Source organism: Streptomyces sp. NPDC017246, from assembly GCF_044331325.1.
Taxonomy (GTDB): Bacteria; Actinomycetota; Actinomycetes; order Streptomycetales; family Streptomycetaceae; genus Streptomyces.
On record NZ_JBIRMW010000019.1, the window covers coordinates 57672 to 162459 of the forward strand.

At 72.6% G+C, this 104788-nt stretch carries 106 protein-coding genes; 51 read left to right on the forward strand and 55 right to left on the reverse strand.

Annotation, left to right across the window (positions count from 1 at the left end; all coding sequences use genetic code 11):
* The first annotated feature begins 12 nt into the window (after positions 1–12).
* Positions 13–390, forward strand: a complete 378-nt coding sequence (locus ACH4MY_RS32915) for a DUF192 domain-containing protein (RefSeq protein ID WP_398007735.1) — start codon at positions 13–15, stop codon at positions 388–390.
* On the opposite strand, the gene ACH4MY_RS32920 is transcribed toward ACH4MY_RS32915, so the two are convergent.
* Both ACH4MY_RS32920 and ACH4MY_RS32925 read right to left on the reverse strand, forming a co-directional pair.
* Positions 362–1570 carry a glycosyltransferase family 39 protein gene (locus tag ACH4MY_RS32920; protein ID WP_398007737.1) on the reverse strand — a complete coding sequence of 403 codons (1209 nt, stop codon included), beginning with the start codon at positions 1568–1570 and terminating at the stop codon, positions 362–364. The two genes, ACH4MY_RS32915 and ACH4MY_RS32920, sit on opposite strands and share 29 nt — an antisense overlap.
* 31 nt (positions 1571–1601) lie before the next feature.
* The gene (locus ACH4MY_RS32925; RefSeq protein ID WP_398007739.1) at positions 1602–1985 is read right to left on the reverse strand and encodes a hypothetical protein; all 384 of its coding nucleotides are present in this window, start codon (positions 1983–1985) and stop codon (positions 1602–1604) included.
* Positions 1986–2107: 122 nt separating this feature from the next.
* On the opposite strand from ACH4MY_RS32925, the gene ACH4MY_RS32930 reads away from it, so the two are divergent.
* Positions 2108–3028 carry a hypothetical protein gene (locus ACH4MY_RS32930; RefSeq protein ID WP_398007741.1) on the forward strand — a complete coding sequence of 307 codons (921 nt, stop codon included), beginning with the start codon at positions 2108–2110 and terminating at the stop codon, positions 3026–3028.
* Between the two features lie 30 nt (positions 3029–3058).
* On the opposite strand, the gene ACH4MY_RS32935 is transcribed toward ACH4MY_RS32930, so the two are convergent.
* The 14 genes from ACH4MY_RS32935 to ACH4MY_RS33000 all read right to left on the reverse strand — a co-directional run bounded on the left by ACH4MY_RS32935 (position 3059) and on the right by ACH4MY_RS33000 (position 14335).
* A complete protein-coding gene (locus ACH4MY_RS32935) occupies positions 3059–3679 on the reverse strand; it encodes an OmpA family protein (protein WP_398007743.1) in 621 nt (206 codons plus the stop codon).
* Between the two features lie 9 nt (positions 3680–3688).
* On the reverse strand, positions 3689–4252 hold the full coding sequence (locus tag ACH4MY_RS32940; RefSeq protein ID WP_398007745.1) for a hypothetical protein: 564 nt from the start codon (positions 4250–4252) through the stop codon (positions 3689–3691).
* Between the two features lie 28 nt (positions 4253–4280).
* Positions 4281–4961, reverse strand: coding sequence for a pilus assembly protein TadG-related protein (locus tag ACH4MY_RS32945; protein WP_398007910.1), 681 nt, complete (start codon positions 4959–4961; stop codon positions 4281–4283).
* A gap of 2 nt (positions 4962–4963) precedes the next feature.
* Positions 4964–5170, reverse strand: a complete 207-nt coding sequence (locus ACH4MY_RS32950) for a Flp family type IVb pilin (RefSeq protein ID WP_392583855.1) — start codon at positions 5168–5170, stop codon at positions 4964–4966.
* Between the two features lie 96 nt (positions 5171–5266).
* On the reverse strand, positions 5267–5971 hold the full coding sequence (locus ACH4MY_RS32955) for a response regulator (RefSeq protein WP_398007747.1): 705 nt from the start codon (positions 5969–5971) through the stop codon (positions 5267–5269).
* Positions 5968–7293, reverse strand: a complete 1326-nt coding sequence (locus tag ACH4MY_RS32960) for a sensor histidine kinase (protein WP_398007749.1) — start codon at positions 7291–7293, stop codon at positions 5968–5970. Before ACH4MY_RS32960 ends, ACH4MY_RS32955 begins: the two co-directional genes overlap by 4 nt.
* Positions 7294–7300: 7 nt before the next feature.
* Positions 7301–8188: a DUF5936 domain-containing protein gene (locus tag ACH4MY_RS32965; protein ID WP_398007751.1), complete on the reverse strand. Its 888-nt coding sequence runs from the start codon at positions 8186–8188 to the stop codon at positions 7301–7303.
* A gap of 16 nt (positions 8189–8204) precedes the next feature.
* Complete coding sequence (locus tag ACH4MY_RS32970; protein WP_398007753.1) at positions 8205–9149, reverse strand: type II secretion system F family protein; 945 nt, start codon at positions 9147–9149, stop codon at positions 8205–8207.
* Complete coding sequence (locus ACH4MY_RS32975) at positions 9146–10492, reverse strand: CpaF family protein (RefSeq protein WP_398007754.1); 1347 nt, start codon at positions 10490–10492, stop codon at positions 9146–9148. The genes ACH4MY_RS32970 and ACH4MY_RS32975 overlap by 4 nt, the downstream gene beginning before the upstream one ends.
* Positions 10489–10881 carry a TadE/TadG family type IV pilus assembly protein gene (locus ACH4MY_RS32980; RefSeq protein WP_398007756.1) on the reverse strand — a complete coding sequence of 131 codons (393 nt, stop codon included), beginning with the start codon at positions 10879–10881 and terminating at the stop codon, positions 10489–10491. The genes ACH4MY_RS32975 and ACH4MY_RS32980 overlap by 4 nt, the downstream gene beginning before the upstream one ends.
* Positions 10878–11243, reverse strand: a complete 366-nt coding sequence (locus ACH4MY_RS32985) for a TadE/TadG family type IV pilus assembly protein (protein ID WP_398007758.1) — start codon at positions 11241–11243, stop codon at positions 10878–10880. Before ACH4MY_RS32985 ends, ACH4MY_RS32980 begins: the two co-directional genes overlap by 4 nt.
* Positions 11244–11246: 3 nt before the next feature.
* Positions 11247–12506, reverse strand: coding sequence for a CpaE family protein (locus ACH4MY_RS32990; RefSeq protein WP_398007760.1), 1260 nt, complete (start codon positions 12504–12506; stop codon positions 11247–11249).
* Between the two features lie 7 nt (positions 12507–12513).
* Positions 12514–13221, reverse strand: a complete 708-nt coding sequence (gene cpaB / locus ACH4MY_RS32995; protein ID WP_398007762.1) for a Flp pilus assembly protein CpaB — start codon at positions 13219–13221, stop codon at positions 12514–12516.
* 79 nt (positions 13222–13300) lie between these two features.
* Positions 13301–14335 carry a hypothetical protein gene (locus tag ACH4MY_RS33000; RefSeq protein WP_398007764.1) on the reverse strand — a complete coding sequence of 345 codons (1035 nt, stop codon included), beginning with the start codon at positions 14333–14335 and terminating at the stop codon, positions 13301–13303.
* Positions 14336–14724: 389 nt separating this feature from the next.
* Here ACH4MY_RS33000 and ACH4MY_RS33005 point away from each other — a divergent pair, with 389 nt between their 5' ends.
* Positions 14725–16446, forward strand: a complete 1722-nt coding sequence (locus ACH4MY_RS33005; RefSeq protein WP_398007766.1) for a chitinase — start codon at positions 14725–14727, stop codon at positions 16444–16446.
* A 67-nt stretch (positions 16447–16513) separates the two neighbouring features.
* Here the strand turns inward: ACH4MY_RS33005 and ACH4MY_RS33010 are convergent, their stop codons facing one another.
* A complete protein-coding gene (locus tag ACH4MY_RS33010; RefSeq protein WP_398007912.1) occupies positions 16514–17737 on the reverse strand; it encodes a protein kinase in 1224 nt (407 codons plus the stop codon).
* A gap of 178 nt (positions 17738–17915) precedes the next feature.
* Between ACH4MY_RS33010 and ACH4MY_RS33015 the strand changes: the two genes are divergently transcribed.
* Entirely contained in the window at positions 17916–19268 is a 1353-nt protein-coding gene (locus ACH4MY_RS33015) for a M14 family metallopeptidase (RefSeq protein WP_398007768.1), read from the forward strand.
* Between the two features lie 86 nt (positions 19269–19354).
* On the opposite strand, the gene ACH4MY_RS33020 is transcribed toward ACH4MY_RS33015, so the two are convergent.
* From ACH4MY_RS33020 to ACH4MY_RS33035, 4 genes are all read right to left on the reverse strand, one after another.
* Complete coding sequence (locus ACH4MY_RS33020; protein WP_398007770.1) at positions 19355–20797, reverse strand: GntP family permease; 1443 nt, start codon at positions 20795–20797, stop codon at positions 19355–19357.
* A gap of 221 nt (positions 20798–21018) precedes the next feature.
* Positions 21019–21429, reverse strand: coding sequence for a RidA family protein (locus ACH4MY_RS33025; RefSeq protein ID WP_398007771.1), 411 nt, complete (start codon positions 21427–21429; stop codon positions 21019–21021).
* A complete protein-coding gene (locus tag ACH4MY_RS33030) occupies positions 21426–22187 on the reverse strand; it encodes an IclR family transcriptional regulator (protein WP_398007773.1) in 762 nt (253 codons plus the stop codon). Before ACH4MY_RS33030 ends, ACH4MY_RS33025 begins: the two co-directional genes overlap by 4 nt.
* On the reverse strand, positions 22184–23221 hold the full coding sequence (locus ACH4MY_RS33035) for a sugar kinase (RefSeq protein ID WP_398007775.1): 1038 nt from the start codon (positions 23219–23221) through the stop codon (positions 22184–22186). The genes ACH4MY_RS33030 and ACH4MY_RS33035 overlap by 4 nt, the downstream gene beginning before the upstream one ends.
* A 124-nt stretch (positions 23222–23345) precedes the next feature.
* On the opposite strand from ACH4MY_RS33035, the gene ACH4MY_RS33040 reads away from it, so the two are divergent.
* On the forward strand, positions 23346–24614 hold the full coding sequence (locus ACH4MY_RS33040; RefSeq protein WP_398007777.1) for an alanine racemase: 1269 nt from the start codon (positions 23346–23348) through the stop codon (positions 24612–24614).
* A gap of 37 nt (positions 24615–24651) precedes the next feature.
* Positions 24652–26229: an amidohydrolase family protein gene (locus ACH4MY_RS33045; protein ID WP_398007779.1), complete on the forward strand. Its 1578-nt coding sequence runs from the start codon at positions 24652–24654 to the stop codon at positions 26227–26229.
* On the opposite strand, the gene mptB is transcribed toward ACH4MY_RS33045, so the two are convergent.
* Positions 26197–27651 (reverse strand): polyprenol phosphomannose-dependent alpha 1,6 mannosyltransferase MptB, encoded by a 1455-nt coding sequence (mptB, locus tag ACH4MY_RS33050; protein ID WP_398007781.1) that lies wholly within the window; start codon positions 27649–27651, stop codon positions 26197–26199. The genes ACH4MY_RS33045 and mptB overlap by 33 nt on opposite strands.
* Before the next feature lie 155 nt (positions 27652–27806).
* On the opposite strand from mptB, the gene ACH4MY_RS33055 reads away from it, so the two are divergent.
* From ACH4MY_RS33055 to ACH4MY_RS33085, 7 genes are all read left to right on the forward strand, one after another.
* Complete coding sequence (locus ACH4MY_RS33055; RefSeq protein WP_189510048.1) at positions 27807–29018, forward strand: pyridoxal phosphate-dependent aminotransferase; 1212 nt, start codon at positions 27807–27809, stop codon at positions 29016–29018.
* A 78-nt stretch (positions 29019–29096) separates the two neighbouring features.
* The gene (locus tag ACH4MY_RS33060) at positions 29097–29498 is read left to right on the forward strand and encodes a hypothetical protein (RefSeq protein ID WP_398007783.1); all 402 of its coding nucleotides are present in this window, start codon (positions 29097–29099) and stop codon (positions 29496–29498) included.
* 187 nt (positions 29499–29685) lie between these two features.
* Complete coding sequence (locus ACH4MY_RS33065) at positions 29686–30822, forward strand: hypothetical protein (protein ID WP_398007785.1); 1137 nt, start codon at positions 29686–29688, stop codon at positions 30820–30822.
* Positions 30823–30878: 56 nt separating this feature from the next.
* Positions 30879–32069, forward strand: coding sequence for a toxic anion resistance protein (locus tag ACH4MY_RS33070; protein WP_398007786.1), 1191 nt, complete (start codon positions 30879–30881; stop codon positions 32067–32069).
* A complete protein-coding gene (locus ACH4MY_RS33075; protein ID WP_398007788.1) occupies positions 32066–33664 on the forward strand; it encodes a substrate-binding domain-containing protein in 1599 nt (532 codons plus the stop codon). Before ACH4MY_RS33070 ends, ACH4MY_RS33075 begins: the two co-directional genes overlap by 4 nt.
* Positions 33651–34241 (forward strand): hypothetical protein, encoded by a 591-nt coding sequence (locus ACH4MY_RS33080; protein WP_398007790.1) that lies wholly within the window; start codon positions 33651–33653, stop codon positions 34239–34241. Before ACH4MY_RS33075 ends, ACH4MY_RS33080 begins: the two co-directional genes overlap by 14 nt.
* A 34-nt stretch (positions 34242–34275) precedes the next feature.
* Positions 34276–35187, forward strand: coding sequence for a poly-gamma-glutamate hydrolase family protein (locus ACH4MY_RS33085; RefSeq protein WP_398007792.1), 912 nt, complete (start codon positions 34276–34278; stop codon positions 35185–35187).
* Between the two features lie 127 nt (positions 35188–35314).
* On the opposite strand, the gene ACH4MY_RS33090 is transcribed toward ACH4MY_RS33085, so the two are convergent.
* On the reverse strand, positions 35315–37138 hold the full coding sequence (locus tag ACH4MY_RS33090) for a phosphoenolpyruvate carboxykinase (GTP) (RefSeq protein WP_398007794.1): 1824 nt from the start codon (positions 37136–37138) through the stop codon (positions 35315–35317).
* A 196-nt stretch (positions 37139–37334) separates the two neighbouring features.
* Between ACH4MY_RS33090 and ACH4MY_RS33095 the strand changes: the two genes are divergently transcribed.
* On the forward strand, positions 37335–38036 hold the full coding sequence (locus ACH4MY_RS33095) for a hemolysin III family protein (RefSeq protein ID WP_398007795.1): 702 nt from the start codon (positions 37335–37337) through the stop codon (positions 38034–38036).
* A 41-nt stretch (positions 38037–38077) separates the two neighbouring features.
* Here the strand turns inward: ACH4MY_RS33095 and ACH4MY_RS33100 are convergent, their stop codons facing one another.
* Genes ACH4MY_RS33100 through ACH4MY_RS33110 form a run of 3 tightly spaced genes read right to left on the reverse strand, consistent with a single transcriptional unit; the run spans position 38078 to position 40269 of the window.
* Complete coding sequence (locus ACH4MY_RS33100) at positions 38078–39094, reverse strand: glycoside hydrolase family 26 protein (protein ID WP_398007797.1); 1017 nt, start codon at positions 39092–39094, stop codon at positions 38078–38080.
* Position 39095: 1 nt separating this feature from the next.
* Positions 39096–39746, reverse strand: a complete 651-nt coding sequence (locus ACH4MY_RS33105) for a vitamin K epoxide reductase family protein (RefSeq protein ID WP_398007798.1) — start codon at positions 39744–39746, stop codon at positions 39096–39098.
* Positions 39747–39765: 19 nt separating this feature from the next.
* Positions 39766–40269: a DUF5949 family protein gene (locus ACH4MY_RS33110; protein ID WP_398007800.1), complete on the reverse strand. Its 504-nt coding sequence runs from the start codon at positions 40267–40269 to the stop codon at positions 39766–39768.
* Positions 40270–40443: 174 nt separating this feature from the next.
* Between ACH4MY_RS33110 and ACH4MY_RS33115 the strand changes: the two genes are divergently transcribed.
* Together ACH4MY_RS33115 and ACH4MY_RS33120 are read left to right on the forward strand one after the other, a co-directional pair.
* Entirely contained in the window at positions 40444–40866 is a 423-nt protein-coding gene (locus ACH4MY_RS33115) for a tyrosinase family oxidase copper chaperone (protein ID WP_398007802.1), read from the forward strand.
* Entirely contained in the window at positions 40850–41716 is an 867-nt protein-coding gene (locus ACH4MY_RS33120; RefSeq protein ID WP_398007804.1) for a tyrosinase family protein, read from the forward strand. The genes ACH4MY_RS33115 and ACH4MY_RS33120 overlap by 17 nt, the downstream gene beginning before the upstream one ends.
* A 65-nt stretch (positions 41717–41781) precedes the next feature.
* Here ACH4MY_RS33120 and ACH4MY_RS33125 read toward each other — a convergent pair whose 3' ends face one another.
* The 6 genes from ACH4MY_RS33125 to ACH4MY_RS33150 all read right to left on the reverse strand — a co-directional run bounded on the left by ACH4MY_RS33125 (position 41782) and on the right by ACH4MY_RS33150 (position 45963).
* A complete protein-coding gene (locus tag ACH4MY_RS33125; protein ID WP_398007806.1) occupies positions 41782–42057 on the reverse strand; it encodes a chaplin in 276 nt (91 codons plus the stop codon).
* Positions 42058–42373: 316 nt separating this feature from the next.
* Positions 42374–42850 (reverse strand): hypothetical protein, encoded by a 477-nt coding sequence (locus ACH4MY_RS33130; protein WP_398007808.1) that lies wholly within the window; start codon positions 42848–42850, stop codon positions 42374–42376.
* A gap of 151 nt (positions 42851–43001) precedes the next feature.
* Positions 43002–43739, reverse strand: coding sequence for an LPXTG cell wall anchor domain-containing protein (locus ACH4MY_RS33135; protein ID WP_398007810.1), 738 nt, complete (start codon positions 43737–43739; stop codon positions 43002–43004).
* 244 nt (positions 43740–43983) lie between these two features.
* Complete coding sequence (locus ACH4MY_RS33140; protein WP_398007812.1) at positions 43984–44265, reverse strand: hypothetical protein; 282 nt, start codon at positions 44263–44265, stop codon at positions 43984–43986.
* A gap of 225 nt (positions 44266–44490) precedes the next feature.
* The gene (locus tag ACH4MY_RS33145; protein WP_398007814.1) at positions 44491–45447 is read right to left on the reverse strand and encodes a hypothetical protein; all 957 of its coding nucleotides are present in this window, start codon (positions 45445–45447) and stop codon (positions 44491–44493) included.
* Between the two features lie 276 nt (positions 45448–45723).
* Positions 45724–45963: a chaplin gene (locus ACH4MY_RS33150; RefSeq protein ID WP_364281513.1), complete on the reverse strand. Its 240-nt coding sequence runs from the start codon at positions 45961–45963 to the stop codon at positions 45724–45726.
* Between the two features lie 442 nt (positions 45964–46405).
* Here ACH4MY_RS33150 and ACH4MY_RS33155 point away from each other — a divergent pair, with 442 nt between their 5' ends.
* The 9 genes from ACH4MY_RS33155 (at position 46406) to ACH4MY_RS33195 (ending at position 57119) form a co-directional block, all read left to right on the forward strand.
* Complete coding sequence (locus ACH4MY_RS33155) at positions 46406–47401, forward strand: DUF3344 domain-containing protein (protein ID WP_398007815.1); 996 nt, start codon at positions 46406–46408, stop codon at positions 47399–47401.
* Between the two features lies 1 nt (position 47402).
* Positions 47403–48539, forward strand: coding sequence for a glycosyltransferase (locus tag ACH4MY_RS33160; protein ID WP_398007817.1), 1137 nt, complete (start codon positions 47403–47405; stop codon positions 48537–48539).
* On the forward strand, positions 48536–49984 hold the full coding sequence (locus ACH4MY_RS33165) for a sugar transferase (RefSeq protein ID WP_398007819.1): 1449 nt from the start codon (positions 48536–48538) through the stop codon (positions 49982–49984). Before ACH4MY_RS33160 ends, ACH4MY_RS33165 begins: the two co-directional genes overlap by 4 nt.
* A 2-nt stretch (positions 49985–49986) precedes the next feature.
* On the forward strand, positions 49987–51300 hold the full coding sequence (locus ACH4MY_RS33170) for an O-antigen ligase family protein (protein WP_398007820.1): 1314 nt from the start codon (positions 49987–49989) through the stop codon (positions 51298–51300).
* Between the two features lie 535 nt (positions 51301–51835).
* A complete protein-coding gene (locus ACH4MY_RS33175; protein ID WP_398007822.1) occupies positions 51836–53431 on the forward strand; it encodes a lipid II flippase MurJ in 1596 nt (531 codons plus the stop codon).
* On the forward strand, positions 53328–54131 hold the full coding sequence (locus ACH4MY_RS33180) for a polysaccharide deacetylase family protein (RefSeq protein ID WP_398007824.1): 804 nt from the start codon (positions 53328–53330) through the stop codon (positions 54129–54131). The genes ACH4MY_RS33175 and ACH4MY_RS33180 overlap by 104 nt, the downstream gene beginning before the upstream one ends.
* Entirely contained in the window at positions 54128–55261 is a 1134-nt protein-coding gene (locus ACH4MY_RS33185) for a glycosyltransferase (protein WP_398007826.1), read from the forward strand. The genes ACH4MY_RS33180 and ACH4MY_RS33185 overlap by 4 nt, the downstream gene beginning before the upstream one ends.
* Before the next feature lie 11 nt (positions 55262–55272).
* A complete protein-coding gene (locus tag ACH4MY_RS33190; RefSeq protein WP_398007828.1) occupies positions 55273–55962 on the forward strand; it encodes a lipopolysaccharide biosynthesis protein in 690 nt (229 codons plus the stop codon).
* A 59-nt stretch (positions 55963–56021) separates the two neighbouring features.
* The gene (locus ACH4MY_RS33195; RefSeq protein WP_398007913.1) at positions 56022–57119 is read left to right on the forward strand and encodes a GNAT family N-acetyltransferase; all 1098 of its coding nucleotides are present in this window, start codon (positions 56022–56024) and stop codon (positions 57117–57119) included.
* A gap of 46 nt (positions 57120–57165) precedes the next feature.
* On the opposite strand, the gene ACH4MY_RS33200 is transcribed toward ACH4MY_RS33195, so the two are convergent.
* The gene (locus tag ACH4MY_RS33200) at positions 57166–58749 is read right to left on the reverse strand and encodes a glycoside hydrolase family 26 protein (protein ID WP_398007830.1); all 1584 of its coding nucleotides are present in this window, start codon (positions 58747–58749) and stop codon (positions 57166–57168) included.
* A gap of 155 nt (positions 58750–58904) precedes the next feature.
* Here ACH4MY_RS33200 and ACH4MY_RS33205 point away from each other — a divergent pair, with 155 nt between their 5' ends.
* Complete coding sequence (locus ACH4MY_RS33205) at positions 58905–60230, forward strand: ATP-grasp domain-containing protein (RefSeq protein WP_398007832.1); 1326 nt, start codon at positions 58905–58907, stop codon at positions 60228–60230.
* Between the two features lie 26 nt (positions 60231–60256).
* Positions 60257–61513 (forward strand): FAD-dependent oxidoreductase, encoded by a 1257-nt coding sequence (locus ACH4MY_RS33210; RefSeq protein WP_398007915.1) that lies wholly within the window; start codon positions 60257–60259, stop codon positions 61511–61513.
* Between the two features lie 69 nt (positions 61514–61582).
* On the opposite strand, the gene ACH4MY_RS33215 is transcribed toward ACH4MY_RS33210, so the two are convergent.
* Both ACH4MY_RS33215 and ACH4MY_RS33220 read right to left on the reverse strand, forming a co-directional pair.
* Positions 61583–61816 (reverse strand): chaplin, encoded by a 234-nt coding sequence (locus tag ACH4MY_RS33215; RefSeq protein WP_327163949.1) that lies wholly within the window; start codon positions 61814–61816, stop codon positions 61583–61585.
* 171 nt (positions 61817–61987) lie between these two features.
* Positions 61988–62401: a rodlin gene (locus tag ACH4MY_RS33220; protein ID WP_398007834.1), complete on the reverse strand. Its 414-nt coding sequence runs from the start codon at positions 62399–62401 to the stop codon at positions 61988–61990.
* 218 nt (positions 62402–62619) lie between these two features.
* Between ACH4MY_RS33220 and ACH4MY_RS33225 the strand changes: the two genes are divergently transcribed.
* Complete coding sequence (locus ACH4MY_RS33225; RefSeq protein WP_398007836.1) at positions 62620–63030, forward strand: rodlin; 411 nt, start codon at positions 62620–62622, stop codon at positions 63028–63030.
* Positions 63031–63097: 67 nt separating this feature from the next.
* Here ACH4MY_RS33225 and ACH4MY_RS33230 read toward each other — a convergent pair whose 3' ends face one another.
* Positions 63098–63304, reverse strand: a complete 207-nt coding sequence (locus tag ACH4MY_RS33230) for a hypothetical protein (protein WP_398007838.1) — start codon at positions 63302–63304, stop codon at positions 63098–63100.
* Between the two features lie 118 nt (positions 63305–63422).
* On the opposite strand from ACH4MY_RS33230, the gene ACH4MY_RS33235 reads away from it, so the two are divergent.
* Together ACH4MY_RS33235 and ACH4MY_RS33240 are read left to right on the forward strand one after the other, a co-directional pair.
* Positions 63423–64463 carry an LCP family protein gene (locus tag ACH4MY_RS33235; protein WP_398007839.1) on the forward strand — a complete coding sequence of 347 codons (1041 nt, stop codon included), beginning with the start codon at positions 63423–63425 and terminating at the stop codon, positions 64461–64463.
* Positions 64464–64557: 94 nt separating this feature from the next.
* A complete protein-coding gene (locus ACH4MY_RS33240; RefSeq protein ID WP_056551757.1) occupies positions 64558–64965 on the forward strand; it encodes a rodlin in 408 nt (135 codons plus the stop codon).
* Positions 64966–65041: 76 nt separating this feature from the next.
* Here the strand turns inward: ACH4MY_RS33240 and ACH4MY_RS33245 are convergent, their stop codons facing one another.
* Positions 65042–67063: a thioredoxin domain-containing protein gene (locus tag ACH4MY_RS33245; RefSeq protein ID WP_398007841.1), complete on the reverse strand. Its 2022-nt coding sequence runs from the start codon at positions 67061–67063 to the stop codon at positions 65042–65044.
* Positions 67041–67376, reverse strand: a complete 336-nt coding sequence (locus ACH4MY_RS33250; protein ID WP_398007843.1) for a hypothetical protein — start codon at positions 67374–67376, stop codon at positions 67041–67043. Before ACH4MY_RS33250 ends, ACH4MY_RS33245 begins: the two co-directional genes overlap by 23 nt.
* 18 nt (positions 67377–67394) lie before the next feature.
* Between ACH4MY_RS33250 and ACH4MY_RS33255 the strand changes: the two genes are divergently transcribed.
* Positions 67395–70796 (forward strand): tetratricopeptide repeat protein, encoded by a 3402-nt coding sequence (locus ACH4MY_RS33255; RefSeq protein ID WP_398007845.1) that lies wholly within the window; start codon positions 67395–67397, stop codon positions 70794–70796.
* A gap of 164 nt (positions 70797–70960) precedes the next feature.
* Here ACH4MY_RS33255 and ACH4MY_RS33260 read toward each other — a convergent pair whose 3' ends face one another.
* Positions 70961–71215 (reverse strand): hypothetical protein, encoded by a 255-nt coding sequence (locus tag ACH4MY_RS33260; RefSeq protein WP_398007846.1) that lies wholly within the window; start codon positions 71213–71215, stop codon positions 70961–70963.
* Positions 71208–72089, reverse strand: a complete 882-nt coding sequence (gene mca, locus ACH4MY_RS33265) for a mycothiol conjugate amidase Mca (protein ID WP_398007848.1) — start codon at positions 72087–72089, stop codon at positions 71208–71210. Before mca ends, ACH4MY_RS33260 begins: the two co-directional genes overlap by 8 nt.
* A 98-nt stretch (positions 72090–72187) precedes the next feature.
* On the opposite strand from mca, the gene ACH4MY_RS33270 reads away from it, so the two are divergent.
* From ACH4MY_RS33270 to ACH4MY_RS33285, 4 genes are all read left to right on the forward strand, one after another.
* The gene (locus ACH4MY_RS33270; RefSeq protein WP_398007850.1) at positions 72188–72589 is read left to right on the forward strand and encodes a DUF4307 domain-containing protein; all 402 of its coding nucleotides are present in this window, start codon (positions 72188–72190) and stop codon (positions 72587–72589) included.
* Between the two features lie 189 nt (positions 72590–72778).
* Positions 72779–73276 carry a transcription elongation factor GreA gene (gene greA, locus ACH4MY_RS33275; RefSeq protein ID WP_398007851.1) on the forward strand — a complete coding sequence of 166 codons (498 nt, stop codon included), beginning with the start codon at positions 72779–72781 and terminating at the stop codon, positions 73274–73276.
* Positions 73277–73388: 112 nt separating this feature from the next.
* Positions 73389–75866, forward strand: coding sequence for a PQQ-binding-like beta-propeller repeat protein (locus ACH4MY_RS33280; RefSeq protein ID WP_398007853.1), 2478 nt, complete (start codon positions 73389–73391; stop codon positions 75864–75866).
* Positions 75867–75999: 133 nt separating this feature from the next.
* Positions 76000–78300 carry a protein kinase gene (locus tag ACH4MY_RS33285; RefSeq protein WP_398007855.1) on the forward strand — a complete coding sequence of 767 codons (2301 nt, stop codon included), beginning with the start codon at positions 76000–76002 and terminating at the stop codon, positions 78298–78300.
* A 27-nt stretch (positions 78301–78327) separates the two neighbouring features.
* On the opposite strand, the gene ACH4MY_RS33290 is transcribed toward ACH4MY_RS33285, so the two are convergent.
* Together ACH4MY_RS33290 and ACH4MY_RS33295 are read right to left on the reverse strand one after the other, a co-directional pair.
* On the reverse strand, positions 78328–79125 hold the full coding sequence (locus ACH4MY_RS33290; RefSeq protein WP_398007917.1) for an ABC transporter permease: 798 nt from the start codon (positions 79123–79125) through the stop codon (positions 78328–78330).
* Between the two features lie 5 nt (positions 79126–79130).
* The gene (locus ACH4MY_RS33295; RefSeq protein ID WP_398007857.1) at positions 79131–80174 is read right to left on the reverse strand and encodes an ATP-binding cassette domain-containing protein; all 1044 of its coding nucleotides are present in this window, start codon (positions 80172–80174) and stop codon (positions 79131–79133) included.
* 266 nt (positions 80175–80440) lie between these two features.
* Here ACH4MY_RS33295 and ACH4MY_RS33300 point away from each other — a divergent pair, with 266 nt between their 5' ends.
* Positions 80441–80950: a helix-turn-helix domain-containing protein gene (locus ACH4MY_RS33300; protein WP_398007859.1), complete on the forward strand. Its 510-nt coding sequence runs from the start codon at positions 80441–80443 to the stop codon at positions 80948–80950.
* Positions 80951–80965: 15 nt separating this feature from the next.
* Here the strand turns inward: ACH4MY_RS33300 and ilvA are convergent, their stop codons facing one another.
* Positions 80966–82195: a threonine ammonia-lyase gene (gene ilvA / locus ACH4MY_RS33305; protein WP_398007861.1), complete on the reverse strand. Its 1230-nt coding sequence runs from the start codon at positions 82193–82195 to the stop codon at positions 80966–80968.
* Between the two features lie 149 nt (positions 82196–82344).
* Here ilvA and ACH4MY_RS33310 point away from each other — a divergent pair, with 149 nt between their 5' ends.
* The 4 genes from ACH4MY_RS33310 to ACH4MY_RS33325 are packed head-to-tail and all read left to right on the forward strand — an operon-like array spanning position 82345 to position 83900.
* On the forward strand, positions 82345–82893 hold the full coding sequence (locus ACH4MY_RS33310; RefSeq protein ID WP_398007863.1) for a MarR family winged helix-turn-helix transcriptional regulator: 549 nt from the start codon (positions 82345–82347) through the stop codon (positions 82891–82893).
* 31 nt (positions 82894–82924) lie between these two features.
* On the forward strand, positions 82925–83404 hold the full coding sequence (locus ACH4MY_RS33315; RefSeq protein WP_398007864.1) for a sigma factor-like helix-turn-helix DNA-binding protein: 480 nt from the start codon (positions 82925–82927) through the stop codon (positions 83402–83404).
* Positions 83401–83652, forward strand: a complete 252-nt coding sequence (locus ACH4MY_RS33320) for a hypothetical protein (RefSeq protein ID WP_398007865.1) — start codon at positions 83401–83403, stop codon at positions 83650–83652. Before ACH4MY_RS33315 ends, ACH4MY_RS33320 begins: the two co-directional genes overlap by 4 nt.
* Positions 83653–83708: 56 nt before the next feature.
* Positions 83709–83900, forward strand: a complete 192-nt coding sequence (locus ACH4MY_RS33325; RefSeq protein WP_398007867.1) for a DUF1059 domain-containing protein — start codon at positions 83709–83711, stop codon at positions 83898–83900.
* Positions 83901–83978: 78 nt separating this feature from the next.
* Here ACH4MY_RS33325 and ACH4MY_RS33330 read toward each other — a convergent pair whose 3' ends face one another.
* Complete coding sequence (locus ACH4MY_RS33330) at positions 83979–85133, reverse strand: cystathionine gamma-synthase (RefSeq protein WP_398007869.1); 1155 nt, start codon at positions 85131–85133, stop codon at positions 83979–83981.
* Positions 85134–85204: 71 nt separating this feature from the next.
* Between ACH4MY_RS33330 and ACH4MY_RS33335 the strand changes: the two genes are divergently transcribed.
* From ACH4MY_RS33335 to ACH4MY_RS33345, 3 genes are all read left to right on the forward strand, one after another.
* Positions 85205–86311, forward strand: a complete 1107-nt coding sequence (locus ACH4MY_RS33335) for a hypothetical protein (protein WP_398007871.1) — start codon at positions 85205–85207, stop codon at positions 86309–86311.
* 137 nt (positions 86312–86448) lie between these two features.
* Entirely contained in the window at positions 86449–87111 is a 663-nt protein-coding gene (gene msrA, locus ACH4MY_RS33340) for a peptide-methionine (S)-S-oxide reductase MsrA (protein WP_398007873.1), read from the forward strand.
* Positions 87112–87136: 25 nt separating this feature from the next.
* Positions 87137–87868, forward strand: a complete 732-nt coding sequence (locus ACH4MY_RS33345; RefSeq protein WP_398007875.1) for a hypothetical protein — start codon at positions 87137–87139, stop codon at positions 87866–87868.
* Here the strand turns inward: ACH4MY_RS33345 and ACH4MY_RS33350 are convergent.
* Together ACH4MY_RS33350 and ACH4MY_RS33355 are read right to left on the reverse strand one after the other, a co-directional pair.
* Positions 87793–88167 (reverse strand): DUF1330 domain-containing protein, encoded by a 375-nt coding sequence (locus ACH4MY_RS33350; RefSeq protein ID WP_398007877.1) that lies wholly within the window; start codon positions 88165–88167, stop codon positions 87793–87795. The two genes, ACH4MY_RS33345 and ACH4MY_RS33350, sit on opposite strands and share 76 nt — an antisense overlap.
* Positions 88168–88315: 148 nt before the next feature.
* On the reverse strand, positions 88316–89368 hold the full coding sequence (locus tag ACH4MY_RS33355; RefSeq protein WP_398007878.1) for an NAD(P)-dependent alcohol dehydrogenase: 1053 nt from the start codon (positions 89366–89368) through the stop codon (positions 88316–88318).
* A gap of 128 nt (positions 89369–89496) precedes the next feature.
* On the opposite strand from ACH4MY_RS33355, the gene ACH4MY_RS33360 reads away from it, so the two are divergent.
* Complete coding sequence (locus ACH4MY_RS33360; protein ID WP_398007880.1) at positions 89497–90357, forward strand: helix-turn-helix domain-containing protein; 861 nt, start codon at positions 89497–89499, stop codon at positions 90355–90357.
* Between the two features lie 67 nt (positions 90358–90424).
* On the opposite strand, the gene ACH4MY_RS33365 is transcribed toward ACH4MY_RS33360, so the two are convergent.
* Complete coding sequence (locus ACH4MY_RS33365) at positions 90425–91696, reverse strand: Ig-like domain-containing protein (RefSeq protein ID WP_398007881.1); 1272 nt, start codon at positions 91694–91696, stop codon at positions 90425–90427.
* A gap of 206 nt (positions 91697–91902) precedes the next feature.
* Positions 91903–92244, reverse strand: coding sequence for a hypothetical protein (locus ACH4MY_RS33370; protein ID WP_398007883.1), 342 nt, complete (start codon positions 92242–92244; stop codon positions 91903–91905).
* A 111-nt stretch (positions 92245–92355) separates the two neighbouring features.
* Between ACH4MY_RS33370 and ACH4MY_RS33375 the strand changes: the two genes are divergently transcribed.
* Complete coding sequence (locus tag ACH4MY_RS33375) at positions 92356–92625, forward strand: hypothetical protein (protein ID WP_398007884.1); 270 nt, start codon at positions 92356–92358, stop codon at positions 92623–92625.
* A gap of 98 nt (positions 92626–92723) precedes the next feature.
* Here the strand turns inward: ACH4MY_RS33375 and hutH are convergent, their stop codons facing one another.
* From hutH to ACH4MY_RS33400, 5 genes are all read right to left on the reverse strand, one after another.
* The gene (gene hutH, locus ACH4MY_RS33380; RefSeq protein ID WP_398007919.1) at positions 92724–94265 is read right to left on the reverse strand and encodes a histidine ammonia-lyase; all 1542 of its coding nucleotides are present in this window, start codon (positions 94263–94265) and stop codon (positions 92724–92726) included.
* A gap of 220 nt (positions 94266–94485) precedes the next feature.
* Entirely contained in the window at positions 94486–95646 is a 1161-nt protein-coding gene (locus ACH4MY_RS33385) for a diguanylate cyclase domain-containing protein (protein ID WP_398007886.1), read from the reverse strand.
* A 134-nt stretch (positions 95647–95780) separates the two neighbouring features.
* Positions 95781–96569 carry an enoyl-CoA hydratase/isomerase family protein gene (locus tag ACH4MY_RS33390; RefSeq protein ID WP_398007888.1) on the reverse strand — a complete coding sequence of 263 codons (789 nt, stop codon included), beginning with the start codon at positions 96567–96569 and terminating at the stop codon, positions 95781–95783.
* Positions 96570–96629: 60 nt separating this feature from the next.
* On the reverse strand, positions 96630–97769 hold the full coding sequence (locus ACH4MY_RS33395) for an adenylate/guanylate cyclase domain-containing protein (RefSeq protein WP_398007890.1): 1140 nt from the start codon (positions 97767–97769) through the stop codon (positions 96630–96632).
* 167 nt (positions 97770–97936) lie between these two features.
* Complete coding sequence (locus ACH4MY_RS33400; protein ID WP_398007892.1) at positions 97937–98788, reverse strand: biotin--[acetyl-CoA-carboxylase] ligase; 852 nt, start codon at positions 98786–98788, stop codon at positions 97937–97939.
* Between the two features lie 134 nt (positions 98789–98922).
* Here ACH4MY_RS33400 and ACH4MY_RS33405 point away from each other — a divergent pair, with 134 nt between their 5' ends.
* A complete protein-coding gene (locus ACH4MY_RS33405) occupies positions 98923–100515 on the forward strand; it encodes an acyl-CoA carboxylase subunit beta (RefSeq protein ID WP_398007894.1) in 1593 nt (530 codons plus the stop codon).
* A 33-nt stretch (positions 100516–100548) separates the two neighbouring features.
* The gene (locus tag ACH4MY_RS33410; RefSeq protein WP_398007895.1) at positions 100549–100761 is read left to right on the forward strand and encodes an acyl-CoA carboxylase epsilon subunit; all 213 of its coding nucleotides are present in this window, start codon (positions 100549–100551) and stop codon (positions 100759–100761) included.
* 81 nt (positions 100762–100842) lie between these two features.
* Here ACH4MY_RS33410 and ACH4MY_RS33415 read toward each other — a convergent pair whose 3' ends face one another.
* Entirely contained in the window at positions 100843–102207 is a 1365-nt protein-coding gene (locus tag ACH4MY_RS33415; RefSeq protein WP_398007897.1) for an MFS transporter, read from the reverse strand.
* 37 nt (positions 102208–102244) lie between these two features.
* On the opposite strand from ACH4MY_RS33415, the gene ACH4MY_RS33420 reads away from it, so the two are divergent.
* The 3 genes from ACH4MY_RS33420 to ACH4MY_RS33430 all read left to right on the forward strand — a co-directional run bounded on the left by ACH4MY_RS33420 (position 102245) and on the right by ACH4MY_RS33430 (position 103849).
* The gene (locus tag ACH4MY_RS33420; RefSeq protein ID WP_398007899.1) at positions 102245–102946 is read left to right on the forward strand and encodes a TetR/AcrR family transcriptional regulator; all 702 of its coding nucleotides are present in this window, start codon (positions 102245–102247) and stop codon (positions 102944–102946) included.
* A 71-nt stretch (positions 102947–103017) separates the two neighbouring features.
* Positions 103018–103146 (forward strand): morphogenic membrane protein MmpB, encoded by a 129-nt coding sequence (mmpB, locus tag ACH4MY_RS33425; RefSeq protein ID WP_266968684.1) that lies wholly within the window; start codon positions 103018–103020, stop codon positions 103144–103146.
* A 97-nt stretch (positions 103147–103243) separates the two neighbouring features.
* Positions 103244–103849, forward strand: coding sequence for a nucleoside triphosphate pyrophosphatase (locus ACH4MY_RS33430; RefSeq protein WP_398007902.1), 606 nt, complete (start codon positions 103244–103246; stop codon positions 103847–103849).
* Positions 103850–103884: 35 nt separating this feature from the next.
* On the opposite strand, the gene ACH4MY_RS33435 is transcribed toward ACH4MY_RS33430, so the two are convergent.
* A complete protein-coding gene (locus ACH4MY_RS33435; RefSeq protein ID WP_398007903.1) occupies positions 103885–104340 on the reverse strand; it encodes a hypothetical protein in 456 nt (151 codons plus the stop codon).
* A 355-nt stretch (positions 104341–104695) separates the two neighbouring features.
* Between ACH4MY_RS33435 and ACH4MY_RS33440 the strand changes: the two genes are divergently transcribed.
* The coding region (locus ACH4MY_RS33440) for a biotin carboxylase N-terminal domain-containing protein (RefSeq protein WP_351219746.1) at positions 104696–104788 on the forward strand (93 nt) is incomplete at its 3' end.

Here is a 104788-nt window from a genome sequence, read left to right on the forward strand (position 1 = left end):
ACGGTCTGGCACATGGGGAAATGGGAGGACGGCCGGGGAACGCTGACGGTGCCGTCGCCGGACGCCGTCGTGCCGCTGGAGGTCGCGGCCTCGTACCGGGCCCGCCGTCGGGGGCTGCTCGGACGGGACGGGGTCGCCGGGGCGCTGCTCATCGTCCGGACGAACAGCGTGCACACCTTCGGCATGCGGTTCGCGATCGACGTGGCCCATCTGGACCGCTCGTTCACGGTCCTGTCCGTCGTCACGATGCGGCCGGGGCGGCTCGGCATGATCCGGCCGCGCGGCCGGCACGTCCTGGAGGCGGAGGCGGGCACGATGGCGGGCTGGGGGCTGCGGCCCGGAGCACGCGTGCGTGTCGACGTCACGGCGGGCCCGAACCGAGGAGGGTGAAGGCCCCGTACACGGCGGAGGCCGTCGCGAGTCCGGCGAGGACCGGCACGACGGTACGGGTCCGCAGCCGCGCGAGGGCCACGGCCGGCGGAAGCAGCAGCCCGAAGGCGGGCATCATCAGCCGCGGCCGCGAGCCGAAGTACGCGGCGCCGACCAGCGAGACGAACACGACGCCGATCGTGTAGACGAGCAGGGGCAGCGGCTGCCGCTGCCGTACGCAGAGGGCGACCAGCCAGCCGAGCAGCGCAAGAGCCGCGCACAGGCCGAGGGCGGCCGGCCACGGCAGCCCGGCGATGAACCGGGCGAGGGCGACGCCGCCGTCGATGGAGTTGCCCCAGGCGGCCTGGACCTCGAAGTACGCGGTCCCACCGCCCTCGCGGACACCGACGTACACGATGTACCCGAGCCAGCCGAGCGGCGCGATCAGGACCCCGAGCACCGTCCGCAGGGGCAGCCGCCGATCCCGTACCAGCAGGACGAGGGCGGTGATCCCGAGGGCGGCGATCAGCGCGGCGGCCGTCGGCCGGGTGAGCCCGGCGGCCGCGCACAGGACGCCGGCCAGGATCCAGCGGCCGCGCAGGACCGCGTACAGCGACCAGGCGGCGAGGGCCGTGAACAGCGTCTCCGTGTACGCCATCGACTGGACGAACGCGGTCGGGTACACGCCCCAGAGGACGGCGAGCAGGACACCGGCGCGAGTCCCGAATGCGTGCCCGCCGCACTTGTGGATGCCCCAGGCGGCGGCGAGCCCGGCGGTCCAGGAGACCAGCAGGCCGGCGGTGGCCGCGTCGAGGGGAAGAAGGGTGGAGAGGCCGCGCTCCAGAGCCGGGAAGAGCGGGAAGAAGGCCAGGTCGGAGTGGACGTCGCCGTTCGGCAGGGTGGTCTCGTACCCGTAGCCGTGCTCGGCGATCCGCACGTACCAGACGGAGTCCCAGCGGCCCTTGAGCCGGTGCGGCCCGTCTTCGCCGGTCGCGGCCGCGGCGATGGCGAGGACGGCGAGACCGATGAGGCGGGTCGCGGCGTACCCGCAGAGGGCGAGGACGGTGGGGTGGCAGGTTCTGAGGGAACGGCTGAGACGGCTGAGACGGCTGGGTCGGTCGGGACCGTCGGCTTGATCGGGACCGCCGGGTTGACCGAGACGGGCGGGGCGATCGAGAGGGTCGGGTCCTGGCGCGGGCATGCGTCCGATTATCCCGGCGCCGCGGAACGGCTCAGCCCAGGGGCCTTATGCGGACGAATCGCGCGGCCATGACAGGACCGAGCTGGTGGACGATGGCGTGTCCGGGCTCCTGCGGGGAGGGCAGATCACCGAGGAACGAGGTGACGATGACCTCGTCGATGCCGAGGACCCCGCGACAGCTCTGCTCCTCCAGGAAGGCGAGGGTGCGGCGCCAGTCCGCGGCCGCCGGCGCCTCGCCGAGGAAGGACCGGACGGTGTCCTGGACGACATCCCAGAAGAACACGTGCGGCTGCACATCGCCCTGATGGAAGACATGGTTCTCGTACACGTTCCGGAACTCGGGAATCCGGGTGACGAGATCACTGACCAACTGCACACTCGGCGCCGCGCCCGGCGGCTCGCTCGTCGTCGTCATCCGTCCAGAATGCTCCCGCCCCGCGAACCTGTCCCGCCACCTTTGCGCTTTCCTGACGACGGCTTTCGGCAGGTTTTCCACAGGGGGTGCGAACTGTCCCTCTTCCGTGGATCGTTGGGCGTATGTACGAGTTGGCGATCCTCGCCAGGGGCGGGGTCCTCCTGACGGTCTGGGCGGTCGCGGCGGGCTGGCCCCCGGGCCGCCTCACCGGCCGCCTGCGCAGGGACGGCTGGCAGCGGATCTGCCGGGGCGCGTGGGCGGCCCCGGGGAAGGAGGTGGACTGGCGGCTGAGAGCGACGGCGCTCCAGCTGCTGCGCCCGGAGCTGGTGTGCAGTCACGGGACGGCGGCGCGACTGCACCGCATCGAGCGCCTGGGAGCGACGGGGCCGCCGGACCACCTGGAGTTCACCGCCCCTGCACCCGGTCGCGCGCGGCCCAGCGACGGCATACGCGTCCATGGCACGACGTTCCTGACGGCCGGGGACCGGTCGACCCGGCGGGGCCTGCGGACGACGACCCCGGCGCGGACGGTGGGCGACCTGATACGGGCCGCCGGAAGCCGGGAGGAGGCGGTGGTGGTCGCCGACTCGGCGCTCGCGCGCAGGGCGGTCGAAGGGGTACGGCGCGGGGCACTCGTCCGGTACGAGGAACTCGCCGCCGAACTCGCTTCGCCCCGGCGGGGAGCGGTCCGCGCCCGGACCTGGCTGCGGCTGACCGAGGCCGCGTCCGGCTCCCCCGCGGAGACGGTCGCCCGCCTGCGGATACGGGACGCGGGCCTCCTCCCCGAGTCTCAGCCCACGGTGCGGACGGCGGCGGGGGCACCCCTGCGCCCGGACTTCCTCTTCCGCGCGGAGGGCCTGGCCGTGGAGGTCGAGGGCTACGCCTTCCACGGCACCCGACGCGCCCACGAACGGGACGTGGCCCGCTTCAACGCGCTGCAGTCCTGCCCGGAGATCCGCCGTGTCCTGCGGTTCACGGCGGACGAGGTGTTCCACCGCCCGGACCGCATGACGGCCACGATCCGGGTGGCCCTGGGGATCTGACGACGTTCCGGCCTTCGGCGCAGGTTCCGGTCAGGGTGTGACGGGTGGCGTGGTGCGGGGGAACGAGATCTCGACGCGACGGTTCTTCTTGCGGCCCTCCTCGGAGCCGTTGTCGGCGATCGGATAGTCCTCGCTGTAACCGCGGATGTCGAAGGTCGTACCCGGGTCGAGACTCCGCGCGAGCACCAGCTGCACGGCCTGGGCACGCTGCTTGGACAGCTTCAGGCCGTGCTCGTACGTCCCCAGGTTGTCGGTGAACCCGAAGACCCGGACGCGTCCGGACCCCAACTTGTCGATCTCCGTCGCGATGGCGGCGATCCGAGCGGTGGCGGCGGGCCCGAGCTTGGCGCTGTTCTTGGGGAACAGCACCTCGGCCTGCAACGCGAAGGTCACGTCCACATTGGTGTCGGCCCGACGCTGCTCGCCGCCCTCCTCCTCGACGATCTGCTTGATGTCGAGAACCTTGGCGGGCGCGAGGGTGGCACCGTCGGGCAGCATCAGCTCGGGGGCGTTGGGGTCGATGGCGGGAGGCGGGGAGGCGGAGGCGGCGGAACCGGGGGGATCGTCGGCGTGAGCACTGGGCACGGCGAAGGGACCCAGGGCGACCGTGACGATCGCGAGGGCGGCGAGGCGGCGGTATGTCGTCGTCATCGTGTCGCCTCAGGAGAGTTTGAGGGTGGCGGGTTCGAAGGTGGGGAGCTGGAAGGAGACGTCGGTGGCAGAGGCGGGGGGTGCGGGGAATTGCATGAAGACGTTGACCGAATCACCACCCGAGACGATTCCCAGCCCTGTAGTGGTCAACGGCCGTCCGTCAGTGTCCCGCAGGACGTAGTAACGCTTCTTCCCTACGCCGTCCACGAGAGTAGCTCCGCCTAGAGAGTTGCCATGCTTCAACACTTCCGTCTCGACCCCCCTCAGGTCGGGAACTGCACGCCCCTTGCCCGAGGTGTTCTTCAGAACCCCCTTGACCGTCAAGAATCCCCCGGCGTCGCGAACCGCCGAATTGATGGTCAACTCGAACCCGTCTTGCCCCTTGAGGACAGCCAGCGCCTCCGGTGGCTGCTCGGCCGGCCGCTCCTCCTGCGTGGTCGCATCACCCCGAGGAGCGGATGTCTTCGCAGTGGGCTTATCTGCCTTTGGGTCCGCTTCGGCGCCACAACCAACCACAAGAAAGGTAGCTGCCAGCGCGAGGGAGACCACCCCCCTCCTTCCGTGAACATTCATGAAGTACCCATCCTTTAATCGTCGTTGGTCAGTCGGAGAGTCGAACAGAGAAGAGGTCAACCGCATCGGGAAGGGCCGGGTTCTCAGGATCGATGTCCCATGCCTCGTCGCCGCACACTAGGCCGACTATCGGCTCCTTCTCAGGCGGATCGGTCGGTGTCGGCTCTTGAGTCGGCTCAGTGGGCGGCGGCTCGTCAGTGGGCTCAGGAGGTGCCGGCTCAGCAGTGGGCTCAGGTTCGTCAAAGGTGCAGCGCGGTTCGATCACGGCCTCGGCCGATGCCGCCGCGTGCTGTGACTCCGTACCGGGAACAAGGGATCGACCGACCGTACCTGTCGTGCGAACCGTCACCTTGAACCCCTCGCCCCCCGACAGGAGGCGCTCGCAACCGCCTGGCGGTAGCTCAGCACCGTTCCTGGCTGCGAATTCAGCTGCCCGCCCGCACGCCAAGGCATCGACATATTGCTCTCCGTCGAGAAATGGGCCCCATTGCGTGGGGTCGGCGATCACCTCCAACCACCCGATGCGCAGCTGCTCTCGCGCATCCTGCGCGGCGGCCAACGCGGCGGAGTCAGCAGCAGTTTGAGCCCCATTACGAGTGGATGCGGCTTGCCCCACCGCGAAGTACACGAACGCAAGGAACAGCAAAGCCGCAATCACCGTGATGTATACGGGAAATGCCTGGCCCGAGTCGCTGGCGCCGTTACCCAGACCTAGCCGGTCAACTCGGCGATCTTGTTCTTGATTGCCGTCATGATCGTGGAACCGATGTCCGTGCCGGTGATGGCCACCACAATCGCCACCACCACCACAATGATCCCCAAATACTCCACCGCCGTCTGTCCGCGGTCCCCGGACAGCAGTCGGCTTGTCATTCGTACCTTGGCCTTGGTCAGAGCCTTCAGCATCGCGTCGTTCATCGTGGTCCCCTCCGCGTTCAGACGCCTGCGCACGGGCACGGTACGCCGACCCGTTCGTCGGTGCACAGGGCCCGTGGGCCCATCTGTGGGCCCGGGTCATCGGGTGGGCCTGGTGCCCAGCCAGGAGGCTATGGCCTCGGCACGGGTGTCGGTGTGGAGTTTGGCGAAGATTCGGTTGATGTGGTTCTTGACCGTCTTCTCGGTGATGAAGCAGGTCGCGGCGATCTGCCGGTTGTTCAGGCCCGTGGCGATCAGGTCCATCACTTCCACCTCCCTCGCACTCAGTCCCCACTGTTCCACAGTCCGTTGCAGGCGCGAAGACATGGATTCAAGCCGCGTTGACATTGAGACAATTGGGTCTCCTCCCTCGTGTGCGGTCGCACGCAGCGACCGCAGCAGGACCTCCGACGCCGTCGCCGTGAACCGGGCCCGCCCCTCTCCCGCGTCCCGGACCGCCCGTACGAGCTCCTCCGTCGTGAATTCGCCGTGGACGAGGTAGCCGGCCGCTCCGAGGCGCAGGGCCTCCTGCACCGTCTCCGGTTCGCGGCTGTGGGTGAGCATCAGGACGTGGGCGAGGCGGGCGAGCTGCGGGAGGGCCGTCAGGCCGTCGTGCGGGGGCATCCGGGCGTCGAGGAGGATCACCCGCGGCCGGGTGCGGAGCGTTTCGCGGAGGGCCTCGCGGCCGTCCGCCGCCTCCGCCACGACCCGGAAGTCCGGGTGGCCGCCGAGCAGGGACCGCAGGCCCGCTCTGACCACCGGGTTGTCGTCGGCGACGAGGAGCGTCAGGGCCGTGGGGGTCATCTCGCGGCCCCCAGGGGGATTTCCAGGCGCACTTCGGTGCCGCGCGTCGCGTCCCCGCGGCCGATCCGGAGTCTGGCGCCGACGCCCGCCGCCCGTTCGACCATGCCCACCAGGCCGAAGTGGCCGGTGCCGCGCAGGGCGTCGAGGTTCGTGCCGGGCGGCAGGCCCCGGCCGTCGTCGCGGACGCTGATGCGGAGGAGGCCCGCGTGGACCCCGGCCGTGACGTCGATGCGGGTGGGGTGGGCGTGGCGGCCGGCGTTCTCCATGGCCTCGGCCGCGATGGAGAGGAGGTGCCTGGCCATCGGGTACGGGACGACGGGCGGGGTTCCGTCCCCCTCCGAGTGGTAGGCGGTGGCGATTCCGGAGGATTCCCAGCGGGTGCTGAAGTCGCGTACGCGATTGGTGAGTTCGGAGGCCAGGTCGATGCCGGCCGCTCCCGCCCCGCCGTAGGACTGGCTTCGCAGGTCGGAGAGGAGTTCGCGGGATTCGGCCGCCGCCCGGCGGGCCGCGCGGGCGACGAGTGCGGCGCGGTCCTTGACCTCCGTCGGGTCGGTGCAGGTCGCGAGGGCGTCGGCGGCGAGCGCGAGGCCGTGCAGGGTGCCGGCGACGGAGTCGTGCATCTCGCGGGCGAGCCGGGCCCGTTCGACGTCGACGGCGTGGGCGGCGGTGAGTCGTACGCGGGCTTCGGCGAGGGCCTGGCCGGCCTCGCCGTACCGCAGCAGCAGGTTCCGCAGGGTGACGCCGAGCGCGCCGGTGATGACGCAGAGGCCGGCGAGGAGGAGGACGTCGCCGCGTACGGCGAGCAGGACGAGGGACTGGAGGCAGGCGAAGAAGGCGGCGCCGCGCCAGCTGTAGGCGAGTCCGGCGAGGAGGGGTGTGCAGACGCTGACGTATCCGAGGGTGCTCTGCGGTCCGGCGGTGACGAGGAGGAGGGCGCCGAGGAGGGTGTCGGCGGCGAGCAGGGCGGGGTGCGCGAGGAGGAGGGGGCCGAAGCGTTCCCAGTCGCGGAAGAGGACGTACGAGCCCATGAAGGTGACGACGACGGCGGCGCCGACGAGCCGGACGGGGAGTCCGGGTGCGGCGCCGAGGAGGGCGGCGGGGGCGGCGAGGGCGATCATCGCGAGCCGGAAGCCGAAGACCTGTCGGCACATGGCCTGGAGGGCGTTGACCTGGAGCGCGTCGGCCTGCGCGTTGCCCCGGAGCGAGCCGGTCCGCGTGTCGCTCCGGGGCGAACCGGTCCGCGCGTGGCCCCGGAGCAAGCCGGTCCGAGCATCGCCCCGCAGCGCGGCTGCCCGGGGCTTTCCGGTCCGTATCGTGCGCATCAGCCGCTCACTCGCCCGTCACCGAGCCGAAGTCCGTGCCCGTGCCCAGGAACAGGCCCGCGCCGAGCAGGATCATCGTCGCCGGGACCATCAGCGTGGTGATCACCATGGTCGCCTTGGGGACGGCCTTGGCCGCCTTGCGGCGTGCGTTCTGGGCGTCGGTGCGCCGCATGTCGTTGGCGATCTGGATGAGGGTGTCGACGATCGGGGCGCCGAGTTCCTCGCCCTGCTGGAGGGCGGTGACGAACTGGGCGACCTGTTCGGAGTCGTTGCGGCGGCGAAGTTCGTCGAAGGCCTGCCGACGGCTGACGCCCATGTCCATCTGACGGAGGGTGATGCGGAGTTCGTCGGCCCAGGGGCCCTCGTACTTCTCGGCGACGCGTTCGAGGGCCTGCCGGAAGCCGAGGCCGGCGGAGACGACGACGGCGAGGACGTCGAGGAAGTCGGGCAGGGTGCGTTCGATCTGGTCCTTGCGGATGCGGACGGCCGACCAGATGCCGACCTCCGTCCAGAACGCGCCGAAGGCGAACAGGAGCAGGGCGACCAGGAAGGAGCCCTTGCTCAGCATCAGCAGGCCGCCGAGGAGTCCCAGGAAGCCGTAGACGGCCCGCCGCGCCCCGTACCGGTCGATGGTGAGTCCGCCGGGGTTTCCGGCGAGGTCGATGCGGCGGCGGACGGCGTTGACGCGTTTGGGGCCCATGAGCCGCAGGACGGCGGGCGACCAGCGCATGCCGAGCCGGTCGACGGCGGAGTCGACGGCGCCGGTACGGGTGGCGCCGACCTCCAGGGCGAGCCGGAGGTCGTCGGGGAGCTTGGCGTCGGCGCGGTAGAGCCGCAGGCCGTAGGCGGCCCCGGCGACGGCGAGCCCGGCGAGGAGGGCGAGGAGGAGGTCCACGGTGGCAGTCCCGTCCCTACACGTCGATCTTGGAGAAGCGGCGGATGGCGACGAAGCCGACCACGTACAGGGCGAACGCGGCGACGACGGCGAACTGTCCGATGCCCGAGCCGGTCATCCGGTCGAGGGCGCCGGGCTGCATGTTGTCGATGAGCAGGAGCGAGCCGACGCCGATGACGGGGACGGAGTACGCGGTCATGCTCACCTGGGAGAGCTGGGTGCGGACCTCGCGCCGGGTCTCCTTGCGTTCCTCCAGGGTCTCGGTGAGGTTGCGCAGGGAGGAGACGACGGTGCCGCCGGCCCGGTTGGCGAGGACGAGGGTGGTGACGAGGACGACGAGTTCGCGGGAGGGCAGGCGTTCGGCGAGTTCGCCGAGCGCGTCGTCGAGGGAGGTGCCGACGGCCAGTTGCTGGGCCACCTTCTCCAGTTCGTCGCCCGCGGGGGCCTCCAGCTCGTCGGCGGCCAGGCTGAGCGCCATCCGCAGGGCGAGTCCCGCCTGCGTGGCGTTGGCCAGGATGCGGGAGAGCTCGGGGAGCTGGTTGATGAACTTCTCGATGCGCTTCTGGCGCTGCCAGCCGAGGTAGCCCATCGCCACCCACACGCCGAGGAGTCCGCAGATCGGGCCGAAGAAGGGGGACAGCGCGGCCTGGCCGACGAACCAGAGGACGGCCACCGTCGCCGCGAGGGCGACCGTGAACTCGCCGGGTGTGATGTCGAGGCCGGTGGCCGCGATCCGCAGTTCCAGCCTGCGGCCGAGGGCGGTCCTGCGGACTCGCCGGTCGACGCCCCGGAAGCGGCGGGCGCGGCGGCCGCCGGTCTCGGGCGCGCCCGACTCGTCGAGCCGGGCGACGAGCGCCGCGTGCCGGCGGGCCCCGCTCGCGTACAGCTGGACGCCGGTGACTCCCAGGACGCAGCAGAGCAGCGCGACGCCGATCGTCAGCCAGAAGGGGTCCGTCATCATTCCGCCTCTCGGGTGGCCAGGTGGGCGTCGTTCGCGGCCACGCCGAAGGCCTGCGGGATGGGCTGGCCCGCGAGGTAGAGGCGTTCGGCGACCCGCCGGGGCAGCGGGTGGTACGTGAACTGCCCGTACACCCGTCCGTCGGCGGCCAGCGGCTGGGCGTGGAAGCGGCAGACCGTGGCGAGCAGGAAGCGTTCGCGCCCGTGGGAGGCGAGGACGGAGATCTCGGTGATGCGGCGGGTGCCGTCGGGGTGCCGGGTGAGCTGGACGAGGACGTCGACCGCGCTGTTGATCTGGTCGCGGAGCGCCTCGAACGGCACCTTGACCTCGGACATGGAGGCCAGGGTCTGGAGGCGCATGAGCGCGTCCTCGGCCGAGTTGGCGTGGACGGTGGCGAGCGAGCCGTCGTGGCCGGTGGACATCGCCTGGAGCATGTCGAGGGTCTCACCGCCGCGGACCTCTCCGACGATGATCCGGTCGGGGCGCATGCGCAGGGAGTTGCGGACGAGGTCGCGGATGGTGATGGCGCCGCGGCCCTCGATGTTCGGCGGGCGGGCCTCCAGCCGGATGACGTGGGACTGCTGGAGCTGGAGTTCGGCGGAGTCCTCGATGGTGATGATCCGCTCGCCGTCGGGGACGAGTCCGGAGAGGGCGTTGAGGAGGGTGGTCTTCCCGGTGCCGGTGGCGCCGGAGACGATCAGGTTGAACTTGGCCTGCACGAGACCGGAGAGCAGGAGCAGCATCTGTTCGTCGAGGGAGCCGAGGCCGAGCATCTCGTGGAGCGTGTACGCCCGGGGGAAGCGGCGGATGGTGAGGGTCGCCCCGGTGAGCGAGAGCGGCGGGATGATGACGTTGACGCGCTCGCCGGAGGGCAGCCGGGCGTCGACCATCGGGTTCGACTCGTCGACGCGCCGGTTGACGGTGGAGACGATGCGCTCGATGGTCTGCATCAGCTGGTCGTGCGAGGCGAAGCGGAGCGGCAGCAGTTCGACGCGTCCGGCGCGTTCGATGAAGATCTGGTCGGGTCCGTTGACCATGATCTCGGTGATCGAGGCGTCTTCGAGGAGTGGTTCGAGGACGCCGAGGCCGAGGGCCTCGTCGACGACACGGCGGATCAGCTGGGACCGCTCGGCGGTCGAGAGGACGGGGCCCTCGCGGCTGATGATGTGCCCGAGGACGCGCTCCAGCCGGGCGCGCCGCTCGGCGGCCGCGAGCGCGGACATCTCGGTGAGGTCGATCTCCTCCAGGAGCTTGGCGCGGAAGGCGGCGACGAGGTGACCGTCCTCCCGGGCGGCGGCGTTGCCGCCGTGGTCCTCGGGGGCGTTGATCCGGGCTCGCAGGCTCATGGCAGGTCCTCCTCGTCGGGCATCGGCATGGTGGCGGTCTTCGTGACGGAGCCGAAGCCGTTCCAGAAGGGGACGACGGAGGGGATCTCGACCGTGACGGTGTAGACGGCCTCCCCGCCTCCCGCACCGCCGGTGACGTGGGAGCGCCGCGCGATCCAGCCGCTGACGGCCGCGTCGGCGGCCGCGTCGGGCGGTGGCGCGTCCTCGTCGTCGCTGCTCGCCGCCCGGGCGGCCGCGCGCGCGGCCGTGCCCGCCTGCTGGGCGGCGTAGGCGGCGATGCCGAGCTGAAGCCCCGCGAGGCCGACGAGCAGCAGGATGGGCAGGAAGCCGAGGTACTCGATGGCGGCCTGGCCCCGGTCGCGGGGCGCCTTCTCCGTACGGACGGTCATGGCCGCCTCTCCTCCGACACCGCGCCTGCCTTCCCCCGTACGGTGAACAGCCCTCCGACGCCGGGGACCAGGACGGGCACCCGGATCTCGACGACGGCCGTCACCATGCCCCCGTCGGTCGAGCAGCTGGGACTCGCGCCGCTCGACCAGGCTCCGTCCAGGTGGCGCAGCGCCGCCTCGCCGCAGTCCTCGCCGACCGCCGCCGCCCGCGCGGCCTCGTCAGCCGCGTTCCCCGCCAGTGTGTACGTGTAGCCGACCAGGACGACCTGCCAGAGCAGGGCGAGGGTGAGCAGGATGACCGGCACCATGCCGAGGAACTCGACCGCCACCTGCCCCCTGTCGTCGTCCCGGTGGATGCGCATGGCTCAGCGCCCTCCCGTGCGGCGCCGGAGCCCCAGCGAGCCCCGGTCGCCGGCCCGCGCGAGCTGTTTGCCGGGCTGTCCCGCTGTCGCCGGTGCCTGGACCAGGCCCAGCTCTCCCGCCAGGGACCACAGCGCCTGCTTGACGGTCGACTTGGCGTCGAGTTCGTGCAGCCGGCCGGCGTCGACGACGGCCTGGAGTTCCTTGAAGTGGGCGGGGACGGCGACGCCCGCGACCCGGGTGCCGGTGATCTTCTGGACGAGGGGCGGCTGGATCTCGGAGGAGCGGTGGTGGCGGTTGACCAGGGTCACCGTCTCCTCCGCCTTGCGGACCTGGAGCCGTTCCCACATGCGTACGGTCCGCTTGGCCGCGCGGACGGCGACCACGTCGGGGGTGGTGACGAGCAGGGCGGTGCCGGCCATCTCGATCGCGGCGGCGTTGGCGCCGGTGAGCTGGGAGCCGCAGTCGACGACGACGACCTCGTGACGGCCGCGCAGGGCGCTGACGATCTGGCGGGCGGCGCGGTCGGTGACCTCCTCGCCGCGTTCGCCCTCCGCCGGGGCGAGGAGCAGCGAGAGGCCGGTCTCGTGGACGTAGACGGCGTCCTGGAGGACGCGTGGCGAGATGTCGGCGATGGAGGCCAGGTCGGCGACGGAGCGCCGGAACTGGACGTCGAGGTAGGAGGCGATGTCGCCGCTCTGCAGGTCCATGTCGACGAGGGCGACGGTCCGTCCGGAGGCGCGGGCCGCGAGGGCGAGGTGGACGGCGGTGACGGTGGCGCCGACGCCGCCCTTGGCTCCGCTGACGGTGACGACGGTGCCGCCGGGGCCTGTGACCTGTTCGGCGCCCGCGCCGAGGTGGCGGCGGACCCCGACGGACCACTGGGCGGCGGCCTGGACGCGGCTGGCGAGTTCCTCGTATCCGAGGGGCAGGGTGACGAGTCCCCTGGCTCCGGAGTCCATGGCGGCGGAGAAGAGGACGGGGCTGGCGTCGGCGGTGATGAGGACGACGCCGACGGCGGGGAAGCGGAGGGCGACCTCGCGGACGAGTTCGAGGGCGGGGACGGGGCCGATCCGCTCGTGGACCAGGACGACCTCGGGGAGTTCGTCGAGGGACGCGGCGGCGAGGCGCGCGAGGGTGTCGACGAGCTGGGTGGAGTCGGTGACCGGCGGGGCGGGTTCGGCGTCGGGGAGCTGGCCGATCAGGGTGGTGACGGACCGGGCCGCGTCGGGGTCGCCGACGGCCGGCAGGATCCTGGTGGTCATACCGGCCTCACTTGTCCTTTTCGAGCGTGTAGGTGCGGTCGCGCTGGTCGGCCGGGGCGCCGCCGGTGGTGGGGGCGACGAGGGCGAGGCGTACGTGCTCGGCGAAGGACTCGGCGTACGCGACGCGCTGGGCGTCGAGGGTGGAGAGGGCGAAGGAGATCGGCACGGCCTCGTTGGTGCGGCCGGCGCGGCCGGAGCTGTCGCTGATCGGGGTGAGCTGGCCGACGTCGAGGACGCGGGCGCCGGCGACGATCATCCGGGACTGGGCGGCCTCGCCCTTCTTCTCGCCGGAGAAGGTGGCGTAGATGTTGACGGTGGCGCCGGCCTTGATCTTTCCGGCGACGCCGGTGGCGGCGTCGATCATGATGGCGATCTCCTGCTGGCCCGGCTGGAGTTCGGGCCGTTTCACGATCATGTCGGTCTGCAGGAGGGAGCCGGCCTTGAGCCGGGTGACGGCGATCCTGCCCTCGATCTGGCGGAGGTCGGTGACGGCGGTCTCCGAGAGCCAGCGCTCGGGCATGGAGATCTTCTCGAACTGGTTCGGGCTCAGGGGGGCGTAGGGGTCCACGTCCTTCTTGATCCGGTACGCGGTGGTCTCCGGGCCGACCTTGGAGTTCACGTCGCTGATGACGGCGAGGACGCCGGCGAAGGCGCCGAGGGCGCACAGGACGGACAGCAGCAGCAGGATGACGCCGCGGCGCTGGCGGGAGTTCATGGCCGTACTACCTCGATCGGAGACGTGGGACCGGACGGGCGGGGGTCGGGCTTTTGGCGGGTGCCGCGCGGGATACGGGTCATGGCAGCGCGCGCGGGGGGTTCACGGGAGTGAGTGCGTCGCGTCCCGTGCGCGCGGCGTGCGCGCCGGTGCCGAGGGCGCGGGGGCCCTGCGCGGGCACGCCGGTTCCCAGGGCCCGGGTGTCCGTGCCGAGCGACCGGGTGTCCGCGCCCGGGGCCCGCGTCTGCGTACCTCCGTGGGAGCGGTTCCCCGGCTCCGGCGGCGGCCCGCCCACCGTCAGGGGTGCGCCGCAGAATCCGCAGCGGTCGCCGATGAGCTCCATCGCGCACCAGTGGCAGGTCTCGCGCCGTACGGAGGAGACGAGCTGGTAGAGGACGGGCAGGTCGGGCAGGTACGCGGCGAACTCGACGAGTCTGCCGGTGCCCCACCAGCCGGGTGAGGAGTCGGGCAGCGCCGCCTCGACCGCGGCGCCCTGGATCCGCCACCGGGGTACGAGGCTGGTGGTGGGCCAGTCGGTCTGGAGCTGGCCCCGGGCAAGGAGGAGTTCGGTGGTGAACTCGGGTCCCGTCAGGGAGTCCTCTCCGCTGCCGACGCGCACGATCTGCGGGGTGGGTCCGGCGAGGACGGCGAAGTGGGCGCCGGGCAGCCAGCTCTTGAGGTGGGAGCCCAGGCTGACGGGGACGCGGTCGAGCCGGGAGACGGAGCCGAGGACGGCGCCCGCGTAGATGTAGTGGGCGAGCAGCCGGGCGGCGGAGGCGAGGACGCCGGGGCTGAAGTCGCAGCCCGCCAACTGCCTCAGCTGGCGGACGAGTACGGCCGCTCCGAGGGGTGGCAGGTCGGTCCTGACCAGGGCGATCCGGTCGCTTTCGAGCAGGGCGCGGACGGCGCGCAGCCGGTGCTCGACGGCGGCCGGGGCGGAGGTGGGGCAGACGACGATCACCTGGCCGAACCGCGCGAGCAGCTGCTGCATGTCGGCGATCGAGGCGTCGAGCGACTGGGTGTCGGGGGCCGGGAGCACGGTGGCGTGCGGGGTTCCGGGGTCGGTCGGTGGCAGCACCAGGTCGGCGCTGGTGACCGCGATCGCTGTCGGCACGTCGGACCCCCCGTCCCCTCCGGCCTCCGCCGTCCCGGGGGCCGCGGATCACTTACCGCGTTCGCGGCGTCACCGCAGGGTGCTGCCGCCTCTGCACCTTATCCACGTCCCCCGGGGTGGTGAACACACAATCCGCCAAGCTCCCCTCATTTATTTGGGCCCGGGCTTGGGCCCCTCGGCCCTTTTCACCCCGGCCGAACAGCCCTTGCTGCCAGAGGTCTTGACAACGCGATTGGTCTGGACCAGCTTGTTCCGACAACGGTGGCCACCGTCCGCACTCCCCGTACACCTCGTACGTCCGTACCCCCCGCACCACCTCGTACCCCCGTACGAACCCCTCCGTACGACGACGTACGGCACCTCCACATCCCCAACTCCCCCACCGGAGGATGCACGTGGACCGCACCACCACCCGCCCGCACGGACGCCGCCTGCTCGGCGGAGCCCTCGCGCTCGCCGTCGGCTCCGGGCTCGCCCTCGTCGGCGGAGCCGGCACCGCGCAGGCGGCGGACGTCAACGTCGCCAAGAACGCGGGATTCGAGAACGGCCTCGCCAACTGGTCCTGTTCCGCCGGGAGCGGCGCCGCCGTCTCCACCCCGGTACGCACCGGGGCCGGCGCCCTCAGAGCCACCCCGGCCGGGCTCGACAACGCCAAGTGCGTCCAGACCGTGGCCGTGAAGCCCAACTCCACCTACACGCTGAGCGCCTGGGTCCAGGGCGGATACGCCTACCTCGGCGCGAACAACACCGGGACCGGCACCGGCAGCGTCTCCACCTGGACGCCCGACAGCGCCGCCTGGAAGCAGCTCACCACCAGCTTCACCACCGGGGCGAGCACCACCTCGGTCGAGATCTACACCCACGGCTGGTACGGCACCACCCCGTACTCCGTCGACGACGTCAGCGTCTTCGGCCCCGACGGGGGCGGCGGCCAGGACCCCGACCCGGTCGTCCCGGCCACCCCGGCCGGTCTCGCCGCGGGCACCGCCACCTCGTCCTCCGTGGACCTGAGCTGGGCCGCGGTCTCCGGCGCCACGGGCTACAAGGTCTACCGGGACGGCGCCAACCCGCAGGCCGTGACGGGCACCTCCGCGACGGTCTCCGGGCTCACCGCCGACACGGCGTACCAGTTCCAGGTCGCCGCGACGAACTCCGCGGGCGAGTCCGCGAAGTCCACCGCCGTGACGGCGCGCACCGCCAAGGTCACCGACCCGGGCCCCGGCCCGGCCGTGCCCAAGCACGCCCTCACCGGCTACTGGCAGAACTTCAACAACGGCGCCACCGTCCAGAAGCTGCGGGACGTGCAGTCGCAGTACGACATCATCGCCGTGTCGTTCGCCGACTCGACGACCACGCCCGGCCAGATCGTCTTCAACCTCGACCCGGCCGTCGGCTACACCTCGGCCGCCGACTTCAAGGCGGACATCGCGGCCAAGAAGGCGGCAGGCAAGTCGGTCGTCATCTCGGTCGGCGGCGAGAAGGGGAACGTCACGATCAACAGTGACGCCTCCGCGACCACCTTCGCGAACAGCGCCTACGCCCTGATGCAGGAGTACGGCTTCAACGGCGTCGACATCGACCTCGAGCACGGCATCAACTCCACGTACCTGACCAAGGCGCTGCGCCAGCTCTCCGCCAAGGCCGGTTCGTCGATGGTCCTGACGATGGCCCCGCAGACCATCGACATGCAGAACACGGGCACGGAGTACTTCAAGACCGCGCTCGCCGTGAAGGACATCCTCACGGTCGTCAACATGCAGTACTACAACAGCGGTTCGATGCTCGGCTGCGACGGCAAGGTCTACAGCCAGGGCTCGGTGGACTTCCTCACCGCGCTCGCCTGCATCCAGATCCAGGGCGGGCTCGCCCCGTCCCAGGTCGGCCTGGGCGTCCCCGCCTCCTCGCGGGGCGCGGGCAGCGGCTACGTCGACCCGCAGATCGTGAAGAACGCGCTGGACTGCCTGACCAAGCTCACCGGCTGCGGCACCTTCAAGCCGGCCCAGGCCTGGCCGACGCTGCGCGGCGCCATGACCTGGTCGACCAACTGGGACGCGACGGCCGGCAACGCCTGGTCGAACGCGGTGGGCCCGCACGTCCACAACCTGCCGTAACAGCGCACACCCGTACGGAATCCCCACCGCAGCGCCGCCGCTCCCCCGGCGGCGCTGCGCCGTCTCGTCAGGCGGGAAGGAACCGGGCCAGGACCCGGGCGAGGCCGTGGACCCACTCGTCGACCCTGGCCGCCCGGCGGCCGTCGATCTCGCAGACGTAGCTGCCGCCGTCGTACAGGAGGACGGTGATCCGCAGCCATCGGCCGCGGCGGGTCCGCTCGTACCGCACGGCCCCGATCTCGGACCAGGTGAACTCGGCCTCGTCCTCCAGCAGCTGCAGGCAGATCCCGGCGCCGTCGGCGACGATGCCGTAGACGTTGTCGGCGGCGACGAACTCGGGCACGGGCTGCGGCGGCGTGGCGGGCGGCGGGGGCATGAAGGGTGTGGGAGTGGGTGGCCCGAACCCCGAGGAGACCGGCTCCCGCGGCGGCCCGAAGGAGGACGGGACCGGCTGCGGCGGCCCGAACCCCGACGCGGGCGGCCCCTGCGGCGGCCCGAGGGCCGACGGGGCGCCGGGCCCGACGGCAAGCGTCGGCGTCGATGGCGCCGGCGTGCCCGTCCGGTCCCGCGCCCCCTCCCCCAGGACGTCCAGGATCTCCTCGGGCGTGGGCCGTTCGGCGGGGTTCTTGGCGAGGCAGCGGCCGATGAGTCCGCGCAGTGCCTCCGGCACCGTGGCGAGGTCCGGGTCCTCGTGCACCGCCCGGTACATGAGCCCCATCGGCGTGCCGTCCCCGAAGGGCCGGCCGCCCGCCGCGGCGACGAGCACCGCGCCGAGCGCGAAGACGTCGGCGGCGCCGGTGACCTCCTCGCCGAGGGCCTGTTCGGGGGCGAGGTAGCCGGGGGTGCCGAAGGCCGCGCCGGTGGCGGTGAGCCGGGTCGACTCCAGCGCGCGGGCGATCCCGAAGTCGAGGACGCGGGGCCCGTCGGGGGCCATGACGATGTTGCCGGGCTTGAGGTCGCGGTGGACGAGACCGCAGCCGTGGATGGCTTCCAGGGCCTCGGCCAGCGCGGCGCCGAGCGAGCGGAGCCGTTCCTCGTCCATCGGGCCGTGCGCGGTGACGAGCGCGGCGAGGGTGGGGCCGGGGATGTAGGCGGTGGCGAGCCAGGGCGCCTCGGCGTCGGGGTCGGCGTCGACGACCTGTGCGGTGTGGAATCCGCCGACCTGCCGGGCGGCGGCGACCTCGGCGCGGAAGCGTGCGCGGAAGGAGGGATCGGCGGCGAGTTCAGGCCGGGCCACCTTGACGGCGACGGCGCGCCCGCCGCGCGATCGGGCCAGATAGACGGTGCCCATGCCGCCTTCGCCTAGCTTGTGCTCGATGACGTATCTACCGATGAGGGTCCCCACGCGGGACAGTATGGCCGAACTCCTCATCTTGACCCGTCCATGACATGGCTTCACCATGTGCCGGAACGCGCAACAACCCGCACGAGCTTGTCGCACCCCCCACCCTCCCCACCCAGGAGACAGCATGCGACGTCCCATCCGCGGCAGAAGGTCCGCCACCCTCGCGGCCCTCGTGGCGCTCGCCCTCGCGGCGCCCCTCTCCGCACTCACGACACCCGCCGGGGCCGACCCGGCGTCGACCGCCGCCCGTATCGCCTCGGGCGCCGAGGAGGTGATCCGGCAGTACGAGGTCGCCGGACCGTCCACCCCGGCCGCCCGCACCGCGCTCGCCGCCACCGGCGTCTCGATCGACGAGGTCGACGCCCGTTCGGTCGTCGTCAGCGCCAACACCGAACAGCTCAGGAACCTCAAGGCACTCGGCTACAAGCCGGTCGCCCTGCCCGGCCCGCCGAACCGCACGGCCGAGGGCCAGGCCGTCGGCCCGCTGGACTTCCCCTCCGCCGACGCGAAGTACCACAACTACGCGGAGACGAACGCGGAGATCGACCAGCGCCTCGCCCAGTACCCGTCCATCATGCGCAAGCAGGTCATCGGGAAGTCGTACCAGGGCCGGGACATCGTCGCCATCAAGATCAGCGACAACGTCGCCACCGACGAGAACGAGCCGGAAGTCCTCTTCACCCACCACCAGCACGCCCGCGAGCACCTCACCGTCGAGATGGCGCTCTACCTCCTGCGCGAACTCGGCGCGGGCTACGGCAGCGACTCCCGGGTCACCAACGCCGTGAACGGGCGCGAGATCTGGATCGTCCCGGACCTCAACCCCGACGGCGGCGAGTACGACATCGCCAGCGGCTCCTACCGCAGCTGGCGCAAGAACCGGCAGCCCAACTCCGGCTCCTCGTACATCGGCACCGACATGAACCGGAACTGGGACTACAAGTGGGGCTGCTGCGGCGGCTCCTCCAGCTCCAAGAGCTCCGAGACCTACCGCGGCGCGGCCCCCGAGTCCGCCCCCGAGGTGAAGGTCGTCGCCGACTTCGTCCGCTCCCGGGTGGTCGGCGGCAAGCAGCAGATCACCGCGGCCATCGACTTCCACACCTACAGCGAACTGGTGCTCTGGCCGTTCGGCTGGACCACGGCCAACACCGCGCCCGGCATGACGCTCGACGACCGCAACGCCTTCGCCGCCGTCGGCGGGAAGATGGCGGCCAGCAACGGCTACACGCCCGAGCAGTCCAGCGACCTGTACATCACGGACGGCTCGATCGACGACTACCTCTGGGGTGCGCAGCGGATCTTCGCGTACACCTTCGAGATGTACCCGTCCTCGTCCGGCGCCGGCGGCTTCTACCCGCCCGACGAGGTCATCGAGCGCGAGACGAGCCGCAACCGCGACGCCGTCCTCCAGCTCCTGGAGAACGCCGACTGCATGTACCGCTCGATCGGCAAGCAGGCCCAGTACTGCGCGGCCTGACGGTCCGTACGTGAACGGGCGCCCCGGCGGGACCACCGCCGGGGCGCCCTCGCGCGTCGGGGGCCGGACACCCGGCGCCCCCGCGCTCAGACGAACAGACTCAGCAGGGCCGCCACCGCGAAACCGGCCAGGGAGAGCACCGACTCCAGGACCGTCCAGGACTTGAGCGTGTCCCGCTCCGTGATGCCGAAGTACTTCGAGACGATCCAGAACCCGCCGTCGTTGACGTGCGAGGCGAAGATCGAGCCCGCCGAGATCGCCATGATGACGAGGGCGAGGAAGGCCTGCGAATGGTCCCCGCCCTCGACCAGCGGGAGCACGATGCCGGCCGTGGTGACGATGGCGACCGTCGCCGAGCCCTGGGCGACGCGCAGGACCAGGGAGATGAGGTAGGCGAGCACGATGACGGGGAGACCGACGTCGTGGAAGGTGTCGGAGAGCGCCTGGGCGACGCCGCTCACCTTGAGGACCGCGCCGAAGACCCCGCCCGCGCCGACGACGAGCAGGATGTTGCCGACCGGCTTGAGGGAGGACGTGGACACCTGCTCCAGGGACTTCCTCGACCAGCCGCGCCGGATGCCCAGCAGCCAGTACGCCAGGAACAGCGCGATCGTCAGGGCGACGAAGGGGTTCCCGAAGAACTCGACGACGGAGCGGAGGGTGGACGGGTCCAGGGCGATGGAGGAGAAGGTCGCGGCGAGGATGAGCACCAGGGGCGTGCCGATGATGAGGAGCACCGTGGAGAGGGAGACCGGTTCCTCGGTTCCCCCGGCCCGCTCGGCGGCGACCTTGGCCCGGGCCTCCTCGGCGGCCTCGACCATGTCCTGCGGGACCGCGACGAAGAGGCGGCGGCCGATCCAGCCGGCGTAGGCCCAGGCCGCGAGGACGGCGGGGACGCCGACGAGGACGCCCATCAGGATGACCCAGCCGAGCGAGACGTGCAGCAGCCCGGCGGCGGCCACGGGACCGGGGTGCGGCGGGAGGAAGGCGTGGGTCATCGAGAGGCCCGCGAGCAGCGGCATGGCGTAGAGCAGGATCGACTTGCCGGACCGCTTGGCGGCGGCGTAGACGAGCGGCGCGAGGACGAAGATGCCGACGTCGAAGAAGACCGGGATGCCGAAGATCAGTCCGGTGAGGCCCATCGCGAGAGGGGCGCGCTTCTCGCCGAAGAGGCCGAGGAGACGGCTGCTCAGCACCTCGGCGCCGCCCGAGACCTCCAGGATCGAGCCGAGCATGGTGCCCAGGCCGATGATGATCGCGACATGGCCGAGGATGCCGCCCATCCCGGTCTCGATGACGGAGGTGGCGGCGGACTTCTGGACGGTGCCGAAGAGTTCGGTGACGGAGAGGCCGGCCGCGAGGCCGACGCCGATGGAGACGGCCAGCAGCGCGACGAAGGGCTGGAGCCGGATCTTGATGATCAGCAGGAGCAGGAAGGCGATGCCGAGGGCGGCGACGGTGAGCAGCCCGGCGGTGCCGGGTATGAGGTGGAGCAGTCCACCGGTGTGCGGGGGCGCGACGGGGTTCATGGCGGGGGGAGACCTCGCTTGGGGGAGGGCGTGCGGGCAGGGCGGAGCGCGGCACGGCGTTCGCGGGGTGAACGCCGTGCCGTGGGGCGGCTGGCTCAGGTGGATCGGTCAGGTCCGTTCGGGCCGGGTGTGCGCGGGCCGGAGGTGCTCGGGCCCGGTGTGCTCGGGCCGGAGGTGCTCAGGCCCGGTGTGCTCGGGTGGGGGGCGGGTCGGTGCCCGGATCAGCCGAGGACGGCGAGGGCGTCGATCTCGATGAGGAGACCGGCGGGCAGACCGACGTAGACCGTGGTGCGGGCGGAGGCGGGGGCCGTGAGGCCCTGCTCCTGGAAGTACTGGTTGTAGATCGCGTTCATCTCCGCGAAGTGGTCCACGTCGGTGAGGTAGACGCGCATCATCATCACGTCGTCCCAGCTCGCGCCGCCCTCCTCCAGGATCGCCTTGACGTTGGCGAAGGTCTGGAGCGTCTGCTCGCGCAGGGTCGGACCGGCGACCGTCGGGGCCTGGCCCTCGACGGCGGGCAGGAAGCCGACCTGGCCCGCGACCTGGAGGATGTTGCCCTTCTTCACGCCGTGCGAGAACTTCGCCGGCGGGGCGGTGTGGGTGGCGGGGGTGAGGGCGGTCTTCTCGGTCATGCGGTGTCCTTGTTCGGTGCGGTGCCGGAGTACTCCCGGCTGATGACGTCCGCGGTGCGGCGCACCTGCGGGAGGAGGGTGAGGAGTTCCTCGGCCGTGACGACCACGTTGGGCGCCGAGACCGACATGGCGGCGACGACACGCCCGTCGGCGCCGCGGATCGGGGCTCCGACGCAGTTGATGGACTCCTCGTGGCCGCCGAGGTCGGTGGCCCATCCCTGTTCGCGTACGGTCGCCAGCTCCTTGAGGAAGGCGGCGGCGTTCGGGGTCGAACGGGGCGTGTACGGGGGGTAGTCGAGCTTGGCGGCGACGGTGCGGCGCTCGGCCTCGGGCAGGTCGGCGAGGAGCAGCTTGGCGACGGCGGCGACGGTGATGGCGACCGGTTTGCCGATGCGCGAGTACATGCGGACCGGGTAGCGGCTCTCGACCTTGTCGATGTAGAGGACCTCGCCCTCCTCGTAGACGGCGAGGTGGACGGTGTGCCCGATGCGCTCGTTGAGCGCGGCGAGGTGGGGGTGCGCGATCTCCCGGATGTCGAGGTTCTCGACCGCTTCCTGGGCGAGGGCGAAGAGCCGGGCGCCGAGGCGGTAGCGCTGGTCCTCCTGGCGGTAGACGAGCCCGTGTTCGTGCAGGGTGCGCAACAGCCGCAGGGCCGTGGACTTGTGGACACCGAGCCGGTCGGCGACCTGGCCGAGGTCGGCGGGTCCCTGCGCGAGCAGGGGCAGGATGCTGAGCGCCCGGTCGACGGTCTGGCTCATGGTGTACGTCCCTCCTGGTCGTCCCCCGTCCAGCCGGGGCCGAGCTGAAGTGTGCCCCAGGCGGTCGGGGCGAGGGCGGCGAGCCGGTCGGCGTGGGCGCGGCGGGGAGGCACGGCCAGGTCGCCGGGGACGGTGAGGGCGGCGGCGGCGAGGAGGTGGCCGTGCCGGAGGCGGGCCGTGGCGTCGAGCCCGCGGAGGGTGGCGGAGAGGAATCCGGCGGCGAAGGCGTCTCCGGCGCCGACCGCGGCGACGACGTCGACGCGGGGGGCCGGCACGTCCACGACGGTGTCGGTGCCTCCGGGGCCGGTGCGTTCGTGGACGATGGCGCCGGCGGCGCCCCGTTTGACCACGAGGACGGCGGGTTCGGGGAGCGCCGCGCGGATCGCGGCGGGGTCGGTGAGGCCCCAGGCCTGTTCCGCCTCGTCGGCGCCGACGAAGACGAGGTCGGATCCGCGGGCGAGTTCCATGAGGACGGGCCCGGCGGTGGTCGCGCCGTCGCGCCAGAGTCCGGGGCGGCAGTTGACGTCGAAGGAGACGAGGGGGCGGCCGTCCCGGGGTGCGGTGAGGGTGCGCATGAGGGCGAGGCAGTCGTCGGAGAGGGCCGCGGTGATGCCGGTGAGGTGGAGGATCCGGGCGTCCGCGAGGGTCTCGTACGGCACGGTGGCGGGCGACATCGCGGAGGCGGCCGATCCGGCGCGGTAGTAGACGACCTCGTGGGCGTCGGTGGCCCGGTCGGCGGCGGTGCGGAAGTAGACGCCGGTCGGCCGGCGGGGGTCGCGGTCGACGGCGGTGACGTCGACGCCGTAGGAGCCGATGGTGTCGACCAGGTGGTCGCCGAAGCCGTCGCGGCCGACCCGGCCGACCCAGCGGGTCCGGTGTCCGGCGGCGGCGAGGGCGCAGGCGACGTTGGACTCGGCGCCGCCGATCGCCCGCTCGAAGGCGGGGACGTCGGCGAGGCGGCCCGGTCGGGAGGGAAGGAAGGTGACCATGGACTCGCCGAGGCACACGACATCCACGGGCGGTTCTGCGGCCACTCCGGCACTCCCTTGCGACTCTGGCGGGGTCCATTGACCCGGCCTTGGCCCGGATGCTAGACAGCATTGAGCGACATACGCAATGGCTGTTGCATCCTACGCAACGCTTCGATGAGGAGGCCCCATGCCCGACCTGGCGAACGAGCGCGTCGACCACCGCTTCAAGGCCCTGCCCCCGGACGCCGAGGGCCTGACCGTCGGCGAGCTCTCCGCCCAGCGGCGCAACCTCTTCACCGGCGGTTTCACCACCCCCGTCCTCGCCCTCTCCGCCGAGTCCGTCGAGCACAACCTGCGCCTCCTGGAGACGTACGCCGAGCGCCACGGCCTCGCCTTCGCCCCGCACGGCAAGACCTCGATGGCCCCCCAGCTCTTCGACCGGCAGCTGGAGCACGGCGCCTGGGGCATCACCGCCGCCGTGCCGCACCAGGCCCGCGTCTACCGGGCCCACGGCATCGCCCGGATCTTCCTGGCCAACGAGCTCGTCGACGCCGTCGCCCTGCGCTGGCTCGCCGCCGAACTCGACGCCGACCCCGGCTTCCGCTTCGTCTGCTACGTCGACTCGGTCCGCGGCGTAGAGCTCATGGACGAGGCGCTGCGCGCCGCCGGAGCCTCCCGCCGCGTGGACGTCGTCGTCGAGCTGGGCGCCGGCGAGGGGGCCCGTACCGGAGTCCGCACGGAGACCGAGTGCGCGGCCGTCGCCGACGCGGTCGCCGCCACGGCCACGCTCCGGCTCGTCGGCGTCGCCGGATACGAGGGCGAGGTGCCGCGGGCGGACAGCGAGCGGGTACGCGCCTGGCTGCACCGGCTCACGGCGCTCGCGGCCGAGTGGGACAAGGCCGGCCGGTTCGCGGACGCGGGCACGGACGAGATCATCGTGAGCGCGGGCGGCAGCGCCTGGTTCGACACGGTCGCCGAGGTCTTCGCCGAGCTTCCCGTCTTCTCCCTGCCCGTGCTGAAGCTGCTGCGCTCCGGCGCGTACGTCTCCCACGACTCCGGCCACTACCGGACGCTGACCCCCTTCAACCGGGTCCCCGAGGAGGGCGCCCTGGAGCCGGCCTTCCGGCTCTGGTCGCAGGTCGTCTCCCGCCCCACCGCCGAGCAGGCCTTCACCAACGCGGGCAAGCGCGACGCCGCCCACGACCTGCACCTGCCCGAGGCCCAGGTGGTCCGCGACGGCCGCACCGGTGAGGTCCGCGCCGCCGAGGGCATCACCGTCACGGGTCTCTCCGACCAGCACGCCTGGGTCCGCACCGAGGAGGGCGCGGACCTGGAGGTCGGCGACTGGCTCGGCATGGGCCTGTCCCACCCGTGCACGTCCTTCGACAAGTGGCAGCTGATCCCGCTCGTCGAGGCCGACGGCACGGTGGTCGACTACATCCGCACCTTCTTCTGAGCCCTCCCGGACTCACGAGGCTTCTCAAGGAGCTCGCATGGATCTCGTCTTCCGCGACGCGGAGGTCGTCGACGGCACCGGCGCCCCCTCCTACCGCGCCGACGTGGCGATCGACGGCGGCCGGATCGCCGCGATCGTCCAGGAGGGCGCGGCGGCCGGCTGCCAGCGCCCCACCGCCCGCCGTGTCGTGGACGCCGAGGGCCTCGTCCTCGCCCCCGGCTTCATCGACATGCACGCCCACAGTGACCTCGCGCTGCTCCGCGACCCGGACCACAGCGCGAAGGCCGCGCAGGGCGTGACGCTGGAGGTCCTGGGCCAGGACGGTCTTTCGTACGCCCCGGTCGACGACCGCACGCTCGCGGAGGTGCGGAGGGCGATCACCGGCTGGAACGGGTACGGCGACGACATCGACTTCGACTGGCGCACGGTCGGCGAGTACCTGGACCGGCTGGACCGGGGCATCGCCGTCAACGCCGCGTACCTCGTCCCCCAGGGCACCGTCCGGATGTACGCGGTCGGCTGGGAGGACCGCCCCGCGTCCGAGCACGAGCTGAACCGGATGCGGCGCCTCGTCGCCGAGGGCCTGCGGCAGGGCGCGGTCGGCATGTCCTCCGGCCTCACCTACACCCCCGGGATGTACGCGCCGGACGCCGAGCTCACCGAGCTGTGCCGCGTGGTGGCGGAGTACGGCGGCTACTACTGCCCGCACCACCGCTCGTACGGGGCCGGGGCGCTCACGGCGTACGAGGAGATGGTCACGCTCACCCGGGAGGCGGGCTGCGCCCTCCACCTGGCTCACGCCACCATGAACTTCGGTGTGAACAAGGGCAGGGCGCCGGACCTCCTCGCCCTCCTCGACGAGGCCCTCGACGCGGGCGCCGACATCAGCCTCGACACCTACCCGTACACACCCGGCTGCACGACCCTGGTCGCCGTACTGCCGAGCTGGGTGAGCGAAGGCGGCCCGGAGGCGGTCCTCGCGCGCCTGCGGGACGACGCCACGGCGGAACGCATCCGCCACCACCTCGAAGTCCTCGGCTCGGACGGCTGCCACGGGGTACCGGTCGAGTGGGACACCATCGAGATCTCGGGGGTGTCGAACCCGGCGCTCGCGGACCAGGTGGGCCGCCGCGTGGACGGCTGGCGGACGGCCCGCCGGCTCCTCCTGGAGGACGGGCTGGGCACGACGATCCTCCAGCACGTGGGCCACGAGGAGAACGTCCGGGCGATCATGCGGCACCGGGTGCACACGGGCGGCTCGGACGGCATCCTCCAGGGCCTGAAGCCGCACCCGCGCGCGTACGGCACGTTTCCGCAGTACCTCGGCCGGTACGTACGCGAGCTCGGCGTCCTCTCCCTGGAGGAGTGCGTCGCCCATCTGACCTCCCGCCCGGCGGACCGCCTCCGCCTCACGGACCGCGGCCGCGTCCGCGAGGGCCACCGGGCGGACCTGGTCCTCTTCGACCCGCTGACCGTGGGGGCGGGATCCACCTACGACGCCCCGAGAACGCTCCCGACGGGCATCCCGCACGTCCTGGTCAACGGCGAGTTCGTCATCGAGGACGGCAGGAGGACGACCGCCCTAGCCGGCAGATCGGTCCGCCGCACCCACTGAGGGGCCGGCGCCCCGAGCGGCGCCGGCCCGCTCCGGGACCCCGGGCCAGGGGTCCCGCCGCATCCACCAGAGCCCCAGTCCCACCACGGCCCCGGCCACCACGAACCCGTACCAGGGCGTCCGCCCCGACAACGCCGTCTCGTACCCCAGCGCGGCCGACAGCACGGCCAGCACCTGTCCCGCGCGGCTCCGCCACGCCACCGCGGCGACGACGACCGTCCCCCACAGCAGGTACCAGGGCTGGACCATCGGCGAGAGCGCGACGAGAGCCACCAGCGAGAGCCCCAGTCCGAGCACCGGGTCGAGAGCCCCGCGCCAGGACCGCCACGCCAGCGCCAGGATGATCGCCACGGCGACGAGCAGCCCGAGCTTCTGGACGACGCTCTTCACGGGATCGGGATCGTCCCCGAACAGCAGCCCGAGCCCGAGTCCGAGATCACTGCTCACGGACAGTGCCGTGTGGATCGTCCCCGCGACGCTCTGCGTCTTCACCCATCCGAACCCGGTCCCGGCCAGCACCGTCGCCCCCGCGGCGACCGCTCCCGCGACCGCCCCGGGCAGGACGAGCCCCTTGGCGAGCCCCCGCACGCCCCCGTCGCGCCGGGCGATCATCACCCCGATGAACAGCAGGGCGACCGCCGCCGGCGACTTGACCATCATCGCCAGACCGACGAGGACGCAGCCGAGCACCCACCGCCCGCGCACGGCGAGCAGCACGCCCGCCAGCATGAGCCCGATCATCAGGCCGTCGTTGTGCATGCCGCCGACGACATGGATGAGCAGCAGCGGGTTGAGCGCGGCGAGCCACAGGGCCCCGTCGGATCCCCCGGGGCCGCCCCCGAGTCCCCGGACGGCCCAGACGATCAGCGCGAGCGCGCCGACCGCGAGCAGCCGCATGCCGAGCACCGCGGGAACGATCTCGCCGCCGGTCAGCTTCACGACCAGCTGGGCGAGGACCAGGAAGACGGGCCCGTACGGCGCGGGGGTGTCGGTCCAGTGGCCGCCGACGCTCGCGGCCGCGTCCGCGCCGAGGTCGCCGGGTCCGAGGACGGAGGGCCCGCCGCCGTACACGTCGTGTCCTTCGAGGACCATGGCGCCCTGCGCGATGTAGCTGTAGACGTCCGCGCTGTAGAGGGGCGGGGCGAGGAGCAGCGGCGCGGCCCAGCGGGCGAGGGTGCCGAGCACCCCGTCGCGTACGCCCCGGGCGAGGAGGACGCCGTAGCGCCACCAGGCGGCGACGAGCAGGGTCAGGCCGAGGTACGCGAGGAGGGCACCGGCCAGGGTGAGCGCGGAGCCGCGCGGCTCCCACAGCCCCCAGCCGCCGCGTACGGGAAGCGTCCCTGCGGCCCACCCGCCCACGGCGACGGCGAGCGACCCGGCCGTGCCGAGCCACCGGCATCCGGAAGCACTGAGAACCCACATGACGGGCCAACCTATCCCGCCGGCCCCGGCGCCCCTATTCCACGGCCCTCCGACCGCCCCCACCAGCGGCGGACCACCGCCGCCGCGCCCTCGCCCCTGTCCGACGTGTCCCAAAACACGAGGCGTCCCGGCCGCACCGGCCGTAAGCTCTCGTCATGCAGGTGATCCAGTCCACGAAGCTCGCCAACGTCTGTTACGAAATCCGGGGTCCGGTGCTCGAAGAGGCGATGCGGCTTGAGGCTGCGGGTCATCGCATCCTCAAGCTCAACACGGGCAACCCGGCCGCCTTCGGCTTCGAGTGCCCGCCCGCCATCCTCGAGGACGTGCTGCGCAACCTCTCCGAGGCGCACGGCTACGGCGACGCGAAGGGGCTGCTCTCGGCCCGCCGCGCGGTGATGAGTCACTACGAGACCAAGGGCATTCCGCTCTCCGTCGAGGACATCTACCTCGGCAACGGCGTCTCCGAGCTGATCCAGATGTCGATGCAGGCGCTGCTCGACGACGGCGACGAGGTCCTCGTCCCGGCCCCCGACTACCCGCTGTGGACGGCGTCCGTGTCGCTCGCGGGCGGTACGGCCGTGCACTACCGCTGTGACGAGCAGGCGGACTGGATGCCGGACCTCGCCGACATCGAGCGGAAGATCACGGACCGCACCAAGGCGATCGTGATCATCAACCCGAACAATCCGACGGGTGCCGTCTACGACGACGAGATGCTGCGGTCGCTGACGGAGATCGCCCGGCGCCACGACCTGGTGGTCTGCTCGGACGAGATCTACGACAAGATCCTCTACGACGGTACGACGCACACGCCGACCGCAGCGATCGCCCCGGACCTCCTCTGCCTCACCTTCAACGGGATGAGCAAGAACTACCGGGTGGCCGGTTTCCGCTCGGGCTGGCTCGCGGTCTGCGGCCCGAAGCACCACGCGAGCTCGTACATCGAGGGCCTCACGATCCTCGCCAATATGCGCCTCTGCGCGAACATGCCGGCGCAGCACGCGGTGGCCGCCGCGCTCCAGGGCCGGCAGTCGATCGAGGACCTGGTGCTGCCGGGCGGGCGGCTGCTGGAGCAGCGGGACACGGCGTACGAGCTGCTGACGCAGATCCCGGGCGTGACGTGTGTGAAGCCGAAGGGCGCGCTGTACCTGTTCCCGCGTCTCGACCCGAACGTCTACAAGATCAAGGACGACCGGCAGATGGTCCTGGACCTGCTGCGGGCCGAGAAGATCATGGTGGTGCACGGGACGGGCTTCAACTGGCACGAGCCCGATCACTTCCGGATCGTCACGCTGCCGGCGGCGGCGGACCTGGCGGACGCGGTGACCCGGATCGGCCGATTCCTGGACGGCTACAGCCAGCCCTGACGAAGCCCTGCCGGACTCCACTCAACTTTAGACTGAATCTAAGCTAGGATGGCTCCAGAGCACTCAGGAGGCCGTCCCATGTACGAACCGATCCGCACCAAGTCGGTCCACCGGATGGCCGACGACGCCCACGACGCGTATCCGCACCGCTCCCGCGAGGAGGAGCTGGACATCCAGCTCGCCGGACACCTCTCCGCCCTCCTCGCCGTCACCGACGAGCTCGGCGACACCGAGGCCGGCGATCTGATCGCCCGGCAGGTGGCACGGCTGCGCGGCGCACCGCCCGCGCGCCACGCGGGTCTGCGCGGCTCGTCCGCGCAGGACCTGCACCGCAGGGCCCACGCCCTCGCGGGCCGCGCCCTGGTCGTCGCCGCCTCCCGGGCCGACACGGCCGCCGCGATCCTCGCCGCCGGGCGCATGGACGCGCACACCGCGGCGCTCGCCGGAGGACCCACTCTGGCCGCATCCGGCACCCCCTGACGGCCCCGGTCCGCGCGTCACGAACCGCGCGGACCGGGCGCCACCCACCCGGAGCCACCCACCGGGCCCCACCCGCCCGGGCCCACTCCCCGGCCCCTCCCGGAACTCCCCCGATACGGCACCCCACGCTCCGGTTCGGTACCGGGATCGCCCCTTCACCCCCCGTACACCCGACTCCCCCTGGAATGTGGGTTTCCGCGAGCACGCTGCCCGCGTGAGACGCATCCTGGGAATCGTCCTGGCCGTCCTTCTCCTCGGCGGCGTGGCCGCCGTCCTCGTGACGGACGGCGACAAGGACACGGGCACGGCAACGAAGACCGTGCGAGGAGTCATCGGGTCGGAGAAGGCGGAGTTCTTCGCCGACCCCCACGTGGTGAAGGCCCTGGCCGCCAAGGGCTTCACCGTACGCACCGAGACCTCCGGGTCCTGGGACATGGAGGAACTGCCCCTCGACGGGTACGACTTCGCCTTCCCCTCCTCCAAGGCGCCGGCCGACGGACTGCGCGCCAAGGCCCGCGGCCGGACCGGGGGCACAGCGCCGGCCAACCCGCTGCGGCCCTTCTACTCGCCGCTCGTCGTCGTCGCGCACAGCGCCGCCGCCCAAGTCCTCGCCGGGAACGGCCTGGCGACCCTCGGCGCGCGCGGCACCAGCGGCACCCTGAGGATGGGCGCCTATCTCGCGGCGGCCCGCGCCGACCGGACCTGGCAGCAGCTCAAGGGCTCCGCCGGGCACGCCGAGCTGAGCGGCACCCTCTTCATCACCTCCACCGATCCGGTCGCCTCCAGCTCCGGCGCCCTCTATCTCGCCGCCGCGAGCTATGTCGCCGACGGCGGACGGGTCGCGGGCGACAGGGCGGCCGTCACCCGCACGGCCCCGCTCCTGCGCAAGCTCGTCCAGGTGCAGGGCGCCCAGCAGTCCGGTTCGGACGCCCCCTTCCGGGACTTCATCAGCGGCGTCGGCAACCCCCTCGTCCTCGTGTACGAGTCCCAGGTCGCCGCCCAGCTCCTGGCCGGCCGGCCGATGGGCGACCTCGTCGTCCTCTACCCGGACACCACGGTCAACAGCGACCACACCCTCGTACCCCTCACCGAGAACGGCCGGGAACTCGGCGAACTCCTCTCCACCGACCCCGAGCTGCGCGGACTCGCGGTCCGCCACGGCTTCCGGCCGCAGGGCGCGGCGAGCGAGTTCACCACCGCGACCGCAGGCCACACCGAATACCTCAACCAGACGCTGACCGGAGTCCGCCAGGCACCCGTGCCCACCGGCAAGGTGCTGCACGAGATGGCCCTGCGGGCCCGCGACCAGGGGGACACCGCATGACCACGCCCGCCGATCCGAGAAGAACCGATCAGAGAAGAACCGATCCGAGAAGGACGATGGCCCTGACACCTCCCGAGCACGACACCCCGCTCGTCCTCACCCCGCCCGAGCCCGTTCCGACGGTCCGCGCGGAGCAGGCCTCCGGCCTGGTGCCGATGGACGAGTCGACCCGTGCGGAGATGTCCCGCCGGGCCGTCGAGTACGTCGGCTCGCTGTCCGGACTCGACCCGCGCTCCCCCGAGTTCGCCGGCCGCATCGATGAGATCGCGGCGCTCGGCGCGGGCGAGATGCGCTCCGCCGCCCAGCAGTCGAACCGCATGCTCGACCGTACGGTCCGCTCGCTCGGCTCCGGCGCCTCCGGCGGCGACGCCCAGGCCCGGGTCGGCTCCTCCCTCGTCGAACTCCGGCGCACGGTCGAGGACCTGGACCCCCGGGACACCCCCGGCAGGGGCCTCAAGGGGCTCCTCTCGAAGCTCCCCGGCGGCAACAGACTGCGCGACCACGTCGCCCGGTACGCCTCCTCACAGGCCACCCTGAACCGGATCGTCGGCTCCCTGCGCGGCGGCCAGGACGAACTGCGCCGCGACAACGCCGCGCTGCGGACCGAGCGGGGCCGACTGTGGGAGACCATGGGCAAGCTCCAGGAGTACGCGGTGCTCACCGACGCCCTCGACGCGGCCGTGGAGGAACGCGTCGCCGCCACCGCCGACCCGGCCCAGGCGGACGCGCTCCGCGCCGACGTCCTCTTCCCGGTCCGGCAGAAGCACCAGGACCTGCTGACCCAACTCGCCGTCTGCGCCCAGGGATACCTGGCGATGGACGTGGTCCGCCGGAACAACGACGAACTGATCAAGGGCGTGGACCGGGCGGCGACGACGACCCTGTCGGCGCTGCGGATCGCGGTGATGCTGGCCTCGGCCCTGGAGAACCAGCGGAAGGTCACCGAGCAGGTGGACGTGCTGCGCTCGACGACCGAGGACCTGATCCGCGGCAACGCCGAGATGCTCTCCACCCAGGCCGGCGAGATCCAGCGGATCGCGGCGGACCCGGCGGTGGGCGCGGAGACGCTCCGTACGGCGTTCCAGCAGATCTACCGGACGCTCGACGCCATCGACACGTACAAGGTGCGGGCGACGGAGTCGATGGCGGCGACGGTCGAGACCCTCACCGCCGAACTCCAGGAGGCCAGTGCCCGTCTGGAGCGCAGTCGGCGCACCGGCGCGCCGGAGGGTGGCGGCCCCGCATGACGACCCGCGACCCCGGCACGACCCGCACCCGCACCCGTCCCCTGGCCCGGATCATCACCGGAATCGCCCTCGCACTTCTCGTCACGGCCTGCACGGGCGGAGGCGGCGGCGACCGCCCCGACGCACAGGGCCCGGACGTCGCCCCCGGCACCCTCCGGGTGCTCGCCTCCTCCGAGCTGGCCGACATGGCACCCGTCCTCGAAGAGGCCCGCAAGGCGACCGGTGTCACCGTCAGGCCCACCTACGCCGGCACCCTCGACGCCGTCGAGCGCATCGCGTCCGGCGCGGCGGAGAAGGAGTACGACGCGGTCTGGCTCTCCTCCAACGACTATCTGCGGCTCCGCCCGGACACCGCCCGCCGGATCACCGGCGAGACGCCGATCATGACCTCGCCGGTGGCCCTCGGCGTACGGCCCGCCGCCGTCGCCCGGCTCGGCTGGGACCCGGCGAAGGTCACCTGGTCGCAGCTTCACCAGGCGGTCGCCGCCGGAAAGCTGACGTACGGCATGACCGACCCGGTGCGCTCCAACTCCGGCTTCTCCGCGCTCGTCTCGGTCGCCTCCGGTCTCTCCGGCGCCCAGGCCGCGCTCACCGACGCGGACGTCACCAGGGCCACCCCGCGGCTCAAGGAGTTCTTCGCGGGCCAGAAGCTCACCTCGGGCTCCTCCGGCTGGCTCGCCTCCGCCTCCGCCCGCCGCACCGACATCGACGCCCTCGTCAACTACGAGTCGGTCCTGCTGTCCGACCCCGCGAAGCTGACCGTGATCCGGCCGTCCGACGGTGTCGTGACCGCCGACTACCCGCTCACCCTGCTCACCTCCGCCCGTCCCGGGGCGAAGGCGGCGGCCGGCCGGCTCACCACCTATCTGCGCACCCCGGATGCCCAGCGGCGGATCACCGAGACGACCCTGCGCCGCCCCGTGGTCCCCGGGGTCCGTCCGGCCTCCGCGCTCGCCCGGGACCCGCGGCGCGAACTGCCCTTCCCCGGCAGCCGGAAGGTCGCGGACGGGCTGCTCGACGCCTACGACAACACCCTGCGCAGGCCCTCGCGCACGGTCTACGTGCTCGACACCTCCGGCTCCATGAACGGCGAGCGGCTCGAACGGCTCAAGGCGGCGCTCGCCGAGCTGACCGGCGACTTCCGGGACCGGGAGGAGGTCACCCTGATGCCCTTCGGCTCGACGGTGAAGCAGGGCGAGGTCCGTACGCACACGGTCGACCCGGCCTCGCCGAAGGCCGCGCTCGACGCCATCAGGTCCGACGCCCGCGGCCTCACGGCCTCCGGTGGCACCGCGATCTACTCCAGCGTCCGGGAGGCGTACGGCTTCCTGGGCAGGACCCCCGCCGACACCTTCACCTCGGTCGTCCTCATGACGGACGGCGAGAACACCGACGGCGACCCGGCCGCCGCCTTCGACGCCTTCTACCGTTCCCTCCCGGCCGAGCAGCGGCGCACCCCGGTCTTCCCGATCCTCTTCGGGGACTCCGACCGCGACGAGCTCGGTCACCTCGCCGACCTGACGGGCGGGAAGCTCTTCGACGCCACCCACGGGTCGCTGGACGGCGCCTTCGAGGAGATCCGTGGCTACCAGTGACCGCCTCCTGCGGTACGCCGAGTCCCGCAAGAACCTGACGGGCTGTGCCTGCGGCCTGGCCGGTCTGGTGCTCGCCCTCACCGGTGCGGCGGGCCCGCTGTGGCCGGTCGTGGTCGCCGCCCTGTACGGGGCGGGGGCGCTGATCGCACCGCCCGAACGCCCCGACACTCCGGACTTCCCGAGCGCGGACGAGCAACTGGACGCACTGCGGGACGACTTCGCGACCCTGCGCGGCTATCTGGCCGAGGTGGAGCTGCCGCCCGCCGTAAGCGACCGGGTCGCCGAACTGGAGGATCTCCTGGAGGCGCTGCTCGCGCCGGGCTGGGTGAGCGACCCGGAGCAGCTCCACGTGCTGGCCCGCGCGGTCCGCCAGGACGTCCCGGAGGCCGTCGACACCTTCGTACGGACCCGGTGGTGGTCCCGTGTCACCCCGGGCGCGGAGTCGCCGGAGCGGCATCTGGAGCGCCAGCTGTCCGCGCTGCGCGACGAGGCGTCGGTGATCGCCGACGAGCTGCACGAGGCGGAGGCGCTGCGCCAGCAGACGCACACGCGCTATCTGGAGGAGCGGGGGCGCTGACCGGCGGGCCCCGAAGATCGATTATGTTCCGAACATGACATTCTCTCAGCGCCCCGCGTCCCGCCGCACCGTCCTCACGGCCCTCGCCGTGGCCGCCACCGCCGGCGCCCCGGTCCTCGGCCAGCTCGCCGCCGCCGCCCCGGCGTTCGCCGAGGACCTCGAGTACCCCTCGAACACCGCGCTGTACAAGGACCCGGCCCTGGTCGAGGGCACCTCGTACGGCCGCCGCTACAAGAGACACGAGAAGATCGACCCCGACCTGGGTGCCAAGGCCGCTTTCCCGCGCACCGCGGTCCTCGCCCTGCACGGCGGCGGCATCGAGATCGGCACGAGCGAACTCGCCCTGGGCATCGCCGGCTACAACCCGGGCGACATCACGCCGACCTCCGCCCCGATCCTGCCCACCACGCACGACTACTTCCTGTTCGAGGGCCTGCTCTCCGTGGGCAACAAGGCGCTCCACGTCACCTCGAAGAACTGCGACGACCACGTGGCGCTGTCGCTCGCCGCGAGCCACCTCAACGTGCTGTCGCTGCACGGCTGCCAGTACAGCCAGCTGGGCATGCCGGAGCCGATGATCTGGCCGCCGAGCACCGACCCCCGGCTCGCCGTCGTCGGCGGCCTCAACGCCGACTTCCGCGCGGCGCTGGTGTACGAGATCGGCAGGGCGGGCTTCCCGGTGGTCGACGCCTTCGACCCCACGTACGCCGGCCGCCTGGAGGACTTCAACGGCAGCCACGTCACCAACCCGTGCAACCTCACGATGCTCCGCAAGGGCGCCCAGATCGAGATGACGACGGAGCTGCGCCAGAGCCTCTTCGGCGATGCGAGCTCCCGCTCGAAGCGTGCGTCGACCTGGAACCAGTCGAACGGGCAGTTCGAGGCGTTCCGTGACGCCTGCCGCCGCGCGATAGCCACCGTCGAGGCCGGCCAGCCGATCCTGTAGCCGGACATGCGCCGGCCCCCGGAGCCTGAGGGGGCGCCGGGGGCCGGTTGCGTCGTGGTGAGCCGTCGTGACCCCACTGGTCAGGGCGGTATCTCGGGGCAACCCACCACGAGTCGGTGGTGCGGGATCAGCCCAGGCGCTCGACGAGCGCGTTGTACTGGTCCCACAGCTCCTTCGGCGTGTGGTCGCCGAAGGTGTTCAGGTGGTCGGGGACGAGGGCGGCTTCCTCGCGCCACACGTCACGGTCGACCTTGAGGAGGAACTCCAGGTCCTCGGCCGGCAGGTCCAGACCGTCGGTGTCGAGGGACTCCGGGGTCGGCAGGATGCCGATCGGGGTCTCGACGCCCTCGGCCTTGCCCTCCAGGCGCTCGACGATCCACTTCAGGACGCGGCTGTTCTCGCCGAAGCCGGGCCAGACGAACTTGCCGGCGTCGTTCTTGCGGAACCAGTTCACGTAGTAGATCTTCGGGAGCTTGGCGGCGTCCGCGGTCGCGCCCACCTTGACCCAGTGGGCCATGTAGTCGCCCATGTTGTACCCGCAGAACGGCAGCATGGCGAACGGGTCGCGGCGCAGCTCGCCGACCTTGCCCTCGGCGGCCGCGGTCTTCTCGGAGGCGACGTTCGCACCGAGGAAGACGCCGTGGTTCCAGTCGAAGGACTCGGTGACCAGCGGGACGGCGGAGGCGCGGCGGCCGCCGAAGAGGATCGCCGAGATCGGCACGCCCTTCGGGTCCTCCCACTCCGGCGCGATGATCGGGCACTGCCCGGCCGGCACGGTGAAGCGGGCGTTGGGGTGCGCGGCGGGCGTGTCGGACGCGGGCGTCCAGTCGTTGCCCTTCCAGTCCGTGAGGTGCGCGGGGGCCGTCTCGGTCATCCCCTCCCACCAGACGTCGCCGTCGTCCGTGAGGGCGACGTTGGTGAAGACGGAGTTGCCCCACATGGTCTTCATGGCGTTGGCGTTGGTGTGCTCGCCGGTGCCGGGCGCGACGCCGAAGAAGCCGGCCTCGGGGTTGATCGCGTACAGGCGCCCGTCCTCGCCGAAGCGCATCCAGGCGATGTCGTCACCGATGGTCTCGACGGTCCAGCCGGAGATCGTGGGCTCCAGCATGGCCAGGTTGGTCTTGCCGCAGGCCGACGGGAACGCGGCGGCGACGTACTTCGACTCGCCCTGCGGCGGGGTGAGCTTGAGGATCAGCATGTGCTCGGCGAGCCAGCCCTCGTCCCGCGCCATGACGGAGGCGATGCGGAGCGCGTAGCACTTCTTGCCGAGCAGGGCGTTGCCGCCGTAGCCGGAGCCGTACGACCAGATCTCACGGCTCTCGGGGAAGTGCGAGATGTACTTGGTGGTGTTGCAGGGCCACGGCACGTCCTCCTGGCCCTGCTCCAGCGGGGCGCCGAGGGTGTGGACGGCCTTGACGAAGAAGCCGTCGGTGCCGAGCTCGTCGAGGACGGCCTGGCCCATGCGGGTCATGGTGCGCATGGAGACGGCGACGTACGCGGAGTCGGTGATCTCGACGCCGATGGCGGAGAGCGGGGAGCCGACGGGGCCCATGCAGAAGGGCACGACGTACATGGTGCGGCCGCGCATCGAGCCGCGGAAGATGCCCTCGGAGCCCGCGAAGAGCTCCTTCATCTCGGCCGGGGCCTTCCAGTGGTTGGTCGGGCCCGCGTCCTCCTCCTTCTCGGAGCAGATGTACGTCCGGTCCTCGACGCGCGCGACGTCGGACGGGTCGGAGGCGGCGTAGTACGAGTTCGGGCGCTTGGCCTGGTCGAGCTTCGTGAACGTTCCCTTGGCGACGAGCTCCTCGCACAGGCGCTCGTACTCGGCCTCGGAGCCGTCGCACCAGACGATGTCGTCCGGCTGGGTGATCTCCGCGATCTCGTTCACCCAGGAGACGAGCTCCTGGTGCTGGGTCGGAAGGTTCTGGGGAGCCGCGTTGTCGCGCGCCACGATTGCTCCTTGTAGAGGGGTTTTTTGATGTGTGCCCCGTGGGGGCCGCGACCCGGATGCTTCGTAGCTGCTCATCCGGTGCCGACCGCACTCATTTGATCATCCGATGGATCCGCCCATATGTCCAGAGCTCCGCCCATGTGAGCATCGCCACTCACATCCGGGACCTACGGGGGCGTAGGTACGATTCCGTTCCATGACTGCAGCCACGCCGGAAGTGACCCCGATCGAGCCCGATCCGATCGGGCAGCCCCCGTCACTCCCCGTGAAACCCCGTCTCAGAGGATGGCTGCACGCGGGCATGTTCCCCGCCGTGATCGTCGCGGGCCTGGTTCTCGTCGCCCTCTCCGACTCGCCCCGTGCCCGCATCGCCTGCGGGATCTACGTCCTCACCGCCTGCCTGCTCTTCGGCATCAGCGCGCTCTACCACCGCGGCAACTGGGGCCCGCGCGGCGAGGCCGTGCTCCGGCGCCTCGACCACGCCAACATCTTCCTGATCATCGCGGGCACCTACACCCCGCTGACCCTGCTCCTGCTGCCGGACTCCACGGGTGAGCCGCTCATGTGGGCGGTCTGGGCGGCGGCCACCGCCGGCATCGCCTTCCGCGTCTTCTGGGTCGGCGCCCCCCGCTGGCTGTACACGCCCTGCTACATCGCGATGGGCTGGGCCGCCGTCTTCTTCCTGCCCGACTTCATGCGCACGGGCGGCATCGCCGTCCTCGTCCTCGTCATCGTCGGCGGACTGCTCTACAGCGCGGGCGGGGTCATCTACGGCATGAAGCGCCCCAACCCCTCACCGCGCTGGTTCGGCTTCCACGAGGTCTTCCACTCGCTGACCCTGGCCGCCTTCATCGTCCACTACGTCGGCATCTCCCTGGTGGCCTACCAGCACGCGTGACGGGCCCGGCGCCCACCGGCCCCACGGCCGCGGCCGGCCCCTCACGGGCCGGCCGGCGCCCCCAGAGCCCCGCGGACCAGCCGCGCCGACTCCGGGTTGTCCGCGCACCCCCACACTCCGTGCGGGCAGTAGTCCGTGACCGTCTGGTAGACCGGCCGGTGCGCCGCGAACCAGTCCAGCATCCCCCGCACGTACACCGGGTTGTCGCCGTTCCGGAAGAGCCCCCACTCCGGGTACGAGACCGGCTTGCCGTGCGCCGCCGCGAACCGCACATGGTGCTCCAGGCCGTACTCCTCGGACACCTGCTCCTCGAAGGCGAGCCCCTCGGGCTGGTCGTAGGCGTCCATCCCGATGATGTCGACGACGTCGTCCCCGGGATAGCAGCGCGGCCACTCCACGGCGTCCCGCCCCCGGCTCGGGGTGAAGTCGAAGCGGAACCGCTGCCCCGCCACCCCCCGCAGCACCCCGACGACCCTGCGCCAGTACGTCTTCCAGGCCACCGGGTCCGGCCCGCAGCGATGGCTGTACGTGGTGCCGTTCATCTCCCAGCCCAGGACCAGGACCGCGTCCCCGAGTCCGTGCTCCACGAGCCGCTCCCCCAGCGCCCGGAAGTGCCCGTCGAAGGCCCCCGCCGCGCCGCGCCGCAGCCCCGTCCGCACCTCGGAGTCCGCCAGACCCGCCTCGCTGCGGTCCATCATCGGCACGTTGAGCACGAAGAGACGCCCCGGCCGCGCCTCCTTCCAGCGCGCCCAGGGCCCGAAGAGCGCCGGATGACCCTCGATGTTGGACCAGCGGTCGCCCGGCAGATAGGTGTGCCCGACGGTCAGCGAGTCGCCTCCGAGCCAGGCCTGCGCCTGGGCGATCCGGCGTACCCCCGCCTCGTCGGAACCGGTGAAGAACCCCGAGGGCACCCCGGGCAGCGGCACCGGTTCGGGCACGGGCAGCGCCCCGGTGTGCCGGTCGCCGGGCGCGATCCCGTCGGACGCCGGCAGGAGCACGAGAACGGCCGCGAGCAGCACGGTCAGTGCGGCCCGCGGCCCGGCGGGAAGGCGGTGCACGTCAGCTCGTCCAGAATTCCCACCAGCGGGTCAGGATCAGCATCCCGATGATCCCGATGTGCAGGACGGGCAGGGCGAAGGCGAACTCGCCGAGGAAGGTCCGCAGCCCCGCGGGGGCGGGGATCACCCCGTGGCGGACGTTGTGCGCGGTGACGTACCAGAACATGACGATGGTGGCGACCCAGGCCAGGCAGCACCACAGACAGAGCGAGTTGATCTCGTACAGCGACTGGTACATCAGCCAGGTGCAGAAGCCGACGCCGAAGAGCATTCCGGCGTTGAGGCCGAGCCAGAGCCAGCCCCGGTAGCGGGCCCCGGCGAGGATCCCGGCACCGAGGGCGACGACGACTGCGTACGTGACGAGCCCGAGCATCGGGTTGGGGAAGCCGAAGACCCCCGCCTGCTCGCTCTTCATGATGTTGCCGCAGGAGACGACCGGGTTGAGGCTGCACCCGGGCTGGAAGCCGGGATCCTCCAGGAGGAGGAACTTGTCGATCGTGATCACCCAGCCGGACAGCACGCCGGCCGCCCCGGTGATCATCAGCATCCAGGCGAAGGCCCGGCTCGCACCGATCGTCCCCGCGCGCTCCGCCGAGGACTCGTCCTCCCGCAGCTGACCCGGCACCCCGCCCCGTACGTTCACCGTCGCCATGACGCGACCCCCTTCCCGCTCAGCCCTGGAGGCGCCGGACGGGCATCAGGACGTGGGCGCTCTCCTTGAGCATCTCCTCGTCGGAGACGAAGGCGCGCAGCCGTGCCTCGTCGACGGGCTGTCCGGGGACCGCCTCGGGCCAGGGGCGCACGGAGCAGATGAAGTAGACCTGTCCGCGCTCGCGGGCGGCCTCCTGCCACTCGTCGGGCACCGGGCACTGCACCTTCAGGAACGGCAGATTGAGGACGGCGGAGCCGCCCTCGACGATCAGCGAGGCGTTGATCCCGGCGTCCTTGTCCAGATCGAAGAGCCGGTCGCCGACGGAGAGGTTCATGGTCTCCAGGGCCGTCCGCATGGCCTGCTGACCGGCCTCCGGCCCGTCACGGCCGTCGCCGAGCGAGTACGCCATGAGGAACGGCGTACCGGCCGAGTCGGCGGAGGGCTCGCTGGACCACGGGATCACCGTGAGAGTTCCCAGCGGAGAGGCGCTGCGAGCCGAGGAAACGACGTTGGAAGTGGTCATGAATCCGGATGCTAATGCTCCAACCACCCTTTCCCCGCGCCGCTTTCACTCGAATGGCCGACATTCACGCCGCTGGCATTTCCGGCGCAACGAACCCGGGGTTTCATCGTTGTGCCCTGAGGGCTCCCCTCTGTCCGCGGCGGGGGACCCCAGCCGACCCCGAGGAGATCACCCATGATCGTCCCGCGCCGCGTGGCATTGCGGTCCCTCTTCGCTCTGGCCGTCACCGCATTCACCGGGGGCGCGCTCGGCCGTATCGCGACCCGTCCGCCGTCCGGGGAGAACCCGGCCCGTTCGGCGGGACCGCGCGACCCGCACGCCTTCGACGAGATGTACGGGGGCCGCCGCATCCTGGGCTTCTCGGCGCCCGGGGGCGCGCCGAAGGCCCTCGTCGACGGCCGGCCGCTGCATCTGATGCGCTGCGCCGACGGAGGGTACGTCACCCCGATCGACCACTACGAGTCCTGGCCGACGCCGCTGGCGGCCACCCGCGCGGCCGTGGACGAGCTGGGCACCGCCTCGCTCTCCCCGCTCGCCGGCGCCCACGGCGTCCACACCGACCCGACGGGAGGGAGCCCGCGTGGTGTACACGCGTAAGAACCAGCGCGATCTGACCGGAGCCGAGCGCCGGAAGTTCGTCGCCGCCGTCCTGGAGCTCAAGCGCACGGGAGCGTACGACCGCTTCGTCCGCACCCACATCGACCACTACACGGCCGACGGGGAGGGCCGGCTCCGGGTCGCCCACATGACTCCGAGCTTCCTGCCCTGGCACCGCAAGTTCCTGCTGGAGTTCGAGACGGCCCTGCGCCGGGTCGACCCGACGGTCTCCGTCCCGTACTGGGACTGGACCCGCGACAACAGTCCGGCCTCCTCGATCTGGGGCGAGGACTTCATGGGCGGCAACGGGCGCCGCAGCGACCTCCAGGTGATGACCGGCCCCTTCGCCCACTCCGCCGGCCGCTGGACGGTCACCCAGTCGATGACCGACGGACGCTTCCTGACCAGGGACTTCGGCCGCCCCCACGATCCGGTCGCCCTCCCGACCCAGGCCCAGCTGGACGAGGTGACGCGGGAGCGGGCCTACGACGCGGCGCCCTGGAACTCGACGAGCGCCTCCGGCTTCCGCAACCGTCTGGAGGGCTGGGCGCCCGGCCGGGGCAACGAACGGTTCCGCGTCCACAACCGGGTGCACCGCTGGGTCGGCGGTCTGATGCTCGGCGGCGGTTCCGTGAACGACCCGGTGTTCTGGCTGCACCACTCCTTCGTCGACCTGGTCTGGTCGCGCTGGCAGCAGCGCAACCCCGGGGCGGGCTATCTGCCGGCGGAGCCGCCGCCGCTCGGGGACGGGCAGTACCGCAAGGTCGTGGCCCGGCACGAGGCGATGGCGCCCTGGGGTGTGACCCCGGCGTCGATGTTCGACCACAGCCGGATCTACCGGTACGCCTGACGTCCCCGCACACACGTGTCCCCCCGACCCGGCGGGTCGGGGGGACACGGTCGTTACCGGGGGGATCAGCCGCCGTAGCCACCGTCACCGTTGTCGTGACCGTCGGCGTTGACGCAGGTGTTGCCGAAGGCCGGGTTCAGCAGGCCGATCACGTTGACGGTGTTGCCGCAGAGGTTGACCGGGACGTGGACCGGGACCTGGACGACGTTGCCGGAGGCGACACCGGGCGAGTGGGCGGCGACGGCCTCGGCGCCCGAGTCGGCGACGGCCAGGCCGGCTCCGCTGAGGGCCACGGCACCCGTGCCGGCGAGAACAGCGGCAGCCTTCGCGATGCGAGACATCAAGAACTCCTTGGACGTGGAAAGCGACCGCAGGAATCACGGCCGTCATTCCCCTTCAACGCCGAACGCCGGAACGGGTCACGGCCATTGGGCCGAAAGGGAGGGGAAAACCGGAAAATGGCCCGCGGGCCGAAACCGTCCGCCGCCGGATACGACGGGACGGCCTCGGTCCGCGGGCCGCGGCCATGCGACAAGCCTTCTTCTGCAACGAACGAAAACCCTTCGGGTGGCGGGGAAGAATCGTGTCTTCACCCGGCAGGACCCCACCCGCACAAAAGAACGAACAAAGGGGTGCGTCCCATGACCCGCTCGGGCGTCAGGGTGCCTCGGGCGCGAGACCGAGCTGGGAGTCCAGGGCACCGCTGACCATCGGGGGAAGCACACCGACCCGGGGCGCCGCCAGGTCCGGCAGCCCCGCGAGACCGTCACCCTGCGGCGCGGCCACCGGGTTGCCGAGGACGGCGCCGGGGGTGGCCGCCGCCATCTCCGAGTGCGGGGTGGCGAAGAGCGCCCGGCCGGGCTCGCTGTCCTTCAGGACCTCGGGCAGCGGAGCGGCCACCTCCGTGGCGGGGACGGTGCCGGCGAGCGGCACGCTGGGCACCGCGACGTCCGGCAGCGAGCCGAGGCCCTTCTGGAAGCCGGTGGGCGCGCCGGGCATCGGGACGGGAACGCCGGTGGCCACCGTGGGGGCGTCCATCGGGAGCACCGGCTCGAGCCCCTGGAGAGGCACGAGCACCGGCGCCTCGACGGCCGAGGCCGGGGCGGCCAGGGCGGCGGAGGCGAGTGCGGTCATGAGAAGTCCCATGCCGGCGTGAGAGCGCAGAGTCATGTTCTGACAACGAGACCTGCGGGGGAACGTGGCGGAACTCCCCCGTGTGCAGCAACGCGTGAGGCCCTCACCGGTGAGGGCGAGGGCCTCTGTTGACGCGCGGAGGGGGCCGGCGTCAGTGGCGGCGGGCGATCCGGCCGCCGCGGAGGTAGACGACGGTGCCACCGATGATCAGCGCGGCGCTGATCCCGGCCGCGCCCATGAGCGCGGTGTCGCTGCCCGTGTCGGGGAGCTCGGGCGGGGTGGTGGGAGGCGTGGTGGGCGGATGCGTGGGCTCGCAGTCCTCCGGCTCCTCACCGGGCGGCTGCTCCTCGCAGTCCCCCGGCTTGGGAGGCGTCGTCGTCGGCGGGTGCGTGGGAGGCGTCGTCGTCGGGGGGTGCGTGGGGGGATGCGTGGGGGGCGTCGTCGTCGGCGGATGCGTCGGCGGGTGCGTCGGCGGGTGCGTGGGGGGCGCCGTCGTCGGGGGATGCGTGGGAGGCGCCGTCGTCGGCGGATGCGTCGGCGGGTGCGTCGGCGGGTGCGTCGGGGGATGCGTCGGCGGGTGCGTGGGTTCACCCGGATGAGTCGGCTCTCCCGGGTGCGTGGGTTCACCCGGCTCGTCGCCGTAGCCTCCGGGCTCCTCCGCCTGGGCGCAGAGGTCGCCGACGGCCGCGGCGACGAAACCGCCGAGATCCATGTGCTCGCCGCAGACGTCCGCCGGCAGCGGGGCCTGGACATGACCGGCGGAACCGGCCCCCGGACCGTCGCCCGTACCGGTGTGGGAGTTCGCGGCCAGGGCGAATCCGCCGCTCAGCGACAGGATGCCGGTCGCTGCCGCCGCGGTGAGTACTTTCCTGCTGATGATGGACCGCATACCGCTCTTCCTCTGGAGAAAGGGAGAGGCCGGCGAGGATCCCCCCTCGCTCCGACCGGCCTGATCCACGCCGACGTTCGCGTGGGACTGGCCAGAGGGTATGGGTCGGCGAACCCCGTGCAACGGGGGCCACACGGCAGCTGATCAGAAAATCATTCGATCAGCCGACCGTGGGAAACGGCGTCGCGAAAGGCGCCGCAAGTGCCCGGAAAGGCGCGTGTACTGAGGGGACGTCAGTCGAGGGTCACTTGCCCAGCGGCAGGCCGCCGGGGACCGGCAGGCCACCGAGCAGCGGGGCACCCTTGGTGGTCTGGTTCAGCTGGGTCGCGGTGTCCGTGACGGTCTTGACCGGGGAGCCGTCCGTGGTGCTGCTCAGCACATCCGACTTCAGCCCATTGGCGGCGATCGCTTCGAGGCCACCGTTCAGGCTGGTGGGGGTCAGCGCCTCCGTCGCCATGGCGGGCGCGGCAGCGCCAAGAGCCATCAGCGAACCGGCGACAACCGCGGCGACCTTGGTGGGCTTCATGGGGTGAATCCTTCCTCTGTACTTCAAGTCACTTACCGCACAGGCTTCTTGACCGAATCCCGTACTTTGTTCTGCTTCTGTAACGAACGGCGTGCCGCACGGAAACTCCGGAAGGAAGGATTTCTCGACACTGCACCCGATCGATGCGGACCGGTGCTATTTGCCGATCACACACGCCTGTGCCGGTCCGGCGGGACGCCGGACCGGCACAGGACCTACAGGTGACTACCGGACCGGCAGCGGGGGCTTGACCGGCAGGTCGGGCACGTCGACCGGGGGCTTCACCGGCGGGTCGACGGGCAGCTCCGGCGGGTCCACCGGCAGCTCGGGCGCGGTGACCGGGAGCGACGGCAGCGCGGGCAGTCCGGGCAGGTCCGGAGCGGGCAGACCGCTGCCGAGGACCGTGGCGACGGCCAGGTTGACCAGCGAGGTCAGCGTCGCCGTGACCTGCGGTACGACTCCGCCGGCGTTGCCGGAGGTGACGGCGGCGAGCAGACCCGCGACCGCCTTCTCGACCGTGGCGAGGGCGTCGGCCACGACATCCGCCGGCGCGGCGGCCCTACCGGCCCACGCGGCCTTCGCGGCCTTCGCGGCCTTCGCGTCGGCCGCGGCCGGCAGGCTCACCGGCGGCTTCACGGGCAGCGCGGGGGCTTCCACGGGGGGCGCCGCCGGAAGCTCGACCGGGGTCTCGACGGCGGGCGGCGTGACGGGGAGTTCGGCCGCGGGCGGGGTGACCGGGAGGTCCGTGGCGGGCGGCGTGACCGGAAGGTCCGTGGCGGGCGGCGCGACCGGAAGGTCCGTGGCCGGTGGCGTGACCGGAAGGTCCGTGGCCGGTGGCGTGACCGGCGCGTCCGGCAGTGCCGGGGCGGTGGCCTTGGCCTGGTCGACGGCTTCGGCGATCTTGGCCTTGAGGGCCTCGGCGTCGACCGCGGGGAGCTGGCCCGCGTCGGCCTTCAGCGCGGCCGTGACGAGTTCGGTCACGGGGGTGGTCACCGAGCCGAGCTCTCCGAGCGCCTGCGCCTGGGTCAGCAGGGCGGCGGCCTCGGGGAGGGGAGCGCGGGCGGCCCGGTCGGCCGCGGTGGACGGATGGTGTTCGCCGGCGATGGCGGGTCCCGCCGTGCCGAGGGTGATGACGGCGGATATCGCCAGGGCGGTGATGCGGCGTGTAGCCAGGGGACGCATATGTGTTCCTTTTCCTTATGCGTCGGACAACTTCCCTCTCACCGTGCCTGCGGGTATAGCCCTCCGCAACCGCAGAACTACGGAGCGCCACGCCTCCGTTCGAGTGAATCCACACCTCGACCCTGCCCTCCGAAGGGGCGTACGCCGTTGCACCGCACGGCGCACGACGGTGCCGCCGAACGAGTACCGACCCCATGGCCACAAGGAAAAGCCGGTGCGCCCGCCCCGTCGGGGGCGGGCGCACCGGCTTCGGAAGGACCGATCAGGCGTGCCGGATCAGGCGTTGACGCAGGTGTTGCCGAAGGCCGGGTTCAGGGCGCCGATGACGCTGACCGTGTTGCCGCAGAGGTTGACCGGGATGTGCACCGGGACCTGGACGACGTTGCCGGAGGCGACGCCCGGGGACTTCACGGCCGCGGCCTCGGCACCGGCGTCGGCGGCGGCGGCACCGGCGGCACCGGCGACCGCGGCGGCGGCACCCACGGTCAGGACAACGGCCTTGGCGATACGGGACATGGGGAACTGCTCCTCGATCGAAATTCAACGCGGACTGCGCGGACTGTTCGGCCCGGCTCCCTCAACAACGCCCCGGCTTTTCATCGGTTGCTCTCCCGAACGGGTGACGTTCAACCGATCTTTGGGCCATAGGAGGGCCATTGGAGGGAGTGGGCGTGGAATGACGCAACACGCTCAACGAGGAACCGGCCCCACAGATACGGGAGTTAGCGTTTCCGGGCATCTAATGCGTACTATCGCCCCGCGCCGGGGTTATAACGTTCCCGAACGTTGCTTCCGGGCCCGCCGCGCGTTCACCCATTTCGTGCGGACGACACCTTCCCCTCTCCCGGCCTTCACGGGTCTTCCCTTCCTTCTCTCATCAAAGCGGAGAACCTGTATGCGGAATTCAGCGGTTCTTGCTGTGCGTCGCAGCGTGTTGTGCGCCCTGTCGTGTGCGGCCGTGTCCGCCGCGCTGCCGGTCGCCTCCGCCGCCGCACCCCAGCCCCGGGAGGCGAGCCGCGTCCCCTTCGCCGCGCGCTACCAGGCCGTACAGCACGGTGGGATCGTGCGTGCCGCGAACTCCTCGGCGAAGGGCGTGAAGGGCACCGAGTCGGTCAACGACGGCGCCACGATCGCCTACGTCGACGTGGACAGCGACCCCAACACCTACAACTCCAGCCGCGCCGAGCTCGCCGTTCCGGCGGGCGCCCGGGTCAGCTGGGCCCGCCTCTACTGGGGCGGCAACCTGCGGGTGGGCGAGCAGAAGCCGCCCGAGGACAACGGGCGCGTACTGATCGCCGAGCCCGGCGGCCGGTACAAGGCACTGCTCGCCGACACCCTGATCGGCCACCGCACGGCCGACGGCGCCGACGCCTTCCAGGCCTCCGCCGATGTCACGAAGCTGGTCCGCTCCGCCCGTCCCGGCCAGTGGACGGTCGCTCAGATCAACGTCGCCATGGGCCGTTCCGCGGTCGGCGGCTGGGGCGGCTGGACGCTCGTCGCCGCGTACGAGAAGGCGTCGGAACCGCTCCGCAGGATCGGGGTCTGGGACGGATTCGAAACGATCGGGCCGCGTACCGGCGATCTTCGGGTCCCCCTCGACGGAAACCGCTACGGCAAGGCCGCGGGCGGACGTCTCGGCATGATCGCCTATGACGGCGACCGCGGTACTTCCGGTGATTACCTGGCCGTGGAAACGAGCCGTTCGAAGAGCACCCGGCTCTCCGATTCCGCCAATTCCGCGAACGACGTGATGAACTCCAGCATCACCGAATTCGGCACCGGTAGGACGGTCCGCTCTCCCGATCGTACGAACACCCTGGGGTACGACTCCGACGTCTTCGATCTGCGGGGGGCGCTGCGCGATGGAGCCGACCGTGTCCACATCCGGTCCGGGAGCCGGAAGGACACCGTCTGGCTCGGTGCGCTCTTCTTCCAGGCGGACGTCCGGCGCTGACGTGCTGCCTCCACGAGACACGGACCCCGGGTCCGTCACCGTCCTGCACGCGGTCCAGCCCGGTGACGGCGGGGTCGCCCGTGTCGTCATCGACCTGGTCCGCGCCCAGCTCGCCGCCGGCCTGCGGGTCGCGGTCGCCTGCCCACCGGAGACCGTCCTCTCCGCCGCCGTCCGCGCCGAGGGGGCCGAGACCCACGACTGGCGGGCCGGCCGCGACCCCGGTCCCGGACTCGTCCGCGAGACGAGGGAGCTGGCCCGGCTGATCCGTACCGTCCGGCCCGGTCTCGTCCACGCGCACAGCGCCAAGGCCGGGCTCTGCGCCCGACTCGCCCTGCGGGGACGGATTCCGACGGTGTATCAGCCGCATGCCTGGTCCTTCGAGGCGGTCGAGGGAACGACCGCCGCGCTCGCCCGCCGCTGGGAGCGGTTCGGCGCCCGCTGGGCGGACCGGATCCTCTGCGTCAGCGAGGCCGAGCGGCGTACCGGCGAGGACGCCGGCGTCACGGCCGACTGGTCCGTCGTCCACAACGGCGTGGACGTGGCCCGGTTCGCGACCGACGGACCGCCCGGCAACCCCGCGCCCACCGTCGTCTGCGTGGGCCGGCTCTGCCGCCAGAAGGGACAGGACGTGCTGCTCGCGGCCTGGCCCACCGTACTGGCGGAGGTCCCGACGGCCCGTCTCGTCCTGGTCGGCGACGGCCCCGACGGCGAGCGGCTGCGCGCGGCCGCCGGTCCCTCGGTGCGGTTCACCGGGGCCGTCGACGACACCGTCCCCTGGTACCGGGCCGCCGACGTGGTCGTCCTGCCGTCCCGATGGGAGGGCATGGCGCTCGCACCCCTGGAGGCCATGGCCGCAGGGCGGCCGGTCGTCGTCAGCGACGTCGACGGCGCCCGCGAGAGCCTGCCGTCCTCCCACGAACCCCTGTGCCTGGTCCCGCCCGAGGACCCGGCCGCGCTCGCCACCGCTCTCGGCCGCCTCCTCGGCAGGCAGGAGCTCCGGCACCGCCTGGGCCGCGAGGCCCACCAGCACGTACTCAGCAGATTCGATGTCCGGCGCACCGGCGCGGCCGTCGCGGACGTCTACCGCGAACTGGCCGGAGTGCGAGGCACCGAGCACAGAGAGCCGATTGCGCAGTGACAACCGAAAGCACCAGCATCCCTCCCTCACCGGGCTCCTGGCCCACCGCGGGCCAGGCCTACGGCCTCGCCTCCCTCGCGCCGCGCCGCGGCACGACCGACCGCCTCGCGCTGCCGCGCCGCCCCGCACGACCACGGTCCGGCGTCCTGCCGCTCCTCGCGGTCGACTGCCTGGCCGTGCTCGGCGCCGCCGCGCTGCTGCGCGCGGCGCACCACGACGCCCGGCTGCTGATGCCGATCGTGGCGCTCGTCCTGGTCCTCGACGGCCACGCGGGGCTCTACCGGCCGGCCGCGCACACCCGGGCCCTCGACGAACTGCCGGCGCTGGCCTCCCGCGCCGGGGTCGCCTGGTGCCTGGCGGCGGCCGGGGTCGCCGCCTTCTCCCCGGCCCTGGCGATCGGTCCGCTGCGGCTCTCCGCCGCGTACGGCACCCATGTCGCCGTCGTGACCCTGGTCCGGGCGCTGCTGCTGGCCCGGCGGCGCCGGGTCGCGCGGGCCCGCCCGAGGTCGGCGCTGGTCGTCGGCGGGGCGCGGGCCGCACGCCGGTTCGCCGCGGCGGCCGTCCAGCACCCCGAGTACGGGGTCCGGCCGGTCGGCATCGTCGGCGTGCCCGAGCAGGGCGGCGCCCCGAGGCCGGCCGGGGAGCCCGGGCTTCCGGTGCTCACCACGACCGAGGAGATCCACCGGGCCGTCATCCAGAACGCCGTGCGCGACGCGGTGTTCCTCGACGACGACCCGGGTCTGGTGACGCTCTTCCAGCACTACGGCTGCGCCACGTGGCGGGTCGGCGGGCGGCAGCAGGCCGGTCCGATGGGCGATCACATGTGGGGGTTCGCCTGGCACCGCGTCGTCCCGCTGGGCGAGCGGCGCGGGCTGACCGCCAAGCGTGCCCTCGACATCGCGCTCGCCGCGCCCGCCCTCGCGCTCGCGCTGCCGGTGCTGCTGCTCTGCGCGCTGGCCGTACGGCTCTCGGACGGTCCCGGGGTGCTGTTCCGCCAGGAGCGGGTGGGCCAGCACGGTCGCCCCTTCACGCTGCTGAAGTTCCGTACGCTCCGCCCCTCCGACGACGCCGAGTCGGCGACCCGCTGGAACGTGGCGGGCGACCGGCGGATGAGCGCGGCGGGGAACTTCCTGCGGAAGAGCTCGCTCGACGAGCTGCCGCAGCTGTGGAACGTGCTGCGCGGGGACATGAGCCTGGTCGGGCCGCGACCCGAACGACCTTACTTCGTCGCCCAGTTCAGCAAGATCCACGCCGGTTACGCGGCCCGGCACCGGATGCCGGTGGGGCTGACGGGTCTGGCGCAGGTGCACGGGCTGCGCGGCGACACCTCGATCGAGGACCGCTGCCGCTTCGACAACCACTACATCGACCACTGGTCGCTCTGGCAGGACGTCTGCATCCTGCTGCGTACGGCGGCCGGGCTCGTCCGACCCACGGGGAGCTGAGGATGGCCACGGCCGTGACGGTGTCGGCGCTCGCCCCGGACGACGTCCGCGACTGGGCGCGCCGGGCCGGGGCGCTGTCCCCGGTCCTCGTCGTGATCGCGCTGCTGCTCGTCCCGGGCGGCGGCGGGGCGCAGGGCGGCACCGGCGGTACGGGGACGGTCGCCGACGCGGCCTCCGGACTCCTCGTCCTGATCTGTCTCGTCCGTGTGATGCGCGGCGGCGCGCGGCCGCTGACCCGGACGGCGGCCGTCGTCCTCGGGCTGCCGGTCCTCGGGATCTGTCTGGCCGCGATCACCTCGAACGACCCGGCGGCGAGCCTGCCGGGCGTCGCCCGCTACGTACAGATCTTCGTGCTCGTCCCGGCGGCCGTGCTCCTGATGATCCGCGACCGGCGGGACTTCGCCGTGGTCGCCTGGGGCCTGGTCGGGTTCGCGCTGCTGCAGGGCGCGGTCGGCGTCGCCCAGTACCTCACCGGGACCGGCGCCTCGTACATGGGTGAGGACATCCGGGCCGTCGGCACCTTCGGGCCCACCGATGTGATGGGCATGGCGACCGTCGTGTCCTACGGGCTGGTCGTCGTCACGGGGATCGCGCTCGGCAGCGGCCCCGGGCGGGCGCGGACGGCGGCGCTCGTCTGCGCCGGGCTGCTCTTCCTGCCGCTCGTGCTGTCGTTCAGCCGGGGCGCGTGGATCGCGACCGTGCTCGCCTGCGGGATCCAGCTGCTGCTCTCGGGGCCCCGCCGTGCGGCCCTGGTCGCCCTCGCGGCGGGCGCGCTCGGCGTGGTCCTGGTCGGCGGGCTCGGCATCGGTTCGGCGATGGTGAAGGAGCGGGTCGCCAGCATCACGCAGGTGGCGGCCGCGCCGGACCAGTCGGTGACGGACCGCTACACGATGTGGGCGGCGGCCGGGCGGATGTGGAGCGCGGAGCCGGTCACCGGCGTCGGCCTCAAGGGCTTCCCGCAGTACCGGGACTCCAACGCCTCCCTCGCGCTGTCCTCCGGCAGCGACACGGCGGGCGCGGGCGCCGCCTTCGCGCGCCAGCCGCTGCTGTCCCCGCACAACATGTACCTCCTGGTCCTCAGCGAGCAGGGCCTGTTCGGCCTCCTCGCCCTCGTCGGCAGCTGGCTGGCGCTGCTGGTCGGCGCGCTGCGGCGGCGACGCCTCGGCGCGGACTGCGCGCTCGTCGCGACGGGTCTGCTCGCCTGGCAGCTCATCGACTTCTTCTACGCGGACATCGGCGGGCCCTCGACGGTCCTCATGTCGGTCGTACTGGGCCTCGCGGCCTGGTGGGCGCTGGCGGAGGTCAGGCGTGCGTGACCCGTGGGCCGGGGAACCGGAGCCCACGGACACCCCGCGGGCCGGTGAACCGCGCCCCTCGGGCGGCCCGCCCCGCGCCACCCCGCCGACCGATCCCTGGCCGACCGCGCCTCCGGGCCCCACGGACTCCCCGTGGCCCTCGGAGGCCGTCGTGCTGCCGGGGCCCGGGGCGCCGCCGGCCCCTGGGGGCGGCCCGCGGGGCCGGCTCCTGGAGAGCCCGGCCCCGGCGTCCGTACGCGTGGCCGCACCCGATCTCCCACCCGCCGTAACCGGGTCCACGAGCAGGACGGGGACGGGAGCCGGGACCGGAGCCGGGACCACGAACAGGACCGGGTCAGGGACCGGATCCGGGACCACGAGCAGGACCGGATCCGGGACCGGCGACAGCGCCGGCGCCGGCGTCCCGCCCGCCCCCCGGCCCCCCGGCCGACGTGCCCACGCCCGGGTCCGGGCGGCCCGAACCGGCGCGCGCGAGGGCCGGGGCTTCCTCGCGAAGGCCGCGTTCGTCACCGCCGGGCTCACCGCGGTCGGCGCGGTGCTCGGACTCGTAAGGGACCAGATCCTGGCCGGGTACTTCGGGGCCGGGGCCGAGACCGACGCGTTCCTGGTGGCGTGGACGGTGCCCGAGTTCGCCTCGACGCTGCTCATCGAGGACGCCATGGCACTGATCCTGGTGCCCGCCTTCTCCCGTGCCCTGGCCCGCCGCTCCGGCGCCCTGTTCGGGGACCCGGTGCGCGCCCTCGTGCGCGGCACGCTCCCCCGGCTCACCCTCGCCGTCGGCGTCGTCGCCGCGATCCTCGTCGCCGCCGCCCCCCTGATCGTCACGGCCCTCGCGCCGGGGCTGCCCGACCCCGGGCTCGCGATCGACTGCACCCGGCTGACGGGGACCTGCGTGCTGTCGTTCGCCCTGGTCGGCTACTGCTCGGCCGCGCTGCGCGCGCACGGCTGCTTCCTGCCCCCGGCCACGATCTACGTGGCGTACAACGTCGGCATCATCGGCACCATCCTGGTGCTGCGGGAACCGTGGGGCGTCCGCTCGGCCGCCGCCGGAGTCGCGGTCGGCGGGGTCCTGATGGTCCTCGTCCAGCTGCCCTCGCTGCTGCGCGAGCTACGGGCCCGCCCCGTACCGGCGCGGGAGCCCGAGACGCTCGCGCCCTCCTCCACGGGCGAGGGCCGCATCCTGGTCCTCGGACTGATCGCGCCGGTCGTCGCGTTCTCGCTCTGCCGCCAGTCCCAGACGCTGATCGAACGCTTCCTCGCCTCACCGCTGCCCGCCGGCGCCATCTCGCATCTGAACTACGCGCAGAAGGTCGCGCAGATGCCGATGATCCTCTCCCTGATGCTGTGCACGGTCAGCTTCCCGGTGGTCGCCCGCGCGCTCGCCGCGGGCGACGCCGAGGCCGCCCGCCGCCGGGTCGAGCGTGATCTGCTGCTCGCCGCCGTCGTCGTCCTCGTCGGCGCCTCGACCGTCATCGCCGCCGCGCCCCGGATCGTGGAGCTCCTCTTCGAGCGCGGCGAGTTCAGCAGGACCGACACCGTCGCCACCGCCGCCGTCATGCGGGTCTACGCCCTCGGGCTGCTCGGCCAGACGATGGTGGGCGCGCTGGTCCGCTGCTACTTCTCCGCCGCCCGCCCGCTCTGGTACCCGGCCGCCGCGATGGCCGCCGGGCTCGTCACGACCGCCGCCGCCGGTGTCCCCGGCGCCCACTACTGGGGGGCCGTCGGCATCGCCGCCGCCAACGCCCTCGGCATCACCCTCAGCGCCGTGCTGCTGCTGCGCGGCGCGCACCGCCAGGCCGTTCCGGTCCAGGTCGACCGGCTGGGCGAGGGGCTGCTCCGGCTCGCCACGGCGGGCGCGTGGGCCACCGGCGCCGGCTGGCTGTGCTCGCTGGCGATCGGCCCCGCCGCCCTCGCCGTCGTCGTCGCGGGCCTGGTCGTCATCGGCGTCTTCCTGCTCTTCATCGCCTGCGCCGCCAAGGCGCCCGAGATTCCGCCCCTGCCCCGCTCCGCCTCCCGGAGGACCCCCCATGCCCGCCGCCACCGCGCTGAGCCGTCTGCTGCCGAAGCCGCCCCTGTGGATGAAGCCGCCCCCGTGGGTGGCGATGTACCACTCGATCGCGGACCCCGGTGACGATCCGTACCGGGTGACCGTCTCCCCCGTGCGCTTCGCCCGGCAGCTGCACTGGCTGGGGGACCGGGGGCTGCGCGGAGTGTCGGTGCGGGAGTTGCTCGACGCCACCGCCGAGGGACGCGCCCAGGGGCTCGTGGGCCTGACCTTCGACGACGGGTACGCCGACTTCCTCGACTCGGCGCTTCCGCTGCTCCGCCGGCACGGCTTCACGGCGACGGTGTACGTCCTGCCGGGGCGGCTCGGCGGCGAGAACACCTGGGACACCGAGGGCCCGCGGAAGTCGCTCCTCGACGAGGACGGCATCCTGCGGATCGCCGAGGCAGGCATGGAGATCGGTTCCCACGGCCTCACCCACGTCTCCCTCACCGAGGCGGACGACACGGAGCTCGCCGCCCAGACCCGGCGCAGCCGCGAGCTCCTGGAGGAGATGACCGGCGCTCCCGTCCAGGGCTTCTGCTACCCGTACGGGCAGGTCGACCCGCGCGCGGTCCAGGCCGTACGCAGAGCCGGATACCGCTACGCCTGCGCGATCGACCCGGGCCCGCACACCGGCACGTACGCCCTGCCCCGCGTCCACATCGGCGAGGCCGACACCTCCTGGCGGCTCACCGCCAAACGCCTCCTGCACCCGCTGCGCCGCCGCCACCCGGCCGATCTGGTGCCCGCGCGGTACGGCCCCGCCGTGGTCGGTGCGCCATGAAGGTCCTGCACGTCATCACCGGGCTCGGCATCGGCGGCGCGGAGCAGCAGCTGCGGCTCCTGCTGCGCCATCTGCCCGTGCAGAGCGGGGTGGTCACCCTCACCAACCCCGGCGCCGTCGCGGCGGGCATCGAGGCCGACGGCACCCCCGTCACCCATCTGGGCATGACCGGGAACCGGGACCTCGGCGCGCTGCCGCGGCTCGCGCGGATCGTCCGGCAGGGCCGCTACGACCTCGTCCACACCCACCTCTACCGGGCGTGCGTGTACGGCAGGACGGCGGCCCGGCTGGCCGGGGTACGACGGGTCATCGCCACCGAGCACTCGCTCGGCGAGACCCAGATCGAGGGCAGGCCGCTCTCCGCGGGGACCCGCGCCCTCTATCTGGCGTCCGAGCGGCTGGGCACCTCCACGGTCGCCGTCTCGCCCAGCGTGGCCCGCCGGCTCGCCGACTGGGGCGTGCCCCCGGACCGTATCCAGGTCGTCCCGAACGGCATCGAGACGGACCGCTTCGCCTACGACGCCCGCGCCCGCCGCCGCGCCCGGCGCATCCTCGGGCTCCCCGAGGACGCCTATGTCGTCGGCGGGGTGGGGCGGCTGACGCCCGGGAAGAGGTTCGACCGGCTGGTACGGGCGGTGGCCTCGGTCCCCGGGGCCCGTCTGCTCCTCGTCGGCGAGGGCGAGCAGCGCGAGGAGCTGATGCGGGTGACCCGCGAGTGCGGGGCCGCCGACCGGGTGCTGCTCGCCGGGGCCTGCGAGGACCCGCCGACCGGAGCCTCGCCCGGGCCCTCGCTGCCCGAACTGCTCGCCGCCATGGACGCCTTCGTGTCCACCTCCCCCGACGAGACCTTCGGGCTCGCCGTCGTCGAGGCCCTCGCCGCCGGACTGCCCGTCCTGTACGTGGCCTGCCCCGCGATCGACGACCTGGCGCCGGAGGCGGCGCCGGGCGCCCGCCGCATCGGCGAGTCCGTACCCGAGCTGATCTCCGCGCTGCGCGGCATCCAGGACGCCCGGCTCGCCCGGCTCCCGCTGCCGGCCGCCGCCCGCCGCTACGACATCGCGCACAGCGCCCGGCAGTTGATGTCCCTCTACGACCAGGCCGTCCACGGCAACCCCTCCCCCTCGAAGTGAGAGACCGTCCCATGAACACCACTCCACGCCGTGCCCTTCTCCCCGCCGGCCTCCGCAGGCCCGGCCGCTGGGCGGTCCTGCCCGCCGCCGTCCTCGCCGGAGCCGTACTCGGCGGCGGATACGGAGCCCTCAAGGCCCCGCAGTACGCGGCGACCAGCTACGTCATCGTCGTGCCGGCCGAGAAGTCCGACCCGGCGGCGGCGCTCGGCTTCGCCCAGGCGTACGGGCGGGTCGCCACCGACATCGCGGTGACCGGCGACGCCCAGGTGTGGGCGGGGGTCACCGCCGACACGCTGCGCAGGAACGTGCAGGCCGCGACCTCCCCGGACGCGCCGATGATCTCGATCACGGCCAAGGCCGACCAGCCCGCGAAGGCCGTGTCCATGGCCGACGGGGTCGCCCGCGCGCTCATCCTCAACAGCACCCATGTCGCGGGCAGCACGGGCGTGAAGGTCGTCCAGTTCTCCCGCGCCACCAAGCCGGTCGCCCCCGTCTCCCCCTCCGCGCCGATCGCCACGCTCGTCGGCGGCTGTGCGGGCGGCCTCCTCGGCGGCCTGGCCCTCCTGGTCCGTCCGAAGCGTGCCGCCGCGCGCGGCGAGGCCCGCCACTCCAGGGGGACCGCGCCCACCGCCGTGACCGGCTCCGCTCCCGCCTCCGTGCCCGCCCCGGCCGCCGCCGCGCACCAGCCGGAGACGGTGTGACCCCGAGAACCCCGAGAACCGCACGGGACCTGCGGACGGAGGTCTGCCGTGACGAGGAGATGTTCGGGCGCCTGGCGGCCGAGTGGACGGCGCTGTACGGGCGCTGTTCCTCCGCCACCCCCTTCCAGTCCCACGCCTGGCTGCACTCCTGGTGGCTCTCGTACGGCAGGCCCGGTGCGCTGCGGGTGGTGCTCGTACGGCGGGAGGACGGCGAGCTCGTCGCCGCCGCGCCCCTGATGCGGGCCGGGGGTCCGCTGCCCGTGCTCACCCAGCTCGGCGGCTCCATCACCGACTTCACGGACGTGCTCCTCGACGACGACTGCCCCGAGGCGGCCCCCGCCCTGGCCAGGGCGCTCGCCCGGGCCGCCCGGGGATCGGTGATCGACCTGCGGGAGGTACGGCCCGGAGCGGCCAGCGAACGGGTCTTCACCCGTTGGCGGGGCCCGCGCCGGCTCCTGCCCGACTCGCTGTGCCTGGAGCTGCCGGCCGTCCCCATGGAAGGGCTCCTCGAACGCATCCCCTCCGGGAAGGCCCAGCGGGTCCGCGCCAAGCTGCGCAAGCTCGACGCCCTCGGCATCGACGCGCGCGTCGTCCCCGGGGCCGAGGTGCCCGCCGCCCTCGACCGCCTCCTGGAGCTCCACCGGCTCCAGTGGCAGGGTCGGGGTGTGACCGCCGAGCACACCAGCGAGCGCTTCGCCCAGCACCTCACCCGGGCCGTGCGGCCGATGGTGGAGCGCGGGGACGCGATGGTCACCGAGTTCCGGCTCGCCGGGGACGTCGTGGCCGCCGACCTGACCCTGATGTCCCCGCGCCTCGCCGGCGGCTATCTGTACGGAGCCGACCCGGCCCTGCGCGCCCGCAAGGTCGACGTCGCGACGATGCTGCTCCGGCACGGGGCCGGGGAGACCAGCGCCGGCGGCCGGGCCACGCTGAGCATGCTGCGGGGCACCGAGGCGTACAAGCACCACTGGCGGCCCGAGACCGTCGGCAACCAGCGGCTCATGCTGGCCGGACGGGGTACGGCCCCGCTGCTCTGGCTCCGCGCGGGCGCCGCCGACGCGCGCCGCTGGGCGGCCCGGCAGGCACGGGAACGCCCCTGGGTGGGGCGTGCGCTCGGCCGGCTCCCCGGGCGCACACGGCACGACGGCGGCGGATGATCTCCGCCGCCGTCGTCCGCGCGGGCCGGCCGGTCGGCCGGAAGGGTCAGAAGGGCCAGACGCCCTTCAGCGCGTCCTTCCAGTCGAGGTCGACCTCGTCCTTCCAGGAGTCCTTCGGGACACAGACGGGCCCGCCGATCCAACTCTCGACCCATGAACCGAGGTTCACGGTCCAGCAGCTGGGCTTGGGTTCCGGCTTGGGCTCGGGCTTGGGCTCGGGCTTCGGTTCCGGCTTGGGCTCAGGCTTGGGCTCGGGCTTCGGCTCGGGCTTCGGTTCCGGCTTCGGCTCGGGCTTGGGTTCCGGCTTCGGCTCGGGCTTCGGTTCCGGCTTCGGTTCCGGCTTGGGCTCAGGCTTCGGCTCGGGCTTCGGTTCCGGCTTGGGCTCAGGCTTCGGCTCGGGCTTGGGTTCCGGCTTCGGTTCCGGCTTGGGCTCAGGCTTCGGTTCCGGCTTGGGCTCCGGCTTCGGCTCAGGAACCGTCGGGTCCACCGGGTCTGTCGGCCCAGTGGGATCCGTGGGGTCGATGGGATCCGTGGGATCAGTCGGGTCCACAGGATCCACCGGGTCCGTCGGCCACGTCGGATCCGTCGGGTCCGTCGGGTCCGTCGGCTGCGTCGGGACCTCCGGCTCCGTGCCGTACAGCATCTGACGGAACATCAACGACGACTGCGGATTGTCGTCGCACTGCCAGACGCCGTGCGGGCAGTAATCGGTGATCGTGTGGTACAGCGGCTTGTGCTGCTTCATCCATTCGAGCATGCGCCGCATGTATTCGGGGTTGTCCCCGTTCCGGAACAGACCCCATTCGGGGTAAGAGATCTGCTTTCCGTGTTCGGCCGCGAAATCGACCTGCTTCTGGAGCCCGTACGGTTCGCTGACGTGCTGGTCGAACCGCGAGCCGGACGGCTGGTCGTACGAATCCATCCCGATGATGTCCACGACGTCGTCGCCGGGGTAGCACTCGGTCCACGGGACGGCGTCGCGGCCACGGCTCGGGTTGAAGTCGAAGCGGAACTCCTGACCCGGAACGGAGCGCATCGCGGTGACGATCCGGTTCCAGTACTTCTTCCAGGCGGTCGGGTCGGGCGCACAGCGATGGGTGTACGTCGTCCCGTTCATCTCCCAGCCGAGGACGATGACGGTGTCGGTCGCCCGGAGCCTGACGAGCCGTTCGGCGAGGGTCTTGAAGTGGTGGTCGTAGTAGCCGGCCGCGCCGAGCTGGAGCTGGCGGCGGACCTCGGCGTCGGAGACCCCGGCCTCGTTGCGCTCCAGCAAGGGCACGTTGAGGACGAACAGGCGGTCGGTCCTCTCGTTGCGCCAGTCCGCCCAGGAGTCGAGGAAGCCGGGCGGGCCCTCGATGTTCTTCCAGAGGTCTCCGGGGAGGTAGGTGTGCCCGACGCGGAGTTCGCGTCCGCCGAGCCACCGCTCCAGCTGCTCGATGCGGGCGACCCCGAGCGCGCCCGAGTCGAGGAAGGCTCCCATGGCGCTGGAGAGCGTCGGTCCGGGGTCCCTCTTCGTCACGGATTCATCGGCGTGCGCGGGGGACGACAGCACGACTGAGCCCGAGGCGAGGAGACCGGCGGTGAACACCCCCAGCCACACTCTCGATGTTCTCCGGTGTGTAGCCGCCATGGCCGCTCCTTCGTCCTACGCCTTTTGATACTCCGTCAATCCGATACTCCGAAAGTATTCCTAATGAGCCGACCGTGAACTCGACTTCCCTCTGATCAGTAGTCCATTAGAGGATTTCATCGCCCAGTTGGGGCACCCGAGAGGAAGGGCATGCCGTGCCGCGCCGTCAGAGTTTCGACATCAGCGTTCCCGCCGTCCTTGTACGACTCGACCCGAACCCCTTCCACCACGGCACTCTCGGAGCGGCGCGCTCACTGGGCCGGACGGGAATTCGGGTCCACGCCGTCATCGAATCGAGCACCAGTCCGGTCGCCCGTTCCCGCTATCTCCGGTCGGCCCGCGCGAGCCCCGGGACGACCTCCTCCACCGAGCTGGTCGCGTTCCTCCACCGGATCGCGAACGAGATCGAGGTCGACGAGCGGTCCGACAGCCCGTCAACTCCCTTCCTCGTCCTCCCCCTGGACGACGTCAGCGCCCTCGCCCTGGCCCGTCGGCGCGCCGAGCTCTCCCCCCGCTTCCTGCTCCCCGAGCAGAGCGAGGAGCAGTTGCTCCGGGTCGCGGACAAGGCGGCGCTCGCCGAGACCTGTGCGGCCCTCGGCCTCCCCCATCCCCGCACCGGACTCCCCGCCGGCGCCGACGAGGCCGCCGCCATGGCCTGGTCGCTGGGTCTGCCGGTGGTCGCCAAATGGAGCCGCCCCTGGCTGCTTCCGGCCGGTGCCGGGCTGCGCAGCACCTCGATCGTGCGGTCGCTCGCCGAGGTGCGGGAGCTGTACGCCCGCACCCCGGAAGCCGGCAGCCGGCTGCTGCTCCAGGAGCTGCTCCCGGCGGGCCGGGACCTGGACTGGTTCTTCCACGGGTACGTGGACCGGCGGGGCCGCTGCACGACGGGGGCGACCGGCCGCAAGGAGCGGTCCTGGCCGGACGGGGCCGGTCTGACCGCCACGGGCCGGTGGACGGTGAACCCGGCCGTGGACCGTGCGGCCCGCGAGCTGTTCGACGCGCTCGGGTACCGGGGCGTGTGCGACCTGGACTTCCGGCTGGACCGGTCGACCGGCGCGTACCACCTGCTCGACTTCAATCCCCGGCCCGGCGCGCAGTTCCGGCTCTTCGCCGACCTGGACGGCCTGGACGTGGTGCGGGCGCTCCATCTGGACCTCACCGGGCGGTCCGTGCCGCCGCACTCCCCCGCGTACGGACGCCGGTTCGTCGTCGAGAACTACGCGGCCCTTTCGCTCCTCGCCTCCCCGCGCCGGAAGTACGCGGCCGAGACCGGCGCGGCCTCGCCGCGGACCGAGTACGCCTGGTGGGCGGCCGACGACCCGGCGCCCGCGTTCGCGATGGGCCGGGCCTGGCTCGGGCATCTGCTGCGCAAGGCCGTGACCGCGCTCCGCGGGCGTCTGCGATCCCGGCGGCCGGGCCCGGCGGTGCCCCCGGCGACGCCACCGGCCCGCAGTTCCTCCGACCAGCTCACCCCGCGATGAAGGTGGAAGGCACGATGTCGAAGTCGATGTACGACCTGGTGGTCGTCGGGGCCGGACCGTACGGCCTGTCAGTGGCCGCGCACGCGGCCGCCCACGGGCTGCGCCTGCGGATCTTCGGCCGCTCGATGGAGTCCTGGCACGCCATGCCCCCGGGCATGTTCCTGAAGTCGGAGCCCTGGGCCTCCCATCTCTCCGACCCGGCGGGGGCGTACGGGCTCGACGCCTACGCCGCCACGCGGGGCGTGCGCGCCGCGCACGGGGTGCCGCTGCCGGTCGACTTCTTCGCCTCGTACGGCGACTGGTTCGCCCGGCAGGCCGTGCCCGCGCTCGACGGGCGGCTGATCGGCTCGGTGGCACCGGCCTCCGGGGGATTCGAGCTGCTCACCGAGGACGGCGAGGCCCTCCGCGCCCGGACGGTGGCGCTGGCCGTGGGCGTCCTGCCCTTCATGGAGATCCCCGGGCCGCTGCGGGACCTGCCCCGGCGGTTCGTCACCCACTCCAGCCACCACGGCGAGCTCGACCGCTTCGCCGGGTGTGACGTCACCGTCGTCGGGGCCGGTCAGGCCGCCCTGGAGACGGCCGCGCTCCTCGTCGAGCAGGGCGCCGCGACGGTACGGATCCTCGCCCGCGCGGACCGGCTGGACTGGAACACCCTGCCCCCGGCCCTCGACCGCGGGCTGTGGGCCGCGGTGCGCGCCCCGCACACGGGGCTCGGCTGCGGCTGGCGGAACAAGCTGTACGCGGACACCCCCGGGGTCTTCCGGCGCCTGCCGGCCGCCACCCGCGCGCGGATCTTCGACTCGGCGCTCGGGCCTGCGGGGGCCTGGTGGCTCCGTGAGCGCTTCGCGGCGGTCCGGGACGTACGCCTCGGGCAGCGGATCACCGCGGCGACCGTGACTCCGGACGAGCGGCTCCGGCTCGACGTGGCCGGGCCGGACGGGGCGACGGTCCTGGAGACCGATCACGTGGTGGCGGCCACCGGCTTCACCCCGGGCGTGGACCGGGCGGGTGTGCTCTCCCCCGTGCTGCGCGGCGCGCTGCGCACCGTCGGTGCGGGCGGCGCGCCGGAGGTCGGGGGTCTCTTCGAGTCCTCGTGGCCGGGGCTCTTCCTCGCGGGGCTGCTCACCGCTCCCTCGTACGGTCCGTCGATGCGGTTCGTCTTCGGCGCCGAGTACACGGCGGCGCGTCTGGTGCGCGGGGTGCGGCAGCGGCTGCGGGCGGGCGCCCGGGGCGGGACGGTGGGGCGGCCGCGTACGCGCGGGAAGGCGCCGGTCGTGGCATGACGGAGGGCCGGCCCCCGGGGAGCGGATGCTCTCCGGAGGCCGGCCCCCGCGCCTGCGTACCGCTGGGACTCAGGCGTTGACGCAGGTGTTGAACGCGGCCGGGTTGAGCAGGCCGATGACGTTCACGCTGTTGCCGCAGACGTTGATCGGCGCGTGGATCGGGATCTGGACGACGTTGCCGGAGAGAACGCCCGGCGAGCCGATCGCCGCACCGTACGCGTCCGCGTCCGCGAAAGCGGGAGACGCCGCACCCATGGCCATGACGATTCCGGCGACAACGGCCGCGACCTTCTTGCAGTTCATTTTCGTCTGGATCCTTTCTGTGACGGAAGACATTTCAGGAACCACAACGAACATGCCGCACAAAGGAAACCGCACCGTCGACGACATTCGCTCATTCACTCCATTGCGGGCACAGAACAGGGCCGAAGGGAACAGTCGCGTTCCCTCCGGCCCTGTCGTGCGCGATACGGATCAGCCGTTGTAGGCGCCGTTCCCGGAGAGGACCGGGATGTCCTCGACGATGTGCGACAGCGGCTCGTCACCCTTGGCCTGGGTGGAGTTCTCGGCGCACTGCTGGTTCTGCGGGGAGGAGAGGACGTTGATGTCCTGGACCGCGACCGGGACGAGGACGCCGACGACCGAGCCGACGTTGCCCTTGACCGGGGCACCCAGGCAGAGCTTGTTCAGCGAGCCCTGGACGGCCGAGAACTGGGGGCTCTGGTCACCGACGGTCTTGGAGTTGCCGAACGACTGGGACGCGCCGTTGCCGCTGAGCGAGGTCGTGCCGCCGTCGTCGGCGATGGCGAGCGCCGGGGAGGCCGCCGCAGCAGAAGCGCCGACAACAGAGGCCGTAACAGCCGCAGCCGCCATAATCTTCTTGATCACGGTGATTCCGTTCCTGTTCCCACCAATCGACCTGATTGATGCGACCGGATCAACTGCGTGCGGGGGCTTTGGTTCCGGCGCTTCACCCGTTCGACTGGGACCACGTTTCGCGCTGCCGAGTGCGCTCCGCCAAGGGAGTGACACAGCGGAACCCTTGCGTCCGACACCAGTTGATCAGGGAGCTCCCTGCACGGAGCAGGTTCTAGAAGGGAACTCCCGTGATCAAGAAGGTTATGGCCACCGCGGCCGCGGCCGTCTCCATCGTCGGCGCCACCGCCGCCGTGGCCTCCCCGGCGCTCGCCATCGGAAACGACGGCGGCACCACGTCGCTCAGCGGCAACGGCGCGCACCAGGAGTACGGCAACTCCGCCACCTACGGCAACATGAGCCCCCAGTTCGCGCTGGTCCAGGGCTCGCTGAACAAGCCGTGCGTGGGCCTGCCGGCCAAGGTCAACGCCGGTTCGCTCATCGGCGCGATCCCGATCGCCGTCCAGGACGTCAACGTCCTGTCGTCCCCGCAGAACCAGCAGTGCACCGAGAACTCCACCCAGGCCAAGGGTGACGAGGCGCTCTCGCACATCCTGGACGACATCCCGGTCCTGTCGGGCAACGGCGTCGGCAACAACTGACGTTCCGCGCTTCGCGCGACGACGTTCACACGTCAGGGGCCGCCCTCCGGGGCGGCCCCTCTCGTTTTCACCAGGTCGGCCAGATCGGGGTCGCCATCAGACGTTCCCATTCCCGGTCCGGCATCCCCGGCACGGTCCGCCCCGCCTGCACCCACTGGGTGACCAGTGCGGAATAGACCGGGAATGGTGTGCGGTCGACTGGGGGAGGGTCGCTCACATATCGGCTCTTCGGAATGAAGGCCATCCGTTCCCATTTCCCGGGATCCGGCGCCATCTTCGCTCCTTCCGCTGCGATTCCCGCATCATTCCACAGGCGCCGCAGGAGAGTGATTCGCCCTGTTCATGTCGCGTCGCGTATCTGTGTGCGAGGGTGATCGAATTACCGTGCGGGCATGAGATTCCCGCGTGCACGGCGGCCGCGACGTCGGCTGCTCGTCCCGGCGGCGCTCGCCGCCCTCGCCGCCCTCGCTCCCGGCGCCCTCGCCGCCGCCTCCGACGATCTTCCCGCCCCTGACAGGGGTTTGAACCTGCTGGTGGTCGGCATCGACAGCCGCAAGGGCGTCACCGAGGCGGAGAAGGAGCGCTTCCGGCTCGGCGGCAAGGAGTGCGACTGCACCGACGTGATGATGCTCGTCCACGTGTCGGCGGAGAACGACCGGATCTCCGTGGTGAGTCTGCCGCGCGACTCGCTCACCTCCTTCCCCGACGGGCATCGCGACCGGCGCACCGGGAAGCTGCACGACGCCCACCAGGCGAAGATCAACGGGGCATGGGCGGAGGGCGGTTCCTCCTTCGCGGTGGAGACCGTCGAGTCGATGACGGGGCTCCCCGTCCACCGCTACCTGGAGATCGACTTCCGGCGCTTCATGGACACCGTGGACCGCGTCGACGGCGGAGTCCCGATCTGTACGGAGAAGGCCCTCGTCGACCCGGCCACCGGTATCGACCTGCAGCCCGGGACCAGGCCGGTCGGCGGCGGCGAGGCGCTCCAGTACGTACGGTCGCGGAAGGCCGACGGGCAGATGGACTTCGGCCGGATCCACAAGCAGCAGAAGTTCGTCGTGAACACCCTGGAGCGGCTCCGCGAGGGCATCCTCGACGATCCCGGACGGCTGAGGGACTTCGCGGCGGCCCTGCGCGGGACGGGCGCGACCGAGCGGGGGATCTCCGCGACGGAGCTGCTCACGCTCGCCGGACGGCTGCGCGACCTGCCCCCGGACCGCGCGGAGTTCGCGACCGTGCCCGTCCGCGGCTTCAACCCGAACATCGCGGGCGTCGGGTCCACCGTCGGCTGGGACGAGGAAGGGGCCGCCGAGGTCTTCGGGCGGCTGCGCGAGGACCTGCCGCTGCCCGCGGCCGACGAGGTCGCGCCGAGCGAGATCCCCGTCGCCTCCTACCGGCCCTCCCCCGGGGCTTCGCTCATCTGCCCGTAGTCCGTCCGGTGGACTTCGCGGAACCTCCGAACCTCTGACCAGTTGATCAGCACGGCTCGGCACTCAGCGAGCCACAATCCGAAAGGCCTGAACAATGAAGAAGCTGTTGGCTACGGCTGCTGTGGCCGCGTCGGTGCTCGGCGCGACGGCGGCGGGTGCCGGACAGGCGCTCGCGATCGCCGACGACGGTGGCACCACCTCGCTCAGCGGCAACGGTGCCCACCAGGAGTTCGGCAACTCCGCCACGCACGGCGACATGAGCCCGCAGTTCGCGCTCGTCCAGGGCTCCCTGAACAAGCCGTGTGTCGGTCTGCCGGCCAAGGTCAACGCCGGTTCCCTCATCGGTCTCATCCCGATCGCGGTCCAGGACGTCAACGTCCTGTCCTCCCCGCAGAACCAGCAGTGCACCGAGAACTCCACCCAGGCCAAGGGTGACGAGCCGCTGTCGCACATCCTCAGCGACATCCCCGTGCTGTCCGGCAACGGCGCCGGCAACAGCTGAGCCACGCCGCTCGGCCAGGTGCGGCCCCGCCGCCCCTCCTCGGAGGGGTCGCGGGGCCGTCCCCGTTCCGGAGGCCTCAGAGCTTCCGGCGGAGTTCGTCCGGGGCGGTGACCGGCGCGTCACAGGTGAAGTGACGGCACACGTACGCGGCGGGTCCACCGGCCACCAGCGGCCGGTCCCTCAGCAGCGGGAACTCCTCACTGTCGGGGGCTCCGAAGGCGAGCACCGCGCCGGGGGCGGTCGCCAGGAGCGCGGTACGGCGCAGCTCCTCGAACGCCTCGTCGCCGGCGGCGCCCACCACGGCGATCTCCCGGGGCCCGTCGAGGAGGGCCTCGGAGACGGCCAGCCCCCAGCCGATGAAGCGGGGCGCGCGCGGGCCGAGGGCCTTGACGACACCGAGGGCGCCCTCGGCCGCGGCGCGGTGGGCTTCGGAGCCGGTCTGCGCGGCGTACGAGAGCAGCGCGCCGGCGGCGGCGGTCCAGCCGGACGGGGCCGCGTTGTCCGTGGGGTCCTGCGGGCGGCGGATGAGGGCCTCCGCGTCGTGGGCCGTGTCGTACAGGGCCCCGCCCTCGGCGGTGAAGCGGTCGAGGACGAGGTCCAGGAGGAAGCCGGCGAACTCCAGCCAGGTGCCCTCGCCGGTGACGGCGGCGAGGGCGAGGAAGCCCTCGGCGACGTCGGCGTAGTCCTCCAGGACCCCGGCGTTGGTGCCGGCCCGGCCGTCCTTGGACGTACGGGTGAGGCGGGCGGCCTCGTCCATGTGGACCCGGACGAGCAGGTCGGCGGCCTCGGTCGCGCGCTCGACGAGGTCGGGGCGGTCGAAGAGGGCGCCGGTCTCGGCGAGGGCGGCGATCGCGAGGCCGTTCCAGGCCGCGACGACCTTGTCGTCGCGGCCGGGGCGCTCGCGCTCCTCGCGGGCGGCGAGGAGCCGGGCCGCGATCGGGGCGATCCGTTCGGCGTCCGCCACTCCCCCGTCCTGCGGGAGCTGGAGGACGGAGCTGCCGTGCTCGAAGGTACCGGCCCCGGTGACGCCGTAGTGGGCGGCGGCGAGGGCGGCGTCCTCCTCGCCGAGCACCTCGGCGAGCTGCGCCGGGGTCCACACGTAGTAGGCGCCCTCGACGTGCCTGCCGGTGCCGTCGTCGCTGTCCGCGTCGAGCGCGGAGGCGAAGCCGCCCTCGGGGGTGCGCAGTTCGCGGACCAGGAAGTCGGCGGTCTCCAGGGCGACGCGGCGGGCCAGGTCGCTGCCGGTGGCCTTCCACAGGTGCGCGTACACCCGGCAGAGCAGGGCGTTGTCGTACAGCATCTTCTCGAAGTGGGGCACGACCCAGGCGCGGTCGACGGCGTAGCGGGCGAAGCCGCCGCCGAGCTGGTCGTAGATGCCGCCGCGGGCCATCGCCTCGCAGGTGTCGGCGGCCATCTGCAGGGCGCCCTCGGAGCCCGTACGGGCCTGGTGGCGGAGGAGGAACTCCAGGGTCATCGACGGCGGGAACTTGGGGGCGCCGCCGAAGCCGCCGTGGGTCGCGTCGTACTCGCGGGTGAGGCCGAGCAGGGCCTGCGCGAGCTCCTCCTCGCCGGGGACGCCGTCGCCGCCGTAGGCCAGTGAGCGGCCCGCGAGGTCCTTCACGATGCGGTCCGCGACCTCGCCGACCTCGGCGCGCCGGTCGGCCCAGGCGTCCTTGACGCCCTCCAGGACCTCCGGGAAGGACGGCATGCCGTGGCGGGGCTCGGGCGGGAAGTACGTACCGAAGTAGAAGGGGGCGGCGTCCGGGGTGAGGAAGACGGTCATGGGCCAGCCGCCCTGACCGGTGGCGGCCTGGACGGCCTCCATGTAGACGGCGTCGACGTCGGGGCGCTCCTCGCGGTCGACCTTGACGGCGACGAAGTGCTCGTTGACCAGGGCCGCGGTGGTGTCGTCCTCGAAGGACTCGTGGGCCATGACGTGGCACCAGTGGCAGCTCGAATACCCGACGCTGAGCAGCACGGGGACGTCGCGGCGCCGGGCCTCCTCGAAGGCCTCGGCCGACCACGGCCACCAGTCGACCGGGTTGTCGGCGTGCTGAAGGAGGTACGGGGAGGTCTCATGGGCCAGTCGGTTCGGCATGGTGTCCATCCTGCCCTGCCGCCGCGGACCCGCGCGGGACCCCTGCCCCCGTCGGGCCGGAGGCCTGCTCGGCGGGCGCGGACGGCAGCTCGTTCATCACGAGGACGCCGGTCAGGACGACGACGAGTCCGTCGAACTGCCGGACGAGGACCCGGACGGCGGAGAGGTCGCCCAGTGGCGTGATGACGGGGAGCAGCAGGCCGACGGGCGGGTGGGTCTTCGCGTGTCCTCCTTCCTCCGCTCCCTCGCGCCGACGCGCGCCGGGCAGGACACTGGGCCCGACACGGTCCCGGAGACCGGGAACGTCAGGCACGCGCGGAGGGGGACGCACATGCGGGACAGCCACCGGGTGGAGGCTGAAAGGCTGTTGGAGCGGGCGGTGGAGGAAGCCGTACGGGGCTCGGGGGTCCGGGTGGACGAGGCGGCGCTGCTCGCCCGGGGCCGGACGGCCTTGGACTCGATGGCGGCGGACGCGGCCGGGGAGTACGCGGCGTACCTGCGGGCCGTGGAGGAGACGGAGGCCGGGCGGGCGCCCCGGGCGGGCCGTCCGGCCGCGCCCGCGGTGGGCGGGCCCGCGCTCGTCGCCGGGGTCGCGGCCGTCGCCGCGGTCGGCGCGGACCTGGCGCTCGGTACGACGACGGGGACGGCGCTCGGCGCGGGCGCGGTGGTGGCGGTGGCGGGAGCGGCGGCGACCGTGTTCAGGGCGACGTCGGGCCGGGGAGCGGCCGCCGGGCCCGGCGGGGCGGAGGAGGCGGAGCCCGGCGGGGCGGGGGCGGCCGATCGGTCGGCCGCCGTGGACGCGACGCGGCTGCGGTGGCTGGCCGCTCTGGAGGCCCGGGGGGTGCGGCCCTTCCTGGAGCGGGAGCGGGTGGTCCTCGTGGGCGGCGGGGAGGAACTGCCGGGCGCCGGGCGGGAGGAGTCCGGCGGGCGGGACGGGTCGGCTTCGCTCGCGGACGGCGGCCGGGCGGGAGCGCGGACCGGTGGGCCGCTCGTGAACGTCGGCGGCGCGACGGCCCTGCGGCCCGAGCGGCTGCGGGGTGCCGACCGCAGCGCGGCGGCACGACGGCGGGCCGTACTGGAGCGGTCCTTCGGCCAGCTGCCCGACCCCGGCGGGGACTTCGCCGGACGGCGGGAGGAACTGGCCCGGATCACACGGTGGGTGCAGACGGGCCGGGCGTCGGCCTCGACCCGGCCGACGGTGGTCCTGCTGCACGGCGAGCCCGGGTCCGGGCGCACGGCGCTCGCCGTGCGGGCGGCGCACGCGCTGCGCGACCAGTTCCGCGGCGCGTGCGTCGTGGACCTGCGGGGCGACGTCGCCGCCGGGCCGGGCGCCGGTGGCGAACGGCCCCTCGCGACCCGGGAGGCGCTGCTCCATCTGCTGAACCGGCTGGGCGCCCCGCGTGAACGGCTGCTGTTCCGGGAGGGCTCCACCGCGGACCAGCAGGTGCGCCGGCTCACGGAGCTGTACCAGCGGCAGCTGACCGGGGTGCCGGTGGCGGTGATCCTGGACGACGCCGTGGACCCGGCCCAGGTGCGGGCCCTGCTGCCCGAGCGCTCCGACAGCCTGGTCCTGGTGACCTGCCGGGAGCCGCTGGACCTCGGGGCGGACGTGCCCGCCGAGGTGCACGCGCTCCCGGTGGCCGCGCTCGACGCGGCCGGGGCGGAGCAGCTGCTGCGGGCGGCGTCGGGGGCGGCAGACCCGGCCCCGTACGACGCGGAGGCCTTCGACCGGATCCGGGAGCTGTGCGGCGGACTCCCGCTGGCACTGCGGGCGGCGGGCTCCCTGCTCGGGACGCACTCCATGGACCGTCTGGCGCAGCGGCTCGCCCGCCCCGACCGGGGCCCCGATCCCGTCGAACGCGCCCTGGCCATGCGGTACTTCACCGATCTCGACGAGGAATCCCGGCGGCTGTTCCGACGGCTGCCGCTCGCCGGCCGGGCCTCGCTCGGCGCCGCGGCCGCCGCCGCGCTGCTCGGCGGGGACGCGCCGCCCCTCGGGGACGAGCCGCCCGGCAGGGACGGTTCCCACGGCGTCCTGCCGCTGCGGCGGCTGGCCCGCGCGGGGCTGCTCGACCATGTCCGCGGGGAGCGGTACCGGCTGCACGACGCGGTACGCGGCTTCGCGGCGGCCCGGCTCCTCGACGAGGAGGACGCGGCGGAGATCGCGGCGGCGCAGGAACGGCTGATCCGGAACTACGCCGAACTCGCCGACGCCGTGATCCGCATGGTCGACGGCAAGATGTCGACCCGCGCCGACCGCTTCGACGGCCATGGCTTCGGCTCCCTTGAGGCGGCCCTCAGCTGGCTCGACGAGGAGTCCAGCTTCATCACGGCGGCCCTGCGGCACACGGCCGGCGTCGACCAGCAGGCCGTGCTCGACCTGCTCGGCGCGCTCTGCGACTACTGCCTGCTGCGCGGCGACCTCTACCGGCTCGGCGAGATCAACGAACTGGCCGAGTCCGTCGGACAGGGCCGGCTCTCCCGGTCGGTCCAGTGGCGGACCGGTATCGCGGCCCGGCAGATCGGCGAGCTCGACAAGGCGCGGACGACGCTGACCTCCGTCGTCTCCCTCTACCAGGAGGCCCACCAGGACGCGGGCGCGGCGCTCGCGCTCTGCTCCCTCGGCATCACCCTGCACCACCAGGGCCGGCTCGCGGAGGCGGCGGCCCGGCTGCGGGAGGCGCTCGCGCTCCAGGAGCCGGAGGCGCTCGCCGCCGACCGGGGCTGGACGCTGCACGCGCTCGCCGCTGTGGAGCGGGACCGGGCGAACCTGGCGGAGGCGGCGGCGCTGCTCGACCGGTCCCTCGCCCTGCACCGGGAGCACGAGTCCCCGCACGGCGAGGCCTGGGCGCACTTCCACCGGGGCCAGGTGCTGCTGCTCCGCGGCGACGTGCCGGGCGCCGAGGCCGGGCTGCGGGCCGCCCTCGACGGGTACGGGCGGATCCACGACGGGCGCGGCGAGGCCTGGGCGCTGACCCAGCTCGCCCGCGCGCGGCTGGCCGCCGGGGACGCGGAGCCGGCCGTCGAGGGGCTGCGCGGTGCGCTCGCCCGGCACCGCGAACAGGGGGACGCGCGCGGGGAGGCGTGGACGCTGTACCACCTGGGGCACGCCCTGGAGGAGCGCGGGGACCGCGACGAGGCGGTACGGGAGCTGGGCCGGGCCCGGACGATGTTCTCGCGGATGCGGGACGTGCACGGGCTGGCGGGCGCCCGGCACCACTCGGGCCGGGTCACCCGCGACCAGCTCGCGGCCCGCACCGGGGGGCTGCGCAACTCGGGCTTCGCCCGGCAGCTGCTCGTGGACGCGCGGGCGGACTTCCACCGGATCGGGGTGGCCCACGGCGAGGCCTGGACCTGTCTGGAGCTGGCGATCATCGACGCGGGCAACGCCAGGGTGCCGCAGGCGCTCGGGCTGTGCGACGAGGCTCGGGCGCTGTTCGGCACGTACGGCGACCGGCGGGGTGCCGACTGGGCCCGCTTCCTGCGCTGCACCCTGCTCCCGCACGCGGTGCCGGGCGCCCCGGAGCCGGGGACGGCGACGGCCCGCGAGGAGCTCGCCGCGCTGGTGGCGGACCGGCATCCGGCCCGCGACCCGCGTCTCGACGACTGCGCCGAGGCGTACGCGGTGCTCCTGGGCAGGGGCGTCCATCCGTCGGCCGCGTGGCAGGCCTGGGATCTGGGCATGGTGCCGAACCGGCACGCCCGGGAGGTGCTGGGGGTGCCGGTGGAGTAGCCGCGTACGGGCTCCGTCGGCCGGTGGGCCGGTCCGTGCCGAAGCGGCGGACCGGCCGTTGTGCCGAAGCGGCGGACCGGCGGTGTGCCGAAGCGGCGCTCCGCTCCGTACGCGAACGCCCCCCGGCCCGTACCTCGGTGGGTACGGGCCGGGGGGCGTCGTCGCTACTTGCCCGAGGTGCCGGCCGCCGTGGCCGGAGCGGCCGCGGTGTCCGGGGCCGCGTCCGGGTCCGGGGCCTCCTCGAAGGAGACCTTGCCCATGTGGCGGTTCATCGACTTCATCAGCTGCCAGACCGCGAGGGCCAGGACCGCGAAGACGACGAAGCCGAGGACGCCGGGGGTCACCTTGTTCTTGTCCAGCTCTTCGGCGGCGAAGGGGACAAGCTGGGTCAGTGCCAGGTGTGCGCTCATGTCAGGCATTGTCGCGGATGCCCGCGAAGAGATCTTCCTCGGGGAGGGAGGTCGGCACCAGCGCCTTGCTGAGCTCGTACTCCTCCGTCGGCCAGACCTCCTTCTGGATGTCCATCGGGACCCGGAACCAGCCGCCGTCGGGGTCGATCTGGGTGCGGTGGGCGATCAGGGCCTTGTCGCGGACCTCGAAGAACTCGGCGCAGGGGACGAAGGTGGTCAGCGTCCGCTCCTTGCGCTGGAACTCCTTCCAGCGCTCCAGCCACTCGCCGTACGGGGACTCCATCCCGCGTGCCAGCAGCGCCTCGTGCAGCGCGGTGGTGCGGGGGCGGTTGAAGCCCTGGTTGTAGTAGAGCTTCAGGGGCCGCCACGACGGGCCGAACTCGGCCTCCGGGAACTTCTCGGTGTCGGTCGCGCCGTCGAAGGCCACCATCGTGATCTTGTGGGTCATGATGTGGTCGGGGTGCGGGTACCCGCCGTTCTCGTCGTAGGTCGTGACGACCTGGGGACGGAAGGAGCGGATCTTGCGGACCAGTTCCCCGGCCGCGGTGTCGACGTCCTCCAGGGCGAAGCAGCCCTCGGGAAGCGGAGGCAGCGGGTCACCCTCGGGCAGGCCCGAGTCGACGAATCCCAGCCATTCCTGGGAGACGCCCAGGATCTCGCGGGCCTCGTCCATCTCCTTGCGGCGCACCTCGTGGATGTTCGCCTCGATGTAGGGGTCACCCTGAAGCTGGGGGTTGAGGACCGAGCCACGCTCGCCGCCCGTGCACGTCACCACCATGACGTCCACCCCCTCGGACACGTACTTGGCCATCGTGGCCGCACCCTTGCTCGACTCGTCGTCGGGGTGGGCGTGAACGGCCATCAGTCGTAGCTGCTCAGTCAAGACTCGATCCTCAGTGATTCGACGCGGAGGGTGGTCTCTATAGTGACGGAATCGGGGGAGTGAAAATTCCGCCACCCCCGGCTTCGAGAGGATCGATCATGAGCGCGGTGCGAGAGCAGCTGCCCGAGGGGCGCTACGGACGCTCCGCGGACGAGGCCGCCGACCGCAAGCTCAGGATCACGGGCGCGGTGCTCGGAGTCCTCTTCCTCGGCCTGCTGGGCTGGTTCGGCTGGCATTACGTCGTCGACAGCAAGATCAGTGCCGAGATGATCAAGTTCGACGTGGTGAGCGCCACCGAGGTCCAGGTCCACCTGGAGATCCGCAAGGACGAGGGCGTCCGGGGTGTCTGCACCCTGCGCTCCCGCTCCGAGGACGGCGCCGAGGTGGCCCGCAAGGACGTGCGGGTCGACGACCCCGGAACCAGGGTCGACCGCGTCTTCACGCTCCGCACCACCGCCCACGCCACCAGTGCCGAGCTCATCGGGTGTACGGCGCGGTAGCGGTGGGTAGGGACCGGGTGACGAGTCCCGGCGAGTCACTGCGGTGACCTGGGGTGACACCATCCCGATGGTTATGTCCTCCCGCTTTTCGCCACTCATTGTTAGGCTCGTGGTTTCGCCCACCCGGGACAGCAGAGCTTTCCCGTGTAGGGCGATGCTTTGTATTCCCAGTACCTACGAGGAGCACCTGTGACCCAGACCAGCGACAACGTCACCTGGCTCACCCAGGAGGCGTACAACAAGCTCAAGGACGAGCTTGAGTACCTGTCTGGTCCCGCGCGCACGGAGATCACCATCAAGATCGCCGCCGCGCGCGAGGAGGGCGACCTGCGCGAGAACGGCGGGTACCACGCGGCCAAGGAGGAGCAGGGCAAGCAGGAGCTCCGCATCCGCCAGCTGACCCAGCTCCTGGAGCACGCCAAGGTCGGCGAGGCCCCCGCCGACGACGGCATCGTCGAGCCCGGCATGGTCGTCACGATCGCCTTCGACGGCGACGAGAACGACACGATGACCTTCCTGCTCGCCTCCCGCGAGTACGCGAGCGGTGACATCGAGACCTACTCGCCGCAGTCGCCGCTCGGCGTCGGCGTCAACGGCAAGAAGGCCGGTGAGGACGCCGAGTACGAGCTGCCGAACGGCAAGAAGGCGGCGGTGAAGATCCTCAGCGCGAAGCCGTACACCGCCTGAGGCACCTGTTCTCCGTGAAGGGCCGGCCCCGTCGGGGCCGGCCCTTTGTGCTGCCCGCACACGTCCTGTGATGATGGGGCATGATGCGGCCTGACACCGCGTCACAAGGGGGATGAGCGAAGTGCTGGGACCGCTGCGCGGGGGCGCGCCACGCCGGATCGGACCGTACGAGGTGCTCGCCGCGCTCGGGGCGGGCGGGATGGGCGAGGTCTTCCTCGCCCGGGGCGCGGCCGCCGGACAGGACGGCCCCGGCGCCGCCGGCGGCGCCGCGGACGGGACCTTCGTCGCCGTGAAGACCGTGCGGCGGGACGTCGCCGGCGACCCCGCCTTCCGGGACCGCTTCCGCCGCGAGATCAGGGTCGCCGCGCTCGTCGACAGCACGTACGCCGCCGCCCCGCTCGGCGGCGACGCCGACGCCGAGGTGCCCTGGCTGGCCACCTCGTACATCCCCGGGCCCAGCCTCTCCCAGGCCGTACGGCGCGGCGGCGCGCTCCCCGTCGCCACCGTCCGCGCGCTCGGCACCGGCATCGCCCGCGCCCTCGCCGATCTGCACCGGGCCGGGGTCCTGCACCGGGACCTCAAGCCGGGCAACGTCATGCTCTCCGTCGACGGGCCCCGCCTCATCGACTTCGGCATCGCCCGCAGCGGCACCGCCACCACCATGACCGCCACCGGTGTGATGGTCGGCACGCCCTCCTTCATGTCCCCCGAGCACGTCGCCGGCGCCCGGCGGGTGACCGCCGCGTCCGACGTCTTCTGCCTCGGCTCGCTGCTCTGCTACGCGGCGACCGGCGAGGACCCCTTCGGCGACGGACCGCTCGCCGCCGTCCTGTACCGGGTCTCCCAGGCCGAGGCCGACCTGACCCGGGTCCCCGAGGAGCTGCGCGGGACCGTCGCCGCCTGCCTGGCCCGGGACCCGGAGGCACGGCCGACGCCGGAGGCGCTCGCGGAGATGCTCGGCGGCGGCATACCGAAGGTCTTCCCCTGGACCGAGGGGATACGGGACCACATCGGCGAGTACGGGACGGAGCTCGCCCAGCTCGTCGCCTCGGGCGGACCGCTCCTCGAAATCGCCCCGGAGGCCGATCCCCGGGGGCCCGTGGTGAACCCGGCGGTGCCCGGGCTGCACTCCGTACCGACGCAGGCGCCCGTGTCGCGTCCGGCCGCGCCGGCCGCTCCCCAGCGCGCCCGCCGGGGGCGACTGATCGCGGCCGTCGTGGCGCTCGCGGTCGCGGCCGGCGGCGTCGGCACGTATCTGCTGTGGCCGGAGGGCGGGACGAAGGGGCCCCGGGTCCCGGCGAAGGCCGGGCCGCCGGCGTCGTCCGCGCCCGCCGCGCCCCGGATCGCGGGCGTCGACGACCGGGGGCTCGCCGACGCCTCCGGGGTCGTCCCGCAGAACACCGCCCAGCGCCCGGCCGGCTGGAAGTCCTGGCAGGGGAAGCTGGGCTCCCCGGCGTTCGGCTGCTCGGCCGGCGAGAAGGTGCTGGTCTGCCGGACCACGGACGGACGGTACGAGGCGCTGGATCCCGCGAGCGGGAAGAAGCTGTGGGACGTCCCCCAGGCGCCCGACACGCCCGGCGAGACCTACATCAGCCCCAAGGGGTTCGTCTTCGTCGCGGGGGCCGCCACCCGGCCCACCGTGCACGACGGCTCCGTGGTCCTCGTCGCGGGAGGCGAGGTACAGGTGCGCGAGGCGCGGACGGGGGCGGTGCGCTGGAGGAAGCCCGCCCTCGGGCCCCAGCTCCTCTGGGGAGCCCGCCCCGTCGTCGCCGACGGCATCGTGTTCGCCGCGACCGAGGTGGTCGCGGAGGTCCAGGACACCACCTCGGAACAGGTCGCGCTGACCGCCTTCTCGCTCGCCGACGGCCGGACGCTGTGGTCGAAGGCGCTGACCAACGGCATCCTCCCCGAGGCGTTGAAACGCTCCTTCGAGCCGGTGGCCTACGCGAAGGGCGTCGTCTACGCCCTCAGCCAGGGCGGTCTCGTCGCGTACGACGGAAAGAAGGGGACGCTCCTCGGACAGGTCGACGCCGACGCCAGGACCTGCCAGGAGGTCAAGGTCCTCGGCCCGTCCGCGTACTGCTCCGACGACGCCTTCGGCCGCGACCCGAAGAACCAGGTGCACAGGCTCGACGCCCGCACGCTCGCCACGAAGGGATCGCTGCCCGCGCCGGTCTCCTCGCTCACCCCGACGGCGGTCGGCACCCGTGCCGTCGTCGGCTTCGACGGCGGCCTGAAGATCCTCGACCCGGCCACCGGGAAGACCCTCGCCTTCCACCCGGCCGAGGATGCGCCCGCCGGGCTCGACCACGCCTGGTCGTCACCGCTGCTCGCCGGTGACCAGGTCGTCTACGCCGACTTCTCCTCGCTCTACAGCGTGCGGCTCGGCGCCGACGGGAAGGCCGGCGCACTCCGGGTGACACCGGTGCCGGGCGCGCCCGGGCCGCGCGTGAAGGAGGAGGACTTCGACATCTCGTACGGCAACACGATCAGCAAGCAGACCCGGGCGCCGGAGGTGCTGCCGGTGGGCGGCATCGCGTACGTCTTCTACGACAAGGGCGTCGTCGCCTCCGTCGAACTCCCCGAGTGACCGGACCCGCGTGACGGGACCCGAGTGACCGCGCGCGGACGGCCTCGTCCGTGCGACCTCGCCCGCGTGACCCCGTCCGTGCAACCCCGTCCGTGCCACCTCCTTCGTGCGACCTTCCGAAAGGACCTGTTCGGTGCTGGAAGCCCTGCCGCCCGGCCGGCCCCCGCTGCTCGTCGGCCCCTACCGGCTGCTCGCCGGGCTCGGTGCGGGCGGCATGGGCGAGGTGCATCTCGCCTGCCGGGCGGACGCGCCGACGGCCGACCCGTACCGGATGGTCGCGGTGAAGACCGTCCGGAGCGACCTGGAGCTCGACGGGGACTTCCGGACCCGGTTCCGGCGGGAGATCGCGGCGGCGCGGACGGTGAACGGGCCGGGAGTGGCGCGGCTCGTGGACGCAGACGCCGACGCGCCCTCCCCGTGGCTCGCGACGGAGTACGTGCCGGGGCCCTCGCTCGCGGAGGCCGTCGTACGGTCCGGGGCACTGCCGGTCGCGGCGGTGCGGGCGCTGGGTGTCGCGCTCGCGCGGGCGCTCGCGGACGTGCACGGGGTGCAGGTGCTGCACCGGGACCTCAAGCCCGCGAACGTGCTCCTGGGCGCCGGTGGGCCCAAGCTGATCGACTTCGGTATCGCGCAGGCCTTCGAGGCGACGGCGCTGACCTCGACGGGCCTGGTGGTGGGCTCGCCCGGGTTCATGTCGCCGGAGCACCTGGCCGGCAGCCGCGCGGTGGTGCCCGCGTCGGACGCGTTCTGCCTGGGCGCGGTCCTGGCGTTCGCGGCGAGCGGCCGGGGGCCCTTCCAGGACGACGAGATGGCCGCGGTGGTCTACCGGATCATCCGGGCCGACGCCGACCTCACCGGAGTGCCCGAGGAGCTGCGGCCGGTGGTGGAGCGCTGTCTGCGCCTCGACCCGGCGGAGCGGCCCTCGGCGGTGGAGGTGGCCGAGCTGCTCGGCGGCGGGGCGGCGCCGGAGGCCTTCCCGTGGCCCGGCAGGGTGCTTTCGCTGCTCGCCGAGTACGGGGAGGCGGCCCGGACGGCCGGTGAGGCGGCGGCCTCGGGCGCGGGCGTGGCGGACCTGCCGACGCTCGGCCCGGTCGTGCCGTACTCCCCCACGGCGATGACGGACCGGCCGGTGGACCCGGCCGGTGAACCCGCCGGGCGGCGCCGTCGCCCGTGGGGCGCGGTCGTGGCCGGTGCGGTGGCCGTGGCGGTCCTGGCGACGGCGGGCGTGGTGCTGCTGAACCGGACGGACGGGGACACGGGCGGCACCTCGACCGGCGGGGCCGCGGGGCCGAGCGCGAGCGGCGGCCCCGGCGCGAGCGGTACGGGGGCTCCGGCGCCCGCCACCCTCAGCCGGGTCGTCCTGCCGTACGGCGGCCCGGGCCACCCCGAGGACTTCGGCTCGGCGGCGACGGACCGCGCGTACCGGCCGGCCGGCTGGTCGCCCTGGACGGCGGAGGTCGAGTCGGGCGTCGGCGCCTGCGCGCTCACGCCGAAGGTCCTGGTCTGCCCGGGGCACGGCGGCGCCGTCACCGGTCTGAGCGCGGCGGACGGCAAGCAGCTGTGGAAGGTGCCGAGCCGGGGCGAGGGAACCCTCAGCGGGGCCCACTACCCGGCGGTCGTCGGCGACACCGTGTACGTGACCGATCCGGCGGGGGTCACCGCCTACGGGGTCGCGGACGGCGCGGCGCGCGGCAGCATCCCGGCGCCCGAGGGCGACTGGGCCGTGAAGAGCACCGATCTGGTGGACGGGGTCCTCTACTCGGCCTACTTCAGCACCCGCGAGGACGGCACGGGGCTCGCCACCGCGGTGCGCCTCGCCGATCGCAGGACGCTGTGGCGGACCCCGCTCGACGGGGTGCCGGAGCAGATGGTGGCGGGCGGGGGCCTGCTCCTCGTGCCGCTCGGCCTGGACCGGCCGGTGGCGCTGGACACCCGGACCGGCAAGGTGGTGGCGCGGACCACGGAGGACTGCGGGGCCTTCACCGTCCACGAGAAGAGCGGGAGCGTGCTCTGCTCGGGCCGGGAGGACCGGTCCGTGGTCGTCCTCGACTCCCGCACGCTGAAGCGGGTGCGCACGCTGGGCACGGCGGAGCAGGCCGGGCCGGCGGTCCGCGCCGACGGTCTCGTCGCCATGGTCGACGGGACCTCGGCCCTCGTCACGTACGACCTGGCGAGCGGCCGGGAGCGGTGGCGGGCTCCGAACGTCTCCGCCGACCGCGTCTACTTCGCCGGGGACCAGGTGCTGACCGTCGACGAGACGGGCGTGAGCTCGCGCCTCGCGGCCGGTCCCTCCGGCGAGGAGGACTACGAGACGTACCGGCCCAACCTGCCCGACGGCGTCGACCCGCAGGTCGCCGGAGACGCGCTGGCCGCCGGAGGGGCGGTCTTCCTCGCCCTTCCCGACGGCCTCGTCGTCTCCGGGTATCTGCCCTGACCGGCCGCCCCGCACGGGGCGGCGCCGTCAGCCGTTCGCGCGCCGGTACTTCCGGACGGAGAGGGTCCGGAAGATGGCGACGATCAGGACGGAGTAGATCAGCGACGCCCACACCGGGTACTGCATCGGCCACGCGTCGGACGGTGACAGGCCCGGATCGCCGAAGAGTTTGCGACAGGCCTGCACGGTGGCGCTGAACGGGTTCCACTCCGCGACGGGCTGGAGCCAGCCCGGCAGATTGCTGGAGTCCACGAAGGCGTTCGAGATGAAGGTCACCGGAAAGAGCCAGATCAGGCCGCCCGACGTGGCCGCCTCCGGGGTGCGGACCGAGAGGCCGATCAGGGCACCGATCCAGGTGAAGGCGTAGCCGAGGAGAAGGAGCAGGGCGAAGCCGGCCATGATCTTCCCGAAGTTGGTCGGCGCCGCGTAACCGGGACGCCAGCCGATGATCAGCGCGACGACCGCGAGCACGAAGAGCGTCAGCGCGGTCTGCACGAGGTCGGCCAGGGTGCGGCCGGTGAGGACCGCGCCGCGGGCCATCGGCAGCGAGCGGAACCGGTCGATGAGGCCCTTGTGCATGTCGTCGGCGATGCCCGCGCCCGCGCCGGCCGTGGCGAAGGTGACGGTCTGCGCGAAGATGCCGGCCATCAGGAAGTTCTTGTAGACGTCCGGGTCGGTGCTGCCGCCGACGCTCATGGAGCCGCCGAAGACGTACGTGAAGAGGATCACGAACATCACCGGCTGAATCAGCCCAAAAAGTATCATCTCGGGAATCCGGGACATCCTGATCAGGTTCCTGCGGGCGATCACCAGGGAGTCGTTCATGGTGCTCACTCGGCCGCCTCCTTCACGCGCTTGCCGTCACGGCCGTCGACCGGCCGGGGTTTGCCGTTCGACCCGCCGTTCTCCTCCGCCTCGCGCTCGGCCGCGTGACCGGTGAGCGAGATGAAGACGTCGTCGAGGGTGGGGCGGCGCAGTCCGATGTCGTCGATCTCGACACCGACGGCGTCCAGGTCACGGATGACCTCGGCGAGCAGCTTCGCGCCGCCGGCGACGGGGACCGTGAGCTTGCGGGTGTGGTCCTCGACGGACACCTCGCCGTGACCGATGCCCGCGATGCCGTAGCGCGCGAGGACGTCCCGGGCGTCGCCGATCATCCCCTTCCCGTGGACGACGACCTCGACGCGCTCGCCGCCCGTCTGGGCCTTGAGCTGGTCGGAGGTGCCGCGCGCGATGACCTTGCCGTGGTCGACCACGCAGATGTCGTGGGCGAGGTGGTCGGCCTCCTCCAGGTACTGGGTGGTGAGGAGCAGGGTCGTACCGCCCGCGACGAGTTCCTTGATGACCTCCCACAGGCCCTGCCGGTTGCGGGGGTCGAGGCCGGTGGTCGGCTCGTCCATGAACATGACCGGCGGGGACACGACGAGGGCGGCCGCGAGGTCGAGGCGGCGGCGCATGCCTCCGGAGTACGTCTTCGCGGTGCGGTCGGCGGCGTCGGCGAGGTTGAACCGCTCCAGGAGCTCGTCGGCCCGTACCTTCGCGTCCTTCGACCTCATCTGGTAGAGCTGCCCGACCATCTGGAGGTTCTCGCGGCCGGTGAGGTACTCGTCGACGGCGGCGAACTGGCCGGAGAGTCCGATCCTCCGGCGCACCTCGTCGGGATCCTTCAGGACGTCGATCCCGGCGACGACGGCCCGGCCGCTGTCGGGCCGGAGAAGGGTGGTCAGCACGCGCACGGCGGTCGTCTTCCCCGCGCCGTTCGGTCCGAGCAGACCCAGGACCGTGCCCTCGGGCACGTCGAGGTCCACGCCGTCCAGAGCTCGTACATCGCCGAAGGTCTTCACCAGACCCTCGGCATAGATCGCGCCTGGCATGTGAGTGCTCCCGGGGAGATTCGGGCGTTTCCCACCGATCCTAGGTTTGCGCGACGGTCCTCGCCCAGTGAATATGTGACCCACGCCACATGATCTTGGTCCGGTGGGCGTCGTCCGCGCGTCGATCGGCGAGCCGATCGCGCCCTCCGCGGGACGTTCCCGGGACGGGCGCGGGACGCCGTTGGCGGGACGTTGGAGGATCGTTGGCCCGGCGGGCGAAGCTGGTGGCCCGGTGTACGAGCACGACGGAATCGGGGGAACCGGGGATGACGATCGGGACGGACGGGACGGGCGGGGGATGCGCCGGTCACGAGAGCTGCGGGGCGACCCCCTGGGCGGAGCTCGCCGCCGAGATGCGGCGGATCAAGGGCGTCACGGAGCTCAGTTACGGTCAGCTCGCCCAGCGCACCCACTACAGCCGCTCCTCCTGGGAGCGGTTCCTCAACCAGAAGCAGCTGCCGACCAGGATCGCGATCGAGCAGTTCGCGGCGGCCTCCGGGCAGGACCCGCGGCCGCTCCTGATCCACCTGGAGCGGTCCCTCGCCCACGAGGCGGCCCTCTGCGCGGGCGAGGGGCCCGCCGCCCGCCCGGTGGGCGTGACCCGTCCCGCCGTCGACGTACGAGGATCCGGGCCCGCCCCGGCCTTCCGGGACGGCCTCGCCCGTCCCGGCGCCCGTCCCGCCGTCCGGTCCCTCGGCCTGCTCGCGGCGGGCGCGGTCGTCGGCGGCCTGGTGACCCTCCTCGCGCGCGCCCCCCGGCCCGGTCCCGGGCGCTGAGGCGGCCGCCGGGACTCAGTCGAGCACCGTGTACCCGGCGTCCCGCAGCGCGTCCGCCACCTCCCGGCAGTGCTCCGGGCCCTTCGTCTCCAGGTGCAGCTCGACCTCCGCCTCGGTCAGGCCGAGCCGCGGGTCGGTCCGCACATGGCTCACGTCCAGGACGTTCACATCGGCCACCGTGAGGACCGCGAGCAGGGTCGCGAGGGCCCCCGGCCGGTCCGCGACCCGCAGCCGCAGGCTCAGATAGCGGCCCCCGGCGGCCATGCCGTGCCGCAGGATGCGCTGGAGCAGCAGCGGGTCGACGTTCCCGCCGGAGAGGACGGCCACCACCGGCCCCCGGAAGGCCTCGGGGTCGCTGAGCAGGGCCGCGACCGGGCTGGCGCCCGCCGGTTCGACGACCAGCTTCGCCCGCTCCAGGCAGAGCAGCAGCGCCGAGGAGAGCGCGTCCTCGGAGACCGTGCGGACCTCGTCGACGTACTCCTGGATCAGCGCGAACGGCACGTCGCCCGGCCGTCCCACCTTGATGCCGTCCGCCATCGTCATCGGCGACTCCACCACCACGGGATGGCCGGCCGCCAGCGACGGCGGGTAGGCGGCCGCGCCCTCCGCCTGCACGCCGATCACCTTCACATCGGGGCGCAGCGACTTCACCGCGAGCCCGATGCCCGCCGCGAGACCGCCGCCGCCGACGCCCACCAGGATCGTCCGGACCTCCGGGCACTGCTCCAGGATCTCCAGGCCCACCGTGCCCTGCCCGACGATGATGTCGGGATGGTCGAAGGGGTGGATGAAGACGGCCCCGGTCTCCCGCGCGTACCGCTCGGCCGCCGCGAGCGTCTCGTCCACGACATGGCCGTGCATCCGGACGTCGGCGCCGTACTCCCGGGTCGCCGCGACCTTGGGCAGCGGGGCCCCGACCGGCATGAAGACGGTCGCCCGCACCCCGAGCAGTCTCGAGGCGAGCGCGACGCCCTGCGCGTGGTTGCCGGCGGAGGCCGCGACGACCCCGGCGGCCCGCTCCTCGGGCCGCAGCCCGGCGATCCGCACGTACGCCCCGCGGAGCTTGAAGGAACCGGTCCGCTGGAGGTTCTCGCACTTGAGGTGCACCGGCGCCCCCACCAGCGACGACAGATGGCGGCTGCCCTCCATCGCCGTCATGCGGGCCACCCCGGACAGCATCTTCTGCGCCCCCCGCACATCGTCGAGCATCAGCCGGTGCAAGGGGTCTGGCCTACGGAAGCTCATGACAGCAAGTCTCCCAGCTCACGGCCCTGGTGGCCGCCCGGCGGACAGGTGCTCCAGCGGGTTTGCGCAGCCCCGGTACGGACCTCCCCGGGGCCGCGTACTCTGTCCCCCACCAACCGACCACCCCCGCACGAGAGAGACCCACAGCCATGCCCACATCTCAGGACATGACGACTGAGTTCGACCCCGGTCTCCTCGATGCCCTCCAGCACCAGGTGGCCGTCTTCGCCCGCCGGGCCGAGCAGACGCGCCTCGGCGGCACGGGTCAGCTCCGCAACTCCATGGACCGCGCCGCCTACCTCCTGCTCAACCGCCTTGACCAGGAAGGTCCGATGGGCGTCAAGGCGCTCGCGGCGGGCATGGGCATCGACTCGTCGACCGTCACCCGGCAGGTCGCGCCGCTCGTCGACACCGGCCTGGTGAAGCGCACCTCGCACCCGGAGGACGGGCGCGCGGTCGTCCTCCAGCTGTCGCCGCGCGGCCTGGCCCGCCTGGAGGAGGTCCGTTCCTCGCGCCGCCAGCTGATGGTGGAGGTCACGGAGGGCTGGACGCCGGACGAGCGGGAGTCCTTCTGCACCCTGCTGACGCGCTTCAACACCGCCCTGTCCGCACGGCAGTCGGCGCACACGGGCCAGCCTGCGGGTACGGCTCCGGAGTCCGGGACCACGACGGGAACCGAGTCCGCTCCGACCTCTTGACCCCGCTCCCGCACTGTCCTCATATGAGGACGTGGCAGAGCAGCGGAGCGGACACGGAGCCGAACGCACCTACCGCACCCGGGAGTTCGACGCGTTCGTGGCCGGGGCGGCGGGGCGGCTGCTGCACACCGCGACCCTGCTCACCGCCGAGACCCGCACCCGCAACCCGCACGCCCAGGCGCTGCTGACCGCCGCCCTCGCCCACACCTACGCGCTCTGGGGCCGGTCGCCCGACGAGGATCCGTACGAGCTCGCCCGGCGCGAGCTCGTCGCCCGTTTCGCGCGCACCGCCTGGCGGCACCACGGCGGCCGGGGCGGGACACTCGCCGCGCTCCACCCGCAGGAACGGCTCGTCCTCGTCCTCCGGCTGTACGAGGGCGTCGCCGAGGAGCAGGCCGCGGCGCTGCTCGGACTGCCCGAGGCGCGCGTCCGCGCCGTCTGCGCCCGCTCGGTCGCCGCGCTCAGGGCCGCCACCCGGAACGACGGCACGGCAGGGGGGCGGGCCGCGTGACCCGGCACGAGGACAAGGAGGCGGCGGTCCGGCGGCTGCTCGACACCCCGCACCCACCGGTCCCCGGCGATCTCGCCGGACAGGCGGCGGAGCGCGGCGCCCGGCTGGCCCGGCGGAACCGGGCGGCGCGACGGGTGGCGTGGGCGCTGTTCGCGCTCGCGGTGCTCGCCTTCGTGCTGTGGGCGTCGGTCGCCCGGCCCTGGGAGCTCCCGGTCGCGGAGACCACGCCGCCGTTCGACGGCCTGTGAGGACGGACCTAGCCTGGAAGGAGGGGCCTGTCCGCGGGCCCTGTCAGGAGGTCGTCATGGCCAGGAAAGCAACGGACTGCCGGGACGCCCCGAGCGTCTCCGGCTGCTCGCTCTACATGTCGGGCGAGGAGGAGGAGCTTGTCAAGGCGGCCGCCGCGCACGCGGTCTCCGTCCACGAGCACACGGACACTCCCGAGTTGCGCGAGGAGATCCGGTCCTCCATGAAGGAGCCGTTGCCCGGCACCTGAGGGCACGGAGGCCGGGCGCCCCGTCGGGGCGCCCGGCGGGCCGTGGCGTTTGCCGGGCCGTCTCTTCCCGGGACTGGCCTAGCCCAGCGCCTGGCGCAGGTCCGCGAGCAGGTCGTCGACGTTCTCGATGCCCACCGAGAGGCGGACGAGGTCGGCGGGGACCTCCAGGGCGGAGCCCGCGACGCTCGCGTGGGTCATCCGGCCCGGGTGCTCGATGAGGGACTCGACGCCGCCCAGCGACTCGCCGAGGGTGAAGAGCTGCGCGCGGTTGCAGACCTCGACGGCCGCCTCCTCGCCGCCCTGCACGCGGAAGGAGATCATGCCGCCGAAGGAGCGCATCTGCTTGGCCGCGATCTCGTGCCCCGGGTGCTCCGGGAGGCCCGGGTAGAGGACCTGGGTGACCTTCGGATGCTGGGTCAGCATCTCGACGATCTTCTCCGCGTTCTCGCTGTGCCGGTCCATGCGGACCGCGAGGGTCTTGATGCCGCGGAGCACGATCCACGAGTCGAAGGGACCGGCGACCGCGCCCATGGCGTTCTGGTGGTAGGCGAGCTCCTCGCCGAGCGCCTCGTCGGCCGTCACCAGGGCGCCGCCGACGACGTCGGAGTGGCCGCCCATGTACTTGGTGAGCGAGTGCACGACGACGTCCGCGCCCAGCGCCAGCGGCTGCTGGAGGTAGGGCGAGGCGAAGGTGTTGTCGACGACGAGCCTGACGCCGGCGTGACGGGCGACCCCCGCGATCGCCTCGATGTCGGTGATGCCGAGGAGCGGGTTCGACGGGGTCTCGACCCAGATCAGCTTCGTGCGGTCGTTGACGGCCGCCCGCACCGCGGCGATGTCGGAGGTGTTCGCCACCGAGAAGTCCACGCCCCAGCGCTGCACGACCTTCGCGAAGAGCCGGAAGGTGCCGCCGTAGGCGTCGTTCGGGATGACCACGTGGTCGCCCGGCGACAGCAGGGTGCGCAGCAGGCAGTCCTCGGCGGCCAGGCCGGAGGCGAAGGCCAGACCGCGCCGGCCGCCCTCCAGCGCCGCCAGGTTCTCCTCGAGCGCCGTTCGGGTGGGGTTGGCGCTGCGGCTGTACTCGTAACCGCCGCGCAGCCCGCCCACGCCGTCCTGCTTGTAGGTGGACACCTGGTAGATGGGCGGGACGACCGCGCCGGTCAGCGGGTCGGCGGTGTTGCCCGCGTGGATCGCGCGGGTCTCGAAGCTCTGATGGGAGTGCTGGTCGCTCATGGTCAGGAGCGTAGTCCCGCGCACCCCCCGGCGCCTCGATCGTCTCACGCGCCGTCCTGGACAATGGACACATGGAGATTCTCTGGTTCCTCATCGCGCTGGGGCTGCTGTTCGGCGTCCTCGGCCCCTACCTGCTGCGCCGCCGTGGTGGCGGGATCCGTCAGGTCGCGCCGGGCGCACCGGACGCGGCGGATCCGGAGGCGTACGGATTCGCCCGGCAGGAGGACCAGGACGTACGGCTCCCGGGTGCGGACGACGAGCTCCTCCACGTCCTCGACGTCGTCCAGGCCACCCAGGACTGGCGGGCGGCCTCCCGGCTGCTCGCCGCCACCGACACGGAGGGCGAGGTGCGCTGGCAGCGCGTCCAGGCCTTCGCGGGCGCCGCGTCACTGGAACTCCAGCAGCGGCCGGGCGTGGGCGGCGCGTGGCTGCGGACCTGGCGTGCGGAGGCCCCGAAGGACGCGGGCGGCGCGGCCGTGCACGCCGAGTTCCTGGTGCAGCAGGCCTGGCGCTCCTCGGCGGCGGGGACCGACGACTTCCGGATCATCCTGGAGGAGGGGCGCAAGGTCACCGAGGAGGCGGCGCTGCTCGCTCCGGGCGACCCGGTCCCGTACATCACGCAGCTGGCCGTGGCGCGCGGTCTCGGCTACAGCCACGAGGAGTTCGACCAGGTGTGGGCGCGGGTCATCGACCGGGCGCCGCAGCACATGGGCGCCCATCTGGCGGCCCTGCACTACTGGTGCGAGAAGTGGCACGGCTCGCGCGAGGAGGCCGACCACTTCGCGACGACGGCCGCGGCGCGCGCCCCGCGGGGTTCGCTGCTCGCGGCGCTGCCGCTGTTCGCGGTGTACGAGCACGTGCCGGACGTGGTGCTGGTGCAGGACTTCTTCCGTACGGCGGTGGTGTCCAAGGCGATGGACGGCGCGCTGTACGCGGTGCACTCGGCCCGCGCCGACGACCCGATGCTGGCGCACGTCCGGCATCTGCTCGTCTGGTTCCTGGTGCGGGGCGAGCGCTGGGCGGAGGCCATGCACCAGCTGGTGAAGGTGGACGGGCACGTGGGCGCGGTGCCGTGGACGCTGAGCGGTGACCCGGCGGCGGAGTTCACGGTCTTCCGGAACCTGGCGGTGGCGGGGTACGAGGCGAACGGCGGCAACCCGGCGACGCTGCCGCACTGACGGTCCGGCGCGCGGCTCCCCGGCGGGAGACCGCTCCGGCGCACGGCTTCCCCGGCGGGCGGGGAGGGACCCCTCGGGGAATCCCTCCCCGCCCGCCGGCGTTGTGACCACTGCCGACCGTCGAGGAGAGATGCAGCATGTTCCTGTCCCGCACCCCCGTCCTCCCCACCCCCGAGCAGGCCCTGCGCGGCCGCCCCGAGCCGGAGTTCACCGTGCCCGGGCGCCACACCGTGCTCGGCAACCCGCTCCTCGGCCCGTACCCGGAGGGCCTGGAGGTCGCCGACTTCGCCCTCGGCTGTTTCTGGGGCGCCGAGCGCAAGTTCTGGCAGACCGACGGTGTCTGGACCACCCTCGTCGGTTACCAGGGCGGCTACACGCCGAACCCGGCGTACGAGGAGGTCTGCTCGGGCCTGACCGGGCACACCGAGGTCGTCCGGGTCGTCTTCGACCCGTCGAAGGTCTCGTACGAGAGCCTCCTGAAGCTGTTCTGGGAGTCGCACGACCCGACCCAGGGCTTCCGCCAGGGCAACGACGTGGGCACCCAGTACCGCTCCGCGGTCTACACCCACACCCCCGCCCAGGCGGCGACCGCCGACTCGTCCCGCGAGGCCTACCAGAAGGTCCTGACGGGCTCCGGCTACGGCACGATCAGCACGGAGATCCTCCCGGCGGAGGGCCGCGCCTTCTACCCGGCCGAGGGGTACCACCAGCAGTACCTGGACAAGAACCCGGCGGGCTACTGCGGCATCGGCGGTACGGGCGTCTCCTGCCCGATCGGTGTCGCGAGGGCCGAGGGCTGACGATCCGGGAGCCGGGCCTCGCCGGGTGAGTTTCGGAACCCACGCGCGGCGGGTGCGCGACGAAGAGGCGTCGCCCGCCCGTCGCTACCGGGCGCTGCGGTGTGCCGTCTCGGAGTACTGCCCGCTCGGCTTCCACGCGACCTGGGCCTACACCGCCGCGACGGCCGTGCCCGCGCCGGACCTCCGGCGGGACACGGCCGCGCTGCTGCGCGCGCTCGACGTGCTGGAGGCGAGCCGTGCGGTCCGGGTCGCGGAGCGGGCGTCGTTCGCGGCGCGCCGCCGCGCGGAGAAGGCGGCCGGTCTGCGAACTCCCCGGGGCGCGCCCGTCACACCGGTGTGGCGGCCCCACTGGCCCGCCCCCACCGGGACGGCGCCCTCCCGGCTGGGGCTCGTCGCCGCGGTGGCGGACCGCCACCGGGCCTTCCGGCGGCTCCCGCCGCCCGACGACGGCCTCGTGACCGACGGCCTCGTGACCGACGGCCGGGCGGCGCGGCTCACGGAGTTGCACGGCCGTCTGGACGCCTGCGGGGCGGTGTATCTCACCGCCCTCGGGCTGCCGGACGACAGGACACGCGAGGAGCTCGCCGACACCGTCTCCGGCATCCGGGGCGAGGTCCGTCCGGGCCACGCCGCGCTGAACCACCGCCTCTTCCAGTGGCTGGGCTTCGCGGACCTCCTCGGCTACGCCGCGGCGGTTCCGCCCGCGCGGCCGCGTGAGCCGGCGCGCATGGCCGCGGCCGTCGCCGCCGGGTCGTAGCCGGGGGCGACGCCCTCGACCAGGAGGACGTCGCCGGCCATGTGGCGGGTGCGGAACGGGATCAGGGCCTGGTAGGCGGCGGAGTCGTACCAGGCGCGGGCGTTCTCGTACGACGGGAAGCCGATGATCACGACGGCGCCCGGCCAGTCGCCCTCGGGGACCTCTCGGGTGGTGGCCCCGTGGACGAGGAAGTGGCCGCCGAAGGGGTCCAGGGTGCCCTGGATGCGCTCCATGTAGGTGAAGACCTCCTCGTCGAGGACGGGCTTCGGGTGCAGGTTTCCGATGGCGTATGCGGTCATGGGTCAAGACTGCCGGGCATGCCCCGCGGGGTCGATTACCTCGCGGGTCATGCCCGGCGGTCACCCTTCGAAGGTCGCGCTTCGGCGGTCCGGCGCCGGGTGCCCGGTGCGGGTGGGCCCGGTGCAGGGTGGCCCGTGCCGGGCGTCGTCAGATCGTCGACGCGTCGATCACGAAGCGGTAGCGGACGTCGCTCGTGATGACCCGCTCGTAGGCCGCGTTGATCCCCTCCGCGTCGATCACCTCGATCTCCGCGCCCAGGCCGTGGGCCGCGCAGAAGTCGAGCATCTCCTGGGTCTCGGCGATGCCGCCGATCATGGAGCCCGCGAGGGTCTTGCGGCCGCCGATCAGGGAGAAGAGACCGAGGGAGACGGGCTCCTCGGGGGCACCGACGTTGACCAGGGCGCCGTCCGTCTTGACCAGGCTCAGGTACGCGTTGAAGTCGAGGGGTGCCGAGACCGTGGAGATCACCAGGTCGAAGGTGCCGGCGAGCTCGGTGAAGGTCTCCGGGTCGCTGGTGGCGTGGAAGTGGTCGGCGCCGAGCTTCAGGCCGTCCTCCTGCTTGCGCAGCGACTGGCTGAGGACGGTCACCTCGGCGCCCATCGCGTGGGCGATCTTGACGCCCATGTGGCCGAGGCCGCCGAGGCCGACGATCGCGACCTTCTTGCCGGGGCCGGCCTGCCAGTGGGCGAGCGGGGAGTAGAGGGTGATGCCGGCGCAGAGCAGCGGCGCGGCCTCGTCGAGGCCGATGCCCTCGGGGATGCGGAGGGTGTAGTTCTCGTCGACGACGATGTGGCTGGAGTAGCCGCCGTAGGTGGGCCGGCCGTCCTTGTCGAGGGCGTTGTACGTGCCGGTCATGCCCTTCGTGCAGTACTGCTCCAGGCCCTGCACGCAGTACTCGCACTCCCGGCAGGAGTCGACGAAGCAGCCGACGCCGACCCGGTCGCCGACCTGGAACCTGGTCACCCCGGGGCCGACCTCCGCGACGATTCCGGCGATCTCGTGGCCCGGGACCATCGGGAAGATGCCCTCGCCCCAGCCGTCGCGCGCCTGGTGGATGTCGGAGTGGCAGATGCCGGCGTACTTGATGTCGATGAGGACGTCGTGTTCGCCGACGGGCCGGCGCGGGACGGTGGTGCGCTCCAGCGGGGCGTTGGCGGCGGGTGCGGCGTAGGCGGGGACGGTGGTGACGTTCGTGGTCATGGCTCCAGCCTGCGGGAAGGCGGCGGCCCTACCCAGCCACCTGTTCTGCGTACGTCCGGCGTGCCTACCACTGGCAGGGACAGGAACATCCGTCCGCCGGGGCGTACGGCCTGGGATAATCGGGACGCATGGACCTCAGTGCCGAACTCAGTGAATTCCTGCGCTCGCGCCGGGCCCGGCTGAAGCCGGAGGACGTGGGCCTGCCGGAGTTCGGCCGGCATCGCCGGGTGCCGGGACTGCGCCGTGAGGAGCTCGCGCAGCTGGCGGGGGTGTCCGTCGCCTACTACACGCGCCTCGAACAGGGCAACGGCCGCAATGTGTCCATGGAGGTCCTGGACTCGATCGCGCGGGCGCTGCGGCTGAGCGACACCGAGCGGGCGCATCTGACACATCTGGCGAAGCCGACGGCGAAGAAGAAGCAGCACCGGGCGGCGATCGCCCGGCCCCAGCTGGTGCGACCGGGTCTGCAGCACCTCCTGGACGCGATGGACGGCGTCCCGGCCTTCCTCCTCGGCCGCCGGGGCGACGTCCTCGCGTGGAACCGGCTGGCGCGGGCCCTGATGGGCGACTTCGCGGCGATGGAGCCGGAGGAGCGCAACATGGCCCGGATGGTCTTCCTCGGGGACAACGCGCGCGATCTCTATCTGGACTGGGAGTGCAAGGCGACCGAGGTGGTGAGCGTGCTGCGGCTGTACGCGGGCTGCTACCCGGACGATCCGGCGCTGCTCGCGCTGGTGGGCGAGCTGTCGGTGAAGAGCGAGGAGTTCCGCTCACTGTGGGCGGCGCACACCGTCGCGGACAAGGGGCACGGGACGAAGCGGCTGCGGCATCCGCTGGTCGGCGAGATGACGCTGGCGTACGAGAGCATGCGGGTGGCGGGCGGGGATCCCGATCTGATGCTCGTGACGTACCAGGCGGAGCCGGGGACGGCGTCGGCGGACGCGCTGCGGCTGCTCGCCCAGTGGGGCGTGGAGGAAGTCGTACGGTGACGCGGAACGGCGGCCCCCTCCGTCATGGAGGGGGCCGCCGTTCTCGTGCGTGCGTGCGTGCCGGTCGTCAGACCGCCGAGCCGGCCTTCCAGTCGGCCCAGCTGAGGTTCCAGCCGTTGAGGCCGTTGTCGGGGGCGATCGTCTTGTCCTTGGAGTTCTTGACGATCACGACGTCACCGACGATCGAGTGGTCGAAGAGCCAGGCGGCCTGCTGGTTCGGGTCGCCGGCGCCCTTGACGTCGTTCAGGCCGACGCAGCCGTGGCTGGTGTTGGCCGAGCCGAAGATCGAGTCCGGGCCCCAGTAGTTGCCGTGGATGAACGTGCCCGACGTGGACAGGCGCATGGCGTGCGGCACGTCCTTGATGTCGTACTCGCCCTTGCCGTCGTCGTCCGTGAAGCCGACGGTCGCGCCGTTCATCCGGGTCTCCTTGAACTTCTCGGAGATCACCATCTGACCGTTGTAGGTCGGGTTCTCCGGGGAGCCGGCGGAGACCGGGATGGTCTTGACCGTCTTGCCGTCCTGGGTGACCGTCATGGTCCTGGTGGCGACGTCGACGGTGGAGACCTGGTTGCGGCCGATCTTGAAGGTGACGGTCTTCTGCTGGACGCCGAAGACACCGTCGGCGCCCTCGACACCGTCGAGGTCGAGCTTCAGGGTGACGGTCGAGCCCTCGGTCCAGTAGTCGTCGGGACGGAAGTCGAGGCGCTGGGAGTTGAACCAGTGCCCGACGACCTCCTGGCCGCTGCTGGAGGTGACCGTGACGCCGCCCTGGACGGCCTTCTTGTCGGTGATCGCCTTGTTGAAGTTGATCGAGACCGGCATGCCGACGCCGACGGTCGAGCCGTCCTCGGGCGTGAAGTTGCCGATGAAGCTGTTGGCCTTGGAGACGGTGGTGAACGAGGAGTTCTCGTGGGCCTCCAGGCCGCCCGCGTCCGTCGCCGTGGCGGCGATCTTGTAGACCGTGGCGCGCTTGAGCTGGCCGGTCGGCTTCCAGCTGAGGCCGTCAGCGGCTATCTCGCCCTTGATCTCGTCGCCCTCGGCGGAGGTCATGACGACCTCGGTGAGCTTGCCCTCGGCGACGGTGACCTTGGCGTCGTTGTTGATGGAGGCGTTCTGCACGCCGTTCTTCGGCGAGATGGTGATCTGCGCCTTGGAGGTCTTCTGCGCGGCCGCCTCGTCGACCTGGGCCTGTGACTGAGGCGTCGCGGAACCGGAGGCGCTGCCGCCCTTGTCTCCGTCGCTGCACGCCGAGAGCACCAGCACGCCGCCGAGCACGGCGGCCGCTGCGGCCAGGCTCCTGCGGCGGCGCTTGCCGTCCGTCATCACACGCTTCTCCATCGTCGCCGATTCCCTGCCAACTTCTTGTTATGAACGCCCATGACACCCCGTCCGGTTCCGGGAGCGGAGAGTTTGTGGGCAATACCACTGATCGACACGCTCGCGCGGTCCGTCCGGTTCCCGGGTTCCCGGCCCATCCCGCCGCCGGTCGCGCGAAAAGCCCCGGGACGCCGTCCCGGGGCCTGTGAACAGGGCGGATACCGGCCTTACGACCGGTCGTCGTCGTCTTCCTCCGCCCCATCCTCCTCGCTCAGGTCCCACTCCAGCGCATCGGGGTCGTACTCGATCTCCTCGCTGCTCCAGGAGGCCTGGACCATCTCGATCCCGGGGACGTCGCGAATCAGGTCGAAGGGCTCGACGAGGTACGCGAGGGCCTCGGCGCTGTCCTCGCGCACGGCGGCGCGGGCGGGCACCCGCTCCTCCTCGGGCATGAACTCGTCGGCGTCGATCCGGGCCTCGGCGGCCTCGGTCAGCTCGGCCGGTCCGTCGATCTCCAGGACCACATCGACGCGAAGACGCACATAGCGTGCGGTGTCAGAAGTACTCATGGGTCGGAGCGTAGGCGTCGGCGGGCCCTCGGCTTTCCCACGACCCGCTGTGTTCATTAGCATCGGCGCACCGACCAATTCGCGGTTTCCGCAAGGGGGATCGAAATTTCCGTGTCCGCAGCCCGACGCCCACTGCTGACCGCGACCGCCGCGGGGACGCTGCTGTGCGCCCTGTGGTTCGTACCGTCCGCCAACGCCACCGACGAGGGGGGCGGGGTACGCATCGGGGTGACCCAGGAGGGTCCCGCCGCAGGTGACGGCCCCCTGGCGGAGACCGGGGGCCTCGGCACGACCCCGTATCTGCTCGGCGGGACGGGGTTCCTGGGGGTCGGGGCGGGTTTCGTGGCTCTCGCGATGCGACGGCGCGGCCGGGCCTCCTGAGTCCCGGAGCCATGCCGGGCCCGCCTGCCCCCCGTACGACATGACACAAGGCCCGCCCCCGGATTCCCGGGGCGGGCCCTCGTGTCGTGCGTCCGTGCCTACGCCAGCGGGCCGGTGACCGGCTCCACCGCGGCGAGCAGCGCACCCTCGCGGACGAAGGTGTCGGCGGCGGCCAGGTCGGGGGCGAGGAAGCGGTCCGGGCCGGGGCCCTGGACGCCGGCCGCGCGCAGGGCGGCGATGGCGGCCTGCGAGGCGGGGGCCGGGGTGAGGCCCTCGCGGAGCTCGATGCCGCGGGTGGCGGCGTACAGCTCGACCGCGATGATCCGGTTGAGGTTGCCGATCGCGGTGCGCAGCTTCCGGGCGGCGGACCAGCCCATGGAGACGTGGTCCTCCTGCATCGCGGAGGACGGGATGGAGTCGGCGGAGGCCGGGACGGCGAGCCGCTTCATCTCGCTGACCAGGGCGGCCTGCGTGTACTGGGCGATCATCAGGCCCGAGTCGACGCCGGCGTCCTCGGCGAGGAAGGGCGGCAGGCCGTGCGAGCGGTTCTTGTCGAGGAGCCGGTCGGTGCGGCGCTCGGCGATGGAGCCGAGGTCGGCGGCGGCGATCGCGAGGAAGTCGAGGACGTACGCGACGGGGGCGCCGTGGAAGTTGCCGTTGGAGGCGACCCGGCCGTCGGACAGGACGACGGGGTTGTCGACGGCGGCGGCGAGCTCGCGCTCTGCCACGAGCCGGGCGTGGGCCATGGTGTCGCGGCCGGCGCCGGCGACCTGCGGGGCGCAGCGCACCGAGTAGGCGTCCTGGACGCGGGGGGCCTCGCCGGCGAGGGCGTGGCCGGTGAGGCCGGAGCCCTTGAGCACGGCGAGCATGTTGGCGGCGGAGGCGGCCTGGCCGGGGTGCGGGCGGATGGCGTGCAGCTCGGGTTCGAGGACCTTCTCGGTGCCGAGGAGGGCTTCGAGGGAGAGCGCGGCGGTGATGTCGGCCGACTTGTAGAGGGTGTCGAGGTCGGCGAGGGCCATGATCAGCATGCCGAGCATGCCGTCGGTGCCGTTGAGGAGGGCGAGGCCCTCCTTCTCCTTGAGCTCGACGGGGGCGATGCCGTGGGCGGCGAGCAGCTCGCCGGCGGGCCGGAGCTCACCGTCGGGGCCCTCGGCGTCGCCCTCGCCCATGAGCGCGAGGGCGCAGTGGGAGAGCGGGGCGAGGTCGCCGGAGCAGCCGAGGGAGCCGTACTCGTGGACGACGGGGGTGATGCCGGCGTTGAGGACGTCGGCCATGGTCTGCGCGACCTCGGGGCGGACGCCGGTATGGCCGGAGGCGACGGTCTTGAGCCGCAGGAACATCAGGGCGCGGACGACCTCGCGCTCGACGCGCGGGCCCATGCCGGCGGCGTGCGAGCGGACGATGTTGCGCTGGAGCTGGGCACGGAGCTCGGGGCCGATGTGCCGGGTGGCGAGCGCGCCGAAGCCGGTGGAGACGCCGTAGACGGGCTCGGGCTTGGCGGCGAGCGCGTCGACGATGCTCCGGGCGGCGGCAAGGGCCTCCACGGCCTCGGGCGACAGCTCGACGCGGGCGCCGTGGCGGGCGACGTCGATGACGTCCTGCGGGGTCGTGCCGGACGTGCCGAGGACGACTGTCTGCATATCCATATTCAGCACCCTACGGATTGAAGACCGACATGTCACTAGGTGATTTTGTCACTGGTCGGACACCCGTCGGACCCTTACCCGTTCCCGTGGGCGCTCCCCCGGCCGTACGCCCATGATCACCGCGCGATCGCCGCATGATCGCGGACGGGGGCGCCGGCCCAGCGGACGGCCGGACGCCCGCCGGGGACGGGAGGCCGCCGAGGACGGGAGGCCGTCACGGATCGGAGGCCGGCTCCACCGGCGGCGGGTCCACCGGCGGCTCCACCGGCGGCGCGTCCCTGAAGCGGCGGCGGTCGCGGGCCCCCGGCGGGGCGTCCGCGAGCCGGACGACCGTGCCGTCACGGCCCGCCACCACCGGCTTCGACGAGCGGGCCGCCTTGGCCTGGTACTGGGCCGCGTCCGCGAGGCGGAAGAGACGGCGGGCGGACCTGAGCGGGCCGATGGGATCGCCGGTGGACGCGACCCCGCAGGCCACGCCCTCGCCGAGCTCCAGCTCCGCCGCCCGTCCGCAGAGCTCCTCGGCGACCGCGACCACCTCGTCCGCCGTCGGGCCGACGGCCAGGAGGCAGAACTCGTCGCCGCCGAGGCGGGCCGCGAGGGCGCCGGGGAGCCGGGCTCCGCAGCGGGAGAGGACGGAGCCGAAGCGTTCGAGGAGCCGGTCGCCGACCGCGTGGCCGTGGGTGTCGTTGACCCGCTTGAGGCCGTTGAGGTCGCAGACCACCAGGCTGACGACGGAGCCGTCGACGCGGTAGCGCTCGATGGCCTCGTCGAGCCGGGTGTCGACGGCCCGCCGGTTGGCGAGGCCGGTCAGCGGGTCGGTGAAGGCGAGTTTGCGGACCTCCTCCAGGCGTTCGGCCTGGGCGATACCGGCCGCGACGACCGCGGCGAGCACGGTCGCGAAGTCGGCGTCCGCGCGGGTGAAAGGTTTCGCCTGAGGCGGGCGGGCCACATACAGCTCGCCCCACGCGCGCCCGTGCAGCACGATCGGGGCCACCACACAGCACCCCCGCCCCCGGCGGCGCAGACCCGCGACCCGGCCCGTCCGCACCGGGCCCTCGGCGGTCTCCACCCAGGCGTCCGGCTCGCCGCCGCCCGCCCACCGCTCGTGGAGGAACTCGGTGATCTCGGGGAACTGGTGCACCGGATACGTCTCCGAGTCCGGGAACTCCTCCTCGCCGACGGCCCGCTCCCCCGCGTTCACGAGGACCTTGAGGCGGCCGTGGTCCCGCTGCCAGACCGACAGGGCGGCGAAGGTCCCGTCGAGCCCCTCACAGGCCCCCAGCGCCGCCGCCCGCCAGAACTCACGCGGGGTGTGCGCCGCGGCCATCCCCTGCGCCAGCGCCACTACGGCCCGCAGCCGTCCGTCCTCACCCATTCCTCCAGCTTAGGGACGTTTGATCCGTTTTCCCTTCCGAGACGTCACCGTAAGTGACATGTGGTGCGAAACCGCAGAAGTCACTCGGCGCAGAAGCCGCTCACCGGGAGGGAGAAGGCACCCGCCGGGAGAAGTCACTCACCGGGCCAGTTCGGCTTCCGCTTCTCGTTGAACGCCGCGACACCCTCCGCGCGGTCCCCCGAGAAGGCCACCGAACGCCAGGCCGCGTCCTCGACCTCCAGGCCCGCCCGCAGATCGAGACCCTGGCCGAGCCGCATCGCCTTCTTCGCCGCGCGCAGCCCGACCGGCGAGTTGACCGCGATCCGCCCGGCCAGCTCCAGGGCCGCCGTCCGCGCGTCCTCCTCCAGGAGGTCGACGAGACCGAGCTCACGGGCCTCCTCCGCCGCCACCCGGCGGGCCGTGAAGACCAGCTCGGCGGCGCGCGCCGCACCCACCCGGCGCGGGAGCAGCTGCGTACCGCCGCCGCCGGGGATGACGCCCACGGAGACCTCGGGGAGGCCGACCACGGCGGTCGCGTCGGCCACGATCACGTCGCAGGCGAGCGCCAGCTCGAAGCCTCCGCCGAGGGCGAAGCCGTGCACGGCGGCGACGGTCGGCATCGGCAGCTCCAGGACGCCGGTGTAGGCGGCGCGGGCGGTCGGCCGCTGGCGGACCAGCTCGGCGTCGGTGAAGGAGTTGCGCTCCTTGAGGTCGGCGCCGACGCAGAAGGCCCGGTCGTTCGAGGAGGTGAGGACGGTGACGCGGACGGAGGCGTCGGCGGCGAGCGCGTCGCAGGCGGCGCCGAGGGAGCGGGCCATCTCGGAGGAGACGGCGTTCATCGCCTTGGGCCGGTCGAGGACCAGCTCGGCGACGTGCCCGTCCCGCCGGATCACGACGAACTCACCAAAACGCTGCTCGGTCATGCCGCACACCCTCCCGATCAAGGTCTGTTAACGGCTGTTAACAGACGTTCACCGGAGATCCTAGGTGGGACGGCGGGTCAGGAGCCAGGGTTCGACGACGCCGAGGCCGCGGACCGGACGCTGCCACATCGGCTGGAGCGCGAAGCGGTACGTGGCGGACCGCCGGCCCTCCTTCTCGGCACGGGCCGCCTCCTCGGCGGCCTCCGTCTCCGAGACGGGCGCCTCGCCCGTCCTGGACAGCTCCTCCGCGAGCGCGCCGTCGACGAGGACGGCGTCCTTCGGCGCTATCGAGGTCAGCCGGCTGGCCAGGTTCACGGTGGTACCGAAGACATCGCCCATCCGGGTCGTCACGGTGCCGAAGGCGATGCCGACGCGCAGCGCGGGCATCGTGTCGTCGTGGCTGAGGGTCTCGATCAGGCGCAGGGCGATCTCGGCTGCCGTACCCGCGTCGTCGGCGGCGTACAGCACCTCGTCGCCGAGGGTCTTGATGAGCCGGCCGCCGTGCGCGGCGACCAGGTCGGCGCAGGTCGTCTCGAAGGCCTCGACCAGCTCGCCGAGCTCCTCCTCCTCCAGGCGGCGGGTGAGCCGGGTGAAGCCGACGAGGTCGGCGAAGCCGACGGCGAGCCGACGGTCGACCATCTCCTCGTCGTCGGCGGCCTGGACGACACGGCCGGTGGCGGCGGCGAGCTGCCGGCGCCACACGTAGATCAGGAACTCCTCCAGCTCGGGCAGGAGCAGCTCGACCAGCGGGTACGTGACCTCGGTGCGGGTCATGCCGGGCTCCGGAGGCTCGGTGAGGCCCTCCAGGAAGGAGTCGATCTGCCACTCGGCGAGCCGGGCGGTGGTCTGTCCGGTGGAGCGGGCGACCTGCACGGCCATCGGCTCGCTGAGCAGTCCGGCCTCGACGAGACCGGCGAGCCGGCGCAGGGCGAGGACGTCGGCCTCGGTGAGCGCCTTGGCCTGGCCGATGTCGGCGAAGCCCATGGCGCGCCAGAAGCGGGAGGCCAGTTCCATGGAGACGCCGGCGGTGCGGGCGGCCTGGAACGGGGTGTAGCGGCGGTCCGCGCCGAGGATGAGCTGTTCGAGGCGGATGGCGAGGGGGTCGTCACTCGGCTCGGCCGTGTGGTCGACCTCGTGGTGGGGAGTCGGGTACGTGGGAGGCTCGGGCGCGCCGCCCTCGTTCTCGTCGTCGACGGTCACCGGCCGCCTCCTGCCCGTTCCCTGCCCACTTGCCCTGCCGATCTGTCGCCTGGGATCGCTCCACGATACGACAGGTGTGGAATGGCTCACGCCTGAACGGCGAGCCATTCCGTCCCTTGGCGGAGTCCGGGCCGTCCCGGAACCGCGCCCCTCGCCCTCCGCGGCCGTCAGGAGGGTGTCCGCAGGTGGACGATGTCTCCCGCGCCCACCGCCTCCGTGCCGCCGCCCTCCGTGGCCACCACCAGGCGGCCGTCGCCGTCCAGGGCGACCGCCTCGCCCTCCAGCATCCGCTCGCCGGGCAGCTCGGCGCGGACCCGGCGTCCGAGGGTCGCGCAGCCGGCCGTGTACGCCTCCTGGAGCCCGGAGGCCGCGGGGTCGCCGTCGGCCCCGACCCAGTCGCCGTACCACTGGGCGAGGGAGCGCAGGACGGCCCTCAGGAGGGTGTCGCGGTCGGTGGAGACCGCGCCGGCGAGGAGGAGGGAGCCCGCCGCCGGGACGGGGAGTTCGTCCTCGCGGAGGGTGGCGTTGATGCCGAGGCCGACGACGATGCCGTCCGCGCCGGCCCGCTCGGCGAGGATGCCGCCGGTCTTGCGTTCCTCGCCCCCGACGGAAACCAGCAGGTCGTTGGGCCACTTGAGGGACATGTCGACCCCGGCGGCCTTCGCGAGGCCGGTCGCGGCGGCCACTCCGGTGAGCAGCGGGAGCCAGCCCCAGCGGTGGACCGGCACCTCCGGCTTGAGGAGGACGGAGAGGAAGAGTCCGGAGCGGGCGGGAGCCGTCCACTCGCGGTCGAGGCGGCCGCGGCCCGAGGTCTGCTCCTCGGCGACGAGTACGGCGCCTTCGGGCAGCTCGTCGGCGCGGGCGGCCAGGTCGCTGTTGGTGGATCCGGTGGAGGTGACCACGTCGAGCGAGGTCCACAGGCCGTCGGGGAGGACGAGGGCGCGGCGCAGTGCGGGCGCGTTCAGCGGGGGCCGGTCGAGGTCGGACCAGGGTCCGCCGAAGCCTTGGGAGGACGTCATGCAAGCCAGACTAGGTGTGGCAAAGACCGCAGTGCCGAACCGTATCGGCGTCGATACGCTACGGCTCAGTAGCTGAGCAGTAGCCCATTCGTAGTCAACGAACCCCCCGTGACCAGGCAGGGAGCCGCATCCCGATGTCCGAGCCGGCAGAGCAGTACGAGATCGACATTCACACGACCGCAGGCAAGATCGCGGACCTCAAGCGCCGTATCGACGAGGCCACCCATGCCGGCTCGGAGCGTGCGGTGGAGAAGCAGCACGCGAAGGGCAAGCTGACCGCGCGGGAACGGATCGCCCTGCTGCTCGACGAAGGGTCGTTCGTCGAGCTGGACGAACTGGCCAGGCACCGTTCGACCAACTTCGGGCTGGAGAGGAACCGCCCGTACGGAGACGGTGTCGTCACCGGCTACGGCACGGTCGACGGGCGCCCGGTCGCCGTCTTCTCGCAGGACTTCACGGTCTTCGGCGGTGCGCTCGGCGAGACGTACGGCCAGAAGATCATCAAGGTGATGGACTTCGCCCTGAAGACGGGCTGCCCGGTCGTCGGCATCAACGACTCCGGCGGCGCCCGCATCCAGGAGGGTGTGAGCGCGCTCGGCATGTACGGCGAGATCTTCCGCCGCAACACCCACGCCTCCGGTGTGATCCCGCAGATCTCGCTGGTCGTCGGCCCGTGCGCGGGCGGCGCGGTCTACTCCCCCGCGATCACCGACTTCACGGTGATGGTGGACCAGACCTCGCACATGTTCATCACGGGTCCCGACGTCATCAAGACGGTGACCGGCGAGGACGTGGGCTTCGAGGAGCTGGGCGGTGCCCGGACGCACAACGCGACCTCGGGCGTGGCGCACCACATGGCGGGTGACGAGAAGGACGCCATCGAGTACGTGAAGTCCCTCCTGTCCTACCTTCCGTCCAACAACCTCTCGGAGGCGCCGGCCTTCCCGGATGTCGCGGAGACCGAGGTGACGGACGAGGACCGCGAGCTGGACACGCTGATCCCGGACTCGGCGAACCAGCCGTACGACATGCACAAGGTCATCGAGCACGTCCTCGACGACGGCGAGTTCCTGGAGACGCAGTCGCTGTTCGCGCCGAACATCCTGACCGGCTTCGGCCGTGTCGAGGGCTTCCCGGTGGGTGTCGTCGCCAACCAGCCGATGCAGTTCGCGGGCTGCCTGGACATCGACGCGAGCGAGAAGGCCGCGCGGTTCGTCCGCACCTGCGACGCCTTCAACATCCCGGTCCTCACCTTCGTCGACGTGCCGGGCTTCCTGCCGGGCGTGGACCAGGAGTACGGCGGCATCATCCGGCGCGGCGCGAAGCTGATCTACGCGTACGCGGAGGCCACGGTCCCGCTGATCACGGTCATCACGCGGAAGGCCTTCGGCGGCGCGTACGACGTCATGGGCTCCAAGCACCTGGGCGCGGACCTGAACCTGGCGTGGCCGACGGCGCAGATCGCGGTCATGGGCGCGCAAGGCGCGGTCAACATCCTGCACCGCAGGACGATCGCCGCGGCCGAGGATCAGGACGCGGAGCGGGCGCGGCTGATGCGGGAGTACGAGGACGCCCTGCTCAACCCGTACACGGCGGCCGAGCGCGGTTACATCGACGGTGTGATCATGCCGTCGGACACCCGCCCGCAGATCGTGAAGGGCCTGCGTCAGCTGCGTACGAAGCGGGAATCCCTGCCTCCGAAGAAGCACGGCAACATCCCGCTCTAGGCCTCCCCTGACCTGACCCTTCAAGGAGTCGACATGATCAAGGTCGTACGAGGAAACCCGACCCCGGAGGAGTTGGCCGCCGCACTGGCGGTGGTTCAGGCCCGGGCCGCGGCGACGGCGGCGGCGTCCGCCGAGAGCGGCGGCCCGGCGGCGCCGGAGGGCTGGTCGGACCCCTCCCGGATCGCGCGCACGGTACGGAACCGTCCGGGCCCGCGGGCCTGGGCCAGGTCGTACTGGCCGGTGTGACCGCGAGCTGTCGCGGAGAAAGGCCGGGCCCCTGTGCGGGGTCCGGCCTTTCGCGTACTCCGTCACCGGTCGGGGCACCCGTCACGTACGGCGCAGGAAGACGCCGGCCAGGACGGCTCCGACCACGACGATCGCCGCGTTCACCAGGACCGCGATGCCGATGCCGTCGAGGAGGACGGGCGAGGCGACGACGACGGCGCTCATGATCGGGGTGCCCATGGTGATGCCGATCTGCTGGGTCATGGTCGCGAGCCCGGTCGCCGTGCCCTGCTCGTGGTCGGGGATCCCCGAGGTGGCGGTGACCATGAAGCCGACGATGGCGAGCATGTTGCCGACGCCGCCGGCGAAGGTCGCGGCGAGCAGCAGCCAGAGGCTGCCGCGGTCGTCGCCGAGGCCGTAGAGGGCGAGGGTCGCCGCGGCCTGGAGGAGACCGCCGGCGACCAGGGCGGTACGGGCGCCGAAGCGGCCGATGAAGCGGGAGGCGAACACCCCGCCGATGACCGTGCCCGCGCCGAGGACGCCGAAGGAGAGGCCGGCGGCGAGCGGGGAGAAGCCCAGGACGTCCTGGAGGTACAGGGTCATCAGGAAGACCAGTGAGGTCTCGGTGACGAAGGCGACGAGCCCGGCGAGGTTGCCCCAGACGACGGTGCGGCGCGTGAGGATCCGTACGGGCACCAGGGGTGAGGCCGCCCGGCGCTCCACGAACCAGAAGGCGACGAGCAGGGCGACGCCGACGACGAGGGCGAGCGGCTCGGTCGTCAGTCCGTAGACCAGGGCGAGGAGTCCGCCGGTGACGGTGATCGCGCCGGGCACGTCGAGCCGGGGGCGGACGGCGGGGCGGCTCTCCGCGAGGACGGCGGGGGCGACGAGCAGGACGGCGAGGGCCACCGGCACGTTGACGAGGAAGGCCCAGCGCCAGGAGAGCAGGTCGGTGAGGACGCCGCCGAGGATCGCGCCGGTGGTGAAGCCCGCGGACATGAGGGCGCCGTTGAGGCCGAGCGCGCGGGCGCGCAGCGGGCCCTCGGGGAAGGAGGAGGTGAGCAGGGAGAGCCCGGCGGGGGTGACGGCGGCGGTGGCGAGGCCCTGGGCGACGCGGGCGGCCATCAGCATCTCGGGGCCGGTGGCGAGGCCGCCGACGAGGGAGGAGATCCCGAGGACCGCCATGCCGCCGAGGAAGAGGCGGCGGCGTCCGACGAGGTCGGCGACGCGCCCGAAGAACAGGGTGAAGCCGGCGGCGGCGAGGGCGAAGGCGGTGGCGATCCACTGGAGTCCGCCGAGGGTGAAGCCGAGTCCCTGGCCGATGACCGGCAGGGCGACGTTCAGGATCGAGAAGTCCACGGCCAGCATGAACTGGGCGAGGAGGAGGACGACGAGGACCAGTCTCATCCGACCGGTCATGCGGAGGTCCGCGTGTTCCACGGGCTTGGGGTGATCCAGGGCAACCATGCGTACGACCCCTTAATGGGAGACTGGTTCCGTTAAGATGTCCCGTACCGTAGCAGAGTCGATGGCGTTAATGGAACAGGAGACCCATTTGACCGAGAGCCAGCCGGCCTCGCCCGGCACCCTGCGCCCCGGCGGGCGAACCGCAAAGGTCCGCAGGGCCGTCCTCGACGCCGCCCAGGACGCCCTCGCCGACACCGGCTTCCACGCCCTCAACATGGACCGGATCGCCGCGAGCGCGGGCGTCGGCAAGACCACCGTCTACCGCCGCTGGGGCTCACCCGTCGGCCTGGTCACCGACCTCCTGCACGACATGGCCGAACAGTCCCTGCCCGCCTCCGACACCGGCAGCCTCGCGGGCGACCTGCGGGCCAACGCCGAACTCGTCCGGGCCACCCTCACCGACCCCCGGATGGGAGCCGTCTTCCGCGCGGTCATCGCCGCGGCCGCCTGTGACGAGGAGTGCGCCCGCGCACTCGCCGACTTCTACCGGACCCGGCTCGGCGAATGGGCCCCCGTCGTCGCCAAGGGCGCGGCCCGCGGCGAGATCCCGGCCGAGACGGACCCGACCGAACTGCTGCGCGCCGTCTCCGCGCCGCTGTACTACCGCTTCACCGTCACCCGCGAGGAGGTCACGGCGGACGTGGCGGAACGGGCGGTCACGGCGGCGCTCGCGGCGGCGCGGGACGGAGTGTTCACCCTCGCCCGGCCGGCGGCCGCACCCCCGTCCGTCCGCGAATAGTCCTTCGGCACCGGGGCGCCTGAGTATCCGTACTCAGGCGCCCCGCCCGTCCCGACCGCAGGATCAGAGGCATGCTGTGGTCCGACCCGAAGAATCAGCCGCCGAAGTTCATGCGCGACATGCAGGCGAAGCTCCGTCGCGCGGGCGTCCTGCTGGCGCTGGCGATGGTGGTGGCGATGTTCGTGGTCAGCGCGCGCTAGGAGGTGTCCCGCCGATCGGGCCGGACACTCCCTGGACACCCGCGCGCGGGGCCGGGTCTCGACGGGAACGCGGCCCGTCACTGACTACGCTGCCTCCATGACTGCTGACCCGCGCCGTGTCGTGCTCGCCTCCGCCTCCCCCGCCCGCCTCAACCTGCTCCGCCAGGCCGGGCTCGCCCCCGAGGTGATCGTGAGCGGGATCGACGAGGACAAGACGCACGCCCCGACCCCGGCCGAGCTCGCGCTCGCCCTGGCGGAGGCGAAGGCCGCCCATGTGGCCGCCCGGCCCGAGGCGTTCGGCGCCCTGGTCATCGGCTGCGACTCGGTCCTGGAGCTCGACAAGCAGGCCCTCGGCAAGCCGGCCGACGCCGAGGAGGCCACCGCCCGCTGGAAGGCGATGCGCGGCCGCGTCGGCATCCTCCAGACCGGTCACTGCGTGTACGACACGGCCGCCAAGCGCTTCGAGTCGGCGACGGCCTCCACCGTGGTCCGGTTCGGCGAGCCGACGGACGAGGAGATCGCGGCGTACGTGGCGAGCGGCGAACCGCTGCACGTGGCGGGCGCGTTCACCCTGGACGGGCGCTCGGCGCCGTTCATCGACGGCATCGACGGGGACCCGGGCAATGTGATCGGCCTGTCGCTGCCGCTGCTGCGCACGCTCCTCGGGAAGCTGGGCGTGCGGATCACCGACCTCTGGGTCTGAGGCGGCGGGACCACTGACCTCCGGGGCGGTGGGAGTTACGCGGCCGCCGGCGCCTCCTCGCGGGCTCCGGCGCCGTTCTCGCTCCCCTTGCCGTACGCCACCAGGGTGAGCACGATCAGGCCGAGTACGAGCATCATGAACGCGAAGGCGCTCCAGCCGATCAGGCCGACGGTGACCGCTCCGAGGACGCCGTGCACGACCGCGCAGCCGATGAGCAGGCCCCGCCCGGCGCGCCCGGGCCGGCGGTCGCGGATGCCCGCGACGAGGGCGACGAGGGCGCAGAGGGCGAGCGCGGCACCGGAGGCGATGCCGAGCACCCAGGTGCCGGTGTACATCGCGTCGGGGTCCATCCCGTCGAGGGACATGGCCTGTGCTTTGACGAACCGTGCCATCACGGCGTTGATCGCGACGATCCCGGGCGCTTCGAGGAGCAGCACCGCCGCCGTCACGAGAGCTATCGGTCTGCGGGCCACCTCGGCCACCCCCTGCATTCGCCTGTTACCGACAGTACGATCGACAGCGCGAAGGCTACTGGCCGGTAAACCCCTGGACAAGAGTGCGCGCACGACCGGCGACGGCGGACGGCAGCGCAAAGAATCGTTGGGCCATTCGTAGGGACTCGACAAAGAAACCCGAATGGCGACTGGCCGCATGAACAGAGACCTGCGCCACACCTCGGAGCTACTGTGCCGTAAAGGAACCCTGCGTACCGTGGTGCGACAAGGGAATTCACGACCCGAGCAGGCCCGGGGTCACGCTCCGTGTGGGCAAGCTCACCACTGGGGACGGGTCGAAAGGCCGTGTCGGCAGTCCCTAAACTCAGCTTGTTTCAAGGAGGGAGCCATCGTGCGCAAGGTGCTCATCGCCAACCGTGGCGAAATCGCTGTCCGTGTGGCCCGGGCGTGCCGGGACGCGGGTATCGGCAGCGTGGCCGTGTAC

Coding starts and splice junctions, on each gene's coding strand:
- ACH4MY_RS33135 (WP_398007810.1), bottom strand. CDS start 43,739: ATGCGGTCCATCATCAGCAGGAAAGTACTCACCGCGGCGGCAGCGACC.
- ACH4MY_RS33215 (WP_327163949.1), bottom strand. CDS start 61,816: ATGAACTGCAAGAAGGTCGCGGCCGTTGTCGCCGGAATCGTCATGGCC.
- mptB (WP_398007781.1), bottom strand. CDS start 27,651: ATGTGGGTTCTCAGTGCTTCCGGATGCCGGTGGCTCGGCACGGCCGGG.
- ACH4MY_RS32970 (WP_398007753.1), bottom strand. CDS start 9,149: ATGATGACGGACCCCTTCTGGCTGACGATCGGCGTCGCGCTGCTCTGC.
- ACH4MY_RS33435 (WP_398007903.1), bottom strand. CDS start 104,340: ATGCAGGGGGTGGCCGAGGTGGCCCGCAGACCGATAGCTCTCGTGACG.
- ACH4MY_RS33125 (WP_398007806.1), bottom strand. CDS start 42,057: ATGTCTCGCATCGCGAAGGCTGCCGCTGTTCTCGCCGGCACGGGTGCC.
- ACH4MY_RS33355 (WP_398007878.1), bottom strand. CDS start 89,368: ATGACCACGAACGTCACCACCGTCCCCGCCTACGCCGCACCCGCCGCC.
- ACH4MY_RS33290 (WP_398007917.1), bottom strand. CDS start 79,125: ATGAACGACTCCCTGGTGATCGCCCGCAGGAACCTGATCAGGATGTCC.
- ACH4MY_RS33400 (WP_398007892.1), bottom strand. CDS start 98,788: ATGACGTCCTCCCAAGGCTTCGGCGGACCCTGGTCCGACCTCGACCGG.
- ACH4MY_RS33045 (WP_398007779.1), top strand. CDS start 24,652: ATGGATCTCGTCTTCCGCGACGCGGAGGTCGTCGACGGCACCGGCGCC.
- ACH4MY_RS33405 (WP_398007894.1), top strand. CDS start 98,923: ATGTCCGAGCCGGCAGAGCAGTACGAGATCGACATTCACACGACCGCA.
- ACH4MY_RS33255 (WP_398007845.1), top strand. CDS start 67,395: ATGCGGGACAGCCACCGGGTGGAGGCTGAAAGGCTGTTGGAGCGGGCG.
- ACH4MY_RS33270 (WP_398007850.1), top strand. CDS start 72,188: ATGAGCGCGGTGCGAGAGCAGCTGCCCGAGGGGCGCTACGGACGCTCC.
- ACH4MY_RS33145 (WP_398007814.1), bottom strand. CDS start 45,447: ATGCGTCCCCTGGCTACACGCCGCATCACCGCCCTGGCGATATCCGCC.
- ACH4MY_RS33235 (WP_398007839.1), top strand. CDS start 63,423: ATGAGATTCCCGCGTGCACGGCGGCCGCGACGTCGGCTGCTCGTCCCG.
- ACH4MY_RS33410 (WP_398007895.1), top strand. CDS start 100,549: ATGATCAAGGTCGTACGAGGAAACCCGACCCCGGAGGAGTTGGCCGCC.
- ACH4MY_RS33095 (WP_398007795.1), top strand. CDS start 37,335: ATGACTGCAGCCACGCCGGAAGTGACCCCGATCGAGCCCGATCCGATC.
- ACH4MY_RS33420 (WP_398007899.1), top strand. CDS start 102,245: ATGTCCCGTACCGTAGCAGAGTCGATGGCGTTAATGGAACAGGAGACC.
- ACH4MY_RS32940 (WP_398007745.1), bottom strand. CDS start 4,252: ATGAATGTTCACGGAAGGAGGGGGGTGGTCTCCCTCGCGCTGGCAGCT.
- ACH4MY_RS33240 (WP_056551757.1), top strand. CDS start 64,558: ATGAAGAAGCTGTTGGCTACGGCTGCTGTGGCCGCGTCGGTGCTCGGC.
- ACH4MY_RS32990 (WP_398007760.1), bottom strand. CDS start 12,506: ATGACCACCAGGATCCTGCCGGCCGTCGGCGACCCCGACGCGGCCCGG.
- ACH4MY_RS33360 (WP_398007880.1), top strand. CDS start 89,497: ATGGACCTCAGTGCCGAACTCAGTGAATTCCTGCGCTCGCGCCGGGCC.
- ACH4MY_RS32955 (WP_398007747.1), bottom strand. CDS start 5,971: ATGACCCCCACGGCCCTGACGCTCCTCGTCGCCGACGACAACCCGGTG.
- ACH4MY_RS33185 (WP_398007826.1), top strand. CDS start 54,128: ATGAAGGTCCTGCACGTCATCACCGGGCTCGGCATCGGCGGCGCGGAG.
- ACH4MY_RS33330 (WP_398007869.1), bottom strand. CDS start 85,133: ATGAGCGACCAGCACTCCCATCAGAGCTTCGAGACCCGCGCGATCCAC.
- ACH4MY_RS32925 (WP_398007739.1), bottom strand. CDS start 1,985: ATGACGACGACGAGCGAGCCGCCGGGCGCGGCGCCGAGTGTGCAGTTG.
- ACH4MY_RS32975 (WP_398007754.1), bottom strand. CDS start 10,492: ATGAGCCTGCGAGCCCGGATCAACGCCCCCGAGGACCACGGCGGCAAC.
- ACH4MY_RS33280 (WP_398007853.1), top strand. CDS start 73,389: ATGAGCGAAGTGCTGGGACCGCTGCGCGGGGGCGCGCCACGCCGGATC.
- ACH4MY_RS32980 (WP_398007756.1), bottom strand. CDS start 10,881: ATGACCGTCCGTACGGAGAAGGCGCCCCGCGACCGGGGCCAGGCCGCC.
- ACH4MY_RS33140 (WP_398007812.1), bottom strand. CDS start 44,265: ATGAAGCCCACCAAGGTCGCCGCGGTTGTCGCCGGTTCGCTGATGGCT.
- ACH4MY_RS33180 (WP_398007824.1), top strand. CDS start 53,328: ATGCCCGCCGCCACCGCGCTGAGCCGTCTGCTGCCGAAGCCGCCCCTG.
- ACH4MY_RS33245 (WP_398007841.1), bottom strand. CDS start 67,063: ATGCCGAACCGACTGGCCCATGAGACCTCCCCGTACCTCCTTCAGCAC.
- ACH4MY_RS32915 (WP_398007735.1), top strand. CDS start 13: ATGGGGAAATGGGAGGACGGCCGGGGAACGCTGACGGTGCCGTCGCCG.
- ACH4MY_RS33295 (WP_398007857.1), bottom strand. CDS start 80,174: ATGCCAGGCGCGATCTATGCCGAGGGTCTGGTGAAGACCTTCGGCGAT.
- ACH4MY_RS33350 (WP_398007877.1), bottom strand. CDS start 88,167: ATGACCGCATACGCCATCGGAAACCTGCACCCGAAGCCCGTCCTCGAC.
- ACH4MY_RS33430 (WP_398007902.1), top strand. CDS start 103,244: ATGACTGCTGACCCGCGCCGTGTCGTGCTCGCCTCCGCCTCCCCCGCC.
- ACH4MY_RS33020 (WP_398007770.1), bottom strand. CDS start 20,797: ATGAACCCCGTCGCGCCCCCGCACACCGGTGGACTGCTCCACCTCATA.
- hutH (WP_398007919.1), bottom strand. CDS start 94,265: ATGCAGACAGTCGTCCTCGGCACGTCCGGCACGACCCCGCAGGACGTC.
- ACH4MY_RS33370 (WP_398007883.1), bottom strand. CDS start 92,244: ATGAGTACTTCTGACACCGCACGCTATGTGCGTCTTCGCGTCGATGTG.
- ACH4MY_RS33200 (WP_398007830.1), bottom strand. CDS start 58,749: ATGGCGGCTACACACCGGAGAACATCGAGAGTGTGGCTGGGGGTGTTC.
- ACH4MY_RS33300 (WP_398007859.1), top strand. CDS start 80,441: ATGACGATCGGGACGGACGGGACGGGCGGGGGATGCGCCGGTCACGAG.
- ACH4MY_RS33335 (WP_398007871.1), top strand. CDS start 85,205: ATGGAGATTCTCTGGTTCCTCATCGCGCTGGGGCTGCTGTTCGGCGTC.
- cpaB (WP_398007762.1), bottom strand. CDS start 13,221: ATGAACTCCCGCCAGCGCCGCGGCGTCATCCTGCTGCTGCTGTCCGTC.
- ACH4MY_RS33415 (WP_398007897.1), bottom strand. CDS start 102,207: ATGGTTGCCCTGGATCACCCCAAGCCCGTGGAACACGCGGACCTCCGC.
- ACH4MY_RS33195 (WP_398007913.1), top strand. CDS start 56,022: ATGTTCGGGCGCCTGGCGGCCGAGTGGACGGCGCTGTACGGGCGCTGT.
- ACH4MY_RS32985 (WP_398007758.1), bottom strand. CDS start 11,243: ATGCGCATCCACCGGGACGACGACAGGGGGCAGGTGGCGGTCGAGTTC.
- ilvA (WP_398007861.1), bottom strand. CDS start 82,195: ATGAGCTTCCGTAGGCCAGACCCCTTGCACCGGCTGATGCTCGACGAT.
- ACH4MY_RS33130 (WP_398007808.1), bottom strand. CDS start 42,850: ATGACCGCACTCGCCTCCGCCGCCCTGGCCGCCCCGGCCTCGGCCGTC.
- ACH4MY_RS33170 (WP_398007820.1), top strand. CDS start 49,987: ATGGCCACGGCCGTGACGGTGTCGGCGCTCGCCCCGGACGACGTCCGC.
- ACH4MY_RS33385 (WP_398007886.1), bottom strand. CDS start 95,646: ATGGGTGAGGACGGACGGCTGCGGGCCGTAGTGGCGCTGGCGCAGGGG.
- ACH4MY_RS33075 (WP_398007788.1), top strand. CDS start 32,066: ATGACGACCCGCGACCCCGGCACGACCCGCACCCGCACCCGTCCCCTG.
- ACH4MY_RS33210 (WP_398007915.1), top strand. CDS start 60,257: ATGTACGACCTGGTGGTCGTCGGGGCCGGACCGTACGGCCTGTCAGTG.
- ACH4MY_RS33310 (WP_398007863.1), top strand. CDS start 82,345: ATGCCCACATCTCAGGACATGACGACTGAGTTCGACCCCGGTCTCCTC.
- ACH4MY_RS33025 (WP_398007771.1), bottom strand. CDS start 21,429: ATGACCGAGAAGACCGCCCTCACCCCCGCCACCCACACCGCCCCGCCG.
- ACH4MY_RS32950 (WP_392583855.1), bottom strand. CDS start 5,170: ATGAACGACGCGATGCTGAAGGCTCTGACCAAGGCCAAGGTACGAATG.
- ACH4MY_RS33230 (WP_398007838.1), bottom strand. CDS start 63,304: ATGGCGCCGGATCCCGGGAAATGGGAACGGATGGCCTTCATTCCGAAG.
- ACH4MY_RS32935 (WP_398007743.1), bottom strand. CDS start 3,679: ATGACGACGACATACCGCCGCCTCGCCGCCCTCGCGATCGTCACGGTC.
- ACH4MY_RS33365 (WP_398007881.1), bottom strand. CDS start 91,696: ATGGAGAAGCGTGTGATGACGGACGGCAAGCGCCGCCGCAGGAGCCTG.
- ACH4MY_RS33110 (WP_398007800.1), bottom strand. CDS start 40,269: ATGACCACTTCCAACGTCGTTTCCTCGGCTCGCAGCGCCTCTCCGCTG.
- ACH4MY_RS32930 (WP_398007741.1), top strand. CDS start 2,108: ATGTACGAGTTGGCGATCCTCGCCAGGGGCGGGGTCCTCCTGACGGTC.
- ACH4MY_RS33085 (WP_398007792.1), top strand. CDS start 34,276: ATGACATTCTCTCAGCGCCCCGCGTCCCGCCGCACCGTCCTCACGGCC.
- ACH4MY_RS33070 (WP_398007786.1), top strand. CDS start 30,879: ATGGCCCTGACACCTCCCGAGCACGACACCCCGCTCGTCCTCACCCCG.
- ACH4MY_RS33325 (WP_398007867.1), top strand. CDS start 83,709: ATGGCCAGGAAAGCAACGGACTGCCGGGACGCCCCGAGCGTCTCCGGC.
- ACH4MY_RS33115 (WP_398007802.1), top strand. CDS start 40,444: ATGATCGTCCCGCGCCGCGTGGCATTGCGGTCCCTCTTCGCTCTGGCC.
- ACH4MY_RS33030 (WP_398007773.1), bottom strand. CDS start 22,187: ATGAGCCAGACCGTCGACCGGGCGCTCAGCATCCTGCCCCTGCTCGCG.
- ACH4MY_RS32960 (WP_398007749.1), bottom strand. CDS start 7,293: ATGCGCACGATACGGACCGGAAAGCCCCGGGCAGCCGCGCTGCGGGGC.
- ACH4MY_RS33015 (WP_398007768.1), top strand. CDS start 17,916: ATGCGACGTCCCATCCGCGGCAGAAGGTCCGCCACCCTCGCGGCCCTC.
- ACH4MY_RS33190 (WP_398007828.1), top strand. CDS start 55,273: ATGAACACCACTCCACGCCGTGCCCTTCTCCCCGCCGGCCTCCGCAGG.
- ACH4MY_RS33390 (WP_398007888.1), bottom strand. CDS start 96,569: ATGACCGAGCAGCGTTTTGGTGAGTTCGTCGTGATCCGGCGGGACGGG.
- mmpB (WP_266968684.1), top strand. CDS start 103,018: ATGCTGTGGTCCGACCCGAAGAATCAGCCGCCGAAGTTCATGCGCGAC.
- ACH4MY_RS33150 (WP_364281513.1), bottom strand. CDS start 45,963: ATGTCCCGTATCGCCAAGGCCGTTGTCCTGACCGTGGGTGCCGCCGCC.
- ACH4MY_RS33060 (WP_398007783.1), top strand. CDS start 29,097: ATGTACGAACCGATCCGCACCAAGTCGGTCCACCGGATGGCCGACGAC.
- ACH4MY_RS33260 (WP_398007846.1), bottom strand. CDS start 71,215: ATGCCTGACATGAGCGCACACCTGGCACTGACCCAGCTTGTCCCCTTC.
- ACH4MY_RS33105 (WP_398007798.1), bottom strand. CDS start 39,746: ATGGCGACGGTGAACGTACGGGGCGGGGTGCCGGGTCAGCTGCGGGAG.
- ACH4MY_RS32920 (WP_398007737.1), bottom strand. CDS start 1,570: ATGCCCGCGCCAGGACCCGACCCTCTCGATCGCCCCGCCCGTCTCGGT.
- ACH4MY_RS33055 (WP_189510048.1), top strand. CDS start 27,807: ATGCAGGTGATCCAGTCCACGAAGCTCGCCAACGTCTGTTACGAAATC.
- ACH4MY_RS33040 (WP_398007777.1), top strand. CDS start 23,346: ATGCCCGACCTGGCGAACGAGCGCGTCGACCACCGCTTCAAGGCCCTG.
- ACH4MY_RS33010 (WP_398007912.1), bottom strand. CDS start 17,737: ATGGGCACCGTCTATCTGGCCCGATCGCGCGGCGGGCGCGCCGTCGCC.
- msrA (WP_398007873.1), top strand. CDS start 86,449: ATGTTCCTGTCCCGCACCCCCGTCCTCCCCACCCCCGAGCAGGCCCTG.
- ACH4MY_RS33005 (WP_398007766.1), top strand. CDS start 14,725: ATGCACGTGGACCGCACCACCACCCGCCCGCACGGACGCCGCCTGCTC.